Origin of the sequence: Streptomyces sp. Inha503 (assembly GCF_047215865.1) — a bacterium.
Classification (GTDB): domain Bacteria; phylum Actinomycetota; class Actinomycetes; order Streptomycetales; family Streptomycetaceae; genus Streptomyces; species Streptomyces lycopersici.
In genome coordinates, this window is sequence record NZ_CP178360.1 from 6,230,890 (window position 1) to 6,344,783 (window position 113,894).

105 protein-coding genes, 5 tRNA genes and 1 riboswitch (2 of these 111 only partly in view) are annotated in these 113,894 nt (G+C 71.3%); of the genes, 58 read left to right on the top strand and 52 right to left on the bottom strand.

Going from position 1 to position 113,894, the window contains the following annotated elements; all coding sequences use genetic code 11:
- Positions 1-147, top strand: the 3' end of a protein-coding gene (locus ACJX2R_RS25635; protein WP_413102041.1) for a histidine kinase. Its footprint begins 1,020 nt before the window's first position; 147 of the gene's 1,167 nt are visible here — the last part of the coding sequence; its start codon lies beyond the left edge, outside the window; its stop codon occupies positions 145-147.
- A complete protein-coding gene (locus tag ACJX2R_RS25640) occupies positions 135-812 on the top strand; it encodes a LuxR C-terminal-related transcriptional regulator (RefSeq protein WP_413102042.1) in 678 nt (225 codons plus the stop codon). The genes ACJX2R_RS25635 and ACJX2R_RS25640 overlap by 13 nt, the downstream gene beginning before the upstream one ends.
- 227 nt (positions 813-1,039) lie before the next feature.
- Here ACJX2R_RS25640 and ACJX2R_RS25645 read toward each other — a convergent pair whose 3' ends face one another.
- Entirely contained in the window at positions 1,040-3,610 is a 2,571-nt protein-coding gene (locus ACJX2R_RS25645) for an FtsX-like permease family protein (RefSeq protein WP_413102043.1), read from the bottom strand.
- A 29-nt stretch (positions 3,611-3,639) separates the two neighbouring features.
- The gene (locus ACJX2R_RS25650; RefSeq protein WP_413102044.1) at positions 3,640-4,416 is read right to left on the bottom strand and encodes an ABC transporter ATP-binding protein; all 777 of its coding nucleotides are present in this window, start codon (positions 4,414-4,416) and stop codon (positions 3,640-3,642) included.
- A 346-nt stretch (positions 4,417-4,762) separates the two neighbouring features.
- Here ACJX2R_RS25650 and gdhA point away from each other — a divergent pair, with 346 nt between their 5' ends.
- Positions 4,763-6,109 (top strand): NADP-specific glutamate dehydrogenase, encoded by a 1,347-nt coding sequence (gene gdhA, locus ACJX2R_RS25655; protein WP_413102045.1) that lies wholly within the window; start codon positions 4,763-4,765, stop codon positions 6,107-6,109.
- 43 nt (positions 6,110-6,152) lie between these two features.
- On the opposite strand, the gene ACJX2R_RS25660 is transcribed toward gdhA, so the two are convergent.
- The 10 genes from ACJX2R_RS25660 to ACJX2R_RS25705 form a co-directional block, all read right to left on the bottom strand.
- Entirely contained in the window at positions 6,153-7,268 is a 1,116-nt protein-coding gene (locus ACJX2R_RS25660; protein ID WP_413102046.1) for a PP2C family protein-serine/threonine phosphatase, read from the bottom strand.
- A 137-nt stretch (positions 7,269-7,405) separates the two neighbouring features.
- Positions 7,406-8,185: an IclR family transcriptional regulator gene (locus ACJX2R_RS25665; RefSeq protein ID WP_413102047.1), complete on the bottom strand. Its 780-nt coding sequence runs from the start codon at positions 8,183-8,185 to the stop codon at positions 7,406-7,408.
- A gap of 141 nt (positions 8,186-8,326) precedes the next feature.
- Positions 8,327-8,785, bottom strand: a complete 459-nt coding sequence (locus tag ACJX2R_RS25670) for an SRPBCC family protein (RefSeq protein WP_413102048.1) — start codon at positions 8,783-8,785, stop codon at positions 8,327-8,329.
- Between the two features lie 100 nt (positions 8,786-8,885).
- Positions 8,886-10,154 (bottom strand): NAD(P)/FAD-dependent oxidoreductase, encoded by a 1,269-nt coding sequence (locus ACJX2R_RS25675; protein ID WP_413102049.1) that lies wholly within the window; start codon positions 10,152-10,154, stop codon positions 8,886-8,888.
- A gap of 189 nt (positions 10,155-10,343) precedes the next feature.
- Entirely contained in the window at positions 10,344-11,645 is a 1,302-nt protein-coding gene (locus tag ACJX2R_RS25680) for a PucR family transcriptional regulator (RefSeq protein ID WP_413102050.1), read from the bottom strand.
- Between the two features lie 79 nt (positions 11,646-11,724).
- The gene (locus ACJX2R_RS25685) at positions 11,725-13,149 is read right to left on the bottom strand and encodes an amidase (protein ID WP_413102051.1); all 1,425 of its coding nucleotides are present in this window, start codon (positions 13,147-13,149) and stop codon (positions 11,725-11,727) included.
- A complete protein-coding gene (locus tag ACJX2R_RS25690; protein ID WP_413102052.1) occupies positions 13,146-14,699 on the bottom strand; it encodes a sodium:solute symporter family protein in 1,554 nt (517 codons plus the stop codon). The genes ACJX2R_RS25685 and ACJX2R_RS25690 overlap by 4 nt, the downstream gene beginning before the upstream one ends.
- The gene (locus ACJX2R_RS25695; RefSeq protein ID WP_262702202.1) at positions 14,696-14,992 is read right to left on the bottom strand and encodes a hypothetical protein; all 297 of its coding nucleotides are present in this window, start codon (positions 14,990-14,992) and stop codon (positions 14,696-14,698) included. Before ACJX2R_RS25695 ends, ACJX2R_RS25690 begins: the two co-directional genes overlap by 4 nt.
- 202 nt (positions 14,993-15,194) lie before the next feature.
- Positions 15,195-17,546: a terpene synthase family protein gene (locus tag ACJX2R_RS25700; RefSeq protein WP_413102053.1), complete on the bottom strand. Its 2,352-nt coding sequence runs from the start codon at positions 17,544-17,546 to the stop codon at positions 15,195-15,197.
- A gap of 220 nt (positions 17,547-17,766) precedes the next feature.
- Entirely contained in the window at positions 17,767-18,861 is a 1,095-nt protein-coding gene (locus tag ACJX2R_RS25705; RefSeq protein WP_413102054.1) for an acyltransferase family protein, read from the bottom strand.
- A gap of 315 nt (positions 18,862-19,176) precedes the next feature.
- On the opposite strand from ACJX2R_RS25705, the gene ACJX2R_RS25710 reads away from it, so the two are divergent.
- Entirely contained in the window at positions 19,177-19,632 is a 456-nt protein-coding gene (locus ACJX2R_RS25710; protein WP_413105951.1) for a tellurite resistance TerB family protein, read from the top strand.
- A gap of 98 nt (positions 19,633-19,730) precedes the next feature.
- Here the strand turns inward: ACJX2R_RS25710 and ACJX2R_RS25715 are convergent, their stop codons facing one another.
- Together ACJX2R_RS25715 and ACJX2R_RS25720 are read right to left on the bottom strand one after the other, a co-directional pair.
- Positions 19,731-20,678 (bottom strand): M56 family metallopeptidase, encoded by a 948-nt coding sequence (locus tag ACJX2R_RS25715; protein ID WP_413102055.1) that lies wholly within the window; start codon positions 20,676-20,678, stop codon positions 19,731-19,733.
- 3 nt (positions 20,679-20,681) lie between these two features.
- A complete protein-coding gene (locus ACJX2R_RS25720) occupies positions 20,682-21,092 on the bottom strand; it encodes a BlaI/MecI/CopY family transcriptional regulator (protein WP_413102056.1) in 411 nt (136 codons plus the stop codon).
- Positions 21,093-21,258: 166 nt separating this feature from the next.
- Between ACJX2R_RS25720 and ACJX2R_RS25725 the strand changes: the two genes are divergently transcribed.
- Entirely contained in the window at positions 21,259-22,569 is a 1,311-nt protein-coding gene (locus ACJX2R_RS25725; RefSeq protein ID WP_413102057.1) for a cytochrome P450, read from the top strand.
- 69 nt (positions 22,570-22,638) lie between these two features.
- Here ACJX2R_RS25725 and ACJX2R_RS25730 read toward each other — a convergent pair whose 3' ends face one another.
- Positions 22,639-24,219, bottom strand: a complete 1,581-nt coding sequence (locus ACJX2R_RS25730) for an SDR family oxidoreductase (protein ID WP_413102058.1) — start codon at positions 24,217-24,219, stop codon at positions 22,639-22,641.
- Between the two features lie 25 nt (positions 24,220-24,244).
- Positions 24,245-24,419, bottom strand: a riboswitch (TPP riboswitch).
- Positions 24,420-24,572: 153 nt separating this feature from the next.
- On the opposite strand from ACJX2R_RS25730, the gene ACJX2R_RS25735 reads away from it, so the two are divergent.
- A complete protein-coding gene (locus tag ACJX2R_RS25735) occupies positions 24,573-24,872 on the top strand; it encodes a type II toxin-antitoxin system VapB family antitoxin (RefSeq protein WP_014061825.1) in 300 nt (99 codons plus the stop codon).
- A gap of 132 nt (positions 24,873-25,004) precedes the next feature.
- The gene (locus ACJX2R_RS25740; RefSeq protein WP_413102059.1) at positions 25,005-25,703 is read left to right on the top strand and encodes a LytR C-terminal domain-containing protein; all 699 of its coding nucleotides are present in this window, start codon (positions 25,005-25,007) and stop codon (positions 25,701-25,703) included.
- A gap of 12 nt (positions 25,704-25,715) precedes the next feature.
- On the opposite strand, the gene upp is transcribed toward ACJX2R_RS25740, so the two are convergent.
- Complete coding sequence (upp, locus tag ACJX2R_RS25745) at positions 25,716-26,351, bottom strand: uracil phosphoribosyltransferase (protein WP_020870138.1); 636 nt, start codon at positions 26,349-26,351, stop codon at positions 25,716-25,718.
- Between the two features lie 177 nt (positions 26,352-26,528).
- On the opposite strand from upp, the gene ACJX2R_RS25750 reads away from it, so the two are divergent.
- The 4 genes from ACJX2R_RS25750 (at position 26,529) to ACJX2R_RS25765 (ending at position 28,098) form a co-directional block, all read left to right on the top strand.
- Positions 26,529-26,696 carry a hypothetical protein gene (locus tag ACJX2R_RS25750; protein WP_413102060.1) on the top strand — a complete coding sequence of 56 codons (168 nt, stop codon included), beginning with the start codon at positions 26,529-26,531 and terminating at the stop codon, positions 26,694-26,696.
- Between the two features lie 191 nt (positions 26,697-26,887).
- Positions 26,888-27,424 (top strand): hypothetical protein, encoded by a 537-nt coding sequence (locus ACJX2R_RS25755; RefSeq protein WP_165556255.1) that lies wholly within the window; start codon positions 26,888-26,890, stop codon positions 27,422-27,424.
- Positions 27,425-27,442: 18 nt separating this feature from the next.
- Positions 27,443-27,943 (top strand): tRNA adenosine(34) deaminase TadA, encoded by a 501-nt coding sequence (gene tadA, locus ACJX2R_RS25760; RefSeq protein WP_413102061.1) that lies wholly within the window; start codon positions 27,443-27,445, stop codon positions 27,941-27,943.
- A 68-nt stretch (positions 27,944-28,011) separates the two neighbouring features.
- A tRNA-Ser gene (locus ACJX2R_RS25765) sits at positions 28,012-28,098 on the top strand.
- A 135-nt stretch (positions 28,099-28,233) separates the two neighbouring features.
- Here the strand turns inward: ACJX2R_RS25765 and ACJX2R_RS25770 are convergent.
- Both ACJX2R_RS25770 and ACJX2R_RS25775 read right to left on the bottom strand, forming a co-directional pair.
- Complete coding sequence (locus ACJX2R_RS25770; RefSeq protein WP_413102062.1) at positions 28,234-28,911, bottom strand: response regulator transcription factor; 678 nt, start codon at positions 28,909-28,911, stop codon at positions 28,234-28,236.
- Complete coding sequence (locus ACJX2R_RS25775) at positions 28,912-30,093, bottom strand: sensor histidine kinase (protein WP_413102063.1); 1,182 nt, start codon at positions 30,091-30,093, stop codon at positions 28,912-28,914. It abuts the gene before it with no gap.
- Between the two features lie 153 nt (positions 30,094-30,246).
- Between ACJX2R_RS25775 and ACJX2R_RS25780 the strand changes: the two genes are divergently transcribed.
- Together ACJX2R_RS25780 and ACJX2R_RS25785 are read left to right on the top strand one after the other, a co-directional pair.
- Positions 30,247-30,528 (top strand): hypothetical protein, encoded by a 282-nt coding sequence (locus ACJX2R_RS25780; RefSeq protein WP_413102064.1) that lies wholly within the window; start codon positions 30,247-30,249, stop codon positions 30,526-30,528.
- Positions 30,521-32,113 (top strand): alpha/beta hydrolase, encoded by a 1,593-nt coding sequence (locus ACJX2R_RS25785; protein ID WP_413102065.1) that lies wholly within the window; start codon positions 30,521-30,523, stop codon positions 32,111-32,113. Before ACJX2R_RS25780 ends, ACJX2R_RS25785 begins: the two co-directional genes overlap by 8 nt.
- A 105-nt stretch (positions 32,114-32,218) precedes the next feature.
- On the opposite strand, the gene ACJX2R_RS25790 is transcribed toward ACJX2R_RS25785, so the two are convergent.
- A complete protein-coding gene (locus ACJX2R_RS25790) occupies positions 32,219-33,625 on the bottom strand; it encodes a DUF6777 domain-containing protein (RefSeq protein WP_413102066.1) in 1,407 nt (468 codons plus the stop codon).
- A gap of 289 nt (positions 33,626-33,914) precedes the next feature.
- Between ACJX2R_RS25790 and ACJX2R_RS25795 the strand changes: the two genes are divergently transcribed.
- Positions 33,915-34,799: a universal stress protein gene (locus ACJX2R_RS25795; RefSeq protein WP_413102067.1), complete on the top strand. Its 885-nt coding sequence runs from the start codon at positions 33,915-33,917 to the stop codon at positions 34,797-34,799.
- 31 nt (positions 34,800-34,830) lie between these two features.
- Here the strand turns inward: ACJX2R_RS25795 and ACJX2R_RS25800 are convergent, their stop codons facing one another.
- Positions 34,831-35,856 (bottom strand): 6-phosphofructokinase, encoded by a 1,026-nt coding sequence (locus ACJX2R_RS25800; RefSeq protein WP_262702216.1) that lies wholly within the window; start codon positions 35,854-35,856, stop codon positions 34,831-34,833.
- A 237-nt stretch (positions 35,857-36,093) separates the two neighbouring features.
- Between ACJX2R_RS25800 and ACJX2R_RS25805 the strand changes: the two genes are divergently transcribed.
- From ACJX2R_RS25805 to ACJX2R_RS25820, 4 genes are all read left to right on the top strand, one after another.
- The gene (locus ACJX2R_RS25805; protein WP_165556256.1) at positions 36,094-36,258 is read left to right on the top strand and encodes a hypothetical protein; all 165 of its coding nucleotides are present in this window, start codon (positions 36,094-36,096) and stop codon (positions 36,256-36,258) included.
- Between the two features lie 162 nt (positions 36,259-36,420).
- Positions 36,421-37,254, top strand: a complete 834-nt coding sequence (locus ACJX2R_RS25810) for an RNA polymerase sigma factor SigF (protein WP_037956765.1) — start codon at positions 36,421-36,423, stop codon at positions 37,252-37,254.
- 188 nt (positions 37,255-37,442) lie between these two features.
- Entirely contained in the window at positions 37,443-38,273 is an 831-nt protein-coding gene (locus tag ACJX2R_RS25815) for an RNA polymerase sigma factor SigF (protein ID WP_046085203.1), read from the top strand.
- A 66-nt stretch (positions 38,274-38,339) separates the two neighbouring features.
- Complete coding sequence (locus ACJX2R_RS25820; protein WP_413102068.1) at positions 38,340-39,164, top strand: hypothetical protein; 825 nt, start codon at positions 38,340-38,342, stop codon at positions 39,162-39,164.
- A gap of 88 nt (positions 39,165-39,252) precedes the next feature.
- Here the strand turns inward: ACJX2R_RS25820 and ACJX2R_RS25825 are convergent, their stop codons facing one another.
- Positions 39,253-39,453 carry a hypothetical protein gene (locus tag ACJX2R_RS25825; protein ID WP_262702218.1) on the bottom strand — a complete coding sequence of 67 codons (201 nt, stop codon included), beginning with the start codon at positions 39,451-39,453 and terminating at the stop codon, positions 39,253-39,255.
- A 210-nt stretch (positions 39,454-39,663) separates the two neighbouring features.
- Between ACJX2R_RS25825 and ACJX2R_RS25830 the strand changes: the two genes are divergently transcribed.
- The 3 genes from ACJX2R_RS25830 to ACJX2R_RS25840 all read left to right on the top strand — a co-directional run bounded on the left by ACJX2R_RS25830 (position 39,664) and on the right by ACJX2R_RS25840 (position 44,006).
- Complete coding sequence (locus tag ACJX2R_RS25830) at positions 39,664-40,152, top strand: MarR family winged helix-turn-helix transcriptional regulator (protein ID WP_413102069.1); 489 nt, start codon at positions 39,664-39,666, stop codon at positions 40,150-40,152.
- Between the two features lie 8 nt (positions 40,153-40,160).
- The gene (locus ACJX2R_RS25835) at positions 40,161-42,800 is read left to right on the top strand and encodes an MFS transporter (RefSeq protein ID WP_413102070.1); all 2,640 of its coding nucleotides are present in this window, start codon (positions 40,161-40,163) and stop codon (positions 42,798-42,800) included.
- A gap of 354 nt (positions 42,801-43,154) precedes the next feature.
- Positions 43,155-44,006: a YceI family protein gene (locus tag ACJX2R_RS25840; RefSeq protein WP_413102071.1), complete on the top strand. Its 852-nt coding sequence runs from the start codon at positions 43,155-43,157 to the stop codon at positions 44,004-44,006.
- 34 nt (positions 44,007-44,040) lie between these two features.
- Here ACJX2R_RS25840 and ACJX2R_RS25845 read toward each other — a convergent pair whose 3' ends face one another.
- The 6 genes from ACJX2R_RS25845 to ACJX2R_RS25870 form a co-directional block, all read right to left on the bottom strand.
- The gene (locus ACJX2R_RS25845; RefSeq protein WP_413102072.1) at positions 44,041-44,841 is read right to left on the bottom strand and encodes a TetR/AcrR family transcriptional regulator; all 801 of its coding nucleotides are present in this window, start codon (positions 44,839-44,841) and stop codon (positions 44,041-44,043) included.
- Between the two features lie 81 nt (positions 44,842-44,922).
- Positions 44,923-46,446: an MFS transporter gene (locus ACJX2R_RS25850; RefSeq protein WP_413102073.1), complete on the bottom strand. Its 1,524-nt coding sequence runs from the start codon at positions 46,444-46,446 to the stop codon at positions 44,923-44,925.
- A gap of 174 nt (positions 46,447-46,620) precedes the next feature.
- A complete protein-coding gene (locus ACJX2R_RS25855; protein WP_413102074.1) occupies positions 46,621-48,945 on the bottom strand; it encodes a glycosyltransferase family 39 protein in 2,325 nt (774 codons plus the stop codon).
- The gene (locus ACJX2R_RS25860) at positions 48,942-50,240 is read right to left on the bottom strand and encodes a glycosyltransferase (protein WP_413102075.1); all 1,299 of its coding nucleotides are present in this window, start codon (positions 50,238-50,240) and stop codon (positions 48,942-48,944) included. The genes ACJX2R_RS25855 and ACJX2R_RS25860 overlap by 4 nt, the downstream gene beginning before the upstream one ends.
- Before the next feature lie 26 nt (positions 50,241-50,266).
- Positions 50,267-52,246, bottom strand: coding sequence for a sensor histidine kinase (locus tag ACJX2R_RS25865; RefSeq protein WP_413102076.1), 1,980 nt, complete (start codon positions 52,244-52,246; stop codon positions 50,267-50,269).
- Positions 52,247-52,251: 5 nt separating this feature from the next.
- Positions 52,252-52,989 (bottom strand): response regulator transcription factor, encoded by a 738-nt coding sequence (locus ACJX2R_RS25870; RefSeq protein WP_262702227.1) that lies wholly within the window; start codon positions 52,987-52,989, stop codon positions 52,252-52,254.
- Between the two features lie 175 nt (positions 52,990-53,164).
- Here ACJX2R_RS25870 and ACJX2R_RS25875 point away from each other — a divergent pair, with 175 nt between their 5' ends.
- Complete coding sequence (locus ACJX2R_RS25875) at positions 53,165-54,037, top strand: LLM class F420-dependent oxidoreductase (RefSeq protein WP_262702228.1); 873 nt, start codon at positions 53,165-53,167, stop codon at positions 54,035-54,037.
- A gap of 159 nt (positions 54,038-54,196) precedes the next feature.
- On the opposite strand, the gene ACJX2R_RS25880 is transcribed toward ACJX2R_RS25875, so the two are convergent.
- Positions 54,197-55,063, bottom strand: a complete 867-nt coding sequence (locus ACJX2R_RS25880; protein ID WP_262702229.1) for an amidohydrolase family protein — start codon at positions 55,061-55,063, stop codon at positions 54,197-54,199.
- A gap of 158 nt (positions 55,064-55,221) precedes the next feature.
- Here ACJX2R_RS25880 and ACJX2R_RS25885 point away from each other — a divergent pair, with 158 nt between their 5' ends.
- Positions 55,222-55,947 carry a hypothetical protein gene (locus ACJX2R_RS25885; protein ID WP_413102077.1) on the top strand — a complete coding sequence of 242 codons (726 nt, stop codon included), beginning with the start codon at positions 55,222-55,224 and terminating at the stop codon, positions 55,945-55,947.
- Positions 55,948-56,043: 96 nt separating this feature from the next.
- On the opposite strand, the gene ACJX2R_RS25890 is transcribed toward ACJX2R_RS25885, so the two are convergent.
- Both ACJX2R_RS25890 and ACJX2R_RS25895 read right to left on the bottom strand, forming a co-directional pair.
- Positions 56,044-56,117 (bottom strand) — tRNA-Met (locus tag ACJX2R_RS25890).
- 83 nt (positions 56,118-56,200) lie between these two features.
- Positions 56,201-56,653: a hypothetical protein gene (locus ACJX2R_RS25895; RefSeq protein ID WP_413102078.1), complete on the bottom strand. Its 453-nt coding sequence runs from the start codon at positions 56,651-56,653 to the stop codon at positions 56,201-56,203.
- A 174-nt stretch (positions 56,654-56,827) separates the two neighbouring features.
- Between ACJX2R_RS25895 and ACJX2R_RS25900 the strand changes: the two genes are divergently transcribed.
- Complete coding sequence (locus ACJX2R_RS25900; RefSeq protein WP_413102079.1) at positions 56,828-57,331, top strand: hypothetical protein; 504 nt, start codon at positions 56,828-56,830, stop codon at positions 57,329-57,331.
- 63 nt (positions 57,332-57,394) lie between these two features.
- Here ACJX2R_RS25900 and ACJX2R_RS25905 read toward each other — a convergent pair whose 3' ends face one another.
- The 4 genes from ACJX2R_RS25905 to ACJX2R_RS25920 form a co-directional block, all read right to left on the bottom strand.
- Entirely contained in the window at positions 57,395-58,075 is a 681-nt protein-coding gene (locus ACJX2R_RS25905) for a response regulator transcription factor (RefSeq protein WP_262702234.1), read from the bottom strand.
- The gene (locus ACJX2R_RS25910) at positions 58,072-59,454 is read right to left on the bottom strand and encodes a sensor histidine kinase (RefSeq protein WP_413102080.1); all 1,383 of its coding nucleotides are present in this window, start codon (positions 59,452-59,454) and stop codon (positions 58,072-58,074) included. Before ACJX2R_RS25910 ends, ACJX2R_RS25905 begins: the two co-directional genes overlap by 4 nt.
- A 208-nt stretch (positions 59,455-59,662) precedes the next feature.
- The gene (locus tag ACJX2R_RS25915) at positions 59,663-61,999 is read right to left on the bottom strand and encodes an MMPL family transporter (RefSeq protein ID WP_413102081.1); all 2,337 of its coding nucleotides are present in this window, start codon (positions 61,997-61,999) and stop codon (positions 59,663-59,665) included.
- A gap of 276 nt (positions 62,000-62,275) precedes the next feature.
- Complete coding sequence (locus tag ACJX2R_RS25920; protein WP_413102082.1) at positions 62,276-62,878, bottom strand: hypothetical protein; 603 nt, start codon at positions 62,876-62,878, stop codon at positions 62,276-62,278.
- Positions 62,879-63,180: 302 nt separating this feature from the next.
- Here ACJX2R_RS25920 and ACJX2R_RS25925 point away from each other — a divergent pair, with 302 nt between their 5' ends.
- Both ACJX2R_RS25925 and ACJX2R_RS25930 read left to right on the top strand, forming a co-directional pair.
- Entirely contained in the window at positions 63,181-64,632 is a 1,452-nt protein-coding gene (locus ACJX2R_RS25925; protein ID WP_413102083.1) for an amidase, read from the top strand.
- Positions 64,633-64,804: 172 nt separating this feature from the next.
- Positions 64,805-65,377 (top strand): hypothetical protein, encoded by a 573-nt coding sequence (locus ACJX2R_RS25930; protein WP_413102084.1) that lies wholly within the window; start codon positions 64,805-64,807, stop codon positions 65,375-65,377.
- 143 nt (positions 65,378-65,520) lie between these two features.
- Here the strand turns inward: ACJX2R_RS25930 and ACJX2R_RS25935 are convergent, their stop codons facing one another.
- Positions 65,521-66,918, bottom strand: a complete 1,398-nt coding sequence (locus ACJX2R_RS25935; protein WP_413098523.1) for an IS4 family transposase — start codon at positions 66,916-66,918, stop codon at positions 65,521-65,523.
- A gap of 236 nt (positions 66,919-67,154) precedes the next feature.
- On the opposite strand from ACJX2R_RS25935, the gene ACJX2R_RS25940 reads away from it, so the two are divergent.
- Positions 67,155-68,348 carry an IS481 family transposase gene (locus tag ACJX2R_RS25940; protein WP_413102085.1) on the top strand — a complete coding sequence of 398 codons (1,194 nt, stop codon included), beginning with the start codon at positions 67,155-67,157 and terminating at the stop codon, positions 68,346-68,348.
- A gap of 55 nt (positions 68,349-68,403) precedes the next feature.
- Here the strand turns inward: ACJX2R_RS25940 and ACJX2R_RS25945 are convergent.
- Positions 68,404-68,476: transfer RNA gene (locus ACJX2R_RS25945), tRNA-Arg, on the bottom strand.
- 328 nt (positions 68,477-68,804) lie between these two features.
- Positions 68,805-68,895 (bottom strand) — tRNA-Ser (locus ACJX2R_RS25950).
- 286 nt (positions 68,896-69,181) lie between these two features.
- Here ACJX2R_RS25950 and ACJX2R_RS25955 point away from each other — a divergent pair.
- On the top strand, positions 69,182-69,631 hold the full coding sequence (locus ACJX2R_RS25955) for an SSI family serine proteinase inhibitor (protein WP_413102086.1): 450 nt from the start codon (positions 69,182-69,184) through the stop codon (positions 69,629-69,631).
- Positions 69,632-69,844: 213 nt separating this feature from the next.
- Complete coding sequence (locus ACJX2R_RS25960) at positions 69,845-74,449, top strand: PAS domain-containing protein (protein ID WP_413102087.1); 4,605 nt, start codon at positions 69,845-69,847, stop codon at positions 74,447-74,449.
- A gap of 99 nt (positions 74,450-74,548) precedes the next feature.
- On the opposite strand, the gene ACJX2R_RS25965 is transcribed toward ACJX2R_RS25960, so the two are convergent.
- Positions 74,549-74,923 carry a hypothetical protein gene (locus ACJX2R_RS25965; RefSeq protein ID WP_413102088.1) on the bottom strand — a complete coding sequence of 125 codons (375 nt, stop codon included), beginning with the start codon at positions 74,921-74,923 and terminating at the stop codon, positions 74,549-74,551.
- A 236-nt stretch (positions 74,924-75,159) separates the two neighbouring features.
- Between ACJX2R_RS25965 and ACJX2R_RS25970 the strand changes: the two genes are divergently transcribed.
- Entirely contained in the window at positions 75,160-76,125 is a 966-nt protein-coding gene (locus ACJX2R_RS25970) for a winged helix-turn-helix domain-containing protein (RefSeq protein ID WP_413102089.1), read from the top strand.
- A 184-nt stretch (positions 76,126-76,309) separates the two neighbouring features.
- Here ACJX2R_RS25970 and ACJX2R_RS25975 read toward each other — a convergent pair whose 3' ends face one another.
- From ACJX2R_RS25975 to ACJX2R_RS26000, 6 genes are all read right to left on the bottom strand, one after another.
- Positions 76,310-77,965: a long-chain fatty acid--CoA ligase gene (locus ACJX2R_RS25975; protein ID WP_413102090.1), complete on the bottom strand. Its 1,656-nt coding sequence runs from the start codon at positions 77,963-77,965 to the stop codon at positions 76,310-76,312.
- 149 nt (positions 77,966-78,114) lie between these two features.
- Positions 78,115-78,645 carry a SigE family RNA polymerase sigma factor gene (locus ACJX2R_RS25980; RefSeq protein ID WP_413102091.1) on the bottom strand — a complete coding sequence of 177 codons (531 nt, stop codon included), beginning with the start codon at positions 78,643-78,645 and terminating at the stop codon, positions 78,115-78,117.
- Between the two features lie 227 nt (positions 78,646-78,872).
- Positions 78,873-79,724, bottom strand: coding sequence for a DUF1906 domain-containing protein (locus tag ACJX2R_RS25985; protein WP_413102092.1), 852 nt, complete (start codon positions 79,722-79,724; stop codon positions 78,873-78,875).
- Between the two features lie 53 nt (positions 79,725-79,777).
- Positions 79,778-80,944, bottom strand: a complete 1,167-nt coding sequence (locus ACJX2R_RS25990) for a lipid-transfer protein (RefSeq protein WP_413102093.1) — start codon at positions 80,942-80,944, stop codon at positions 79,778-79,780.
- A complete protein-coding gene (locus ACJX2R_RS25995; RefSeq protein WP_413102094.1) occupies positions 80,941-81,393 on the bottom strand; it encodes a MaoC family dehydratase in 453 nt (150 codons plus the stop codon). The genes ACJX2R_RS25990 and ACJX2R_RS25995 overlap by 4 nt, the downstream gene beginning before the upstream one ends.
- Positions 81,394-81,417: 24 nt before the next feature.
- Positions 81,418-82,434, bottom strand: a complete 1,017-nt coding sequence (locus ACJX2R_RS26000) for a bifunctional MaoC family dehydratase N-terminal/OB-fold nucleic acid binding domain-containing protein (protein WP_413102095.1) — start codon at positions 82,432-82,434, stop codon at positions 81,418-81,420.
- Positions 82,435-83,148: 714 nt separating this feature from the next.
- Between ACJX2R_RS26000 and ACJX2R_RS26005 the strand changes: the two genes are divergently transcribed.
- Both ACJX2R_RS26005 and ACJX2R_RS26010 read left to right on the top strand, forming a co-directional pair.
- Positions 83,149-84,195, top strand: coding sequence for a bifunctional DNA primase/polymerase (locus ACJX2R_RS26005; protein ID WP_413102096.1), 1,047 nt, complete (start codon positions 83,149-83,151; stop codon positions 84,193-84,195).
- Between the two features lie 458 nt (positions 84,196-84,653).
- A complete protein-coding gene (locus ACJX2R_RS26010; protein ID WP_413102097.1) occupies positions 84,654-85,451 on the top strand; it encodes a hypothetical protein in 798 nt (265 codons plus the stop codon).
- Between the two features lie 103 nt (positions 85,452-85,554).
- Here ACJX2R_RS26010 and ACJX2R_RS26015 read toward each other — a convergent pair whose 3' ends face one another.
- Positions 85,555-85,881, bottom strand: coding sequence for a helix-turn-helix domain-containing protein (locus ACJX2R_RS26015; RefSeq protein ID WP_262702258.1), 327 nt, complete (start codon positions 85,879-85,881; stop codon positions 85,555-85,557).
- A 250-nt stretch (positions 85,882-86,131) separates the two neighbouring features.
- Between ACJX2R_RS26015 and ACJX2R_RS26020 the strand changes: the two genes are divergently transcribed.
- The 3 genes from ACJX2R_RS26020 to ACJX2R_RS26030 all read left to right on the top strand — a co-directional run bounded on the left by ACJX2R_RS26020 (position 86,132) and on the right by ACJX2R_RS26030 (position 88,402).
- Positions 86,132-86,527, top strand: coding sequence for a hypothetical protein (locus tag ACJX2R_RS26020; protein ID WP_413102098.1), 396 nt, complete (start codon positions 86,132-86,134; stop codon positions 86,525-86,527).
- Positions 86,524-88,026 (top strand): MFS transporter, encoded by a 1,503-nt coding sequence (locus tag ACJX2R_RS26025; RefSeq protein WP_413102099.1) that lies wholly within the window; start codon positions 86,524-86,526, stop codon positions 88,024-88,026. The genes ACJX2R_RS26020 and ACJX2R_RS26025 overlap by 4 nt, the downstream gene beginning before the upstream one ends.
- Positions 88,027-88,111: 85 nt before the next feature.
- A complete protein-coding gene (locus ACJX2R_RS26030; RefSeq protein ID WP_413102100.1) occupies positions 88,112-88,402 on the top strand; it encodes a hypothetical protein in 291 nt (96 codons plus the stop codon).
- A 109-nt stretch (positions 88,403-88,511) separates the two neighbouring features.
- On the opposite strand, the gene ACJX2R_RS26035 is transcribed toward ACJX2R_RS26030, so the two are convergent.
- The 4 genes from ACJX2R_RS26035 to ACJX2R_RS26050 form a co-directional block, all read right to left on the bottom strand.
- Complete coding sequence (locus ACJX2R_RS26035) at positions 88,512-89,021, bottom strand: SRPBCC family protein (protein WP_413102101.1); 510 nt, start codon at positions 89,019-89,021, stop codon at positions 88,512-88,514.
- A gap of 157 nt (positions 89,022-89,178) precedes the next feature.
- A complete protein-coding gene (locus ACJX2R_RS26040; RefSeq protein ID WP_413102102.1) occupies positions 89,179-89,778 on the bottom strand; it encodes an ALF repeat-containing protein in 600 nt (199 codons plus the stop codon).
- Between the two features lie 420 nt (positions 89,779-90,198).
- A complete protein-coding gene (locus tag ACJX2R_RS26045; RefSeq protein WP_413102103.1) occupies positions 90,199-90,867 on the bottom strand; it encodes a YdcF family protein in 669 nt (222 codons plus the stop codon).
- A complete protein-coding gene (locus ACJX2R_RS26050) occupies positions 90,864-91,655 on the bottom strand; it encodes a GntR family transcriptional regulator (RefSeq protein WP_413102104.1) in 792 nt (263 codons plus the stop codon). Before ACJX2R_RS26050 ends, ACJX2R_RS26045 begins: the two co-directional genes overlap by 4 nt.
- 538 nt (positions 91,656-92,193) lie before the next feature.
- Between ACJX2R_RS26050 and ACJX2R_RS26055 the strand changes: the two genes are divergently transcribed.
- From ACJX2R_RS26055 to ACJX2R_RS26145, 19 genes are all read left to right on the top strand, one after another.
- On the top strand, positions 92,194-92,463 hold the full coding sequence (locus ACJX2R_RS26055; RefSeq protein ID WP_413102105.1) for a DUF6284 family protein: 270 nt from the start codon (positions 92,194-92,196) through the stop codon (positions 92,461-92,463).
- Positions 92,460-92,915: a Pycsar system effector family protein gene (locus tag ACJX2R_RS26060; RefSeq protein WP_413102106.1), complete on the top strand. Its 456-nt coding sequence runs from the start codon at positions 92,460-92,462 to the stop codon at positions 92,913-92,915. The genes ACJX2R_RS26055 and ACJX2R_RS26060 overlap by 4 nt, the downstream gene beginning before the upstream one ends.
- Entirely contained in the window at positions 92,912-93,226 is a 315-nt protein-coding gene (locus ACJX2R_RS26065) for a hypothetical protein (protein ID WP_413102107.1), read from the top strand. Before ACJX2R_RS26060 ends, ACJX2R_RS26065 begins: the two co-directional genes overlap by 4 nt.
- The gene (locus ACJX2R_RS26070; RefSeq protein WP_413102108.1) at positions 93,223-94,095 is read left to right on the top strand and encodes a DUF2637 domain-containing protein; all 873 of its coding nucleotides are present in this window, start codon (positions 93,223-93,225) and stop codon (positions 94,093-94,095) included. The genes ACJX2R_RS26065 and ACJX2R_RS26070 overlap by 4 nt, the downstream gene beginning before the upstream one ends.
- A complete protein-coding gene (locus ACJX2R_RS26075) occupies positions 94,092-95,210 on the top strand; it encodes a DNA cytosine methyltransferase (RefSeq protein WP_413102109.1) in 1,119 nt (372 codons plus the stop codon). Before ACJX2R_RS26070 ends, ACJX2R_RS26075 begins: the two co-directional genes overlap by 4 nt.
- Positions 95,207-96,031 carry a phosphoadenosine phosphosulfate reductase gene (locus tag ACJX2R_RS26080; protein ID WP_413102110.1) on the top strand — a complete coding sequence of 275 codons (825 nt, stop codon included), beginning with the start codon at positions 95,207-95,209 and terminating at the stop codon, positions 96,029-96,031. Before ACJX2R_RS26075 ends, ACJX2R_RS26080 begins: the two co-directional genes overlap by 4 nt.
- Before the next feature lie 32 nt (positions 96,032-96,063).
- Positions 96,064-96,546, top strand: coding sequence for a hypothetical protein (locus ACJX2R_RS26085; protein WP_413102111.1), 483 nt, complete (start codon positions 96,064-96,066; stop codon positions 96,544-96,546).
- A 17-nt stretch (positions 96,547-96,563) separates the two neighbouring features.
- Positions 96,564-97,007, top strand: a complete 444-nt coding sequence (locus tag ACJX2R_RS26090) for an NUDIX domain-containing protein (RefSeq protein ID WP_413102112.1) — start codon at positions 96,564-96,566, stop codon at positions 97,005-97,007.
- Between the two features lie 15 nt (positions 97,008-97,022).
- The gene (locus ACJX2R_RS26095; RefSeq protein ID WP_413102113.1) at positions 97,023-97,178 is read left to right on the top strand and encodes a hypothetical protein; all 156 of its coding nucleotides are present in this window, start codon (positions 97,023-97,025) and stop codon (positions 97,176-97,178) included.
- 22 nt (positions 97,179-97,200) lie between these two features.
- Positions 97,201-97,554, top strand: coding sequence for a hypothetical protein (locus ACJX2R_RS26100; RefSeq protein ID WP_413102114.1), 354 nt, complete (start codon positions 97,201-97,203; stop codon positions 97,552-97,554).
- Between the two features lie 45 nt (positions 97,555-97,599).
- Positions 97,600-97,932 carry a hypothetical protein gene (locus ACJX2R_RS26105; protein WP_413102115.1) on the top strand — a complete coding sequence of 111 codons (333 nt, stop codon included), beginning with the start codon at positions 97,600-97,602 and terminating at the stop codon, positions 97,930-97,932.
- Between the two features lie 104 nt (positions 97,933-98,036).
- Entirely contained in the window at positions 98,037-100,208 is a 2,172-nt protein-coding gene (locus ACJX2R_RS26110) for an FtsK/SpoIIIE domain-containing protein (protein ID WP_413102116.1), read from the top strand.
- 237 nt (positions 100,209-100,445) lie between these two features.
- The gene (locus ACJX2R_RS26115; protein ID WP_413102117.1) at positions 100,446-100,841 is read left to right on the top strand and encodes an ASCH domain-containing protein; all 396 of its coding nucleotides are present in this window, start codon (positions 100,446-100,448) and stop codon (positions 100,839-100,841) included.
- A gap of 24 nt (positions 100,842-100,865) precedes the next feature.
- Positions 100,866-101,138, top strand: coding sequence for a hypothetical protein (locus ACJX2R_RS26120; protein ID WP_413102118.1), 273 nt, complete (start codon positions 100,866-100,868; stop codon positions 101,136-101,138).
- 89 nt (positions 101,139-101,227) lie between these two features.
- Positions 101,228-102,133 carry a bifunctional DNA primase/polymerase gene (locus ACJX2R_RS26125; protein ID WP_413102119.1) on the top strand — a complete coding sequence of 302 codons (906 nt, stop codon included), beginning with the start codon at positions 101,228-101,230 and terminating at the stop codon, positions 102,131-102,133.
- Entirely contained in the window at positions 102,130-102,486 is a 357-nt protein-coding gene (locus tag ACJX2R_RS26130) for a hypothetical protein (RefSeq protein ID WP_413102120.1), read from the top strand. The genes ACJX2R_RS26125 and ACJX2R_RS26130 overlap by 4 nt, the downstream gene beginning before the upstream one ends.
- Entirely contained in the window at positions 102,483-103,880 is a 1,398-nt protein-coding gene (locus ACJX2R_RS26135) for a phage/plasmid primase, P4 family (RefSeq protein ID WP_413102121.1), read from the top strand. Before ACJX2R_RS26130 ends, ACJX2R_RS26135 begins: the two co-directional genes overlap by 4 nt.
- 244 nt (positions 103,881-104,124) lie before the next feature.
- Positions 104,125-104,313 carry a helix-turn-helix transcriptional regulator gene (locus ACJX2R_RS26140; protein ID WP_413102122.1) on the top strand — a complete coding sequence of 63 codons (189 nt, stop codon included), beginning with the start codon at positions 104,125-104,127 and terminating at the stop codon, positions 104,311-104,313.
- 61 nt (positions 104,314-104,374) lie between these two features.
- Positions 104,375-105,769 carry a tyrosine-type recombinase/integrase gene (locus ACJX2R_RS26145; RefSeq protein WP_413102123.1) on the top strand — a complete coding sequence of 465 codons (1,395 nt, stop codon included), beginning with the start codon at positions 104,375-104,377 and terminating at the stop codon, positions 105,767-105,769.
- A gap of 193 nt (positions 105,770-105,962) precedes the next feature.
- Here the strand turns inward: ACJX2R_RS26145 and ACJX2R_RS26150 are convergent.
- Positions 105,963-106,049 (bottom strand) — tRNA-Ser (locus ACJX2R_RS26150).
- 39 nt (positions 106,050-106,088) lie between these two features.
- Positions 106,089-107,705 (bottom strand): S1C family serine protease, encoded by a 1,617-nt coding sequence (locus ACJX2R_RS26155; RefSeq protein ID WP_413102124.1) that lies wholly within the window; start codon positions 107,703-107,705, stop codon positions 106,089-106,091.
- Between the two features lie 239 nt (positions 107,706-107,944).
- On the opposite strand from ACJX2R_RS26155, the gene ACJX2R_RS26160 reads away from it, so the two are divergent.
- The 3 genes from ACJX2R_RS26160 (at position 107,945) to ACJX2R_RS26170 (ending at position 110,797) form a co-directional block, all read left to right on the top strand.
- Positions 107,945-108,778, top strand: a complete 834-nt coding sequence (locus tag ACJX2R_RS26160) for a glycerophosphodiester phosphodiesterase (protein ID WP_413102125.1) — start codon at positions 107,945-107,947, stop codon at positions 108,776-108,778.
- 140 nt (positions 108,779-108,918) lie between these two features.
- Positions 108,919-109,644: an ATP-binding protein gene (locus ACJX2R_RS26165; protein ID WP_413102126.1), complete on the top strand. Its 726-nt coding sequence runs from the start codon at positions 108,919-108,921 to the stop codon at positions 109,642-109,644.
- Positions 109,645-109,828: 184 nt separating this feature from the next.
- Positions 109,829-110,797, top strand: a complete 969-nt coding sequence (locus ACJX2R_RS26170) for a DUF5926 family protein (protein ID WP_413102127.1) — start codon at positions 109,829-109,831, stop codon at positions 110,795-110,797.
- A gap of 463 nt (positions 110,798-111,260) precedes the next feature.
- Here the strand turns inward: ACJX2R_RS26170 and ACJX2R_RS26175 are convergent, their stop codons facing one another.
- The gene (locus tag ACJX2R_RS26175) at positions 111,261-111,935 is read right to left on the bottom strand and encodes a bifunctional DNA primase/polymerase (RefSeq protein ID WP_413102128.1); all 675 of its coding nucleotides are present in this window, start codon (positions 111,933-111,935) and stop codon (positions 111,261-111,263) included.
- A gap of 580 nt (positions 111,936-112,515) precedes the next feature.
- On the opposite strand from ACJX2R_RS26175, the gene ACJX2R_RS26180 reads away from it, so the two are divergent.
- Positions 112,516-113,894, top strand: partial view of a GAF domain-containing SpoIIE family protein phosphatase gene (locus tag ACJX2R_RS26180; protein ID WP_413102129.1) — the 5' portion only. The gene runs 289 nt beyond the window's last position; the window shows 1,379 of its 1,668 coding nt (coding positions 1-1,379); it begins with the start codon at positions 112,516-112,518; its stop codon lies beyond the right edge, outside the window.

Sequence of the window (113,894 nt, forward strand, 5' to 3'; positions counted from 1 at the left end):
GAGGGGCGGGGCGGTGCCGATCCCTCGGGCGGCAGCGGGCTGCTCGGCATGCGGCGCCGGGTCGCGGCGCTCGACGGGACCGTGGAGATGACCAGCCCCGTCGGGGGGCCGACGCTGATCGAAGTGGAGCTGCCGTGCGTGTGGTGATCGCCGAGGACAACGCTCTGCTGAGGGAGGGCATGGTCCTGCTGCTGAACTCCGCCGGGCACGAGGTGGTGGCCGTCGCCTCCAGCGGCCCCGAGGTGCTGCCCGCCCTCCTCGAACACCGCCCGGACGCGGCCGTGCTCGACGTCCGCATGCCGCCGGGCTTCCGCGACGAGGGGCTGCGCGCGGCGCTCGCGGCGCGGCGGGAGATGCCGGGCCTGCCGGTGCTGGTGCTCTCGCAGTACGTCGAGGAGACCTACGCGGCCGAGTTGCTGGCCGACGGGGCGAGCGGGCTCGGCTATCTGCTGAAGGACCGGGTGGGGCGGGTCGAGGAGTTCCTGGACGCGCTGGAACGGGTGGTCGCGGGCGGTACGGCGCTGGACCCGGAGGTGGTCAAGGAGCTGATGACCCGGCGCCGGGACGATCCGGTGGACTCCCTGACGCCGCGCGAGCGCGAGGTACTGCACCTGATGGCGGAGGGCCGGGACAACGCGACGATCGCCCGGACGCTGGTGGTCTCGGAGCGCGCGGTCAGCAAGCACATTGGCAATGTCTTCGCCAAGCTGGGTCTGCCGCCGAGTGACAGTGGGCACCGGCGGGTGCTGGCCGTTCTCGCGTATCTCAACAAGGGCGCGACGAGTATGGGGGAGTCGGCGGGCAGGGGGTGAGGCTGAGCCCGGTGCGGGGTGTGGGTCTCGGTTCCGGTGCGGGTCTCGGTCCCGGCGGCGTTCGCGGCCCCGGTGCGGATCGCGGGCCAGCGGGGCTCGGCCCAGTGGGGCTCGGCCCGGCGGCGTTCGCGGCCGCGTGAGCCGTGGCTTTCCCCACCCCGCCCCTTCCCGAAAGAGGGGGCTCCGCCCCCTCACCCCCGCCGGGGCTCTGCCCCGGACCCCGCTCCTCAAGCGCCGGAGGGGCTGGAAACGTACCGGCCCCGCAACGTTGGCCATGCCGGTGGCAGTGAGCCCGCCGCTGCCGTTGCCACGACTACCGTGACGATCGCCGCGGCCTGGGTCGGCGGTAGGTACGGCAGCGTGCCCGCCGTGGCCGCGCTGAAGGCCAGGAGCGGGACGGATGCCACGGCCGCGCCCACCACCAGGCCGGTCACCACCGTGGCCGCCGCCTCCAGCCGTAGCATCCGGCGCAGTTGGCGTCGGCCCGCGCCCGCGAGACGTAGCAGGCGCAGTTCGGGGCGGCGTCCGGTGGCGATGAGGTCGAGGGTGCTGAGGACGGCGATCACCGTGAAGGCCCCGATGGCCGCGACCACCGCCAGCGACACCACTTCGGCCAGTGCCTGGCCCGCCGCCTCGCCCCTTACGGGCGCCGGGTCCCGTTCCACCCGGGCCCCGGGAACCGCCCGCGCCAGCGCCTTCGTGAGCGCCTTACGGTCGGCATCGGGCGCGGCCGCGACCAGGATCCGCCCCGCGCCGGGCATCGATGTGTGGCGCAGGAGCTCATCGCGGGAGAGGAGGAAGTCCCCGAGCGCGAGGGAGCGTTCGTACGTCGCCACGACCCGCAGCCTCGCCTCCTGGCCGTCTCCGAACCGCAGGGTCACCGTGGAGCCGGGCCGGGCGCCGAGGGAGTCCGCGCGGTCGGCGCCGACGGCGACCGTGCCGGGGCGCAGCCGGGCGAGGTTCCCGTTCCGCACGCCCGGGTCGAGGGTGCGCGTCAGCCGCTCCGGGGTGACGCCGAAGACGGGCAGCCGCTCGAGTTCGGGCGAGCCGAGTTGGCTCCGCGCCAGCAGTACCGTGCCGGGGACGGCCTCCGTCGCCGCCCGCACCCCGGGGAGCTCGCGGATCCGCTCCACCGCACCGGCCGTAAGGCCGCCGTCCGCGCGCACCGCCAAGTCGGCGCGCAGCACCCGGCGGGCCTGGGCGTCCCCCGCGTGGGTCATCGTCGCGCCCCCGGAGAGCTGAACCCCGGCGAACGCGGTGACCAGCACGATCGGGGTGATCGCCGCGCCCAGCCGGTGGGCGGACGCGGCGCAGTTGGCGGCGGCGAGGCGGCCACCGGGGCCGAACAGCCGCAGCGGGGCGCCGAGCAGCCGCATCGCCCCCTCGGCGATCCACGGCCCCAGCACGGCGCAGGCGATCACCATCGTCACCGCCGCCGCACCGGCCGCGGCCGCCGCGGTCGTGCCCTGCTGGAGGGCGGCCGTTCCGGCCGAACTCGTGCCCACGCCCAGCAGCACCAGCCCGGTGATGCCCCGTGCCCTGCCGGGTGCCCGCTCGCGCAGCGCCTCCGCCGGGCGCGCCGTGGCGGTCCTGGAGCAGCCGATGAGCGCCGCGATCCGGGCCACCAGGACGGTGACCGCGGCGGTGACCAGGGGCGCGGGCCACAGCAGCGGGGGCAGCGTCAGCTCGAGCCCGGTGGGCAGCGCGCCCCGGGCGTCCAGCAGCGCGCGCAGCCCCAGGTACGCGGGGGCCGCCCCGGCCGCGCCCACCAGCGCCGCCCAGGCCGCGACCCGCCCGACCTCCCGGCCCACCGCACCGCGCAGCTGCCCGGGGGTGGCGCCGACCGCCCGCAACAGGCCCAGTTCATGGGAGCGTTGCCGCAGCGCCTGAACGATGGTCGACGACACGACGAGCAGTGCCACGAGGACGACGGCTCCGGCCACGGAGCCGAGCGCCGCCAGCAGCTCGCCACGGGCGGGCGTGGCGGCCAGGAACTCGGCCTCGCCGCGCTCGCTTCCGGTCAGGACGCGCACGGTGGCCGGGTCGCCGTCCGCGCGGTGCCCGACGTCGGTGACACCGGCCGTGTCGAGGGCCTTCCGCACCCGCCCCGCCAGCTCCGCCTGGTCCGTGCCGGGTCCGGCGACGACCCCGATGGCGTCCAGGGTTTCCGGGTGGCCGGACAGGCGCCGGGCCTCGGCACCGGTGAACCAGACGGCCGTACGGGGGCCGTCGGCGACGCCCACGACGGTGTACGACGCGTCCCGGCCGCCCACGCGCAGCGTCAGCCGCGCGCCGACGCGGCCCGCTCCACCGCCCACCACCACCTCGTCCGCCCGCTCCGGGGCGCGGCCCGCGCGTAGCGCGTACGGCGCCAGACGGGCGGTCTCCCAGGGGTGGCCGGTGGCGGCCCGGTCCGCGAGGCCCACCGGGAATTCCACGTCGGCGACGGCCGTCCGCACCCCGGGCACCGCTCGCACCACGCTCAGCGCCGTCCGGGGGATCCGGACCCGCTCGGTGAGCCCGGCGCTCGCGGTCTCGCGCTCGCCCAGGGCCGTCGCGCTGAAGCGGGTGGTCTGGTCGCCGGCCACGACGAGATCGGCCCCGGCGTACCGCTCCACCCGTGGATGCGCGCTCCAGGCCGAGACGAGGGTCAGCCCGAAGGCGCCGAGCAGCAGGGAGGTGAGGGCGAGCGCGGCGAAGACCGCCGTCCACGCCTTACGGTGGGCACGAGTGGCGCGCGAGGCCAGTAGGGCGGCCACCTTCATGCCGTCCGCCCTCCCCGTCCCTTGAGCCGTCATGCCGCCCGCACTCCCAGCTCCTTGAGCCTTCATGCCGTCCGCCCTCCCAGTTCCTTGAGGACGCGGCGGATGTCGGCCGTCTCCGGCCGCTCCTGCCGCCAGACCAGCTTTCCCCGCATCAGGAACAGCGCCTCGTCGGCCCAGGCGGCGGCGAACGGGTCGTGGGTGACCATGACGACCGTATGGCCGTCACGGTCGACGGCCCGCCGCAGCAGTGTCAGCACCTCCTCCGCGGCGGCGGGGTCGAGCGCCCCGGTCGGCTCGTCGGCGAAGACGATGTCGGGCGAGGTGACCAGCGCGCGGGCGATCGCCACCCGCTGGCTCTGCCCACCGGACAGTTCGTACGGCATGGCGCCGCCCCGGTCCCCCAGCCCGACCGCCGCGAGGGCCCGCAGGTCCCGGCCGTCGACGCCGTGGCCGCCGAGCATCAGCGGCAGGGAGACGTTCTCCGCCACGCTCAGCGACGGCACCAGGTGGTGCGCCTGGAAGACGAAACCGATCCGCTCCCGCCGCAGCCGGGTCAGGGCCGCCTCGTTCAGCGAGGACAGCTCCGTGCCGCCGATGCGCACCGTGCCCGCCGTCGGCCGGTCCAGCCCGGCGGCGCACTGCAACAAGGTCGACTTCCCGCATCCCGAGGGGCCCATCACCGCGAGGAACCGCCCGCGCGGCACCGTCAGATGGATGGGGTGCAGCGCCACCGCCCCCGGCTGGTACTCCCGGGTGACCCCGTCCAGGCTCAGCGCGTGGTGCCAGGTCCCCGTCCGCTCCGCGGTGGCCGTCGTACGGCCGCGCCAGTGCCGGTTCATCTCTCCGCCCCTCCGTCACGCCGGGCGGATCAAACGGGTCCGCCGGTCACGAAGAACGCTAGAAACGGGCGCGGTCGGGCGGGAGAGAGCGCGGTCCCGTACCGGGAGGGGTACGGGGCTCCGGCCCGGGGGTGGAGCCGGCTACACCACCTCTCGATCTCCGCAGGTCTCCCCGGTCTCCCCCGGTTCTCCCTCCGGCGCTCTCCCCCGCGCCCTTCCAGGTCTTCCCGGTCCGCGGGCGACTCCCCGGGCGCGCCGCCACGGTGAACCCCGCCGGGGACAAGATCCTGGACCCCCGCAGGACCGGCATATAAGACAGAAGCCCACAGAGAGGCAGCACGCACCCATGGACGTCAGCGCCCGTATCGAGGCCGTCTACGCGCAGATCGTGCACCGCAACCCCGGGGAGTCCGAGTTCCACCAGGCGGCGCGCGAGGTGCTGCCGGCCCTCGCCCCCGTGCTCGGCGCGCATCCGGAGTATCTGGAGGCCCGGATCGTGGAGCGGCTGTGCGAGCCGGAGCGGCAGCTCGTCTTCCGGGTGCCTTGGGTGGACGACGACGGCGAGGTCCAGGTCAGCCGGGGCTTCCGGGTGGAGTTCAACAGCGCGCTGGGCCCCTACAAGGGCGGCCTGCGCTTCCACCCCAGCGTCGATCTGGGCATCGTGAAGTTCCTCGGCTTCGAGCAGATCTTCAAGAACGCGCTGACGGGCCTCGCCATCGGCGGCGGCAAGGGCGGTGCGGACTTCGACCCCAAGGGGCGCTCGGACGGCGAGGTCATGCGGTTCTGCCAGTCCTTCATGACCGAACTCCACCGCCACCTGGGCGAACACACCGATGTGCCGGCCGGGGACATCGGGGTGGGCGCTCGCGAGATCGGCTATCTCTTCGGCCAGTACAAGCGGCTGACCAATCGCTTCGAGGCCGGTGTGCTGACCGGTAAGCCGGTCGCCTGGGGCGGTTCACCCGCGCGTACCGAGGCCACGGGGTACGGCACCGTCCACTTCGCCCAGGAGATGCTGCGCACCCGCGAGAGGGATTTCGACGGCCTTACGGTCGTCGTCTCCGGGTCCGGCAATGTGGCCCTCTACGCCATCGAGAAGGTCCACGCCCTCGGCGGCCGGGTGGTGGCCTGCTCCGACTCCTCCGGCCATGTGGTCGACCCGGGCGGTATCGACCTCGCGCTGCTCAAGGAGATCAAGGAGGTCCGGCGGCAGCGGATCTCCGCCTATGCCGACGCCAAGCCGGGCGCCGTCTTCTCCGGCCGCGGCTCGGTCTTCGAGCTGCCCTGTGAGGTCGCACTGCCCTGCGCGACCCAGAACGAGCTGACCGAGCAGAGCGCGATCTCCCTGGTCAAGAACGGTGTGATGGCCGTGACCGAGGGCGCCAACATGCCCTGCACCCCGGCGGCGATCGAGATCTTCCGGGAGGCCGATGTGCTCTTCGGCCCCGGTAAGGCCGCCAACGCGGGCGGGGTGGCCACCTCCGCGCTGGAGATGCAGCAGAACGCCTCCCGCGAGCGCTGGACCTTCGCCCAGACCGAAGCGCGCCTCGCCGCCGTCATGACCGAGGTCCACACCCTGTGCCGGACCACCGCCGACCGCTACGGCTGCTCCCCCGACGACTACGCCCTGGGCGCGAACGCCGCCGGATTCGTGCGGGTGGCGGAGGCGATGGCCGCCCAGGGCATCGTCTGAGCCGATCCGCCAGAGGCGCCGAGCGGGCCACACCGGCCACGGGTCACGTCGACGGCGTATCCGCCACCGGCCGCACCGCGTCCAGCACCGGCTTGCGGAGCAGCAGCAGCGCCGCGTCGTCGTGGAGCCGACCGCCCACATGGGACAGCAGTTCGTCGTGGAGCGAGGCGAGGGTGCGGGACGGCTCGTCGCATATGTGCCGCGGCACGCGTTCCAGCAGCGGGAAGTACTCCCGGCCGCGGTCCCGCGCCTCGATGACCCCGTCGGTGTAGAGCAGCAGTTGGTCGCCGTCGGCGAACGGCACCACCTGGAGGCTCGGCAGTTCGCCGCCCAGGGAGGCCAGGCCGAGCGGCGGGGCCGGTCGGGTGGGCTCCACGGCGACGACCCCGGTCTCGCCGACCAGCAGCGGCGGGGCGTGTCCGCAGTTGACGAGCTCCATACGGCCCTCACAGGGGTATCCGGCGACCACGGCGGTGACGAAGTCGTCCGGCGCCAGGTTGCGGGACAGGCTGCGCTCGATCCTGGCGACGACGTCGAGCAGGTTCGGCTCGTCGTAGGCGGCCTCGCGGAAGACGCCGAGCACCAGGGCGGCGGTGGACACCGCGGGCAGCCCCTTGCCGCGTACGTCGCCGACGATCAGCCGCACCCCGTGCGGGGTCGGCAGCAGGGCATAGAGGTCGCCCCCCACCCGTGCCTCCGCGGCCGCGGCGCTGTAGCGGACCGCCACCTGGAACTGACCGACCTGGGCGGGCACCGGTGTGAGCAGGGCGTTCTGGGCGGCCTCGGCGACCGAGCGGACGGCGGCGAGGACCCGCTCACGTCGTCTGCGCAGGGCGCTGGCCCCACAGCTCGCCAGGGCCACGGCGGCGGGCGTGGCCAGGATGATCGCCTGGGTGCGCAGCGATTCGTCGCCCTGGGCGCCCAGCAGCGCGCCCGCCGCCACGCCGAGCACCCCGATCCGGATCACTCCGTACGGTCCGGAGTGGGCGGCGGCGAGCGCCGGGCCCACGGCGAGCAGTGGCAGCCAGGCCAGCCCCTCCGAGGTGACGAGGGCGAGCAGAGCCACACCACAGATGATGATGACGGGGACCGCGGGGGCTATGAGCCCAGTGCTGTCCGGTTGGTCCGGGTCGTACGGGCGGAGTCGGGCCAGGAACATGACCTGCTGCGCTGCTCTCTCTCCACGGGGGCAAGTGATACCGGGGGTGGTGCCGGGGTGATACAGGGGTGACACCCGGGGATGTCCGTTTCATCCAGAGAAACAGCGATTCGATAGATTCGGCAAGGCCTGCGTTTTCAGATAGTGAGCGAGAGGTTCCGGCTCACCCGGCTCGCCGTCGGCACCAGATGGGTCCGGAACAGCTCACGGTGCGGGTCCAGCTCCGCCAACCGGGCCAGCCGGTCCGCCCGCAGCGAGATCCCGAGCGAGCCGAGCCGGTCCCCGCAGTAGATCGGCACCGCGAAGCAGACCGTGCCAAGCGCGTACTCCTCCAGGTCCGCGACCAGGGGACTTCCGGTCGGGGAGTCCAGGCGGCGCAGCAGGTCGTCGGAGCGGGTGACGGTGCGCGGGGTGAGATCGACGAGCGGATGGCGGGACAGGTAGTCGCGGCGGGCCTCGTCGCCCAGCTCGCGCAGCACGCACTTTCCCAGCGCGGTGGCATGTCCGGCGTCCTCGCACCCCACCCACAGATCGACCCGGGGCGCCTGCGGGCCGTCGACGATATCCACGACCCGGATCTCGCCCTCGTCGTAGAAGGTGAGATACGCGGCGGCCGAGAGCTCGTCGCGCAGCGCGGCCAGGGTGGGCCGGACCCGGGCGAGCATCGCCTGCTCACGGCTGCCGGACTCGAGGGCGCGCAGCTTGTCGCCGATCACGAAGCCGCCATCGTCCAGCCGGGACACATAGCCCTCGTGCGCCAGCGTCCGCAGCAGGTGGTACGTGGTGGCGAGCGGCAGGCCGGTCTCCCGGGCGAGCCGCTTGGCCGGCGCACCGCCCTCGTGCGCGCCCACTGCCTCCATCAACCGGAAAGCCCGCTGAACGGATGAGATCAGCGTAGGCGCCGTTCCAGCACCCATATATCCAGCTTGCTCCTGGTGTGACCGGATGAGCAAGATCTGATCTCGTGCTGGATCCGATCTCCAGGAGACGCGCGTGAGGGCGCCGACCGGTGCGGTCGGCGCCCTCACGGGCTGATGGTTCGGATCGGTGCGGCGTGGTCAGCCGGGGGAGATCCGGCCGCGCCAGGCACCCTCCGCCTCACCGCGGTGCTCGATGAAGTCCTTGAACCTCCGCAGGTCCCCCTTCACCCGCCGGTCGAGCGTCCCGGTCATGTCCGCGGCCTTCTCCGCCATCCCGCTCGGCTCGAAGACCAGCGCCAGATTGACCCGGGTGTGGCGCTCGTCCATGGACTCGAAGGTGACCAGGCCCTGCTGCTGGACATCACCGGAGGTGGTGCGCCAGGCGATGCGCTCGTCGGGTAGCTGATCCACGATCTCGGTGTCGAACTCCCGGTGCACACCGGCAATGGAGGTCGCCCAGTGGTTATGGCGATCGTCCACCTGAGTGACCTGGTCCACGCCTTCCATGAACCTCGGGAACTCGGTGAACTGGGTCCACTGGTTGTACGCGGTGTGGAGCGGAACCCCAACCTCGACGGACTCCCGCACGGTGCTCATCGGTGACTCCTTTCGACGTTGTCGCGTCGCGCACCACGGCGGGTTTCCGGGACCGCCGAGCCGAAACATGAGCACATGAGCGGGCGGAGAGCGGGTCCGCTCAGCGCAGCGGATGCAGCGGGGCCAGTTCGGCCGGGGAGGTGCCGGTCGCGATGGCGTCGGCCAGCAGCCGTCCGCTGAGCGGGCCGAGGGCCACGCCCCACATGCCGTGCCCGCCGTTGACGTAGACGCGCGGCGAGCCGGTCGGGCCGATCAGCGGCAGCCCGTCGGGGGTGCAGGGGCGGGCGCCGACCCAGGTGTCCGTACGGGCCTCCCAGTCGATGCCCCGCAGCAGCGGACGGGCCGCCGCGATGATCGCCTGTATGCGGCGCGGGTCCACCGGCCGGTCCGCGGGGGCCAGCTCCATCATTCCGGCGACCCGCACCCGGCCCTCGCCCAGCGGGGTGCAGACGACCTTCTGGGCGGCCAGATAGGTGGGGCGGGTGGGGGCGCCCTCGGCCGGGACGCTGAAGCTGTAGCCGCGTCCGGCCTGGACCGGCACCCGGACCCCGAACGGTCGGACCAGCGGGTCCAGCCAGGCGCCGGTGGCCACGACGGCGACGTCCGCGCGGAGTTCGCCTCCCGAGGTGGTGACGGCCACGCCCGCTCGCCCGAGGTCCCGGATAGCGGACACCTCCGTCCGCTCCAGGATCTCGCCGCCGCGTTCGCGCACCGCGTCGGCGAGGGCGCGGACGAAGTTCCCGGGGTTCAGGTAGCGCTGGCCGTGGAGTTCCACGGCCGCGCCGATGCCGTCGCCCAGCGCGGGCTCCAGCGCACGGGCCCGGTCCCCGTCGACCCGCTCGTACGCGATCGTGAAACCGGCCGCGCGGGCGCGCTCCAGCTCCTCGACCATCGCGGCGCGCTCGGCCGCGGTGCGGAAGGCGATCAGACAGGGTTCGGCGGGCCGGGTCGGCTCGGCGACGCCGTCCGCGGCGAGCGCGTCGTACGCGTCCAGCGCATGGCGGTTCAGCGTGGCGAAGGTGGCGGCCAGGACCCGCCAGCGGCGCGGGGTGCAGTTCCGGGTGAAGGTGAGCAGGAAACGGGCGAGCCGGGGGTCGGGCCGGGGCGGGATGTAGACGGGTGACTCGGGGGAGACCAGGCTGCGCAGCCCGTAGCGGAGCGCCGCCGGTTCGGGCAGCGGCAGCGTCAGGGCCGGCGACAGCCAACCGGCGTTCCCCCAGGACGCCCCGGCCGCGGGGTGGCGCCGTTCCACGACGGTGACCTCGACGCCGTGGTTCAGCAGCGACCACGCGGTGGCGAGGCCGACCATGCCCGCGCCGATGACGACGGCGCTGTGGGGTGGGCGGGACGGACCGGTGGCAGTGGGCACGGATGCGCTCCTTCCCATGGGTGAAACGCCATCATCGGGGGAGGGGGCGGGGCACCGCACTGGCCCGGCGGCCGAGAGCGCACGGCCCGGCCTTGTCGCTCAGGACAAACGGAGCCTTGTCGCCGACGACAAACGGAGTCTTGTCGCCGGGGCGGCGGAGACACTCCCGTAAGCTCCGCCGGGCCGGAGCTACGGCAGACGCAGCGCGCGCAGCCGCAGCCGCAGCCGGATGTCGAACGCGGCGGCGGGGTCGCTCAGATCGAGCCCGGTGATCTCCTGCGCCCGCCGCAGCCGGTAGCGCAGGGTGTTGGGGTGGACATGCAGCTGACGGGCCGCCAGCCGGGCGTCCTCTCCGGCGGCCAGATAGCGGTCCACGCTGTCCAGCAGCGCGGTGCCGCGCCTGCGGTCGTACTCCTCCAGCTCCGCGAGCGCGCCCAGCGGATCGTGGCCCGCCTCGACGGCCAGGTCCACGGTCCGCATGAGCAGGGCGTCCAGCTGGACGTCGCGGATGTGGGCGGTGCGTTCCCGCGTCGCGCCGAGCCGGGAGAGCAGCCGGACCACCAGCTCGGCGTCGGCGCGTGAGCGGCCGAGCCGACCGGGCCCCGGGACGGTGCGGCCGACACCGGCCGCCGCCCCCGGCAGCTCCCCCACGGCCCGCAGCAGCCGCTGTTCGTCGCCGACCGGCACCACGGCATAGCCCACACCGTCGATCTCCGCACTGAGCCCACCGGGCTGGAACGCGGCGAGTCTGCGGTCGAGGTCGGCGAGGGCCCGGCGCAGCGGACCACCGGGCGGACCGCCGGGCGGACCGCCCTGGCCCGCGCAGGGGCCGTCGTACGGGTTGAGGTACGCACCGTCACACCGGCCGTCGTACGGGCCGGAGGCGGGCGCTGGCGCGGGCGCCGACGGCAGCGGGCGTACGGCGACCACGGCCAGCGGTCCCGGCCCCAACGGCAGCTCACGGGCCGTCTCGACGGCCTCGTCCCCGCCACGGAGCAGCGCCCGTACGGCGGCGGTCCGCCGCGCGTCCGCGGCCAGCCGACGTTCGGCCTGCCGGGCGAGCAGGGGCGCGAGCAAGGCGGCCGACTCCTCCAGGGCGGCCCGCTGCTCGGGGGACGGCGAGGAGGGCACGATCGCCCAGATGGAGCCGATGGCCGTGTCACCGGCCCGGATCGGCATGATCGCGCGCGGCAGGATCCCGGCCCCGCGCAGATCCGCGTAGAACGGGCCGGAGGAGCCCGCCAGCCGCTCGTCCAGATGCTCGGTGCGCAGCAGGACGCGGTACCGGTCGGGCACCCGGCGGCTGAGGATCGTGGCGATGCGCGCGTCGTCCGAGTTCTCCTGACCGGGGGAGTAGGTGATCAGCTCGGACGCGTCGTCCTCGATGGTGACCGGGCCGCCGGCCAGCCCGGCGGCCCTGGTGGCCAGGGAGAGCAGCCCGTCCGAGGCGTCCTCGTACGAGGAGTCGTCGTACATGGCTCCTCCGCTCATCAGCGCCAACGGTCCCCGGGGCACTACCCCGACCCGTTCACTCTGATGCTCGAAGGCACGGATTATCCAGGGGTGTGCGCTACTCGATCCCCGCCGGGCGCCGCCGCCAGTGCCCGGTGGCCCGCTCGAAGGCGTGGCCGACCTGGAGGACCGCGAAGTCCGCCCGGTGCGGCCCGACGATCTGCACCCCGACGGGGAGCCCACCGGGCGTGAACCCGGCCGGTACGGACAGCGCGGGACTGCCGGTCGAGCTGATCAGATACGCCGAGCGCATCCAGTCCAGATAGTCGTCCATGGCCACCCCGGCGATCTCCGTCGGGTACTCGATGCCGACGTCGAACGGCGCCACCTGGCTCACCGGCAGCAGCAGCACGTCATAGCGGCCGAAGAACTCCCGGACGCGGTGGTAGAGCAGGGTGTGCAGCACCTCGGCGCGGCCGATGTCCGGGCCGGTGAGCTTGCGCCCCTCCTCGGCGTTCTCCCGGATCGCCCGCTTCAGCCCGTCGGGGTGGCGGTCCATGAGCGCGCCGAAGGCGACCTCGAAGACCGAGGCGCGCAGCGTACGGAAGACCTCCTCGGCCTCGGTCAGGTCCGGGCAGGCCCGCTCCACGACGCAGCCGAGGCCGGTGAAGACCTCCGCCGCCGACTCGACCACCGCGGACACCTCGGGCTCGACCGGCACCAGCCCCCCGAGATCCGGTGACCAGGCCACCCGCAGCCCCGTCAGATCGCGGTCGAGGGGCCGGGCGAAGCGGGCGCCGGGCTCCTCCAGGGCGATCGGCGACCGGGCGTCGGGCCCGGCGATGGCGGACAGCAGCAGGGCGGTGTCGGCCACGGTACGGGCCATGGGCCCCTTGACGCCGAGGGTGGCCCACGCGGTCAGGGAGGGCCAGTTGGGGACGCGCCCGGGCGATGGGCGCAGCCCGACGACATTGCAGAACGAGGCCGGGTTGCGCAGCGAGCCGCCGGTGTCGCTGCCGTCCGCGATCGGGACCATGCCGGAGGCCAGCGCGGCCGCCGCGCCACCGCTGCTGCCACCCGCACTGCGGCCCAGGTCGTGCGGGTTGTGGGTGGCACCGAATATGGGGTTGAAGGTGTGCGAACCGGCCCCGAACTCGGGCACGTTGGTCTTGCCGAGGGTGATCGCCCCGGCGGCCCGTATCCGCTCGATCAGCAGATCGTCCTGGTCGGGCACGCCGTCGGCGAGCGGTGAGCCATGGCTGGTGCGGATGCCCGCGGTGTTGTGGAGGTCCTTGTGGGCGATGGGCAGCCCGTGCAGCGGCCCGAGCTCCTCCCCCGCCGCGATCCGCTCATCGGCCTGCCGGGCCGCCTCGCGGGCGCGGTCCGCGACGAGGGTGACGATCGCGTTGACGGCGGGGTTGACCCGTTCGATACGGGCCAGATGGGCCTCGAGCAGCTCGCGCGCGGACAGCTCGCGGGAGCGCAGCAGCGCGCTGAGGTCCAGCGCGGTCCTGAAGCAGAGATCGTCATCCGTCGTCGTCACGGTCGCTCGCCTTCCTCGATGGTCGTCGCTGCGCGGGTCCTCGGACCGCGCGCCTCGTAAGGCTCGCCGTCCTTACGGGTCCCACGGTCCTCATGGGCCCCAGGGGCGGAATGGGCCCCACGGGCGGAATCCATGGTTGGGGAAGCGGCCGGGCGGCGGAAGAGCGCCGTCACGGCGGCCGCCACCAGCACATTGACCGCCAGTGCGACCAGGCCCGCGTTCACATGGTGGGTCTCCACCTCGGCCAGGGTCAGCCAGGTCACCACCGCCTCACCGGTCACCAGGCCCGCCAGCGCCCCCGGGGCGGTCAGCAGCCGCCGACGGCCGATCGCCGCCAGCAGCCCCGGCACGATCTGGATGAAACCGCTCACCGTGAGCAGCTGAAGGTCGGCCAGCAGCCCCGGCCGCAGGATGCCGAGGGTGAGCGCGAGCCCGATGGCCAGGACCACCACACTGTGGTTGACCGCCATCCGGGCCGCCTCCCGGCGGGCGGGCAGCAGATTCCGCGCCACCAGGGTCGAGATGCCGACGCACATCGCCCCGGCCGGAACCATCGCGGACGCCGCCGCGGCGACCACGACCAGCCCGGTGGCCCAGCCCGGCAGGGCGCCCTGGGCGAGCGTCAGCAGAATCCCGTCCGGGTCCCCGGCCCCACCCGGCCGGGCCACCAGCATCCCGGTGAACCCGATGGTGATCGGGATCATCAGCGCGATCTGGTAGAGCGGCATGAAGACGTTGTTGGTGCGGATGGCCCTCGGTCCGCCCGCCGCCATCAGCGGCGGCCAGTGGTGCGGGGTGGCCATCAGCCCGCCCGCGAGCGCCGAGGTCAGCACGCTGGTCGTCCACCACGTCCGGTCGCGCTCCCCGGAGTGCACGGTCAGCATCTGCGGCTGGACCTCGTGCACCTGCCGGAACACCTCGCCCAGACCGCCGGTGTAGTGCAGCGGGACGGCGATGGCCAGGACGAGCATGACGCCGAGGGTCAGCACGTCCTTGAAGTACGCGCTGTTCTTGAGCCCCCGGATGCCCGACCACAGCACGAACGCCGCCGTCAGCACGGAGGCCAGCACCATGCTCAGCCGCCCGGAGGCCGTACTGCCGGTGACCAGCCCGACGACCATGCCGAGCCCGGTGATCTGGAGCTGGAGGTACGGGATCAGGAACACCAGGCCGATGACGGCGATGACCTTGCCGTACAGCGGGCTGCCGTACCGCTGGGTGAAGTAGTCGGCCTGGGTCAGATAGCCGTGCCGCTCGCCCAGCCGCCACAGCCTGGGCTGGATGAAGTAGAGCAGGAGGAAGGCGAGGGCCAGATAGACCATCGCGTACGTGGCCGCGTTGCCGCCCGCGTACGCGACCCCGGCGACGCCGAGGAAGCTGAAGGTGGTGAACACCTCGCCCGCTTGCAGGAACCACATCGCGAGAGTGCCGAAGTTCCGCTGCCCCACGGCCCATTCGGCGAGATCGGTGGTGCGGCCGGTCCGGCCGAGGAAACCGCACAGGGCGAGGGCGCACATGCCCAGCAGGGAGACCGCGAGGACGACGCTCACCGGCGCTCACCGCCCGCCCGCTCGCGGGGGCGCCACAGGCCCCATTCGACGGCGGCGAGCGCGGGGGTGAGCGCGAGCACCCAGGCGCAGATCCAGACGTACAGCGACGGCATCCCGAACCAGAGCCGCTCGGCGTTGACGAACGGCAGCCATACGGAGGCGAGGAGGGCCAGCGCGGGGATGGCGGGCAGCAGGAGGAGCGAGTCGCGCCACGTTCTCCTGGTGGGGGCGGGGGCGACGCCGGGGTCCGGGCCGGGGCCCGGGCTGCCGGGATCTTCAGCTGCGGCCGACACGGTACCTCCAGGGCGCGAGGGGACTGCGCGGCATTCAACAGGCCACCCCGTGCGCCGGGCATCGTGCCGGACGGCCAACAAGCGGCCGCCCCGCATTGTCCCGGCGGACAAAGGCGGGGCGGCCGGCCCGAGGTCTCGTTCCCGAGGTCCTTACGGCCCTTAAGGCCCTTACGGTCGATCCTTACGGTTCTTCCCGGGGTCCTTACGGACGTCCTCGCGGATGTGATCCGGCGGCTCCGGTGGGCACCGGAACCCGCGCGGCCGAGGTGCCGAGTCCGGTGGGCCCGTGCCAAGGGGCCACCGGCACGGTCCCGGCCCCTGCCCCCATCGGCCGCCGACGGGCGCGGATCAGCTCCTCTTCCCGGTAGCGCGGGACCTCCCGGTGCCAGTTCAGGATCCCGGACATCCAGTCGCGCAGCTCCTCCACATAGCCGTCCATCGCCTTCCGGGCCTCCGGCTCCAGGCCGAAGTCGTCGTACAGCACCGGGAACTCATGCGCCGCGACATGCTGGAACTGCCGCATCCGGGACGTCATCAGGTCGTTCACGACGGCGACCCCGGTCGGGTAGTCGCAGTCGAAGAAGTTCTGGACGACGAGGACGCCGTTGTGGACCTCGCCCTCGAACTCGATCTCCTTCTGGTACGAGAAGACGTCGTTCAGCAGCGTCGCGTAGTCCATGGCGGCGTTCTCCAGCGACCGGACCGGGCCGCTGCGGTAGACCTCGGGCGGCACCCGCCGTCCGCGCGCCAGTCGGCACAGGCTCATGGTGAGGTCGGAGCCGAAGGTGTGCCTGCGCATCTCGATGTAGTCGACCGGGTCGGGGATCCGGTTCTTCGTGTGGTTGACCAGCTCCCACAGCCAGCTGGCAGTCATGTCCTCTATGGCCGTACGGAGTTCACGGCGCGCCGGGTCCTCCATCGGGCCCGCCGTACGGCTCCACAGATCGGCCAGCGACCGCTCCAGCGCGTGCGCCGGGGCCGGGGTGGGGCCCGCGTCGAGCGGCATGAACGCGCCGAGCCGGGCGTTGCAGACCCGGGCCCCGGCCAGGTCGTGGGTGCGGCCGAAGACCGCCGGGTAGTAGTCGTCCGCGTAGGTGCCCCAGGCCAGCCAGCCCGCCGTCAGATCGAGCTCGTCCGGGGAGCCGTCCGGGTGGATGCCGGCCGCGCACAGCGACAGGTCGGCGGCAAGCATCCGCCGCTCGTCCCAGACGTGTGAACCGGGGACACCGGGCTGCGGTCCGAGGATGCCCATCCGATGCGCCCAATCGGCCAGGTGGTCGCGGGCGGTGGGCAGATGCTGATTGAGCCGGAGGGTGAACGGCATGAAGAAGTCCGGCAGCAGGGCGGGCCCGGTCCTCTGGAACGGGACATGGCTGAACCTGCGGATCCGGGCTGCCTCCGCCCGGCCCGTGGTCAGCGGCAGGCTGGCCGCGGAGGTGCCGAGGCCGCCGAGCGCGAAGGGCGACCACGCCGGGGCCTTGTCCGCGCCGTCCGCGTCATGCGCACGGTCCGCCCCGTCCGGGCCGACCGGGCCGTGTGCCCTGTCCGGGCCGACCGCACCGTGCGCGCCGTTCATGTACCGGCTGGAGCGCATATGCCACTCATGGCCGCCGGACTGCCAGTCCTGGAGCCCCTTGACGTAGGCGAGGACCCCCGCGCAGGCCGCCGGGTCCAGGCCGTGCTCGGCGAAGAGCGGCCCGAGCTCGGTGAGGGCGGTGTCCTCGAACTGCTGAAGCCGTGAGGTGAGCAGCTCGTTGACGGAGTCGGCCGCCTCCTGAGTGGTGCAGCACAGGAACGTCTCCAGGACCAGGACGCCATTGCTGAGCTCACCCTCGTCCTCGATCTCCCGCTGGTACGAGAACAGGTCGTTGCGCAGGTGCACCGCGTCCGCGAAGGCGTCCCGCAGCACCCGCATCGGCCGCGAACCGGCGATCACCGCCGGGACCTCGACCCCCACGGCATGCTCCACCAGCCCGGCCGACCAGGGCGCGCCACCGACCTTACGGCGCATCTCGATGTACTCGACCGGATTGGGGACCCGGTGGATGTTGATGTTCGAGAGCTCCCAGAGCGACTCGTTGAGCAGGTTCTCGGTGCTCTCCCGGAACCGCGCCCGCCAGTCCGCCGACATCGACGGCACCGTCCGCGCCCACAGATCCGCGAGCCCCGCCTCGACCGGGTTGGTGGGCTCGGGGGTCCCGGCGGCCGGGTCCATCGGCATGAAGGCGGGCAGCCGGTCGAGATACGCCTTACCGGCCGCACGGTCCTGGGAGCGCTTGAACGTCTCCAGGAAGTGGTCGTCGAAGAAGAACACCCACACATACCAGTCCGTGACCAGCGAGAGCTCCGCGTCGGAGCAGTCGGGGTGGGTGTACGCGCACAGCAGGGCGTAGTCGTGGGCGTCGAGATCCTCCTGCTCCCAGATCCCCGAGCCCTCGAGCATGCCCATCTCGCGGGCCCACCGGGTGGAGTGCTCCCGTGCCGCCTGGACATGGGGGTTCAGCCGCGCCGGATACGGCATGTAGAAGTCGGGGAGTTGAAAGGGCTGTGTCACTGCTGGGCCGGCACCTCTCCGTGCGACGGTGGCCCGTAGTCGTCGTCCGGCTACGGGCTGGGGTCGGCTACGGGTTACCCATACCGCAACCCGCCTATCCGAAAGCCCAATTAGTCACACAAGTGCGCTCGCGTGACCGGCGCCCCTTGCCGCGTACCGCCCCCATGGCAAGGGACACCGGTCGAGGGCGCCGGTCGGGGGCGCCGGTCGAGCCCGCCGATCATCCGTCGCGTCTCCGGAAGGCCCACTCCATCCGCGGCTCCATCGCGAACCGGAACGCCCGCTGCACGGGCGGCGCGCACAAGGCCGTCACCACGGCCACCGCCACCGCCGTCACCGCGATCTCGCCCAGCGGCCGGTGCAGCCAAGGGTGGTCGTACCAGTCCCAGAAGCGGGAGCCCTTGGCGAGGAAGCCGTGCAGCAGATAGCCGTACAGCGTCCCGGCGCCGAGCACCGTGAACCACATCCGGCGCCGGGGCACCCAGGCGAGGAAGCACACGGTGAGCACCATGGAGCAGCCGAAGAGGGCGAAGGTCATGACCGTCCCGACCCACCACGGCGCACCGAGTTCCTGCGCGCTGTCCCGACGGTAGAACCACGCCGGGTTCATCCGCGGCGCGGCCCAGTAGGCGAAGATCACGGCGGCCGCGACCACCGGCACCGACAGCCATCTGACCTCGCGCCGCCGCATCATCCGGAAGTGCTCCGGCCGCATGTGCAGCCCCAGCACGAAGAAGGGCAGGAACTGGAGCACCCGCTGTAGATCGAGGTCGTCACCGATGTTCGGTGAACAGGCGGCGAGCGCGGCGACGGTGAGGGCCAGCGCCACCGGCCACCGCGCGATCCGCCACAGCGGCGTGGTCAGCCGCCAGACGAAGAGCGCGATCAGAAACCAGGTCAGATACCAGGGGTCGAGCAGACTGATCGGATAGGACGGATCGTCGTCCGCCCACCGTTTGAAGAAGGTGTACGCGACCTCGAAGAGCACGTACGGAACGGCGACACCCGTGATCAGCCGCTTGAGCCGGTCCGGCCGGAGATCGAAATTCCGCGAGAAGTACCCGGAGATGAGAATGAACGCCGGCATATGGAACGTGTAGACGGTCATATAGAGGGCGGATGCCGCTCTGCTGCCGTCTCGCAGGGGCTCCCACGCATGCCCCATCGCGACCAGCACGATCGCCAGATATTTGGCGTTGTCGAAGAACGCGTCACGTTGTTTCGGCGCGGGGGACGGAGCCGGGGCCGCCTCCGGGGGCGGGGATGCCGGTGCGCGCCGCGCGGGCAGTGTCGGCAGTAAGTGCGAGACGTTCATCACATACGCCCTCCCGGGGAACCTGCGGGGAAACTCCGGCCTCTTTCCGGGTTTCGGCGGAGGGTTGTGGAGTGGAACATTCCACGCACCATAGTGGCGCTCCCGAGTTCGCGCCCCAAAAGGCTCAGCTCTCGCGTACAAGGGTTTACGCCCAGCCCAGCGCATCCGTCACCTCCCCAACTTGGGAACTTCTTTACCTCTCCGATCAGTTCACGGAGTGATGAAGAGGGGCCGATCCGCCCGGTCTTGACCGACCCCGCCTGCTAGCTTCTACACAACTGTAGATCCTAACGACCCTATGGAGTGTGAGTGGCCATGGCCCTGTGGGACCGCATCAGGGAGTCCGCCCAGACGATGCAGACTCAGCTCGTCTCGAAGAAGAACGACTTGAAGAGCGGCGCCTTCCGCGACGCGAGCATGGCGATGTGTGCCCTGGTGGCGGCGGCGGACGGCTCCGTCGACCCGTCCGAGCGGCAGCGCGTCGCCCAGCTGATCGCCTCCAACGAGGTGCTTCAGAACTTCCCGGCCGACGATCTCCAGCGCCGCTTCAACGACTACGTCAACAAGCTCACCACGGACTTCGCCTTCGGCAAGGTGAGCGTGATGCAGGAGGTCGCCAAGGCCAAGAAGAAGCCCGCCGAGGCGCGCGCCGTGATCCAGATCGGCATCGTCATCGGTGGCGCGGACGGCGACTTCGACAAGACCGAGCAGGCCATGGTCCGCGAGGCGTGCTACACGCTGGAGCTGCCGCCGGCCGAGTTCGACCTGTAAGGCGAAGCGGGGCGGCCGTAAGGCGTATGCGGCAGCCTTACGGCCGCCCCGTGAACCATGAGCCGCGCCCTTACGGCCGCCCCGCAAGCCGTAAGGAGCTACAGCGGGGTCGCGGCGTGCAGGACGAGGACCAGGGCGACCGCCGCGTTCGCCGAGGACAGCGCGGACGCGGCGGTGCCCACCGCCGCGATCCACAGGGCCAGCCCCGCCGCCGTCCACGTCGGCGGCCAGCGCCGGGACGGCGGCACCGGCTCCAGCAGCGCCGCGACCCTTCGCGGCACCGGCCCCGGCGCGGCGAACCCGGCCAGCGCCGGCCCCGGCGTGCCCCGGGAGACCAGGGCGGCCTTGCCGACCGCCCGCGCCGTGACCCGGCGGTCGCCGACCTCCTGGGCCGCCTCCTCGTCCGCCCAGCGCTCGGCGCAGTAGTCCACCGCGGCCCGCAGCGGCCGCAGCAGCGGGTTGGCCCGCGCCGCGAGCTGCGCGGCCAGCAGATAGCGGTGGTGGTGCGCGGTCAGATGGGCGCGCTCATGCGCGATCAGGGCCCGCCGCTCGCGGCTGCTGAGGCTGTCCAGCATCCCGGTGGAGACGACGATCCGGCCCGGCTTCCCGGTACGCCCCGAGGTTCCGGGCAGGGCGTACGCGTACGCCCTGTCGTCCGGCAGCACCGCGACCGGCGACTCCGGCAGCCCGGCGAGCGCGAGCTGGGCGTCCCGCCGCACCCGGCCATGGCGCAGACAGGTGGCCGTACAGGACACGGCCACCGCCGCCAGCGCGCCGATCGCCGCCTTCCCGGCCACCACGTCAAAGGGCACCGCCGCCCGCACCTCGGGGTCCGACCAGCTGTCCGGCAGCGGGTTGCCGGGCAGCTGCGCCGTGCCGACGACCATCAGCAGCCCCAGGCAGAGCGTGGAGCACACCGCGAGGACGGTGCCGACGAGCGTCAGCAGCCGGGTGGCGGTGCGCGGATGGAGATGTTGCTCGGCGAGCCGCGCGATCGGCAGCGCCGTCAGGGGCAGAACCAGCGGGAGGAAGACGAAGACGCCCATCGGTCAGTCCTCCGGCTCCTCCGCCACGTCGCTCAGCAGGTCGCGCAGCAGCCGCTCGTCGTCCTGGGTCAGCCCGGTCACAAAGCTGGCCAGGACCGCCTCGCGGTCGTCCTGGCCGTCCAGCACCCGGCGCATCCGCAGCGCCGCGAGCCCCGCCTCGTCCGACGCCGCCCGCCAGACGAAGGAGCGGCCCGCGCGTTCACGGGTCACGGCCTGTTTGGCGTGCAGCCGGGACAGGATGGTCATGACCGTGGTGTAGGCGAGCTCGCCCTCGATCCGCTCCTGCACCCATGCGGCGGTCACCGGCCCCGGCGCCCGGCTCAGCGCCGCGAGCACCTGCGCCTCCAGCTCGCCCTGGCCACGCCGACGGGGGCGGCGGGGCCAGCCGGGCCCGCCGGTCCGGTCGTGGTCCATCACACCGTCTCCTTCCCCACCGCACGCGCCCGGCGCGCGGCGCTCCATCGTAGCGAGCGGGCCACGGTCGCGCGTTCGCCCCTTTGGCCTGGCTGTACGCGCGGGTCCGGACCGCCTCACCGATGCTGAGCAGGGGGACGACCCCGACGAAGGAACGCACTCAGCCATGACGCAGACGCAAGGCTCGCTCGTACGGCAGATCACCGACCACGCCCATCGAGCCGACCCGTACCCGATCTACGCCGAGCTGCGCAAGACCCCCGTGGTGCACGACGAGGAGGGACCGTACATCGTCTCCACCTACTGGGAGATCCACGGTCTGCTGCACGACCCCCGGCTCAGCTCCGACGCGCGCAACCTGGACCCCCGGGCCGCCCCGGAGCTGACGGAGGAGGACGACCCGGGGCTGCCGCCCAGCTTCCTGGGGCTGGACCCGCCCGAGCACGACCGGCTGCGCCGCCTCGCGACGGCGCCCTTCGGCCCGCCGCACACCCCGCGCCGGCTCCACGAGATGCGCGGTGAACTCACCCGTATCGTCGGCGAGCTGATCGACGGCTTCGCGGGGCGGGACCGGATCGATCTCGTCGACCACTTCTCCTACCCCTTCCCGGTGACCGTGATCTGCCGGCTGCTCGGGGTGCCACGGGAGGACGAGCCGCGCTTCCACGCCTGGGCCGACACCCTCGCCGCCAGTCCGGACCCCGGCCCGGAGGCGGACGCCGCCGAGCGGCGGCGGATCATCCGGCAGGCCCGTACGGAACTGGCGACGTATCTGTCCGAGCTGATCGAGGAGCGCCGCCGCGCACCCGGCGACGACATGCTCTCGGCCCTGGTCAGCGGGGAGGGGCCGGAGGGGCGGATGAGCCGGGTGGAACTGCTGAGCACCGCGGCGCTGCTGTTGGTGGCGGGGCACGAGACCACCGTCAACCTGATCACCAACGGAATGCTGACCCTGCTGCGCAACCCCGATGTGCTCGCCCGGCTGCGCGAGGACCCCCATCTGGTCGTCCCGCTCGTGGAGGAGCTGCTGCGGTTCGATCCGCCGGTGCAGATGCTGCCCCGGCGCACCCCGCTCTCCGAGATCGACATCGCGGGCGTGACCATCCCCCGGGGGGCGTCCGTGTGGCTGCTGCTGGCCTCGGGCAACCGCGATCCGCAGCGCTTCCCCGACCCCGACCGGTTCGATCCGCAGCGCAGGGACAACCAGCACCTCGGCTTCGGCGGCGGTGTCCACAGCTGTTTCGGCGCCCCACTGGCCCGGCTGGAGGCGCAGATCGCGCTGACCGAGCTGGCCCGCCGGCTGGACGGGCCACGGCTGCTGGAGGACCCGCCGACCTACCGGCGCAACGCGGTGCTGCGCGGGCCACGGCATCTGCCGCTCGCCTTCGAGGGGCTGCGGCCGAGCGGGTCTCCGAACGGATCCCGGAACCGCCCCCCGAACGGATCCCGGAACCGCCCCCCGAACGGGCCCCGGTGACGGCGGGGTTCAGCGGCCCCGGACCGGTCGGGCAGACCGCGGGTTCCAGGCGCCCCGGACCAGCGGGGCTCACCGGGCGCGGAACGCGGACGCTCTCGTCCCGGCCGCGTCCGTCCCGCCCCTGCCCGTCCCGGCCCCGCCCCTCTCGGCCCGGGCGGCGATGTTCCGGGCCATGCCACCGAAGACGAGCGCGTGGCACGGCGCGACCGACCACCAGTACAGATGCCCGGCGAGACCGCGCGGATGGAACAGCGCCCGCTGCCGGTACACCGTCCCGCCCCGCGCGTCCCGGTCGACCACCATCTCCAGCCAGGCCAGGCCCGGCAGCCGCATCTCGGCGCGCAGCCGCAGCAGCCGGGGCGGCAGGACCTCCTCCACCCGCCAGAAGTCGAGGCTGTCCCCCACTCTGAGCCGCACCGCGTCCCGGCGGCCCCGGCGCAGCCCGACACCGCCCACCAGGGTGTCGATCCAGCCGCGCAGCGCCCAGGCGAGCGGCAGCGAGTACCACCCGTTCTCCCCGCCGATCCCCTCCACCACCCGCCAGACGTCCCCCGGCGAGGCGTCCACCGCGCGCTCCCGGCGGTCCTGGTAGAGGCTGCCGCCCGACCAGTCGGGGTCGGTGGGCAGCGGATCGCTGGGGGCGCCGGGGGTGGCGGCGGAGGACCAGCGGGTGGCCACCTCCGCGTCGCGGATCCGCCGCAGGGCCAGCTCCAGCGCCCGGTCCACGCCGAGCGGCCCGCCCGGCGGATCCGGCACATGGCGGGTGATGTCCCGTTCCGCGCACACCACTTCATGGCGCAGCGACTCCACCAGCGGGCGGGCGATGGCGCCGGGTACGGGGGTGACCAGGCCGACCCACAGACTGGACAGCTTGGGGGTGAGCACCGGCACCGGCACGACCAGCCGCCGCCGCAACCCGGCCACCCGCGCGTACCGCCGCATCATGGCGCGGTAGGTGAGGACGTCGGGGCCGCCGATGTCGAAGGTCCGGTGCACCTCGTCCGGCAGTGTGGCGCAGCCCACCAGCAGCCGCAGCACATCGCGGACGGCGATCGGCTGGGTGCGGGTGCGCACCCAGCGGGGCGTCACCATCGCGGGCAGCCGCTCGGTGAGATAGCGCAGCATCTCGAACGAGGCCGAGCCCGAGCCGATGATCACTCCGGCCCGCAGCACGGCCGTCGGCACCCCGGAGTCCAGCAGCACCCGGCCCACCTCGGCCCGGGACCGCAGATGGGGCGAGAGCGCGCGCTCGGGGACGCCCTCCGGGGTCAGCCCACCGAGGTAGACGATCCGGCGCACCCCCGCGGCCCTGGCCCGTTCGCCGAAGATCCGGGCGGCGCGGCGGTCGGTCTCCTCGAAGCCGGATCCGGTGCCCAGCGCGTGGACCAGGTAGTACGCGACGTCCACGCCCTCCATGGCGGCGCGCACGGACTCCTCGTCGGTCACATCGCCGCGTACGGTCTCCACCCGCCCCGCCCAGGGCTGGTCGCGCAGTTTCTCGGGGGAGCGGGCCACACATCGCACCCGGTGCCCCGCGGCCAGCAGCTCGGGCACCAGCCTGCCGCCGATATAGCCGGTGGCCCCGGTGACCAGGCAGCGCCGCGGCTCCGGCGCACCGTGTGGGCCCGGCGGGCGGTAAGGAACGGCCATGAGGCCATGGTGCGCGGGCAGCACGAAACCTGCGAGGTGGGCTCCCTTCGGCGGCATTGTCCGTATCAGGTGTTGGAGGTCGCTCTCAGGTCTCCCCGACCTTCGAGCCTCTCAGCCCGGCCATCTAGAAGACGCTCTCTCGGAGGACTTACGTCCTCTGTCATGAACGCCTCTCCGGTCGAGCTCCCTCGCTCGCCCCGCAGGCTGTTATTTACGTTACTCCGGGCACCCATGAGCGCCTAGCCCTTTTCGCGTATTTTTTCCAATTTTCTGAGCGCGGCGGGGCCCGGCTCCGGCCCGGCACTCGGGCGCCTTGGCTGCGCCGGGAGGGGCTTGCCCGGTAGGCTTTCCGTGTGATCTTCAAGCGCATCGGAAACGGTCGGCCCTATCCCGACCACGGCCGGGAATCCACCCGCCAGTGGGCGGATGTCGCCCCACGCCCGGTACGTCTTGACCAGTTGGTCACGACGAAGCAGCAGCTCGACCTGGAGACGCTGCTCGCCGAGGACTCCACGTTCTACGGGGACCTCTTCGCCCATGTCGTGAAATGGCAGGGCGACCTCTATCTGGAGGACGGGCTGCACCGGGCGGTGCGCGCCGCGCTCCAGCAGCGCCAGGTGCTGCACGCGCGCGTACTGGAGCTCGAGGGCTGACCGCGCCCACGCCCCCGGTGACCGATCGCCGTTGATCGGCTTCCGATCTCTGTTGGCCCTTTCGGGTTGGTCTGAGCACCAACCATTGATCATTTAGTAGGCATCGCCACCTGGCCGCACTACGCTGCGCACATGAGCATGCTGACCCCTCCCGGCATGGGCGGAAAGTACCGCATTACGGGCGATCGTTACCCGCGGATGAGCCGGCCCCGGAGCCGCCGGCGGCTGATGTTCACCGCCTTCGGCTCGGTTCTGGCGCTCGGCCTGGTCGGGTGGGGAACCCTTCAGCTCATCGACGTCTTCTCCGGCGACAGCGGTGACCAGAAGGTCCGCGCGGCGCACGGCACCGGGGACTGCGAGCGCGGCGACAAGCACCCGGACGGAAACGCCAAGTCCGGCCGGTCCGACAGCGGTCAGAGCGGCCAGGGCGGCGGCCGTACGGGCGGGAAGCTGCCGAAGCCCTCCCAGATCACCGTCAACGTCTACAACGCGACCACGCGCTCCGGCCTCGCCAAGGACACCGCCAAGGAACTGGAGAAGCGCGGCTTCAAGATCGGGAAGGTGGGCAACGCCCCGACCCGGTACGACAAGAAGGTCAAGGCCACCGGGATGCTGCTCGGCGCCCCCGGCGCCGGCGACGGGGCCTTCAATGTGCTCGGCACGCAGCTCACCGGCGCCCAGACCAAGAACGACGCGCGCGACGGCAAGGACATCGACCTGATCATCGGCAACGGTTTCAAGGACCTGGTCGCGCAGAAGGACGCGGACAAGGCGCTGGCCGCCCTGGCCAAGCCCTCGCCCGCACCCTCCGGATCGCCCTGCCGCCGGTGAGCCGGGCGTGGCTCAGCCCGCGGCCCCGTACATCCGGTCGCCCGCGTCGCCGAGCCCCGGCACGATGTACCCCTGCTCGTTGAGCCGCTCGTCGACGGACGAGGTGACCACCGTCACCGGCGCCCCGGCGAGCTCGCGCTCCATGAGCTCGACGCCCTGGGGCGCCGCCAGCAGACACAGCGCGGTCACATCGTCGGCGCCCCGCGATATCAGCTCCCTGATCGCCGCGACGAGCGTCCCTCCGGTGGCGAGCATCGGGTCCAGGACGTAGACCTGACGGCCGGAGAGATCCTCGGGCATCCGGGTGGCGTAGGTGGAGGCCTGGAGCGTCTCCTCGTCGCGGATCATGCCCAGGAAGCCGACCTCGGCGGTGGGCAGCAGCCGCACCATGCCGTCGAGCATCCCGAGACCGGCCCGCAGGATCGGCACGACCATGGGACGCGGATGCGACAGCCGCACCCCGGTCGTGGCCGTCACCGGGGTCTCGATGTCGACCTGCTCGGTGCGCACATCGCGCGTGGCCTCGTACGCGAGCAGGGTCACCAGCTCGTCGGCGAGCCGCCGGAAGGTGGGGGAGTCGGTGCGCTTGTCGCGCAGCGTGGTGAGTTTGTGCGCCACCAGCGGGTGGTCGACGACGTGGATCCGCATGGCAACGACACTAACCGAGCCCCGGAGCCCGGCTCCCGCCGGTGACGCCCTCGGTGCGCCTCTCCGCGCTCGACCGTCTGCCGCCGCATTGGCATCAAACCTCCGATTCGGGGGAAAGTGGGCAACAGCGCTCGGGTCCCCGCCGGGCGATACCCCGGCCCCGAGGAGTGAGTGACCATGGCCGACGTGACCGCGAGGGAAACCGCCGCGGACCGCCGCCGCCGTCGCGACCGCTTCCTGCGCGCGCTGAACGAGGCCCGGGCGGTACGGAACCAGGTGCGTCCCCGGCAGGCCCGCGCGGCCCGGATGCGCCGGGCGATACACCTGCGGACGTTCTCCTGGTGAGCTCCGGTGAGCCCTGGTGAGCTTCCGCCCAACCGCCGGAGACGGTTTCCGCGCGTTTCGATTCCGTCCGCGTGAGCCACATCTCTTTGGACTGGTGCACGACGCAGCGCGGAAGACCTCTCGCGAAGCGAAGGTTTCTGCCACGATTCCGATTGGGGCGGGACACTGTCCCGCCCGCCCCCGGCACGCCTATGACCAGTGGGAGAGTCACGGTGTACTTCGCCGCATTGCTCGCGCGCACCGCAGAAGGGTGGGAAGCGAGCGACACAGAGCTCGATGACGTGGAAACCCTGACGGACTTGATCGAACTGGCCCGTCTGGCCTCCAAGGACGACGACACGGTATTGGCCTTCATCGAGCACGAAGACGCGTGGTTCGGCGTCGTCCGCGTGGACGGCGAGGACGACCCGCACATCTACGTATCGGACGCGGCAGCGGCCGCCCGCACCTCGTACGGCTCGATGCTCACCGACGAGCTGCTCGGCCGGGACCCCGACGACGATCTGGACAGCCTGGTCGACCTGGACGGCACCGAGGACGGCGAGCCGGACCGGGACGACGAGGACGCGGACGACGCCCCGGTCCCGATCGGCCCGCTCGGCGACGCCGACATCCTGGCCGACCTCGGCATGGACGAGAAGGAGCTGAAGGCCCTCGACGGGGACGCCCTCGAATCGATCGCCGAGATGCTCGGGTGCAGCATGGAGGGGCTGGAGGCGGTGCGCTGACCGCCGCACACTGATGTCATGACCGATCCGCTGACCGGCCTCCTGCCCGGCCCCGACCCCGACCCCCTGCGCGACCCCTGGCGCGAACCGATGCGCCTGGCGCTGGAGGAGGCGGTACGGGCACCCGAGACGGGAGATGTGCCGGTCGGCGCCGTCGTGCTGGGCCCGGACGGCTCGGTACTCGGCCGCGGCCGCAACGAGCGCGAGGCCCACGGCGACCCCACGGCCCACGCCGAGGTCCTCGCCCTCCGAGCCGCCGCCCACCACCTCGGCGGCTGGCGGCTGACCGGCTGCACCCTGGTGGTCACCCTGGAGCCGTGCACGATGTGCGCCGGCGCGATCGTCCTGTCCCGCCTCGACCGGCTGGTCTACGGCGCCGTGGACGAGAAGGCCGGCGCGGTCGGCTCCCTCTGGGACGTCGTCCGCGACCGCCGCCTCAACCACCGCCCGGAGGTCATCGGGGGCGTCCTGGCGGAGGCGTGCGCGGCCCCCCTGACCGCCTTCTTCCGCAAGCCCTGAGCCCGCCGCGGGGGCCGGTCCCGGAACCGATTTCGGTTCCCGGCCACCCGTCCGCTAGGCTCTCCCTCGGTAGCGTGTCCGAGCGGCCGAAGGAGCGCGCCTCGAAAGCGCGTGAGGGGGCAACTCCTCCGTGGGTTCAAATCCCACCGCTACCGCTCTTGCACCCCCTGGCTTGCGGAAACGCAGGGCAGGGGGTGTTGTGCGTGTGGATGTGTCCACCAGTCGTGTGGACACATCCAGGCAGCGGCTGCCCTCGCCGGCAGCGTCGGTCTCCCGCCGGGCCGGGCCGGTCATTCCTCCGCGTCGCGGACCAGGAGTGCGATCCGTACCCGGTTGTCGACCGCCAGCTTGGCGAACAGGTTGCCTATGTGCGCCTTGACGGTCGCGACGCTGATGTGCAGCCGCTCGGCGATCTCCGGGTTGCCCAGTCCGTCCGCGATGGCCCGAGCCGTATCGCGTTCTCGTTCGGTCAGTACGGACAGCTGTTTCCGCGCGGCTTGGCGGGACGAGTCGCGAGCGTGAGAGGACTGCGGGCTGGTGGCCGCGGCGATCACCCGGGCCGTGGCCGCCGGAGAGAGCACGGGATTGCCGTCCGCTACGGTCCGCACCGCGTCGAGGATCCGCGCGGGCGGGGTGTCCTTGAGGACGAACCCGAGCGCTCCGGCGTGCAGCGCGCCGAGCACCAGATCGTCGGAGTCGAACGTGGTCAGCATGAGCACCCGCGGCGGCGCCGGTCGGGTGAGGAGTTCCCGGGTCGTGCCGAGACCGTCGCGGCCGGGCATCCGCACGTCCATCAGGACGACGTCCGGCCGCTGCTCGTCCACCACGGTGATCGCGGCGTCCCCGTCGGCCGCCTCCGCGACGACGGTCAGGTCCGGTTCACCGTCGATGACGAGCCGCAGCGCCATGCGCACCAGTTGGTCGTCGTCGACGATGACGACGCGCACCGGCTCCCGCTCGGTATCCACTCATGCTCTCTTTTCGTGGGTGGGGTTCGGCCAGGGTAGTCGCGCGGTGAGGACGTATCCCTTGTCGGGTGTGGGGTGGTGGTCGAGTTCCCCGCCGGCGAGGTTGACGCGTTCGGTGAGGCCGAGCAGACCGAATCCCGATGTCGGTGGGGGTGCGGTTGCCCTGGCGGCTGGGGAGTTGTGGACGCTGACGGTGAGGTTGTCGCCCGCCGTTCCTTCGAGGGTGATGCGTACGGGTGCGCCTGGGGCGTGTTTGGCGGCGTTGGTCAGCCCTTCCTGGACGATCCGGTAGCAGGTGCGCCCGGCGGCATCGGACGGTGTTCCCGCCACGGTGGTGGTGAACGTGACGTCCAGTCCGGATGTGCGCGCGTCGGCCACCAGGTCGGGGATGCGGTCGAGGGAGGGCTGGGGTGGCTCCGGGCGGCCCGGGTCGGCCCGGAGCACCCCGAGGACGTCCCGTAGTTCTTCCAGGGCTTGGTGGGAGCCGTCGGCGATGCCGCGGACCAGCACGCGGTTCTCCTCGGCCGTGAGGTCGCCGCGGTGGTCCAGGACTCCGGCCTGCATGGCGACCAGGGATATCCGGTGCGCGAGCACGTCGTGCATCTCGCGGGCGATCCGGTTTCGTTCCAGCGCCCGTGCCTGCGCCGCTCGTGCGGTCTGTTCCCGTTCCGCGCTCTCCGCCCGGTCCCGCAAGGACCGCAATTCGACGCGGCGCGCCCCGATGGCCATGCCCATGGCCACCGCGATGCCCGCGATCAGCGCCGGGAGCGTGAGTTCGAGCCACCACGAGCCGGACGAGCGCTGGACCGCGTAGAGCCCGCCGGTGAACTGTGACGAGGTCACGAGGGCCAGCCCGACGACCCCGCTCTCCACCGGGCGGCGACGCGTGGAGAGCGAAACCAGCGCCAGGCACGCGGCGCCGGTGGCGAGTGCCGACGCGGTCGAGGCGATCGCCACCGTCATGGCGACGGCGAGCGGGAACCGCCGCCGCCACAGAAGCGCCGTCAGGCAGCCGAGAGCCACCAGCGGATCACCGATGACGAACCACGAGCCCGTCTCACCCGTCTGCCCATGCATCAGCACACCGATGGAGAGCCAGAGCGGTATGCCCACCGCCGCGGCCGCGCCCAGCCGCCATGTCTGCTGCCACCACCCGAGCCGTGGCGCGACGTCCGTGTTCACCTGGTCAGTATCGCGACACCGTGCGGCCGGTGCGTCAGGCCGAGGGCTGACGCACCCTCGACCGGAGTCGAATCACCACCCCGTCCTCGGTCGAAGTCGGTGCGAGCCGCCGGGCTGATGTGCCTGCCGGGCCGCCAGAACAGACTCGTGTCCGTGCCGAGACGACCGAACACCAAACGGAGAAGCGCGTTGCGCAAGGGTGGCTATGTGGCCCTTGAGGCGGTCGGGATGGTGATCACAGTCCTGGCCGCCCAAGCGATGATCCGCGCTTTGCTCAACCGGGACTCCGAGCCGCTGTGGGGCGTCCTCAACTGGGTCCCCGGCGGCCTCACCGGCCAGCTGATCCTCCTCGGACTCATCGCCCTCGTCGCCATGGTGTCCGGTGGCTGGGCACACACGCACCGCGCCCGTCAGGAAGACATCAGAGATGCGTAGAAAAACCTTGTCCCTCGCCCTCGCCGCGACCACGGTGGCGATGACCGCGGTAGCGCTGACCGTGATTCCGCAAGTGTCGGTGGCGACGCCGGACACGGATGCGGCGACACCGGAGACCGTGCGGTGGGGCCCGTGCTCGGAGAAGGCCGGCTCATCCGGTAAGGATGCCTCGTCCCATAAGGCGGACTCATCCCATAAGGCAGACCCATCTCATAAGGCAGACCCATCCCGTAAAGCCGACTCGCCTCGTACGGCGGCCTCGTCCCGTCTCGAGTGCTCGACGCTGAAAGTCCCGCTGGACTACCGCGATCCCGACGGCCGTCAGATCGAGATCGCGATCTCCCGGCTGGCGAGCAAGAAGCCGTCGCAACGCCGCGGCGTGCTGCTGACCAACCCGGGCGGCCCCGGCGGTACGGGACTCGACTACCCGGCCGTTCTCGCCGGGGCCGGGCTGCCGCAGAAGGTGCTGGACTCCTACGACGTGATCGGCTTCGACCCGCGTGGCGTCGGCCGCAGCACGCCGGTGACCTGCGACCTGACGCCGGAACAGCAGAAACGCGGCAACTTCCCGCCCTACGCGCACACCGCGGCCGATGTCGCACGGGAGGCGGGGAACGCCCGGACCATCGCCGAACAGTGCGCCACCTCGCGGACGGCGTGGATGCTGCCGCACACCACCACCGCGAACACCGCGCGCGACATGGACCGGATCCGGGCGGCACTGGGCGAGCCGAAGCTCTCGTACCTCGGTGCCTCCTACGGCACCTCCCTCGGTGCGGTGTACACGACGATGTTCCCGGGGCGCAGCGACCGGATCGTGCTCGACAGCAACCTGGGTCCCGGTGGATACGACTACACAGCCATGCGGATGTTCGCCCGCGGAATGGAGGACCGTTTCCCGGACTTCGCGAAGTTCGCGGCCGCGCACCCCGAGTACGGTCTGGGCACCACACCGCGGCAGGTGACCGCGAAGTTCTACGACCTCGCCAGGCGGCTGGAGAAGAAGCCGGTGCGGGGCATCGACGGGACGGCGTTCCGTGGGATGACGTTCGAGCTCCTCTACAGCGATGCGACCATGCCCCTGCTGGCCAAGAGCTGGCGAGCGCTCGAAACGGACCGGCCGCTGCCGCCCTACCCGCGGTTGCCGAACATGGAGAACCTCATGGCCGCGCGTTTCGCCGTGATATGCGGCGATACGCGCTGGCCGGAGACGGTCCGGGAGTATCAGCGCAATGTCGCGGTCGACCGGCTCACGTATCCCATGCTGGGCGCGTCCACGGCCGGCATCGGGCCGTGCGCGTTCTGGCCGGACGAGCGGGTCGAACCGCCGGTGCGCATCGGTGACCGGGGCCCGTCGAACGTGCTCATGGTGCAGAACGAGCGCGACCCGGGGACACCGCTGGCCGGAGCCGAGAAGCTGCGGCGGGCGTTCGGGAAGCGGGCCACGATGGTGACGGCCGACCAGGGTGGACACGGCGTCTATCCCTTCGGCCCCAACACATGCGCGAACGACGCGGTGACGGCGTTCCTGACCACCGGGCAGCACCCGGCGCGGGATCTCGCCTGCGCGGCGGAGCCTGGGTGAGCCGTCCCGGCCGGAGAGGGGAGGGCCCGGCTCATCGCGAGCCGGGCCCTGCGCCTGTGTGTGCGGGTGTTGTACCGGCCCCGGGTCGCGCCGGGGCCGTTCCCGTCAGGGGCCGGACGGGGGCGGCTGCTGCGGGGGCTGTTGCTGGTTGGGGTCGGGCTGGGGCTGCTGGGGCGGGGGCTGGTTCGGGGGCGGTTGGTTGGGCGGCGGCTGGTTGGGCGGCGGCTGGTTCGGAGGGGGCTGCGGTGGCGGAGGCGGGTTCGGCGGGGGCTGGTTCGGGGGCGGCTGGTTGGGCGGCGGCTGGTTCGGAGGGGGCTGCGGCTGCTGCTGGCCGGGGTCCGAGGGCTGGTCCTGCGGCTGCTGCTGACCCGGGTCCGACGGCTGATCCTGGGGCTGATCCTGCGGCTGGTCCTGGGGTTGCTGCTGGCCGGGGTCCGACGGCTGATCCTGCGGCTGCTGCTGACCCGGGTCCGACGGCTGATCCTGCGGCGGCTGCTGACCCGGGTCCGACGGCTGGTCCTGGGGTTGCTGCTGACCGGGGTCCGTCGGCTCGTCGGAGGGCTGCGACTGCTGCGAGGGGGTCCCGGACGGGCGCTCGGTCTCCAGCGGGGTGAACCGGTCCGACGGCTTCATGGTGACCTTCGGCGCCTCCCTCAGCCGAGGGGCGTGCTGCTCGCCCGGCATCGCCAGGAACGAGGGGTAGTCGGCGCGGGCCAGCACCGTGTCCCGCGGGTCGCCGCTGCCGTCGCCGTCACCGAGCGGGCGCTTCAGCAGCTCGGCCTTGCCGATCCCCACCAGGACGAGGTGCTTGGCGTTCTTCGTGGCGGGCCGGATGACGGTCACCGTGCTCCGTGAGAATCCGTTCCACTCGGGCCCGGTGAAGGTCGGCTTGGCATTGCGCGGCGGGGCCGAGACCCTTACGGGATTTCCGGAGTCGCACTTCACGACGGGCAGACCGCGCTCATCGACGAAAACCGCCGTTCCGGCCTGGAGAACGGCGGACACCGGCTTCACCCCACCGCGGTAGCCGTAGGTCTTCGCGTAGGTGTCGGAGCGCAGGGTGGCGCTCGTGAGCCGGTTGACGAAACCGGGGATGCCGTCGGGCGAGATGTGCTGAACCTTGCTCCAGGCGGCGCCCCTCTGCTTGTCGGCGTCGAGGTCGTGGAGCAGCCCCTGCCGGTCACAGGGCTGCCGGTTGCGGACGCCGGCGTAGAGACCGGGGGTGTTGCCGCGGAAGGCACGGCCTCCGTTGGAGGGCGAGACCACGTTTTTGCGGTCCCGGCCTACGGAGGAGGTGAACGCGGGGACCGAGGTCTTTCCGACGGGTTCCCGCCGGTATTCGACCGTCGAGGCGTATCCAGGGGCTTCCCCCGGCGCTTCTTTGGTGGCTTTCCCGGACGCCTTTTCGGAGGAGGAGACCATCCCAAGGACCACCACGACGGCGACCACGACGACGAAACCGACGACGAATGCTGAACGACGCGAGGTGAGGTGCCATGAGATCGAGCGCATTTCCCTCTCCTTCCCTTACCTCGCCCCCATCCTGCGCTCGCTCCGCATACCCCCGCTTCCCCCGAAGCCTTGACATCTCACCCCACCTTCGGGGGACTTGGGCCGCGTTTGCCCGTCGCCGCTCGCAGAGCCGCCCCCGGTCCGGGGTGCGCCCGGACCGGGGGCGGTCACTACCCCTCGCGGTCTGTGCGCGGCGAATCCTCCGACCATGTCGGATCTTCGTCGCGTATCTAGACTAAACGGATGTGCCCCATTTGGCAGGAGAACGGACGGCAGCGAGGAGATCCGGATGAGCGGCCCTGTCGTGGCGGGGGTCGACGGCTCCCGGCGCAGCCTTACGGCGGCCGAGTGGGCCGCGCGGGAGGCGGCGCGGCGCGGGGTCGCGCTGCGCCTCGTGCACGCCTGCCCGCCGCTGCCGCGCAGGGTCTCGCCGGTGCCCGGGGTGGACGCCTGGCAGAACGTGGGCGAGCAGATGCTCGGGCAGACCGTGGCCGACTTCCGGGCGCGCCTTCCGGAGCTCGGGATCGACGGGGAGCACACCGCCGCAGAACCGGCCGAGGCCCTGCTCACGGCCGCCGCGAGCGCCGGGCTGCTGGTGGTCGGGGCCCGGGGCTGGGGCGGCTTCGAGGGGCTGGCGGTGGGCTCCGTGGCGCTGCGGGTGGCGGCGATGGCGGACTGCCCCGTCGTCACGGTGCCGGATGAGCACCGTACGGGTGCCGGGTGGGACGGTACGGACGCGGACGAGGTGCAGCTCGGCTTCGACGCGCACGCCCCGGCGGAGGCGCCAGCCGCCTTCGCGTTCCGCGCCGCCCAGGAGCGGGGCGTCCCGCTGCGGGTGGTGCACGCCTGGGCGCTGCCCCCGGCCTCCCCATCGGCCTGGATGCTCACGGTGCTGGAGGAGGACCGCGCGATGTGGGAGGACCAGGAGAGCCAGGTGGTCTCCGACGCCCTGCGGCCGTGGCGGGAGGACTGCCCCGAGGTCACCGTGGTGCCGGACGTCGTTCTGCTCAATCCGGCGGAGGCGCTGGTCAGAGCCTCGGAGCGGGCCGGGCTGCTGGTGATCGGGCGCCGTACGGCCACCCGGCCCACCCAGCTGCGGCTGGGGCCGGTGGCCCATGCGGTGCTGCACCACGCCCACTGCCCGGTGACGGTCGTACCGCACCCGGGGCCCTGAGTCCGCCCTCCCGCCCACGCCCCGCAGGCGCTCAGCCGAAGAACACCCCGAATTCCGAGTACAGCGCCGGATCGACGCCCTTGGTGCCCACCGTGGCCTCCGCGAGCGGTATCCGCACGATGTCCGTGCCGCGCAGCGCCACCATCGTGCCGAAGTCCCGGTCCTTGACCGTGTCGATCGCGCGCAGCCCGAAGCGGGTGGCCAGCCAGCGGTCGAAGGCGCTGGGCGTGCCACCGCGCTGGATATGGCCCAGGACCGTGGTGCGGGCCTCCTTGCCGGTGTGATCGGCGATCTCATGGGACAGCCACTCGCCGATACCGGACAGCCGGACATGGCCGAACTCGTCCAGGCTGGAGTCCTTGACCACCATCTGGCCCTCCTTCGGCACGGCCCCCTCCGCGACCACCACGATCGGCGCGTATCGGATCGTGAAGCGGTTCTCCACCCAGGCGCAGACCTGGTCGATGTCGAAGGGCTGCTCGGGGATCAGGATGACGTTGGCGCCGCCCGCGATGCCCGAGTGGAGGGCGATCCAGCCGGAGTGCCGCCCCATGACCTCGACGACCAGGGTGCGGGTGTGGGATTCGGCGGTGGTGTGCAGCCGGTCGATCGCCTCGGTTGCGATGTTGACGGCGGTGTCGAAGCCGAAGGTGTAGTCGGTGCCCGCCACATCGTTGTCGATCGTCTTGGGCACCCCGACCACCTGGATGCCCTCGCCCGCCAGCGCCGCGGCGACCCCGAGCGTGTCCTCGCCGCCGATCGCGATGAGCGCGTCCACCTCGTACTCGGCGAGCGTCTCCCGCACCCGGTCGACCCCGCCCTCGCCGGCCAGGGGGTTGGTCCGGGAGGAGCCGAGGATGGTGCCGCCGCGCGGCAGGATGCCCCGCACCGCCGGGACGTCCAGCGGCACGATGGCCCCTTCGAGCGCGCCGCGCCAGCCGTCCCGCACTCCGACGAACTCGAAGCCGTGGACCTCCACGCCCTTCCGGACGATGCCGCGGATCGCGGCATTGAGCCCGGGGCAGTCACCGCCGCCGGTCAGCACACCGACACGCATCTCCGCTCCCTCCGCCGACGGCGCGAGCCGCTGCCGTCGCCGTCGCCGCTCCTTCCGGCGCCACTCTTGCCACCCCCTCTTTCTCCAGAATCCACCCATATGTAGCGCGGTGCCCACAGCGGCGTAGGGGTGTCCCCACAACACCGATCTGTTCATCCGACTGATACGACTGATGCGCCAGAGGTGTGGATAGACTCTCGCAACTGCACAAGGGCACAGCGGGGAGAGGCAGCACAGATGGCCCAGGCGAAGAAAATCGCGCTCTATATGCTGATCGTCTTCGTGCTGTACACGATCATCAAGACGCCGGCCCGGGCAGCCGACCTCGTCCAGGTCGGTTTCGAGGGCATATCGGACGCCGCCAAGAGCGTCGGCGAGTTCATGACGGAACTGACCAACTAGCCTCGCGCCCCTCCCGTTCCCGCCCTCGCACCCACGCTCCCCTCAGTCCCTTATCGGGCGATTTCTCCATCAACACGTGGTAAAGCGGTGCTTGCACACAGTGCACATGTCTTGTGATGCTATGACCGCTTTTGCCGGGTGAGTACATCGTGAAGGGGTGGCGTGACCGTGTCGGCCCGTACCGCGCCCAGAACCCCGCCCCAGGGCGATGGCGGCAGCGAAAGCGGCAGAAGCCGCGGGGCTGACGCCAGAGCGCTCACCCAGGTGCTCTTCGCCGAGCTCTCGGGCCTCACCCCCGGAACCCCCGAGCACGCCCGCGTGCGCGCCGCGCTCATCGAGGCCAATCTGCCGCTGGTCCGCTACGCCGCGGCCCGCTTCCGCAGCCGCAACGAGCCCATGGAGGACGTAATCCAGGTCGGCACGATCGGCCTGATCAACGCGATCGACCGGTTCGACCCGGACCGGGGGGTGCAGTTCCCGACCTTCGCCATGCCGACCGTCGTGGGCGAGATCAAGCGCTACTTCCGCGACAACGTCCGCACCGTCCATGTCCCGCGCCGGTTGCACGAGCTATGGGTGCAGGTCAACGGCGCGACAGAGGATCTGACCGTGCTGCACGGCCGCTCCCCGACGACGGCCGAGATCGCCGAACGGCTCAAGCTCAGCGAGGAGGAGGTGCTGGCCTGTATCGAGGCGGGCCGCTCGTATCACGCCACCTCCCTGGAGGCCGCCCAGGAGGGCGACGGACTGCCCGGTCTCGTCGACCGGCTCGGCTACGAGGATCCCGCGCTCGCCGGAGTCGAGCACCGCGATCTGGTCCGCCATCTGCTCGTACAACTGCCCGAGCGCGAGCAGCGTATCCTTTTGCTCCGTTACTACAGCAACTTGACGCAATCCCAGATCAGCGCCGAGCTCGGCGTCTCCCAGATGCATGTGTCCCGGCTGCTCTCCCGGAGCTTCGCCCGGCTGAGATCCGCAAACCGGATCGAGTCCTGATCCTTGCGAGGGACCTCCGCCCCGGGGCCCCAAGGCTGTAATGTCGACATGGCGCTACAGCGTGTTGCCGACATGTGACATTCTGCTGGAACCGCGTTTGCCGCGGCCCGACCTCCGGTATTCAGGGGGAGGCTGCGTCGGACACGAACCGCGCAGCTGGGATCCGTCCGCGACCTCTAGGGGGTGGCATGTCCGTAGAACTGGGCAGCTCGAAGGTGCTCAACAACGACGCACCGCACATGCCTGACGACTGCGACGCCATCGACACCCGCACCCTCTCCCGCTCCCTCTTCCTGCGGCTCGCCACACTCGACAAGGACAGTGCGGAGGCCGGCTACGTCCGTGACACCCTCATCGAGCTGAACCTCCCGCTCGTCCGTTACGCGGCGGCCCGGTTCCGCAGCCGTAACGAGCCGATGGAGGACATCGTCCAGGTCGGCACCATCGGCCTGATCAAGGCGATCGACCGCTTCGACTGCGAACGCGGCGTGGAGTTCCCGACGTTCGCCATGCCGACCGTCGTGGGCGAGATCAAGCGGTTCTTCCGCGACACCAGCTGGTCGGTGCGGGTCCCGCGGCGGCTACAGGAGCTGCGTCTGGCCCTCACCAAGGCCAGTGACGAGCTGTCACAGAAGCTCGACCGCTCCCCGACCGTCACCGAGCTGGCCACGGCGCTGGGCGTCTCCGAGGAGGACGTGGTCGACGGGCTCGCGGTGGGCAATGCCTACACGGCCAGCTCGCTGGACTCCCCGTCCCCCGAGGACGACGGCGGCGAGGGGTCGCTCGCCGACCGGCTGGGGTACGAGGACAGCGCGCTGGAGGGCGTGGAGTACCGCGAGTCGCTCAAGCCCCTGCTGGCCAAACTGCCGCCGCGCGAGCGCCAGATCATCATGCTGCGCTTCTTCGCCAATATGACGCAGTCGCAAATCGGCGAAGAGGTCGGGATCTCCCAGATGCACGTCTCCCGGCTGCTCACCCGGACCCTGGCCCAGCTGCGTGAGGGCCTGATCTCGGACTGAGCCGCCACTGGCCGGTCCCCTGTCGGATCCCTGTACACCTGACGGGTCGTCAGCCACACTGGCCCGATGCGATACGCATGGAGCCGGACAACGGGCCGCCGAGGCACGGCAATCGCCTCCTCGGCGGCCGCGCTGTGCCTGGGGGCACTCCTCAGCGGCTGCGGCGGTGGCGGCGACGGCTATGTGGCCGCCGGGGCGGCCGGGCCCGATGGCCAGCGGACCGCGAACGCCGTGCCACCCAAGGGCGACGTCGACCTGGTGCCCCTGGACGAGGGCGGCGCGGACAACGATCGCGACGGTAAGGGCGGCACGGACGGAAAGCGCGATCGGGGCGCGGCCGGACCCGAGGCCTCCACGGACGGCGGAACGGACGGACCGGCATCGCGGGGGCCCTCGGCATCCGCGAAGACCCCCGACCGCACCGACGGCTCAGGCGGCCCGAGCGGCGGGAAGAACGGCTCCGGGGCCCCGGGACGTAACGACGACCCCCCGGGCGACGACGGACCCAAGGGTGACGAACCCGGCGAGCCCTCGCCCTCCGGCTCCGGTTCGGACCCCTCCGGCACCCCCACGCCCACCGGACCGGCCGCACTCAAGGTCGGCAAGCCGGAGCGCACGGCGACCGATGAGCGCTGGTGCGAGAAGGTGAAGGTCGAGTTCCGTAACACCGGAGGAGCGCCGGTCGCCTCGGGCACCGTCACCTTCGGGACGCATGTGATCGACGCACTCGGCATCGACTGGGCCACGCTGGAGTCCAAGGAAGAGCTGCCCGCGCCGATCGGCGCGGGCCAGAAGAAGGAGAAGACCTGGACGGTGTGCGTGGACGACTGGCGGGTGCCGCTGGGCATGCATATCGAGACACAGGACATCTCGGTCAGCTGGAAGCCGTAAGGCCGGCCCGGCAGCCGTAAGGGGAGTGGGAGCTCAGGACTCCCCGCGGAAGCTCGGACCCCCGCGGTGAGCGTCAGGGCTTCGTGGCTCAGCCCAGCGCCAGCCAGGCCACCCCCGCGACGATCACGACCGCCGCGATCACACCGACGATCAGGCCGACGCGCGAACCGCCGCCCGCTCCGGTGGACGTCTGAGGCTGCCGAGTGCCCTCGTCGACGAAGGCGCGGAACATCTGGGTGGAGCCGGCCGGGTCCTGGTTCCCGTTGGGGCTCTGGGGGTTGTTCGCCATGAGCCCCGACCCTAGCGAACGAGCGGATTCCGGGACACCCCCGGGTCTCAGCAGCCCCTTGCACCTCAGCCGCCCCGCTTGACCGACTCCAGGACGACTCTTTAACGGCAATTTACCGCCCAGACCACCCTTTCATTTGCCTGTAGCAACTAACTTCTTCTATGGTTGCCTTAAGCAACTGACCATTCGACCAATCCCACTGGGGGTGCCGTGGCCGCGCAGCGCCACTATGAGGAGCTGGCCCGGCAGCTCAGCGCCATCGGCACCGTCAAGCGCGGGCTGGGGCGCGTCCTGCCGACCGACTGCCCGTCGGGCTCCGCCATCGTCCTGATGCTCCTCGACCGCTACGGCGAGATGCGCATGAGCAAGCTCGCCGAGCTGCTCGACATCGACATGTCGGTGACCAGCCGGCATGTGGCGCATGTCGCGAACCGCGGCTGGGTGGACCGCAAGCCCGACCCGCTGGACCGGCGGTCGCGGCTGCTGAGCATCAACCCCAGCGGTCGAGCACTGCTCGGCCAGGTCTCCGAGCGCTACACAGAGGCGCTCGCCAGCTGTCTGAGCGACTGGTCGGACGAGGACGTCGACCGCCTCAATGAACTTCTCGCCCGGTTGCGGTCGAGTTTCGGGGACACCCGTTCCCGGGCTCTGCCGCATCAGGCGGAGACCAGCATCACCCGTACACCTTCGCAACGTTAAGGAACTTCATGGCAACGACCACACCGGACGGCGGTGTGCGGGGACCCGCGGGGCACCCCGCCCACGCCAAGCACGGCGGAGGAGGCCACAGAGGCCAGCACGGCCACGACGCGGACTCCTCGGCGCCGATGACCCACCGGCAGATCATGGAGGCGCTCTCCGGGCTGCTGCTGGGGATGTTCGTCGCGATCCTGTCGTCGACGATCGTCTCCGCCGCGCTGCCCAAGATCATCGCTGACCTCAACGGCAGCCAGTCCTCCTACACCTGGGTCGTCACCGCCACCCTGCTGGCCATGACGGCCACCACGCCGCTCTGGGGCAAGCTCGCCGACCTCTTCAGCAAGAAGCTGCTGGTCCAGATAGCCCTGGTGATCTACGTCGCGGGCTCCGTGGTGGCCGGTCTGTCGCAGAGCCCCGGCATGCTGATCGCCTGCCGTGTGGTGCAGGGCATCGGCGTCGGCGGTCTGTCCGCCCTCGCCCAGATCGTCATGGCCGCGATGATCTCCCCCCGGGAGCGCGGCCGGTACAGCGGCTACCTCGGCGCGACCTTCGCCGTCGCGACCGTCGGCGGTCCGCTGCTGGGCGGCGTGATCACCGACACCGACTGGCTGGGCTGGCGCTGGTGCTTCTACGTCGGCGTGCCGTTCGCCGTCATCGCCCTGATCGTCCTTCAGAAGACCCTGAAGCTCCCCGTGGTGAAGCGGGACGTCAAGGTCGACTGGGGCGGCGCCTTCTTCATCAGCGCCGCGGTCTCGCTGCTGCTGATCTGGGTGACCTTCGCGGGCGACAAGTACGACTGGATCTCGTGGCAGACCTACGCGATGGTCGGCGGTTCGATCGCGCTCGGTCTGATCTTCCTGCTGATCGAGTCCAAGGCGAGCGAGCCGATCATCCCGCTGCGGCTGTTCCGCAACAAGACGATCACCCTCGCGTCGCTGGCGTCGCTCTTCGTCGGTATCGCGATGTTCGCCGGAACCGTCTTCTTCAGCCAGTACTTCCAGCTGGCGCGCGGTAAGTCGCCCACCATGTCCGGCGTCATGACCATCCCGATGATCGGTGGCCTGTTCATCTCCTCGACCGTCTCCGGTCAGATCATCACCAAGACCGGTCGCTGGAAGGCATGGCTGGTCAGCGGCGGTGTGCTAGTGACGGCGGGCCTCGGTCTGCTGGGCACCATCCGGTACGACACCCCGTACTGGCACATGTCGATCTACATGGCGCTCATGGGCCTCGGCATCGGCATGATGATGCAGAACCTGGTGCTGGCCACCCAGAACCAGGTGGCCCCGCAGGACCTCGGCGCGGCCAGTTCCGTCGTCACCTTCTTCCGCTCCCTGGGCGGTGCGGTCGGCGTCTCGGCGCTCGGCGCGGTGCTCGCCAACCGGGTCACCCACTACGTCAAGGACGGCCTGGCCGAACTCGGCCCCAAGGGCGCCGCGCTGGGTCACGGCGGCACCGGCGGCGGTGGCATCCCCGACGTACGGGCGCTGCCCGAGCCGATGCGCACGATCATGGAGAGCGCCTACGGGCACGGTGTCGCGGACGTCTTCCTCTTCGCCGCCCCGGCCGCGTTCCTCGCCTTCCTGCTGACCCTGTTCATCAAGGAGGTCGCCCTGAAGACCAACTCCGGCTCCCAGCAGGCCGCCGCGGCCACCTCGGGCGCCCCGGCCGCCGACGCGGCCCCGGCCGACACGGTGGCGGCCACGGCCGCCACCGGGCAGGTCGCCGACCTCGAGCCCGCGCTCGTGGGCGCCCCGGCCGCCGAGACCTACCAGCCGGACGCCGACGGTGCCCTCGCGGCCACCGCCCCGCGGACGGCCACCGCTCCGCAGCGCCTCACGGCCTTCGCCTCCGCCGGGGGCGACGGCGCGGACCGTCAGCCCCGGCAGGGTGTGCACGGCTTCGTGCGGAACGCGGAGGGCGGCCCCGTCGCCCGCGCCGCGGTGACGCTGATCTCGCTCGCCGGGCGGCAGCTGGGCCGATCGGTGGCGCACCCCGACGGCTCGTACGCCCTGGACGCGCCGGGCTCCGGCTCGTACGTCCTGATCGCGGCGGCCGACGGCCACCAGCCGCAGGCGTCCACGGTCGTGGTCGGGGACGAGCCGCTCGGCTTCGACATCGTCCTGTCGGCCACCAGCGGTCTGGTGGGCACCGTGCGCGGTGCCGCCGACGGCCGGCCGGTGGACGCGGCGATGGTCGTGGTCACCGATGTCCGCGGTGAGGTGCTGGCCACCGGGAAGACCGGTGAGCAGGGCGACTTCGGCTTCGAGGAGCTGGTCTCCGGGACCTTCACGGTCGCGGTGAACGCGCCGGGCTACCGGCCCGCGGCCCTGCCCGTCGAGGTGGGCGCCCAGGGGCTGACCCGGGTGGAGATAGCGCTACAGGCCGGCGCCCGGGTGCAGGGCATAGTCCGGGCCGGTGCCGACCGGCGGCCGCTGCCCGACGCGCGGGTCACCCTCGTGGACTCGGCCGGGAACGTGGTCGCCACCGCCACCACCGGTGAGGACGGCGCGTACGCCTTCACCGACCTGGACGCGGGCGACTACACGGTCATCGCGAGCGGCTACCCGCCGGTCGCGGGGGCGCTGACGGTCTCCGGGCCCGGCGTCGACGGCCACGACGTGGAGCTCGCCCACCCGGGCGAGTGACGGACCCCGGGCCCGGGGCGCGCAAGAGCGGAGTCGCGCCCCGGGCCCGGCCCGGGCGGCGGATTTCTCGGCCGGACCCGGAACCCGGATCCCGGCGGCGGTGTAGTGAAGGCAGGGGACGGCCTGACGCCGCCGCCCGGATCCGGCGCACAGACACGACGAGTACCACCAGCACGGCGAGTATGACCAGCAGGACGAGTATGACCAGCACGGCGAATACGACCAGCACGCCGACCCGGCGCGCACGACCAGCGCGCCGGGCGACATGAGCGGCGTGAGCAACACGAGCAACACGAGCAACACGCCGAGCAGGACAAGCAACACGGCGACACCCGAGCGGGAGCGAAACGCGGCATGACGACCACAGGAGCAGGAGCAGGCGGGGGAGCGGGGCTGCGGGCCCGGATCCACACCCGCGACGGCTGGGCGGTCCAGCACGCGGTGCTGACCGTCACCGATATGACGGGCGCCCAGGTGCTGCGCGCGCAGGCCGACACGGACGGCGCCGTGCGGACCGACGAGCCGCTGCCGCCGGGGCCTTACACGATCATCGCCACCGCGGTCGGCTACGCCCCGGTCGCGTCCACGGCGATCGTCACGGCCTCCGGGCGGGCCGACGTGGGCACGGTGGTGCTGGCGCGCCAGGGCGGGGTGGAGCTTCCACCGCCCGGGGCGTGGACGATCGACCCGGCGCATTCGACGGTGGCCGCGGTCGCCCAGCACCTGGGGATCTCCAGCGTCCACGGCCGGTTCACCGAGTTCAGCGGGCGGATCGAGGTCGCCGAGGACATCGAGAAGTCGCGCGTCGAGGCGGTCATGCGGGCCGCCAGCATCGACACCGGCAACACGATGCGGGACGGCCATCTGAAGTCGGCCGACTTCCTCAATGTGGAGGAGTTCCCGGAGCTGACGTACCGGAGCACGCATCTGAGCGCGGCCGGGGCCGACCGCTGGACGGTCCATGGCGAGCTGTCGATGCACGGCGTGGTCCGGGACGTGGACCTGGACCTGACGTACCTGGGCACCGGCCCCGACCCCTGGGGCGGGGTGCGGGCGGCCTTCCGGGCCGTCGCCGAGCTGCGCCGCGAGGACTTCGCGATGAACTACAACCAGGTGGTCGCGGCGGGCATCGCGGCGATCGGCACCACCCTGCGGGTGGAGCTGGACATACAGGCGGTGCAGGGCGAGCAGCTCCCCACGGCCTGACCTGCCCATGGCCTGACCCGCCCGCCACCGAGCGCTATCGGTCCCTCAGTGCCTCGATACCGGCGATCGCGAGGTCCAGGGCGAAGGCGAAGTCGCGGTCCTGCATCTCCTGGACCGTGGTGCCCCCGCGAGCCTCCATGATCTTCCGCGCCCCGTCGAACTCCATACGGTCCTCGACCGTGCCCATCATCTCGTGGAACAGCTCGTCCTGGGTGACCCCCGCCGCCCGGCAGCGGGCGGCGAAGCGGCCCTCGATCGTGCCGAAGCCGTAGACGAACTGGTAGACGAGCGCCAGCGCGCTGGTGATCCTGTCGTCCGGCAGCCCGCTGTTGCGCATCACGGCCAGCGCGGCGTTGTTGAAGACCACCGCGTTGGGCCCGATGTTGAGGTACTCCCCCAGCAGCGCCGGCAGCCAGGGGTGGCGCACCAGCACCCGCCGGTACTCGGTGGCGACCTGGCGCAGCTGCTCATGCCAGTCCCGCGGCTCGGCCGGGACGTGCTCAAGGCCTTCCACGGATCCGACGGGCTCCACGGGTCCGACGGCCTCGATGGGCAGCGCTATCTCGCCCATGGCCGCGTCGAGGGCGAGTTCGAGCAGATGGTCCTTGGTCTCCACGTACCAGTAGACCGACATGGCGGTCACCCCGAGCTCCGCCGCGAGCCGCCGCATCGAGAAGCCCGAAAGTCCCTCGGCGTCCAGCAGCCGCATCGTCGCCGCGACGATCTTCAGATGGTCGAGCCCCACGGGCTGCTGGTCGCCCTTGCGCTTGGGGGTTTTACGCTCGGAGAGCCAGACGCTGGACCGCGGGGGAACGGTGCGGCTGCCGGTTGCCATGGCGGCGCCTCTCTTTCTCCGGTGCGCTGGCGCCACGTACGTCCCGGGACCGGGCACGCGGCACCTCACTACCTGAAGATGCTATTCCGCCGGGGCCTCCTGTGAAGATCGTTCGGCCCTGCTGAGCAGCAGGGCGGCCAGCACTCCACCCGCCAGCACGGCCGCCGCGCCGACCAGCTGGCTGGTCTCCACGCCCGAGGCGAAGGCGTCGGCAACGGCCTCGCGGTCCTCGGGGGTACGGGCGGCGGCGAGGGCGGCCGGGAGCGAGCCCGCTCCGGTGGCGGCCGCGGGCAGCAGCGAGCCGAAGCGGGAGTTGAGCACGGCGCCGAGGACGGCGACACCGAGCCCGTTGCCGCATTCGGTGAGCGTGCCGTTGATCCCCGCGCCCACCCCCGCCTTCTCCGGCGGGATGGCCGACATGATCGCGTTCGCCATCGCGGGCCCGGCCAGCGCGATACCGACCCCCATCACCACCAGCCCCAAGAGCATTCCGCCATAGCCATGCGCGCCGAGCGTCGCGATGGCGGCGAGACCGGCCGCGAGCAGCCCCATCCCGCCGACGATGGTCACCGGGGTCCCGAGCTTGGGCAGCAGCCGCGCGCCGACACCGGTGAGGTTGAGCACGACGATCACCAGGGCGAGCGGCGCGGTGCGCAGCCCCGCGTCCAGCGCGTCATAGCCGAGCACGAACTGTAGATGCTGGGTGAGCAGGAAGAGCGAACCGCCCATCCCGAAGGCCACCAGGATGCCGCCCGCCACCGCGCCCACGAACCGGCGGTCGCGGAAGAAGTGCATATCCAGCATCGGATACGGGATATGACGCTCCCACAGCGCGAATCCGGCCATCACGGTGATGCCGATGAAGGCCGAAAGCAGCACCCGGCTGGAGGTCCAGCCGTGCTCCGGCCCGGAGATGATCGCGAAGACGATGCCGGTCATGCCGACCGTGGAGAGCAGCGCGCCGAGCAGATCGGGGCGGTCGCTGGTCGGCGCCTTCGACTCCGGCACCATCCAGACCACGGCCACCAGCCCGAGCAGCGCCACCGGGATATTGATCAGGAAGATCGAGCCCCACCAGAAGTGCTCCAGCAGCGAGCCGCCGATCAGCGGCCCCGCGGCGAAGCCGAGCGAGCTGACCGCACCCCACAGCCCGATGGCCTTGGCCCGTTCGCCCTCGTCGAAGACCTGCACCACGACGGCGAGCGTCGTGGTCATCAGCAGCGCCCCGCCGATGCCCATGCCCGCGCGGGCGGCGATCAGCTGGCCGGAGTCCTGCGCCATCGACGCCGCGAAGGAGCCGACGCCGAACAGGGCGAGCCCGGCGACCAGCAGCTTCTTCCGCCCGTAGCGGTCGGCGGCGCTGCCCGCGGTGAGCAGCAGCCCCGACTGGACCAGCGAATAGGCGTTGATCATCCACTGGATGTCGGCCGTGCGGGCATCCATCTCCCTGGCCAGGGAGGGGACCGCCACATTGAGGATCGTGTTGTCCAGCAACACGGTGAGCTGGGCAAGGCAGATCACGGCGAGGATCAACCAGCGCTGGGGATGGCCGCCAGGGGACTGATCGGGTGGCGCGGAGGCGGCGTCGGCGGTCGAGACCGTCATGGGGACTCCAGACAGGGTCTTCTACGGTGTATGGCGATGTGCTGGGCCTTACACCGTACAAGTGCCGCTGTACGCCGTACAGCGAATTATGTGCGCGCGTCGCATACGCATACGGGCCGGTGATCGCGGGGGTGAACCCGCGACCACCGGCCCGTACCCAACGGGACTCCGGGGTCAGCCGGAGGACTTCGAGGACGTCGGCGCCTTCGTCGACGCCTTCTGGGTCAGGTCGTAGAGCGTGGCGCTGCCCACGGTGACCTTCTTGTAGGTGGACTCGATCCAGGAGGTGATCTGGGACGAGGTCCCCTGGCCGCCGCCCGGCCCGCCGCCCATGCCGGTGCCCGAGGAGATGAAGTAGTGGATCCTGCCCTGCTTCACATACTCCTTGAACTGGGCGAGCGTCGGGGACGGGTCGCTGCCGTTGAAGCCGCCGATGGCCATCACGGGCTTCTCGGTGGCGAGTTGGTAGCTGGCGGCGTTCTGGGAGCCGATCGCCGCGGCCGCCCAGGTGTAGTCGTCGGCGTTCTTCTCCAGCTTCGCCTCCACGTCGGCGTCGACCTGCTGACCGTCGAGCAGTCCGCCCATGCCGCCGCCACGGCGGCCGCCCTCGCCCATGCCGCCGCCGGGCAACATGCCCGGCCGGCCGTTCTGCCCCTGGCCGCCCTGCGCGTTGCCGGTGCCGTTGCGCGGGGACTGGCCGCCGCCCGGGAAGCCCCCGCCGGGGAAGCCGTTCTGGCCACCACCCGGCTGACCACCGCCGGTGCCACCGCCCGGCATGCCCTGCGGACCACCCTGGCCCTGACCGCCCTGCTGATTGCCCTGACCCTGGCCCTGCCCCTGCCCCTGCTGGCCCGCGCCCTGGCGCCCGTTCTGCATCCCCGGCGGACCGCCCCGGCCGCCGCCCGGGAAGCCGCCACCGGGGCCGCCCATACCGCCCGCCACCGACGGACCGGCCGTCACGATGGAGCCGTGCTTCGGGGTCTCCACCGTGTTGAGCGTGTACGCGACCGGCCCGGCCAGCCCCGCCGCGAGGCCGAGGCCCGCCGCGGCCAGCGCCGCCCTCCGGCCCAGGCGCGCCGTCAGCAGCAGCCCGGCCGCCGCCGTGAGCCCGCCGATCAGCACCGCCCAGCGCAGCCAGGGGTGCCAGTCCGGCGACCGCCCCAGCAGGACGTACGACAGATACGCGGTGACCGCCACCGTGACGGCCAGCACGGCCGAGGCCGCCGCCCCGGCCCGGCCGCCCTCGCTCCGCCGCTCCCACAGCAGGGTCGCGCCCATGCCCACGAGCGCCGCGATATAAGGCGCCAGGGCGATGTTGTAGTACTGGTGGAAGATCCCGGACATGAAGCTGAAGGTCGCGAAGGTCATCAGCAGCGCCCCGCCCCACACCAGGAAGGCCGCGCGCCGGGTGTCGGTGCGCCTCGCCCGCCAGGTCAGCCAGATGCCCGCCGCCAGCAGGATGAACGCCGCGGGCAGCAGCCACGCGATCTGACCGCCCATGTCGGAGCCGAAGAGCCGGTCGATCCCGGTGTCGCCCCACCGGCCGCCACCGCCACCGCCGCCGCCCGGACCGCCCCCGCCGACGCTGCCGGTCTCATCGCCGTTGATCCGGCCCAGACCGTTGTAGCCGAAGGTCAGCTCCAGGAAGCTGTTGTGCTGCGAACCGCCGATGTACGGGCGCGAGGACTCCGGCCACAACTCGACGATCGCGACCCACCAGCCGCCGGAGACCACCATCGCGAGCCCCGCGAGCAGCAGTTGCCCGATCCGCCGGCCGAACTTCGCCGGGGCGCACACCGCGTACACCACCGTGAGCGGCGGCAGGATCAGCCACGCCTGAAGCGTCTTGGTGAGGAAGCCGAGGCCGAAGCAGACCCCGGCCAGCACCAGCCACTTGGTGCGCGCGTCCTCCAGGGCGCGCAGCACGCAGTAGATCGCGGAGACCATCAGCAGGCACAGCAGCGCGTCGGGGTTGTTGAAGCGGAACATCAGCGCCGCGACCGGGGTCACCGCGAGCGCCGCGCCCGCGATAAGCCCGGCGGCCGCGCCGAACCTGCGCCGTACGGCCGCGTACAGCACCCCGACCGTCGCGACGCCCATCAGCGCCTCGGGGGCGAGGACCGCCGAGGAGGAGAGGCCGAAGAGCCGCACCGACAGGGCCATCGGCCACAGCGCGGCCGGGGGCTTGTCGACGGTGATGGAGTTCGCGGCGTCGGAGGAGCCGAAGAAGAACGCCTTCCAGCTCTCGCCGCCCGCCTGCACGGCGGCCGAGTAGAACTGGTTGGCGTAGCCGGACGCGCCCAGGCTCCACAGATAGAGCACGGTGGTGGCGGCCAGCAGGGCCCACAGGGCGGGCCGTGCCCAGCGCGGGTCCTCCGGCCGTCCTCTCCAGGCCCGCGCCAGGCGCGAGCCGCCGGGCGCCCGCGGGCCCGGCCGGGGAGTGGCGACGGGGGCCGGTGGCGGCCCGGCTTCACGGGTGCCGTAGTCGTAGGTGGTCATCGATCGGTCCTCGGGTCGTGGTCGGTCGTGGCCCCGCTGTCCGACGGGAAGACCCAGGCCCGGAAGAGCAGGAAGCGCAGTACGGTGGCGGCGAGGTTCGCCGCGATCAGCACGGCCAGTTCGGTGCCGTGCGAGGCGGTGCCGGGGACGGCGTCCAGGGCGGCGAGGGAGCCGCTGGTCAGCACCAGGCCGATGCCGAAGACGACCAGCCCCTGGGCCTGGTGGCGCATCGCGCGGTCCCGGCCGCGTACGCCGAAGGTGAGCCTCCGGTTGGCCGCGGTGTTGCCGAGCGCCGACAGCAGCAGCGCCAGCGCGTTGGCCACCTGCGGGCCGGTGCCCATCCGGAAGAGGGAGTACAGCAGCAGATAGACCAGTGTGCTCAGCGCGCCGACCACACAGAACCCGACCAGCTGACGGGCCAGGCCCTTCGGCACCCCGCTCAGCTCCCGGTCGCGCGGATCGTCGCCGAACGGACGGCGCACCCGGTCCAGCGGCAACGCACCGGTGGCCAGCGCGCGCCCCACCCGCCACACGCCCTTGAGGTCATCGGTGGCCGTCTTCACGATGTGGACCGTGCTGTTGGGGTCGTCCACCCAGTCCACCGGCACCTCGTGGATGCGCAGCCCGGCCCGCTCTGCCAGCACCAGCATCTCGGTGTCGAAGAACCACCCGGTGTCCTCGACCAGCGGCAGCAGCCGCTCCGCGACGTCCTTACGGATGGCTTTGAATCCGCACTGGGCGTCGGAGAAGCGGGCGGCCAGGCTGCCGCGCAGAATCAGGTTGTACGCCCGCGAGATGAACTCCCGCTTGGGCCCGCGCACCACCCGTGAGCTGCGGGACAGCCGCGATCCGATCGCCAGGTCGGAGTGCCCGGAGATCAGCGGGGCCACCAGCGGCAGCAGCGCCTTGAGGTCCGTGGACAGATCGACGTCCATATAGGCGAGCACGGGCGCCTCTGACAGCGACCACACGGTGCGCAGCGCCCGCCCGCGCCCCTTCTGCTCCAGCCGGACCGCCGTCACCTCCTCGATGGACTCGTCCAGGTAGGCCGCGAGGTCGGGCGTGCGGTCCGTACTGGCGTTGTCGGCGATGGTGATCCGGAAGCCGTACGGGAAGGTGCGGGCCAGATGGTCGTGCAGCCGTCGTACGCACCGCTCGAGGTCCGCTTCCTCGTTGTAGACGGGGATGACGACGTCCAGCACCGGACGGCCGCGCACGACCGTCACCGGCCCGCGCACGGGCAAAGTTTGGAGGGGTGTCTCGGGCGGAGCCCCGAGAGGGGTGTCGGTTCGCATGAGGTCGACGGTCGCGAGCCGCGCTGTCACGGCTGTGTGGTCAGCCTGTGGCCTGCCTGTGAGTCCGTTACGCCCTGGTGAACGACCCGGTGCACGGGCAGGTGGACGCCGAACACGGTGCGTCCGGGCACGCTGTCCACCGTCACCTGCCCGTCGTGCGCGGCCACGACCGCGTGCACGATGGCCAGGCCGAGCCCCGTACTGCCCGCGGCGCGGGAGCGTGAGGCGTCGCCGCGCGCGAACCGCTCGAAGACATGCGGCAGCAGTTCGGGCGGGATGCCGGGACCGTCGTCCTCGATCTCCAGCGATACGTACGCGGGCGGCCGCGGCGGGCCGAAGGCCCCGGCGGCGCGGGCGGCCGCGTACGGGGAGCCGTAGGGCGGGGCGGACCGCTGAGCTTGGGACCGGGCGGAGGGCTGAGCCTGGGGCCGGGCGGACGGCTGGACTTGGGACCGGGCGGAGGGCTGGGCGTGCGGCTGGGCGGACGGCGAGCCGCGCTCCTTACGGTGGCCATGGGAGGACGCGCCGTAGGACATCCCATAGGAGAGCCCGTACGGCGCCGGATACGGCGAGGGGTACGGCGACGCCTGCGGCCCGCCCCACAGCACCCGCGCCGTGACCGTGGTACCGGCCGGGGTGTGCGTCCGCGCGTTGGCCAGGAGGTTCACCAGCACCTGGCGCAGCCGGGCGTCGTCGCCGAAGACGACCGCCGGTTCATCGGGCAGTTCCAGCCGCCACTCGTGGTCCGAGCCGACCGCCCGCGCGTCGCTGACGGCGTCCACGACCAGCGGGGACAGATCGACCTCCGCGCATTCCAGCGGCCGTCCCGCGTCCAGCCGGGCCAGCAGCAGCAGATCCTCGACCAGACCGGTCATCCGCCCGGCCTCGGACTCGACCCGGCCGAGGGCATGCCGGGTGTCGGGCCCGATCTCCTCCCGGCCGCGCCGGGTCAGCTCGGCGTAGCCGCGGATCGAGGCGAGCGGCGTACGGAGCTCATGGCTGGCGTCGGCGACGAACTGCCGCACCCGTGTCTCGCTCTCCTGACGGGCCGCGAGCGCCGACTCCACATGGCCGAGCATGCGGTTGAGCGCCGCGCCCACCTGGCCGACCTCGGTACGCGGATCGGCCTCCGAGGCCGGGACGCGCTCACGCAGCGCCACCTCGCCGCTGTGCAGGGGGAGTTCGGAGACCCGGGTCGCGGTCGCGGCCACCCGGCGCAGCGGCCGCAGCGAGATGCCGACCATCGCGGCCCCGGCGATCCCGGCCGCGACCAGCCCGGCCGCGGCCACACAGACCTCCACGAGAATGAGGGTGTTGACCGTCTCCTGCGTCTGGTCGAGCGGGAAGGCGAGGATGATGCCACCGTCCCGGTGGTCCGACTGGGCCACCACCCGATAGCCGCCGAGGCCGGGCAGATCGATGGTGTGCACGTCCCCGTCCAGGGGAACGGCGGCGATTGCCTTCTGCTGGCCGCTGGTCAGGGGGTCCACCCGGCTCTCGGCGTCGAGTTCGTTCGTCATGGGCGAGTCATTGCTCTTACCCGACATGGTGATCTCGCCGTCCTTGCCGAACCGCGCCCCGACCGTGCCGATGGGCTGACCGGGCGAGGCGACGAAGAGCACATCGTCCCGGGGGAGTTCGCGCTCCGGTCCCGGCTTGTTCAGGAACCGCCCGATGGATGCACGCAGATCGTCGTCCACCTGGCCCTGGAGGTACGACTGGAGGGCGAGGGTGGTGACCGAGCCGATCACCGCGCAGACCACCGCGATCAGGGCGACGGCCGAGACGACCAGGCGCGTGCGCAGGGACCAGGGGCGGCGCCCGGCCCGCTGGGTGCGCCGGGCGTGCGCGCGCCCCTGCGCCGCCGCTCCCGCGCCCCGGGGCGGCTGGGAGCGGCCGGGCATCCCGTCAGTGCCGGGCATCCCGTCGGTGCCGGGCATCCCGTCGGTGCCGGGCATCTCGGGGCCCCGGGGCGGCCGGGGCGGCCGGGGCGGGGGGTGCGCCACGGTGTCTACTCCCCGGGCTTGATCAGATAACCGGCGCCCCGCCGGGTGTGGATCATCGGGCTGCGCCCCGCGTCGATCTTGCGCCGCAGATACGAGATGTAGAGCTCGACCACGTTGGCCTGGCCGCCGAAGTCATAGCTCCAGACCCGGTCGAGGATCTGCGCCTTGCTGAGCACCCGGCGCGGATTGCGCATGAGGTAGCGCAGCAGCTCGAACTCGGTCGCGGTGAGATGGATCTCCCGTCCACCGCGCGACACCTCGTGGCTGTCCTCGTCCAGGACCAGATCCCCGACCGCCAGCACCGACTCACTGCGCGCGGCCGCCGCCCCCGACCTGCGCAGCAGCCCGCGCAGCCGGGCGACGACCTCCTCCAGGCTGAACGGCTTGGTGACGTAGTCGTCGCCGCCCGCCGTCAGCCCCGCGATCCGGTCCTCCACCGCGTCCCGCGCGGTCAGGAACAGCACCGGGACATCGGGCAGTTCGCGGCGCAGCCGCCCCAGCACGGCGAGCCCGTCCATATCGGGCAGCATGATGTCCAGGACCACCGCGTCCGGGCGCAGCTCACGGGTGATCCGGATCGCCTCCGCGCCGTCACCCGCGGTGCGCACCTCCCACCCCTCGTAGCGCAGGGCCATCGACAGCAGGTCGGCGAGCGCCGACTCGTCGTCCACGACCAGCACCCGGACGGGGCTCCCGTCGGGGCGCAGCAGCTCGGTACGCCCATGAGGCGAGGTCGGCATCATGACCTCCACCCTCGGAGCGGGCCCTGAGAGGTCCCTTTCGGCCGCCTGTGAATTACCTGAGAATCCCGTGGAGGCGGGGACGGGACCGGCCGGGAGGCGAATCAGCGGATCCGGGGGCACGGAACGACTACGCGGGCCGCGGAATAACCGGAAGGACTCTCCGGCTTCCCCCTGTATGACTTCTCGTCCCGCACTTGGCAAGATCGGCATCTGGACCGCGGCCCTCAAGACGGACTTCGCCCCATCAGCGCAGGTCAGCGAGGCAGTGGCCGAGCTGGACGAGCTGGGGTACGGCGCCGTGTGGCTCGGTGGCAGTCCCAGCCCGGATCAGGCCGGAGTCCTGCTGGACGCCACCTCCCGGATCACCGTCGCGACCGGGATCCTGAGCATCTGGGACCACGAGGCGGCCTACGTCGCCGAGCGGCACACCGCGCTCAACGCCGCCCACGACGGACGCTTCCTCCTCGGCCTCGGCGTGAGCCACAGTGCGCTCGCCGGTGAGCGCTACAAGCGCCCGTACACGGCGATGAAGGAGTACCTGACCGCGCTGGACTCCGCCCCGACCCCGGTCCCCGCGGCCCAGCGGGTCCTGGCCGCGCTCGGCCCGAAGATGCTCGAGCTGTCCCGCGACCGCGCGGCCGGCGCGCATCCGTACCTCGTCACCCCGGAGCACACCGCCGAGGCCCGCGACGTCCTCGGCAAGGAGGCCGTGCTCGCGCCGGAGCTGAAGGTCGTCCTCGACACCGACCCGGAGCGCGCCCGCGCCACCGCCCGCGACTACCTCGGCCGCTACCTGGCGCTGCCCAACTACACCAACAACTTCAAGCGGCTGGGCTTCGAGGACGCGGACTTCGCGGACGGCGGCAGCGACCGTCTCCTCGCCGCCATGTACGCGCTCGGCGACGCGGAGACGATCCGGGCGCGCGTGGACGAGTTCCTGGCCGCGGGCGCGGACCACCTCGCGATCCAGGTGGTGAGCGAGGACCAGGCTCTCCCCCGCGAGCAGTGGCGCACGCTGGCCGAGGCACTGCCGCTGGACAAGAGCTGACGGTTCCGGTCAGCCCCTCGCCCGGCGCCTGCGCAGGCACCGGGCGAGCCTCATATCCAGACCGCGTGCGCTGTCCACAACGGCCGCATCCGGATCCGGAAAGCACTCCATCCACAAGGGGCCGCATCCGAGCGGCCACAACCCGTCATATCCCGACCGTCATATCCCGAACAGCCGCGCCGCGTTCCCGTAACACACCCCGCGCAGCCACTCCTCGTCCTGCCCGACCCGCGTCAGCGCGTCCAGCGCATGCCGGTATCCGTAGGGGATGTTGGGGAAGTCGCTCCCGAACAGCACCCGGTCCCCCAGTGCGGCCAGCCGCTCCCGCTCCGACCGCGGAAACGGCCACTGGCGCTCGGTGAAGTCGGTGAAGACCATCGTGGTGTCCAGGTGGACCCCCTCGTACCGCTCCGCCAGCCCCAGGAAGTCCGAGTACTCCGGCAGCCCCATATGCGCGATGATCAGGCGCAGCCGAGGGTGGCGGGCCAGCACCCGCCCCACCGGCTCCGGTCCGGTGTACTTGCCCGGGTGGGGTCCCGAACCGCAGTGGATGACGACGGGCGTCCCGCTCCCGGCGAGCATGCCCCACACCGGGTCGAGCAGCGCGTCGCCCGGGTCGTACGCCCCCACCTGCACATGGGCCTTGAACACCCGCGCCCCGCCCTCGAGCGCCGTGCGCACGTACCCCTCCACCCCGGGTTCGGGGAAGAAGGTCGCGGTGTGCAGACAGTCGGGCGTACGGGCGGCGAAGTCGGCCGCCCAGTCGTTCAGCCACCGCGCCATGTCGGGCTTGTGGGGGTAGAGCATCGAGGTGAAGGCCCGCACCCCGAACGCCCTTAGCGTGGCGAGGCGTTCGGCCTCCTCCTCGCGGTAGGTGATGTGCCAGCGGGGCTCGACGGCGTCGAAGAAGGCCCAGACCTTGTCCAGTACGCGCTGGGGCATGAAGTGGGTGTGCACATCGATGAGTCCGGGCAGCCCGAGCTCCTGCCAGAACCGCTGCACCGACTCCACGGCGGGATCGTCCATACCGATCACGGTAGTTGCCCCGGGCGTATTGCTACAGCCTCGTCTCAAGCTCTCGCCTTGAGTTGATCACAGCCTCGACCAGTGGTTTTGTCACGCCCATGACGATCTGCCGCAGCAAGATCACCACAAGGGGAACCGAGAAGGTGAACTGACGCTCCGTGACCGACGTATCCACCTACGGCAGTCACCACTCGCTCGGCGATCACCACTCGTTCGGCGTCGTCACCAACCGACCATCACCAACCACCGGGGGACCGTCCATGCTCAACCGCCCGCCTCGCGCCGCCGCCCGATCCGGGACCGCTCTCGTCTGCGCCCTCGGTGTCACCCTCCTCGCCCTCGCCACCACCGGCTGCGAGGACGACACCGCCGCGTCCGGCCGACGGCAGCCCGCGACCCGCGCCGACATGGCGGCCGACAGCGACGGCGGCAAGACCCTCCGGCTCGGCGAGCCCACGTCGGTCACCTACAAGCGCGGCTCGGACCATATGCGCGGCGCCCTGCGGGTCACGGCGGTGAGCGTGCGCAAGGGCACCCATGCCGAGCTGAGGGCGGCGGATGTGGAACCGTCCGACATACGGACCACCCAGCCGTACTACGTCACCATGACCTTCGAGAACATCGGCGGGAGCTCCCTCCACTACCCCTTCCTCAACACCCCCACCGGCCTCGAGGACACGAACGGTGTGGACGACCAGCCGCTCATCACTGGCGACACCGAGGTGACGGCCTGCCCGGGGAAGGACCCGGACGACTTCGCGGTGGGGGCGAAGGTCTCCCTGTGCAAGGTGTTCCTGGTGCCCAACGGCATACGGCCGTCGGTGGTGACGTACAGCACAGGCGATGACACCAAGCGCCCGGTGAGCTGGAGGGTCACGCGTTGACGTCGGCGGGGCTCCACGCGCGGACGGCGGCGGGGCCCCGGCGCGGCCGAACGATCGAGGGCCCGGCACTGAAGTGCCGGGCCCTCGATACCTGAGTAGCGGGGACAGGATTTGAACCTGCGACCTCTGGGTTATGAGCCCAGCGAGCTACCGAGCTGCTCCACCCCGCGTCGGTAGACGTAACTCTACGTCGTTCTCCCCGCTAAGGGAAATCCATATCGCCGCCCCCGGCCGACCACCCAGAAAAGACCACTCAGAAAAGCGTCTCGGCCATGACCGAGACGGCACCGACGACGGCCCCGTACCCAAAGGCCGTCAGCAGCGGCCAGGGAACGGGCCGGGGAGCGAGCACCCGCCAGTGGAAGCCGTAGTCCCGGTACTCGGCCATGCCCTCCGTCCCGGGCAGCACCATGAACCGGGGCTGGACCGTGCAGAACGGCCACCAGTCCAGAACCACCAAGTCGAAGACGACGAGCGCTAGCCAGAGGAGGGCACCGAAGACGAACGCGCGCCAGAAGCCGAGCCCGCCGTCGGCCCGACCGTGCAGATCGACCATCCCGGCGACCGGCACGGCGATGAACACCACCGCGTTCAACGCCCCCATGACCCCGGCCGCCCGCTTCCCCCGCGCGCTCTGCGCGCTCTGCGCGCCATAGCGCTCCCGGATCGCCGGTGGATAGTCGTCGACCAGTGCGTCCCTGGCCACCGCAACCACTCCACAATCACTCCACTCCGACGGCCCGCCCCGGGCATTAGCGGAGCGTTAGCCGTACGGCGGCGGATCATCAGCGGCGACCGACAGCCTTGTTCTCACGAGCCCGAACCACACGTCGCAAGACACCACGCCGCGAGACACCACATCGCGAGAACGGGGAAGACCATGTCGCACCGCACCGCCCTCCGCCACAACCGCCACGCCCGCAAGGCCGCCGCCGCCGTGATCATCGCTGTGGCCGCGCTCGGGCTCACCGCATGCCAGGACGGCGAGACCGACTCCTCGTCCTCACCCTCCGCCTCCGCGAGCGCCCCGCAATCCCCCGCACCCACGGCGAATGACCAGGACCAGGGCCAGGACCAGGGCCAGGACCAGGACCAGGACCAGGCCAAGGACACCGCCAAGGGCACCCCCAGGAAGCCTGGCATGAGGTGCACGAACCAGATCAACTACGCGGGAGACCACAGGTCCAACGCCGAGATCAACTCCATCGGCAACGACACCGGCTACTGCCCGCCGATCGAGAAGGGCGAAACCCCCAAGGGCACCCCCAGGAAGCCCGGCATGAGGTGCACGAACCAGATCAACTACGCGGGAGACCACAGGTCCAACGCCGAGATCAACTCCATCGGCAACGACACCGGCTACTGCCCGCCGATCGAGAAGTGAGCTCCCGCCGTGACGCCGGTCGACGTCCACGGTCGACGTCCACGGTCGCGGTCGCGGTCGCAGTCACGGCGCGGGCGGAGTCGCCCGTACCAGGCCCGTCTGGTAGGCGATGACGACCAGTTGGGCACGGTCGCGGGCACCCAGCTTCGTCATCGCGCGGTGAACGTGGGTGCGCACGGTCAGCGGGCTGAGCGTGAGGACCTCGGCGATCTCGGTGTTGGACTTGCCCTCGGCGGCCAGGCCCATCACCTCGCGCTCACGGACGGTGAGCTCCGACAGGCGTTGCGGAGGCGCGAGATGGGCGTCGGGGGCGGGGGACATGAGGAAGTTCGTGATGAGGGTGCGGGTCGCGGCGGGTGACAGCAGCGCCTCGCCGGAGGCCACGGTGCGCAGCCCGGCCAGCAGGGTGTCGGCGGTGACGTCCTTGCCGAGGAAGCCACTGGCACCGGCACGCAGCGCCTGGGCGACATAGTCCTCGGTCTCGAACGTCGTCAGGATGAGGACGCGGGTGGCGGCCAACTCCGGGGCGGCGCAGATCGCGGAGGTGGCGGCGAGGCCGTCCGTGCCCGGCATCCGGATGTCCATGAGAACGATGTCGGGGTGGTGGGCGCGGGTCAGCTCCAGCGCCTCCGCGCCGTCCGACGCCTCGCCGACCACCGTCATGTCCTCGCAGGAGTCGATCAGGATCCGGAAGGTGGCCCGCAGCAAGGTCTGGTCGTCGGCGAGCAGCACCCTGATGGTCATGACTTTTCCCCTCCCGCGGGAGCGTCTGTGGCGCCTACGGACGCCTCGGACGCCTCGGGTGTTTCAGGTACCTCGGCGGCTTCAGGCGCTTCAGGTGTCCCGGGCGCCTCGGCTGCTTCAGGGACCGAGGGCTGGAGCGGCAGCGCGGTGGTGACCTCGAAGCCGCCCTCCGGGCGGGGTCCCGCGCAGAGTTCGCCGCCGATGGTGCGGGCGCGTTCACGCATGCCCATGACGCCGAAGCCCCGGCCCGGCACTGCATCGGTGGCCTCGGTGGCCTTGGCGGCCTCGGCGGCCTCGGCGGCCTCGGGGGTGTCATTAGCGTCCGGGCCGTCGTTGCTGACCGTGATCAGCAGCCGAGCTCCGGAGTAGACCAGACGTACCTGTGCGGAGTCCACGGCGGCGTGCTTGGAGACGTTGGTGAGCGCCTCCTGCACGATCCGGAACGCGGTCAGGTCCACCCCGGGGGAGAGCGGGCGGGGCTCCCCCGTCGTGCTGACCGTGACGGCGAGCCCCGCGGACGCGCACGCCGAGACCAGCTCGGGCAGCCGGGCGAGTCCGGGAGACGGCTCCAGGGACGCGGAGGACGGGGCGTCGTTCTGGCGCAGCAGTCCCAGCGTGGCCTTCAGCTCGCGCAGCGCGGAGGACGTGGTGCCGGTCAGATCGTTGAGGATCTTCTTCGTCTGCTGCGGACTGGTGAGCGCGAGGTGGGCGGCCGTACCGGCCTGCGCGTTGGCCAGGGCCATGTGGTGGGCCACGACGTCGTGCAGCTCGCGGGCGATGCGCATGCGCTCCTCGGTGACGCGCAGCCGTGCCTCCTCCTCCCGGGTGCGCTCGGCGTGTTCGGCGCGGGCCTGCACCGACGCCAGGTAGGCGCGCCGCAGCCGGGTCATGTTGCCGGCGGCGAGCGGCAGCAGCAGCCAGAAGAAGGGGCCGATCGTCCGGAGCACCAGGGACAGACTGTCCATGGAGTCGGAGACCGCCGACGCGACCATCACCGCCACCATGATGGTGCCGCCGAAGACGCGGGTGGTCTTGCGGCCGGTGAGCGTGGCCAGCCAGTAGAGCGCCGCCATGACGGGCCCCAGCAGCAGGGGGGTCAGCAGGTACCCCAGCGAGATCGCGATCACGGTGCAGACCGCGGTCACGACGACCGCGGTGCGCGGATGGCTGCGGTACTTCAGCAGGGCGAGGCAGGACACGCCCATGAGGGCGGTGGCGGCCCGGTCCTGGTCGGGTGGGTCGGCGCCGGGCATGGTGAGGTTGCTGCCGAGGGCCGCACAGCCCATCAGCGACAGGACCAGCACCACGTCGATGACGTGGGGGTAGCGGTCGGCGTACTGCTCGAAACGGTCCGTGTAACGCTCAAGGCTGGTGCTCATCGGCTGGGCTCTCCGCTCGGTGCTGTGGGCCATCGTGACCGATTCGGCGCTCCGTGGGCCACCGTGCCGGATTCGGTGGCCCATGGGCCACCATGCCCGTTTCGGTACTCGGTGGGCCACCGTGCCCGTTCCGCCGCGCGGACCGCCGCCGGGGCCGCCCATGTCGTTCGCCACGGGCGGCCCCGGTGGAGGCGAGTCGGGCGGTCGATCAGCTGCGGGCCACTTCCAGACCGTTCGTCCCGGCCAATTCCGGGCCCGATCCCGAGCCCGATCCCGATTCCGAATCCGGCCCCGAGCCCGAACCCGACCCCGGCCCCGATTCCGAATCCTGCCCCGATCCCGACCCCGACCGTGGTCCCGATCCCGCCCGGCGGCCGAGCGCCTCGCCCTCCACGTCGACCTTGGGCAGCAGCCGGTCCAGCCACTTCGGCAGCCACCAGGCCCTGTCGCCGAGCAGGGCGAGCACGGCGGGCACGATCGCCATCCGTACGACGAAGGCGTCGAACAGGACGGCGGAGGCGAGCCCGAACCCGATCATCTTGACCATGGAGTCGCTCTCGCCGACGAACCCGGCGAACACCGCGATCATGATCAGCGCGGCTGCCACCACCACGCGCGCACTGTGCCGGAACCCGGATGTGATCGCCTGGCCGGGCCGCTCACCGTGGACGTACGCCTCCCGCATCCGCGAGACGAGGAACACCTCGTAGTCCATGGCCAGGCCGAAGATGATGCCCACCAGGAAGATCGGCATCAGGCTCATGATCGGGCCGGTCTGCTCCACGCCCAGGAGTCCGGCGCCGTGGCCCTGCTGGAAGACGAGGACCACCACGCCGAGGGAGGCCAGCACCGAAAGCAGGAAGCCGAGGGCCGCCTTCAGCGGGACGAACAGGGACCTGAAGACCACCAGCAGGAGCACGATCGCGAGGCCCACCACGACCACCAGGTAGGGGATCAGCGCGGACCGCACCTTGTCGGAGACGTCGATGTTCAGCGCGGTGGTACCGGTGACCTCGAAGGTCGCCCCGGTCTCGGACTCGACCCCGGGCCGCTCGCCCCGGATGGTCGTGACCAGGTCCTTGGTCCTTTCGTCGGTCGGCGCCGTGGACGGCACGACCTGGAAGACGGCCGTGTCACCGGCCTCGTTGAAGCGGGCCGGGGAGACGGAGACGACACCCTCGGTACGGCCGATCTCCTCCGCGACCGTGTCGGCGGCGCCCTTCGGATCGCTGTCCCCCTTCGCGTCCACGACGACCGTCAGCGGCCCGTTGAAGCCCGGCCCGAAGCCCTCGGCGAGCGCGTCGTAGGCCCGGCGCTCGGTGGTGGAGGTCGACTTGGCCTCGTCACCTGGCATGCCGAGCTGTAGATCCGTCATCGGCACCGCGAGGGCCCCGAGGCCCACCACGCCCAGCAGCAGCACGGGCAGCGGACGCCGCAGCACGAACCGCGCCCAGCGACTGCCCCCGTTGTCCCGGGCGCCCTCCCCGTTGTCCCGGGTGCCCTCCTCCTCGATCCGGCCGCTCCCGCGGGCCCGCCGCCGGAGCACGGCGTTGGGCCAGAAGCCGAGGAACGCCGGGACCAGCGTCAGCGCGACCAGTACGGCCACGACGACCGCGCCCGCCGCGGCCAGACCCATCTTGGTGAGCATCGGGATGCCGACCACCGCGAGTCCGGCCAGCGCGATCACGACCGTGAGCCCGGCGAACACGACCGCGGAACCGGCCGTGCCGACCGCCAGACCGACCGCCTCCCGCGGCACCCGGCCCTTGGCGCGCTCCTCGCGGTAGCGGGAGACGACGAACAGGGCGTAGTCGATGCCGACCGCGAGCCCCAGCATCATCGCCAGGGTGCCGGTCGTCGTGGACAGGCCCAGCGCCTGGGACAGGGTCAGGATGGTGGCCATGCTCACGCCGACGCCGATGATGGCGGTCAGCAGCGGCAGTCCGGCGGCGGCCAGCGAACCGAAGGTGACGAGCAGCACGACGGCGGCTATCGCGACACCGATCACCTCGGCCGCGCCGCCGGGCCCGCCACCGCCGTCCATCGCGCTTCCACCGGCCTCGACGGTCAGCCCGGAGCCCCGCGCCGTGTGGAGGGCCCGCTCCAGCTGGTTCTTGCTGGCGTCGGTGAGGTCGTTGGCGGCGACCTTGTAGGTGACCGTCGCGTACGCCGTCGTGCCGTCCCTGCTGACGGCCTTCGCCCGGAACGGGTCGACGGCGCTCGCGACCTGAGCCCCGTCGCCCAGGTTGGCCACGGCCTCCTCAACGGCCTGCCGGTTCTCGGTGGCGGTGACCTTCTCACCGCTCGGCGCGACGAAGACGACCCGGGCGGTCGCGCCGTCGGCGGAAGCTCCGGGGAAGCGCTGTTCCATCAGGTCGAACGCCTTCTGGGACTCGATGCCCGGCATCGAGAACCCCTCGTCGGAAGCGCCCGAAGCCTTGAGCGCGCCCAGCCCGACGGCGGCCAGGACGGCCGCCCAGACCAGGGCGACGTACCAGCGTCGCCGGAAGGCCAGACGGCCCACTTGGTAAAGGAATGTAGCCACGGCAGGAGGTCTCCACATCTGGTGCCGACTGTCCGCATCTGGTGCCGACCGTCCGCCCAGGCTCTCCGGGAGCGGGCCGCCCTGTCGTCGTGCGCCTGCCGACATTTCGCGCTACTGAGAACGCAGTACACACCGGCCGACCGGATCCGCCGCTGGTACGACGGTTGTCACCACATGTGCCTGATCGCGCGCAGGCGCGCGCCCGGTGGGCGGAGGGCCCACCGGGCGCGCGGAAGTGTGGGAGTGCGGGTTTCCGTGGCTCCGTGGCTCCGTGGCTTACGGGTGGTACTTCTCCTCGACCGTCTCGGCGGCGCCGGACTTGGGGTTCATGGTGACGCGTACGGTCACGCTGTTGGTCTTCGCGGCCTTCTCCAGCTGCTCCACGGTGCACTTGGAGGTGCCGTAACCGTCGTCGCCGATGGACACGGTGCCGCCGTCGGCGGAGCAGATCGCGGCCGCGCCGAGGATCTTCGTGGCGTTGGAGATCAGGAAAGCCTGCTCCATGCCACCGCTCTCGGGCTTGATGGTCATCTTGCCGGGCGCGAGGTACTTCAGCGTGCCGACGTATACGCGGTGGTTCCCCGCGTTGGCGGCGCCGCCGCCCTTGGCCCCACCGTTGCCGGCGGCGGGTGGCGCCGTGTCGTTCTTGCCGCCGTTCTGGCCCTGCTTCCCGCCGTTCTGGCCCTGCGAACCGGAGTTGTCCGAGGAGGAGCCGCTGGTGGGCTGGGCCGAGGCCGAGGAGCCGGCGGAGTCGGCCCCGGAGTCTTCCGGCCCGCAGGCCGTGGCCCCCAGGCTCAGCGCAGCGGCCGCGACCAGGGCGGCGGCGATACGGCGGCCGGCGCGGCCGCGGAAGCGGTTGGTGGTGGTGGCGGTGTTCATCGTGACCTCGCGTTGCTGTGTTCTGTCGTCTCGCTCCCGGACGACAACCAGCTTCGAAGACCGCGTTGGCGTTCTACTAAGATCGCGTTGGCGTTCCGCTAACGGACAACTAATACCGTGCGGCGGCAGCGCAACCCGTGGCCCCAAGGCCAGGTCCTGCCGAACCGGGGCCTGCGCGCCGGTCCCGGCGGTCGGGCGAATTATCTGTGGCCGGAGAGCAACACAATGAGCCTTGAGCCCTCCACCCCATTGCGCGAAACCGCGTTTTATGGCCCGTCTAAGAGGCCTATACGGTCGGATCCATGGAGCGGAATTTTCTGACGGCAGAAAAACTCACGGCTGCTTTGCGTGCCGGTGAAGTGACCTCGGCGGAACTGACCGACGAGGCGATTGCCCGTATTGAGCGGGACGACAAGGCGATCAACGCGATCTGCGTGCCGGACTTCGACCGTGCGCGGGCCGCCGCGCGCGATGCCGACCAGGCGCGCGCCCGCGGTGAGGACCGGCCGCTGCTCGGCATTCCGGTGACGGTCAAGGAGTCCTACGACATCGCCGGGCTGCCCACGACCTGGGGCATGCCGCCGCACCGGAACTACATACCGGCCGAGGACGCGGTACAGGTGTCGCGCCTCAAGGCCGCGGGAGCGGTGGTGCTCGGCAAGACCAACGTGCCCTTGGGGCTGCAAGACATACAGAGCTTCAACGAGATCTACGGCACCACCAATAACCCCTGGGATCACGGTCGTACGTCGGGCGGCTCCTCCGGCGGATCGGCGGCGGCCCTCGCGTCCGGATTCGGCGCGCTGTCCATCGGCTCCGACATCGCCGGTTCACTGCGCACCCCCGCGCACTTCTGCGGTGTCTACGCGCACAAGCCGACACTCGGGCTGGCGGCGACCCGCGGCATGGTCCCGCCGACCGCGCCTGCGCTACCGGCCGAACCAGACCTCGCCGTCGTCGGCCCGATGGCGCGCACCGCCCGCGACCTCACGCTCCTGCTCGACGTCATGGCCGGACCGGACCCCCTGACCCTCGGCGTGGCGCACGCCGTCACACTGCCGCCCCCGCGCCACGAACGACTCCGCGACTTCCGGGTCCTGGTCCTCGACGACCATCCGCTCATTCCGACCTCGTCCGCCGTGCGTGCGGGCGTGCACCGGGTCGCCGACGCACTCGCCGACAGCGGCGCCCGCGTCGAACGCCACAGCCCGCTGCTGCCCGACCTGAGCGAAGCCGCGGTCCTCTACACGCAGTTGCTGTTCTCGGGTTTCGGCGGACGTTTCCCCCTCGAAGCGTACGAGCAGCTACGGACCCAGGCCGCCGAACTGAGCGCGGACGACCACAGTCTCGATGCGGCGCTGCTGCGCGGCATGGCGTTCAGCCACCGCGACTGGATCGAGGCGGACAGCCGCCGCGAACTCCACCGCCACGGCTGGCGCCGGCTCTTCGCCGAGTTCGACGCCGTGGTGTGCCCCATCACGCCCACCCCCGCGTTCCCCCACGACCACAACCCCGACCTGAGGGCACGCCGGCTCGACATCGACGGCACCGACTACCCGTACCTCGACCAGCTCGTCTGGGCCGGTGTGGCCACCATGCCCGGCCTCCCCGCCACCGCCATACCAACGGGCCGCTCCCCCGAGGGCCTCCCGGTGGGAGTGCAACTCATCGGCCCAATGCACGAGGACCGCACCCCACTCCGACTGGCGGAACTCCTCGAGCAGAAGGTCGGCGGCTTCCAGCCACCGCAGTAGGGCCGACCATGCCCAACCATAGGCGGCTGGCGACCGGTGGAGCAGTTGTCCGGTCCGACCGGGTGACGCCGGGCGCGAACGGGTGATTCAGGTGTGCTTTTCCTGTTTCCAGGTGGAATGGAAAAGGTGGCATTCATGCGCGAATACAACGCATGAACACCTGGGAGGAAATATGCCGATACAAGCGAGCGTGCTCGTGCGCGGCAGCTCGGTGCTGGTAACCGCCGCGGCGACCGTCGCCATGCTGGCCACCCCTGCCGAAACCACCGAAGCCGAAGCCCACGGCGGGCGGCCGAGCGACGGGCGGGCGGCCGAGACCAGGCAGATCGCGTCCTCGGTCCTGGACGCGGACCAGAACGTCAAGTTCACCCTGACCGCGATCCGCTCCACCGTCGACCCGCTGAGGGCCTCCGTCCGCCTGAAGGCATTCGTCCGGCAACACGGCCGGCTCGTGCTGTCGGACGAGGTACGGGTCGGTGCGGTGGACAGCTGGTTCTGGTTCCCGGTCACCGGGCGGGGCGCGATCTGCGAGTTCTCGACGGCGAGCACCAACCCCGCACCCGTCACCACGAGCCTGCTGATCACCCCAGCGATCGGCTGCTCGCCACCCCAACGCTTCGAGCTGCGGAACGGGAAGTTCAAGGCCGACGGCCACAGCACGCGGACCCCGCACGGCGGAGTGAGCACCGGCGGTGGCGGCATGGCCGACCGAACCGCCACCCGGCGAACACCGACCACCCTGTAGGGCGCCACCCCCGCACGGCCCGCCGGTCACCTTCGCAGTGCCCAGAGCCAAGGCCGTTGACCCGACGCCCGACCCGGTGACTCCTTCACCGAGCCGAACGTCGTCACCACCCAATCGCACACACCAGAGGCAACACCGTTGATTTAGCGCTTTGACCTGGCCTTCAAGCCGTCTTCTATCACCGTGACCTCGGTTGCGAGGGTGTAGTGCTGAGCGGTGGCGGGGCGCTGGAGGGAGTTCTTGCTGTACTTGCTGGTCGGGTTCTTTCGGGTTCGGGCCTTGGCCCGCTGCCGGCGGCGGGCTGGCAGGAGGCTGTCCAGGACGGCGTGGCCGATCGCACCGACCAGGGTGACCTCGCCGGGAAGGATCCCAGCGGCAGTGGTGACCTGGTCGCGGGCGGTCTCCAGGGCGATGGTGAAGCTGATCCGGTCCGGGTCGAGAGCCGGTCGGCTGGCGGCGGCGTCGGCGGTGATCCGTATGAGGGCCTGGTAGGCGGTCAGCAGGGCGTACACCTCCTGGTCGACCTCCGGCGGGCGGTGCGAGCGCAGGATGCGGCCGTCCAGCATCGTGGCCTTGACCGAGAAGTACGTGGTCTCGGCCTGCCACCTCTCGTGATAGAGAGCGACGAGTTCGCGGGCGGGGTAGCGGGCGGGGTCCGTGAGGCTGGTGGCCAGGCGCCACTGCTCACGGCGGACGGTGCCGTCGGCGTAGGTCACGGTGATCCAGGCTTCGACGATCCGCACCGGCAGCTTCCCCATGCCGAAGGTCGACAGGTAGGAGCCGTCAGGCAGCCGCTTGATGATCAGCGGGATGCGCCTGGCCCCGGACCGGCACAGGAACTCCGCCCCGGTGGAGTGGAGTTGGAGCAGGAAGGGGTAACCGTCGAAGCCGGTGTCCAGCAGTACAAGCATCCCGCTGGTCAACCGATCGAGCATCCTCTCGGCGTAGGTGGTCTCGCCTGTGGTCTCCGGGCCGAAGGCGGCGGCGAGCACCGCCCGGGTGCCGCACTCGATGAGCACGAGCAGTCGCAACAGCGGGTAGCCGAACTCCACGTCCTCGCCCTTGCGCTTGCGTTTGGCGTGCCGGGCGGCGATCGGTTCGCTGTCGGGAAGGTGCAGGCTGGTGCCGTCGATGGCCACCGTCCGCAGGCCCCGCCAGAACGCGCCGGGAGTACGTGGTCCGGCCACCGGCCCGGCCAGCGTCTCAAACAATGCCTGGAACGGTGCGGCTCCCACCCGGCGACGTGCCCGGCACAGCGCCGAGGTACACGGCCGCACCAAGGCGAGGGCGTCGAGGCTCGCGACGAGTTTGCCCCACACCGCCCGGTAGCTGCACCGCTCGAACAGGGCCAGCGCCAGGACGAAGTACACCACCACCCGCGAGGGCAGCAGCCTGACCCGTTTCTGGACCGTTCCGGTCTCCTCCAGCACCGCATCGACCAGGGCGAAGTCCACCACCTGGGTCAACTCCCCAAGGTGTCCCGGCGCGAACACGCCCTTGGCTACCGCGATCTCGCGGGTGATGACAGACTGCTCCTGCAACGGAACTCCTTGATCAACTCTCTTGGCCGAAAGTTGATCTACCGGAGTTCCGTTGCGCCGTTCAACCCCCTTGACACGTCACTGCCAGGCCAAAGTCAACGGTGTTGACACCAGAGGCCCCTTCCGATCATCGGAAGGGGCCTCTGAGCTGGCGCGCGCTCGGCAGTGTGGTCGCTCAGGACATAGGAATGGGGTGTCTCAAGACATCGGAATGACCTTGGGGTCAAGGTCTGACGATGTCGAAGAGGCGTCTGGTGATCACTGCTGTGGTCGTAGAGGGCCGTACCCAGGGCGAGGTTGCGCGGGCGTACGGGGTGTCGCAGGGATGGGTCAGCCGTCTGGTGGCCCGCTACCGAGCCGAGGGCGAGGCTGCCTTCGAGCCGCGCTCCCGGCGGCCGAAGACCTCACCGACCGCGCTCGATGCGGCCACGGTCGACCTGATCGTCCGCATCCGAAAGGAGCTGGCCGGACAGGGCCTGGACGCGGGGCCCGAGACGATCGCCTGGCACCTGCTCCACCATCACCACCTGCGCGTGTCGCGGGCCACGATCAGCCGCTACCTCACCGCCCACGGCCTGGTGGTCCCCGACCCCAGGAAACGACCCCGCTCGTCCTACATCCGCTTCCAGGCCGAGCTGCCCAATGAGACCTGGCAGGCCGACTTCACCCACTACCGCCTCGCCGACACAGCCGGCACCGACACCGAGATCCTCACCTGGCTCGACGACTGCTCCCGCTACGCCTTGCACGTTACCTGCTGGCCACGCGTGACCGGCCCGATCGTCCGGGACACGTTCCGCCAGGCCGTCGCCGCGCACGGCATCCCGGCCTCCACCCTCACCGACAACGGCATGGTCTTCACCACCCGCCTCTCAGGCGGCCGTGGCGGCCGCAACGCCCTGGAACACGAACTGCGCCGCCTGCACATCACCCAGAAGAACGCCGCCCCCAACCACCCCACCACCTGCGGCAAAGTCGAACGCTTCCAGCAGACGATGAAGAACTGGCTGCGCGCCCAGCCCCACCAGCCCACCACCCTGCCCCACCTGCAGACCCTCATCGACCAGTTCACCCACGCCTACAACCACCAGCGACCCCACCGGTCCCTGCCCCACAAAGCCACCCCCGCCACCATCTACACCACCCGGCCCAAGGCCCTACCCGCCCACAGCCGCAACGCAGACACCCACACCCGCATCCGCCACGACCGCATCGACAAATCCGGCATCGTCACCCTCCGCCTGGCCGGACGCCTGCACCACATCGGCATCGGACGAACCCACGCCGGAACCCACGTGATCATGCTCACCAACGACCTGGACGTCCGGATCGCCAACGCCGCCACCGGCGAACTCCTCCGCGACCTGACCATCGACCCCAGCCGCGACTACCAGCCAACCGGCCGACCACCCGGCCCACAACGACGATGACCCCGAACCCAATCGTGGGTTCGAGGTCATTCCGATGTCCTGCGACATCACACTGCGCGCTCGGCAGGATTCGAACCTGCAACCTCTTGATCCGTAGTCAAGTGCTCTATCCGTTAAGCTACGAGCGCTTGGCTTCCCGGCGGTTTTTCTTGCCGGTCGGCGTTGCGGGGACAACATTACATGACCTGTGCCGTCAGGCGAAATCCGTTTCCCCCATCCCCACTGACCTGCGAAAACTCCGTTTTCGGGGGCCTGCGGGGCTGCTCTCACGAGACCCCCGGGAGTCCGCCTTCGCGTGGGGAGGTGTTTGAGGAGCGAGGGTGATTGCCACGGCAAGTCACGAGAGGGTCACTCTACGTTGCACCCCGTCAGCAGTGCGGTTGCGTGATCATTCGTGGCGGGTCCGGGAACGACACAGGGGCCCGCGCCTTAGGCGCGGGGCCCCCTGTCCGAGAGCGGAGGCTGAGGGATTTGAACCCTCGATGGGCTTTAAGGCCCAAACCGCATTAGCAGTGCGGCGCCATAGACCAGACTAGGCGAAGCCTCCAACACACCGGTCGCTCGCGCGAGCGCGAGGTGGCGTGTGCAGATGATGTCACAGCCCAGTGGGATGTCACCAATCGCGGACCACGGTACTCGGCGGGCGGGGCCCATCGCAAAGCCCTAATAGGGGGTGGGGCGGGCGCGGCCCGTACGGCGGAGCGCACTCCTTATGGCCGAGGGGAGCGCTTATGGCGAGCACAGCCCCTTACGGCGGAGCAACGCGCGCGGCGGCGGCGCGTTAGACGGGGCGGGGGCAGCGCGCCCTCGACTGATCACACCAGGAGTGCCCCATGCCCCTGCTGCACCGCCTCGCCGTCACCGCCGCGCTGGCGACCGCCGCCACCGCGGGCGCGCTGGCACCCGCCGCGGCCACGCCGCTGCCGCTGCCCCTGCCGTCCGACGGGGAGAGCGCCGACCGGCTTGTGATCACCGTGAGTGACAGCGGTGAGGCCGACGACGCCGCGACCTTTGGGCTGAGCTGCCACCCGACCGGCGGTACGCACCCCCGGGCGCGGGCGGCGTGTGCGCAGCTGGACTCGCAGACCGTGTGGGGGCGGGATCCGTTCGCGCCGGTGTCACCGGACGCGATGTGCACCGGACAGTACGGCGGGCCGGCCACGGCTCGGGTGACGGGCCACTGGGCGGGGCGTCCCGTCAACGCCTGGTTCAACCGCACCAACGGGTGTGAAATCGCCCGATGGAATCGGTTCTCCGTCGTTTTGCGCACGCCTGGGAGCTGACCTGGGGATTGGGCCGGGAGTGAGCGGAGAAGGGCCCGGTGAAGTTTGTCCGGGCGTGCGTCGAGACGCGTACGTCGCGCTGCGACCTCCCTCTCATCCACCGTCGCGTCCGGCGCTGGTGCCCGTAGACTCCCCTAGAGACACTCCGCAGATGGGACGGCAGAATGACCGCGGGTGTCAGCAAGGTGCGGTAGTCAGGGAGGAAGCGTCGTCGTGAGCAGCAGGCCATCCCGAGGCGCTGCTCGCCTCGCGGCGATACTCGACGCGCTCCCGGACGCGCTGTTGCTGGTCAACTGCAACGGCACGATCGTCAACGCCAACCACCACGCGCTGGAGTCCTTCGAGGCCCCGGGCACCGCCCTGGTCGGCCGTGGTCTGCTCGATCTGCTCCCCTCCTTCGATCCCAATCGCATTCCCGGGTCGATGCGGCGCCCCGACGAGGCACGGGGGGACGGCAGCAAGCCGACCCGGATGATGGCCCGGCGCACCGACGGGGCGCAGTTCCCCGTCGAGGTGACCAGCGCGAATCTGGAGGACGGGCGGACTCCTTACGCCGATCAGTACAGCTACACCGGCGATGAGCTGCTGATGCTCATCGTGCGCGACCTGACCGGGACGCTCGACACCGAGGCCGAACTCGCCCGTCAGCAGCGCCAGACCGAGATGATCCTGCGCGCGGCGGCGGAGGGCGTGGTCGGCGTGGACACCGAGGGCAAGGTGGTCCTCGTCAACCCGTCCGCCGCGCAGATCCTCGGCTACCGGGCCAGCGACATGGGCGGTCAGGAGCTTCACTCTCTTGTACACCACTCGCGCCCGGACGGTTCCCCCTTCCCGTACGAGGAATCGCCCCTCGCCGACACCCTGCGCTCCGGCCGCAAGCACCGGGTGCGCGGCCAGGTGCTGTGGGCGAAGGACGGAAGCCAGGTCCCGGTCGATCTGACCACCGCGCCCGTACGCGACGGCGACCAACTCGTGGGCGCCGTGCTGACCTTCACCGACCGGCGGGCCGAGAAGGCCATGGCGGCCGAGCACGCCGAGGAGGTCGAGAGCCTCACCTCCCGGCACACGGAGAAGGTCGAGAGCCTCACCACCCAGCACGCCGAGGAGCTGGAGGGGCTCACCGCCCAGCACACGAAGGCCCTGGAGGAGCTGCGGGCCCAGCTCACCGAGGAGCGCGCGCGGTACGCGGCACAGCTGGAGTCCGCCGCCGCCCGGAACGGCCAGCTGCTCGCCGTGCTGGACCAGTCCCTGCGCGGGCCGCTGCTACAGCTGCGCAGTGAGCTCGGAGTGCTCGCCGACGACCCGGCCGGGCAGCTGTGGCCCGAGGCCAACCAGATCCTGCACCACCTCGCCGCCGGCTACACCCGGATGACCACGCTCGTCGACAACGTCCTGAGCTATCAGCGGCTCGACTCGAGCGGCGAGGAGCTGGCCCGCCGTACGGTCTCGATGGACGAGGTCGTATCGGCCGGTGTCGAGGGCGCGGTCGAGCTGATCGGGCCGGGGCGCGCGCAGTTCGCCGTGCACGCCCCGCCGCTCGACGCCGAGGTGGACGCGGAGCGGCTGGCCCAGGCGCTCGCCCATCTGATCGCGGACGTGGCCGGGGTCGACTCCACCGGCAACGCCGCCTCGGGCGTCGCGGCGAGCGACTCCACGATCGTGGTCGCGGCGGCGCAGCGCGGCGATGTCGTACGGATCGAGGTCCGCGGACCGTACGCGGGCGGCGACCCGGTGCACGAGCCGATCGTGCGCGGGATCGTGCGCCTGCACGGGGGCGTGCTCCAGACCCATGAGATGCCGGGCATGGGCGGGCACGCCTACGTCCTGGAGGTGCCGATCTCGGCGGCGGCCGCCGCCGAGCAGGAGCGCATGGACGGCGACGCCGCCGGGCAGGGCGGCGGTACGCGGGGACAGGGCACCTCGGGCACGGGTACTGGCGCGGGTACGGGTGGCGGTACGGGCACGGCGGGCGGCAACGCCTCCGGCCAGACCCCGACCGGACCCCACACCCCGACCGGACGCCGCGCCCGGCACGGTGCGGCCCCCAGCGACACGCCGGGCGACACCAGCGGCGGCGGCACACAGGGGAACGGCACGCAGGGCGGTGGCACGCAGGGCGGTACGCCCCCGCCCAACCTCCGTAAGGCCGACCCCCGTACGGCCGACCCGCGTACGGCCGACCCCCGTACGGCCGACCCCCGTACGGCCGATCCGCGCACCGCCGCTCAGCAGGGCGCCCCGGGGCCGGCCCCGGGCGCGACCGCGCCCGCCGCGCTGCCCGCCGTCGTCGGCGAGGCCGCCGCGGCCCAGCAGCAGAACACGGCCGAGTCCGCGAACCCGCCACGGCCCACCGGACGGCGCAGGGCGCGCCCCCACCCCGACGAGGACCCGGCGGCGGCCGCGGCCGCGAACCCCGGCCAGAACGCCGAGGGAGCCGCGACCGGCAGCCATCGCCACGCTCGTGGCGGCGCACCGGAAGCGACCGGTCCGCAGCCGACGGGCCCCGCCGCCATGGGCGTTGTGCCGCCTCAGGGCATTCCGGCCCAGCAGCAGCCCCAGGGGCGCCGCGCCCGGCGCGGCGCACCGGCGCAGGAGCAGGGCGGGCCTCAGGCCGCCGGTGCCCCCGCCCCCGCGCAGGGCGCGGGCGGCCGACCCGCCCTCGCCCTGCCCGCGGCCTCCTCCGACACGTCCCAGCAGCCCGCCCAGCCGGTCGCGTCGGGCATGCCCGCGCTGCCCGCCGCCCGCACCCCCGAGGAGCAGCAGCCCAACTGGGGCCAGGACACAAACGGCGGCCAACCACAAGAGGCCCCACCCACCGGACGGCGCCGCGCCCGCCGCGCACTGGGCGAAGCGCCGGAGCAGCCCCAGGCCCCGGCACAGCCCCAGGCCCCTGGCCAGCCGCAACCGCAACCTCAGCAGTCCCAGTCCCAGCCGCAGCCCGCGGGGGATCCCGGCCTCGTCCGCTCCCCCTTCGCGCTGCCCCCTGCCGCCGCCGACCGGGCGCAGCCCGGCGCGCTGCCGCCCGAGCTCGGCCCGGCCGGGCTCGTCCCCGCGCAGCACGGCCCCCGCCAGGCGCGGGGCGGCGCGCCCCAGTCGCAGCAGGGCGGGGGACTGGCCGTACGAGGCGAGCCCGTATCGCCCAACGGCGCGGCACGGCCCGGTGGCTGGCCGTCCGACCCCGCTCAGGGGCAGGGCCAGGACCCGCGTCGGCCCCAGCCCCAGCCACCGGCCCAAGGCCCTCAGCCCGCCGCGTCGGGCATGCCCGCGCTGCCCGCCGCCCGCACCCCCGAGGAGCAGCAGCCCAACTGGGGCCAGGACACAACCGGCGGCCAACCACAGGAGGCCCCGCCCACCGGACGGCGCCGCGCCCGCCGCGCACTGGGCGAAGCGCCGGAGCAGCCCCAGGCCCCGGCACAGCCCCAGGCCGGTCCGCAGCCCGCGGAGACCAGCGGGCGCCCACCGGCCCAGCAGCCGGCGCAGCCCCCCGCGCAGTGGCCGGACGCGCCCGCGCAGCCGCGTCCGCAGCCGCTGCCCGCCGAGGCCCCGCCGAACGCCGACACCACCCAGGGGCGCGCGATCAGCGTGCGCACCCTGGGCCAAGGGGTGCCGTTCGCCCAGCAGGTGGGGGAGCAGCCCCAGGGCCGGCCCGCCCAGGGCCAGCCCCAGGGACGCCCGCCGCAGGCTCAGCCGCAGACGCCCTCCGGAGGCACCAGTACGGGGGGCGGCAGGCGGCGCAAGCTGGCCGCCCGGCCCGAGATGACGGACCAGGGCGCCTCGGCGGAACTTCAGCCGGCCGGCAACCGGGCGCGTCCGCACACCGGACCGCAGCCCCACACCGGGCAGCCCACGCACGGCGGCCAGCCGCCCCACACCGGACCGCAGCCGCACCCCGGTCCGCAGACCGGCGCGCAGCCCCGTCCCCAGCCCGGACCGGGGGCACAGCCGCAGCGTGCGGTGGGCGCGTCGCAGGGCTCCGGCCGTACGTTCGCCATCGGCGCGCCGGACGAGGGCGCCGAGGGGCCGGAGCCGCTGGACGGGCCCAACGGCGCCGTCGAGATCGTCGACGACCGCACCCCGCCGCCCGACGACGAGCTGCCGCCGGAGCCGCTGGACAACCCGCGCCGCCTCCTGGTGTGGCCCGCGCCGGACATGTCCACCCAGCAGGCGCTGAGCGACCGCGGCTACCGTCCGGTGATCGTGAACTCCCGTGAGGAGGTGGACGCGCAGATCGCCGCGTACCCGGCGGCGCTGTTCGTCGACCCGCTGACCGGGCCGATCACCCGGACCGCGCTACAGTCGCTGCGTACGGCGGCGGTCGCCGCCGAGGTGCCGGTGCTGGTGACCGCGGGGCTCGGCCAGGCGACGCGCGAGGCGGCGTACGGCGCCGACCCGGCCGTCCTGCTCAAGGCGCTCGCGCCGCGCGACAGCGAGCAGCATCCGTCGCGCGTGCTGCTGATCGAGGAGCACGAGCCGATCGCGATGGCGCTGACGGCGACGCTCGAGCGGCGCGGGATGCAGGTCGCCCGCGCCGCGACGGACGCGGACGCGGTCTCGCTCGCGGCCCAGATGCGGCCGAACCTGGTGGTCATGGACCTGATGCAGGTACGCCGCCGCCGGGCCGGGATCGTCGACTGGCTGCGCGGCAACGGACTGCTCAACCGCACCCCGCTGGTCGTCTACACCTCCGCGGACATCGATCCGGCGAACCTGTCCCGGCTGGCCTCGGGCGAGACGGTGCTGTTCCTCGCGGAGCGCTCGACGAGCGCTGAGGTGCAGTCGCGGATCGTGGACCTGCTGGCGAAGATCGGCACGAACTGACGCCCGCCGCCGCCCTTACTGACGTCGGACGAGCCCCGGGGCCGGAAGAGGTTCCGGCCCCGGGGCTCGTCGGCGATGGGCACGCCGGATGTCAGCTCATCAGCAGCCCTTCACCTTGTTGACCTTGGCGGGCCAGCGCCACCAGTAGTGCTCCCCGTTGCCCGAGTTGATCTTCTGGCACTCGAAGTCGGCCTGCGAGTCGAGGATCACCTTCACGTGCTTGGCCTTCCTGCACTTGTTGGTGATGTACAGGTGATCCGTGCCCCCGGAGAAGTTCGTCTTGAACTTCACGCAATCGGGCACGTTGACCCGGTCGACACGCTGCATGATCTGCGATCCGGCCGTTCGCTCGGTTGCCTGTCGCGCCCCGGAGGTGGCCGGTGCCGACGCCGCGGTGGCCGGTGCCGACCCGGCGGCCAGTGCACCCACGCTCAGGAGGGCGGCGCCCGTGGCCAGGGCGAATGTGCGCTGCATGTGGGTTGTCCCTTCTTCGTGGTCGCGTCGTGTGCGGGCGTGGTCTCTCCGGTGCACCGTCCGTTCCGTCCGTACGGCTTACAGCCTGTTCCCGGAGCCGACGGGAAGGCGACCTGATTCGGCCCGAGCCGAAAGACGGCGGTGCGTGACACTGGAGGCGTGGTGTTACGGATTCACTTCACGGGCGAAGACCTGGCCCATACCCGCCTGGCGCGGGGGCCCGGCCGTTTCTGGAGGTGGGGCTGGCGCTGTGGCGCCTGCGGCAACAACCGGCCCACGCCGCGCGGTCCGACGTATGGCAGTGGGAGGCCGCCAGACGGCTGGAGCCTTCCCTGCGCAGGCTGACGGCCCGGCATCCCCGGGCACGCTGCTCCGACTTCGTGTGGACTCCTACGGCGGCCGAGGATCCCCGGGAGGCTCTCGAAACCGTCCTGGCGACGCCTCTGGCACAGGTCCGCAAGCAGGTGGCACATGCCTGCGAGCGGTACCGTACGGGCTCCGCGTGGACACATCGCCTCGGCGACGGCTTCGGGGCCCTGGACCATTACGGCAGGCTGCTGCACAGCGTCCACGACCAGGTCATCAAACCGTCATGGCACCGGATCGGCACGTCGGCGGCCGCGGCGTGGGCGCGGCACGGGCCGTGCCCGGCCTCGGCGTGGGCGCGGCACGGGCCGTGCCCGGCCTCGGCCGGGATCGAGAGTGTGCTGGCCCGGCTGGAACACTGCGGGGCCCACTGGAGCCCGCCCGTACTGCGCGTCGACTCCCCCGGCGACCACGATGTCCACCTCGGCGGCCGGGGACTGATCCTCATCCCGACCCTGCTCGGCGGCGATCCCTTCCTCGGCACGGACCCCTTCGACGTCGAGGACGGGGAGCCGCAGCGGTGGCTGACGTTCTCCCTCCGCCGAGCCGAACAGCTGCTCCCCGCCGCGGACTTCACCGCGTCCGGTAGGCCGCCACAGCCCTTGTCCACCCTGCTGGGGCGCAACCGCGCCGCCGTGCTGTGCGCCATCGCCGAACGCCCGCGACGCACCACCACGCAGCTCTCCCAGCGGGTCGGCATCGCGACCGCCAGCGCCAGCGAACACGCGGCCATCCTCCGCGCGGCGGGCCTGACCACCGCGGCGCGCCACCACAACATGGTGCTGCACACCGTGACGGCGGCCGGGCGCTCCCTGCTGCACGCCTGTGCCGGCTGACGCGGCCACGCCGGTGAGGACGGTGAGGACCGAACGGGGAGCCTTACGGTGGCCGCGTTGCCCATAAGGGCTTGCTCACGGTGGCCGCATTGCCCATAGGAGCTCTCTTACAGTGGCCGCGTTGCCCATGGAGGCTTCCTTACGGTGGCCGCGTTGCCGACGCGCCCCCGGAACCCGGCGTTCCTCAGCTCAGCGTGGTCACGTCCAGCACCCCGTCCGCGTACTGCTTTCGGATGACCTTCTTGTCGAACTTCCCCACGCTCGTCTTCGGCACCGCCGGAATCACCGCCCAGTGCTCCGGCAGCTGCCAGCGCGCGACCCGTTCGGCGAGGAAGGCCCGCAGGCCCTCGTAGCCGATCGTGGCGCCGTCCGTCAGGACCACGGTGGCCAGCGGCCGCTCGCCCCACTTCTCGTCCGGCACGGCGACCACCGCCGCCTCGGCGACCTCCGGATGGCCCATCAGCTGGTTCTCCAGCTCGACCGAGGAGATCCACTCACCGCCGGACTTGATGACGTCCTTGGCCCGGTCCGTCAGCGTCAGATAGCAGTCGGGGCTGATGGTGCCGACGTCGCCGGTCTTGAGCCAGCCGTCCTCGGTGAACTTGTCCTCGGGGCGGAACGGCTCGCCATCCGCCCCTCCGTAGTACGCGCTCGCGATCCACGGACCGCGTACCTCCAGCTCACCCGGCGTCTTCCCGTCCCACGGCACGAGTTCGCCGTCCGCCGAGATCAACCGGCACTCGACCGACGACGGGAAGCGGCCCTGCGTCAGCCGGTACGGCCAGGCCTCCTCCGCCGCGAGACCGCCCGGCGGATGGGCCACGGAGCCGAGCGGAGAGGTCTCCGTCATGCCCCACGCGTGGACGACGTGGATGCCGTGGCGCTCCTCGTACGCCTTCATCAGGGAGGGCGGGCAGGCCGCGCCGCCGATGAAGACGTTCCGCAGACAGCTCACCTCCCGCGGCCTCGCGTCGAGCTCGGCCAGCAGCCCCTGCCAGACGGTGGGGACCGCGGCGGCGATGGTGGGGCGCTCGCGCTCGATCATCTCGGCGAGCGGTTCGGGCTGGAGGAAGCGGTCGGGCATGAGTATCGAGGCGCCCGCCATGAAGGCGGCATGCGGCGTGCCCCACGCGTTGGCGTGGAACATGGGCACCACCGGCAACAGTACGTCGCCCCCGGACATCCCGAACGACTCGGCGGTGTTGACCTGCATCGAGTGCAGATAGATGGAGCGGTGGCTGTAGGCCACGCCCTTGGGGTGCCCGGTCGTCCCCGAGGTGTAGCAGAGGGCCGCGGCCTGGCGCTCGTCGATCTCCGGCCACGCGTAATGCCGCGGCCGCCCCTCGATCAGCTCCTCGTACTCATGGACCCGGGCGGCGCAGCCGTCCAGGACGGAGCGGTCGCCGGGGCCCGCGACCACGATGTGCTTCACGGTGGTGAGGGTGGGGAGGAGCGGGGCCAGCAGCGGCAGCACGGAACCGTTGACGATGATCACGCGATCGGCGGCGTGGTTCACGATCCAGCCGAGCTGATCGGCGGGCAGCCGCAGGTTGAGGGTGTGCAGTACCGCGCCCATGGAGGGGACCGCGAGATACGCCTCAAGATGCTCGCAGTTGTTCCACATCAAGGTGGCCACGGCCTGTCCCGGCTCGACCCCGAGCTCATCGCGCAGCGCGTTCGCCAACTGGGTCGACCGCACCCCCACCTCGTGGAAGCTGCGCCGCTGGGGCTCGCCCTCCCCGGTCCAGGCGGTCACATGGGCCGTACGGCCGTGCACGAGGGTCCCGTGCACGAGGATGCGGGTCACGGTCAGCGGTACGTCCTGCATCGTGCTGAGCACCGGGGCCTCCAGAGGTTCCGGTTACGCGCGGGTAGAGGTTCCGCCGATTCTGCAACCGACCACCTGGTATGTCACTACCCCCGGACCGCGTCGATCCCCCGTCGATCCCCGTCGATCCCCCGTCGGCCGCCGTCGCGTCGATCAGGCGATCATGCCGCGTGGCCGAGTTCCGGGTCCTCGCGGAGCTTGCCGAGGGCGCGCGAGACCGCGCTCTTGACGGTGCCGACGGACACCCCGAGCACCTCCGCCGTCTGCGCCTCGCTCAGGTCCTCGTAGTACCTGAGGACGACCATCGCCCGCTGACGGTCCGGCAGCCGCAGTACGGCCCGCCACAGCGCGTCGCGGAGCACCTGCCGTTCGGCGGGGTCCGGGGCGGGCACCGTCTCGGGCTCGGGCAGCTCCTCGCAGACGAATTCGTCGATCTTGCGCTTGCGCCACTGCGAGGTCCGGGTGTTGACCAGGGCGCGCCGCACATAGCCGTCCAGCGCTTTGTGGTCCTCGATGCGCTCCCACGCCAGGTACGTCTTGGTCAGCGCGGTCTGAAGCAGATCCTCCGCGTCGCACGCGTTGGAGGTCAGCGAGCGGGCGGTGCGCAGCAGCACGGGCCCCCGCGCCCGTACGTACGAGGTGAACGACGGGAACGCGGCGGCGGATACGCCTGTGCACACGGTCGTGGTCATGGCTCAACGCTAGGAGCGAGCAGGTCGGAGCGGATCGGCCATAAGTGCCGAAGCGCAATCAGCCTCAGGTTGTACGGGTGGTGCCGGCACCACCTACTGCGGGGGGAGGGGGCGGCCGGACGGTCAGGGTTCTTCCCGAGGGCGACCCCGTGTTCATCCCGAGGGCGACCCCGCGTTCTTCCCGAGGGCGACCCACGGGTGCTCACTTGACGGCGACCCACGGGTGCTCACTTGATGATCGCGACCGGTGCGTCCACCTTGTTGCGGTCGATGCGCAGCGTCCGGCCGCCGTGGGTCACATCGACGTTACCCCGGTACTGGTGGATCCGGCGGTGCGGGTTCCACGCGCTCTTGGCCAGCGTCGACTCCCCGTACAGCGACGGCTTCCCGTTCCAGCGCGCGAACCACATCACGGAGGGCAGGTCATGGACCCCGGCCCGGCGGGCCTGCTCCACATGGCGCACCCCGGACTCGGCGCTGCTGTAGAAGCCGGGGAAGAAGCCGCGCGAGCGGACCTCACGGTTCCAGCCGCGGATGAAGGAGAGCGTCTTGGCGGCGCAGCTCGTCCGCTTCAGGTCGTACGCCTCCATGTCGAGGTAGAGCGCGCTGCGCTTCTTCAGGGAGAGCGCCTTGGCGCGCGCGACCGCGTCCTTGCCCTCCGCCCGCCCCTGGGAGAACGGCTTGCTGCCGATGGGCACGTGCTTCTTGTTGGTGTTGCGGACACAGGGCGACTGGGATCCGACGAAGATGGGCAGCACCTGCCACTTCATGCTCTTGACGCCGCGCATCCAGGAGACGGTGAGGTTGGGCTGGCTGGCGCAGGCCCGGCCGCGGCCCGCGTAGTAGACGCCGACGGCGCGGTAGCGGGAGCTGTTCCACGCGCGCAGGGTGGCGAGGGACGGCGCATGGCAGGTGTCGAGGGCCCAGCCCTTGAAGACCTTGGCGCCCAGGGGGCGGGGGTCGGGCAGGGCCTCCGCCGAGGCGGCGGGGGTGGCACCGGCGACCGCGGTGGCCAGGGCCGCGGCCAGACCGGTGGCCCAGCCCGTGATCTGCCATCTGCTCTGCTTACTTCGGGTCATATGACGAGTGAAGGGGGACCTCGGCGGCCCGGTACCGCCGACACGCGCGCGCGTCAGCCGTCTGCGCCGAGGAGAAGCCCGGATGTCGGTACCCCGGTGCCCGCGGTGACCAAGGTGCGGGCGGCCCCCGGCACCTGGTTGACGGAGCTGCCGCGGATCTGGCGGACGGCCTCGGCGATCCCGTTCATCCCGTGCAGATACGCCTCCCCGAGCTGACCGCCGTGGGTATTGAGCGGCAGCGCGTCCTCGGCCACGAATCCGGCCGCCTCGCCGCGCCCGCAGAAGCCGAACTCCTCCAGCTGCATCAGTACGAACGGCGTGAAGTGGTCGTAGAGGATGGCCACGTCGATGTCGGCCGGGGTCAGCCCGCTGCCGCGCCACAGCTGACCGGCGACCACCCCCATCTCGGGGAGGCCGGTCAGATCGTCGCGGTAGAAGCTCGTCATCTGCTCCTGGCCACGGCCCGCGCCCTGCGCCGCGGCCGTGATCACGGCGGGCGGACGCGGCAGGTCACGCGCCCGCTCCACGCTGGTGACCACGATCGCCTGACCGCCGTCCGTCTCCTGACAGCAGTCGAGCAGCCGCAGCGGCTCGACGATCCAGCGGGAGGCGGCGTGCTCGGCGAGGGTGATCGGCTTGCCGTGGAAGTACGCGGCCGGGTTGGTGGCCGCGTGGCGGCGGTCGGTGACGGCCACATGGCCGAAAACCTCGGGTGTCAGCCCATAGGTGTGGAGATAGCGCTGGGCGGCCATGGCGACCCACGAGGCCGGGGTCAGCAGCCCGAACGGCAGCGACCAGCCGAGCGCGGCACCCTCGGCGGACGGCTCGCGGTGCTGTACGCCGGAGCCGAAGCGGCGCCCGGAGCGCTCGTTGAACGCGCGGTAGCAGACGACCACCTCGGCGACGCCGGTCGCGACGGCGAGCGCGGCCTGCTGCACGGTGGCGCAGGCCGCGCCGCCGCCGTAGTGCACGCGCGAGAAGAAGGTGAGATCGCCGATGCCACACGCCTGGGCGACGGTGATCTCGGGGCTGGTGTCCATCGTGAAGGTGACCAGCCCGTCCACGTCGGCCGGGGCGAGCCCGGCGTCGTCCAGGGCCGCCTGGACGGCCTCGACGGCCAGCTTCAGCTCGCTGCGGCCCGAGTCCTTGGAGAACTCGGTGGCGCCGATGCCGACGATGGCGGCCCGGCCGCCCAGGGTGTCCGGCTTGCGGGCGCTCATCGGGGGGTGTCCGGGGTGGTGGGGACGTCGGTTCCCGGGGCGTCGCCGGTTCCCGGGGCGTCGCTGGGGAGCTGCACCGTGACCGTGCCGGTCACATGGTGGCCGATGGCGTTCTTACCGATGACGGCGACCTCAGCCGTGCCCTCCGCGACCGAGGTGACCTGGCCGGTCAGCACCATCTCGTCGCCCGGGTAGTTGGGCGCCCCGAGCCGGATCGCGACCTTACGGAGCCTGACCCGCGGCCCGAAGTGATCGGTGATGTACCGGCCGACCAGTCCATTGGTGGTGAGGATGTTCATGAAGATGTCCGGGGAGCCCTTCTCCTTGGCCGCCTCGGCGTCGTGGTGCACGTCCTGGTAGTCCCGGGATGCGAGGGCACCGGCGACGATCAGGGTCCGGGTGATCGGGATGCGCAGTGGGGGCAGCTCATCGCCCGTACACACCGCCATACGACCGCCTCCTCGCGTCATCCGTTATGCCTCCGCGCCCCGGAACACCGGCAGCTCCAGCTCCTCGTCCACGCGCAGGAACTCCAGCTCGACGGGCATGCCGATGCGCACCTTGTCGTACGGCACCCCGGTGATGTCGCTGACCATCCGCACGCCCTCCGCGAGCTCGATCAGGGCGACCGCGTAGGGCGGATCGAACGCGGGGAAGGGCGGATGGTGCATGACCACATAGCTGAACACCGTGCCGGCGCCGGACGCCTCGAACGTCTCCCACCGCTGGGAGCCGCACGCCCCGCACCCCGGCAGCCAGGGGAAGCGCGGGGTGGCGCAGTCCAGGCAGCGCTGGATGAGCAGTTGGTGCCGGGCGACGCCCTCCCAGAAACCGGCGTTGTCGCGGTTGATGACGGGGCGAGGGCGGCGGGGGCGGTCGGCCGTCGGCTCCGGCTTTCGCGGCGGTTCCGGCTTTCGCGGCGGTTCCGGCTTTCGCTTCGGCTCCGGCATCCGCGTCGGCTCCGGCTTCGCCGCGTTCTTGGGTCGCGCGGGTGCGTACTTGAGGATGCGGAAGCGGTGGGTGCCGACCAGCTCCCCGTCCCCGGTGCGGACGTTCATCCGGGTGGTGACGAAGTGTCCGGTGCCCAGCTTGGTGGTCTTGCTCGGCGACACCGACTCGATGACCGCGTCGAAGGTGACCCGGTCGCCGGGGCGCAGCGGCCGCAGGTACTCCTGCTCGCAGTCGGTGGCGACCACCGAGGTGCAGCCCACGTCGTCGAGCAGCGCCAGCAGCTCGTCGTACGCCTCCGAGCGGGCCGAACCGCCGGGGTGCCCGGCCAGCCCGCCCATCGTCCACGCCTGGAGCATCGTGGGCGGGGCCACAGCCGGATAGGCGGGGTTGGTGTCGCCCATGGCCTCGCACCAGTGTCTGATCATGGGCTCGTTGACGGGGTCCCTGCCCGTGCCGCCGCTCGCGGCCGTTCGCCCCTCGTACGCCTTCAGCCGTCCGTACAGCTCTTCCGGGTCAACGTCCAGGTCATCACGCGTCATCGCTTCCCCTGCCGCATGTCTGCCGTAGAAAGCAATCTGACTATCCGTCAGGTAAATCGACGCTGTCAAGGACGGACGCCGAAGCACGGCACACGCGCGCGGTCGCGCGATGGCGTCGATACGCCACCGCGCGACCGTACGACCTCACCCGTCCCGTTTCGCTCAATGAATCACCACAGCTCACTCAGATCGTTCGGACACCGTGCTGCTTCCGCGCTCCCCGCGATTCCCTTACGGGCGCTCGCGGCGGTCGCGGGCACTCGTGGCGGTCGCGGGTGCTCGCGATGGCGGCGACCTGCCCCCGTGCGAGCGGGTCACATCCCAGGAGCCGCGCCCCGCCCTGGACGCCAAGAACGGTGGCGCGGCGAAGGTACGGCCAGAACCCGTCCGGATGTCCGCCATCTCGATTCCTCCGATCGATCCTCCGACCCCCGCGACCTCCCCGAGACTCGGAAGGGTCGCGGAAGCAGAGTTGCCCACCGATTCCCGGACGATGCACACGGGCCGCTGGAATTACCACGCAAGCATGATGAACCTGTTTTAAACACCCCACGCACCCCCACTCCCCGTGTCACGCCGATGCGCCCGGAGCGCCGCCCCACCCGGCCATAGGCCGAGCCTTACGAGGGATTCCGTTCCGCATAATTTCGGCCATCCTCGGCGGCTTGCCGGGCCCTCTTCCCATTACCGAACACTTGTCCGAAAATGGGTGACATGGCGAATCCCTTACTCGCCCATGTTCTTGCCCACGCCCTGACCGCGGCGGCCCACGGTTTCCGCGTGATTCCGCTGACCCGCGCGAAGCTGCCCGCCGTGCGCTCCCCTCACCACCATGACCCCGCGCCGTTGCCGTGCCGTGGCGAATGCGGTCGGCTCGGCCACGGCGTCCACGACGCCTCGGCGGACCCGGACGCGATCCGCACCCTCTTCGCCGCCGCCCCCTGGGCCACCGGCTACGGCATCGCCTGCGGATGCGCCCCGTACCACCTCATCGGCATCGACCTGGATGTCAGGGGTGCGCGGCCCGATAAGCCGGGAGCGTCCGGCAGGCCCCAGGGGTCCGGGGGAGCGGGCGACACGAACGGCCGAGCCGAAGGGACCGGAGCGGCCGGGGCCGGGGCATCCGGGAGTCCCCATGCAAGCCGTAAGGACGGCACGGACGGTCTGGCCGCCCTCGCCCGGCTGGCCCGCGAGCACGCCTTCGCCATCCCCCGTACGGTCACCGTGCTCACCCCGAGCGGCGGCCGCCATCTGTGGCTGTGCGGCCCACCCGGCCTCGCCGTCCCCAACTCCGCCGGCCGCCTGGCCCCCGGCATCGATATCCGCGGGCTGGGCGGCTATCTCGTCGGCCCCGGCTCCTACGCCTCGCACGGCAGCTATCGCCTCGCACCCGGCGCGCCCGCCTGGGCCCCGGCCCCCGTACCGTCCGCCCTGTTGCGCCTGCTCACGCCACCCCGCCCGGCCCCGCCCAGCTCGTACCGCCCCTCGTACCGCCCAGGTCCGCCGTTCCCCGAGCCGCGTCCCGCGGCCCTGGAGGGGCTCGTACGGTTCGTCCGCGCCTCACGGGAGGGTCAGCGCAACGACCGGCTGTTCTGGGCGGCCTGCCGCGCCTACGAGACGGGTGCGGGACCGGAGTTGGCCCCCGCCCTGATCGAGGCCGCGCTCGACACCGGCCTGTCCCCGCGCGAGGCCCGCGCCACGGTAGCCTCCGCGGCCCGCAGCGCCGCCCGCCACCTCCAGCCGCCGGACGCGTGTGCCTGACGTCCGGCCTGATGCCCGTTATGCCCCCTGGGCGGCTTGAACGGAATAGAGGCGGCAGACGTATCGGAGGACGCCAGAGGCGGCGCGATCCAGCGGTACACGGACGGTGACCCGTGCGCTACGGGAACGAGGAGCACTATCGTGACCATGCGACGAGGCGCTCCGCACAGGAGCCGGAAGGCGCAGCAACCGGAAGGCGCAGGGACCGAAACGCGTAGGAACCAGGCGGCGCGGGGACCGAACGGCGCAGGAACCACACGCCCACCCGCCGGTGCTTCCGCCCTGAGGGCGGACAGTGAAGGGATTCCCGCTCTCCCCGTGATCGGTGCTCCGCGATCGGTGCCCCGCGACCGGCGCTTCGGCACCGGGGCCCCGTGACCGGTGCTCCGCGACCGGCGCCCGGTGACCGGCCGACCGCCTCCGGCGCACCGGCACCAAGGCGCGAACAGGGGGGAGCATTGCACGAGCTCTACGCACAGGGGTGGTTCGCGGACATCGCGTTACCCATAGGCGTATGCGCGCTGGTCACCTGGATCTCGCTGGTCCATCGTTTCGCCGACAAGGGCCGCCTGCTGGGGACCGTAAGGTCCGCGTCACTGTGCTGCGGCATCATCGCCTGCACCTGCGCGGCGGCACTGCTCACCATCGCCCTGCTGCTGCCGCACGCCGCCGATGTGCCACCCGCCGTGGCCGCTGCCGCCGCGGGCGGGGCCCTGGCGCCTCGCGTCCGTCAGCAGCAGAACCAGCAGTCCACGCCGCCCTTCGTGGCCGTGATCACGTTGGGCATAGCGGTGCTGCTGAGCGAGCTGGAGCGGCGGCTGGTCCACGACATGTACCTCCACTGCCACCGCCTGGTCAGGGATTTCGAGAACGTGGCCCAGCTGCGCATGTTCGCCTTCGAGGCCCGCCTCCACCTGCGCGGCTGCACCCCCGCGACCAAGGACAGGACGACGATCAACACCCTGTACGAGGAGGTGGACCAGCTCCTGGACGACGCTGCCAAGGTCGAGGCCGACATCGAGGCGAAGTGCCGGCAACGCGAGGTCCAGGAGTTCCCGCCGGAGCTGCACGCCCCGACCCGGGAGGAAGCGGAGGACCGCCGCCAGACCCTGGCGATGGCCATGGACGCCTGCGTACGCATGCTGGAGTTCGGCTACCGCACCGGGAAGCGGAGCGGCGACCGCGAGCTCATGCGGCTACGGGACGAGGCGCTGGCCGTACGCCCCCTCGCCACGACGGGCGCCTCGCACCCCTGACGTGACTCGGACCTTTGACTTGACTCGGACCCCTGACGGGGCGCCGCACACCGCACACCACGGCGACGCCCGTCAGAGACGCACCCGGCGCGCCCCGATGCCTTCAAGGAGCGTAGACAAAGGCATCGGACCCATCGCCCAGCCCACGCGGCCGCTGAGCCCCGTCCTCCTTGGGCTCCACAAAACTGATCTTGATGTCCAGCTCCAGCGCATCGGCCACGGCAGCGAGGCTGCGCAGCGTCAGATTCTCGTCACCGGAGAGGATTTGGCTCACTCGTCCCGGGCTGACGTCCATGAGCCGGGCGAGGTCAGTGCGGCTCATGCCACGCTTCCCCAGCAACCCGGCGACCTCCACAGTGGCCTGACGCGCCAACCGCGCCCCCGAGTGGTCGGCAGCCTCCGCCTTCGCGCCTTTGCTCTTCCACGGCACGCTTCATCAACCTCCCAGCGCATGGTGCCGACCTCGGGCGTCGAACGCCCTCAGTCAAAGCTTCCCACCTTTAGCTACAACTAAAAGCCCACTTCCCGCCTTCCCACCCACCATCCACCCCCCAAACAGCCGATCCCCCGCCCCTGACCTGCACCAACACTCCACCCATAGCTTTTCGGCCAGATCTGTCCACCGAGCAGCCCCACCGAACGGACGACCGCCCCCGTCCCCCGTCTCCAACATCCGCACCGTGAAGATCGGCGATGCGAGTGAACTCGTTGACGAAGCCCCCTACGTACGCTTCCAGAGCCCGGTCCGGAACGAGCGCGGCTACTTCTCCGGGGTGTTCGGCCTGGTCAACGGCCTGGCACGGAGCGGGAAGCTGAGCACTGAGCAGGAACGCTTCCGACGGGCCAACAATGACTGGTACAACGCGGCCTACCCAGACCCCTCGACCGCGGCGAGAGCAGAAACGGGGCCGACGAAGAACCCGACCGGATGTGAAGTCGCCGCACCGAGCTTCAACCGGCGACTTGAGGGATATCAGCTCATCGGCGCTGGATATCAGCTCATCGGCGCTGGTCCGACGGCCAGAGGCGGTGAAAAAGTCTCCGGGATCACTTCAACGAAACACTTGAAGTCATGAATCCCCGAGACACCGATCCGCCCTGGGCGGAGCCTGCCCTCGAGACCCGCCACGACGCGGGAGGAGCCGCCCCCGCGCGGCGGCAGTGGTCGACGCTGCTCGCGGTGAGCGCGGCCCAGCTCCTCGTCGTCCTGGACGGCACCATCGTGAACATCGCGCTGCCCTCCGCCCAGAGCGCGCTCGGTATGTCCGACGCGAACCGGCAATGGGCGATCACCGCGTATGCCCTGGCCTTCGGCGGTCTGCTGCTGATCGGCGGCAGGGTCAGCGGCGCACTCGGCCATCGCCGTACGTTCATCATCGGCCTGGCCGGTTTCGCCGCTGCGTCCGCGCTGGGCGGTGCCGCCGTGAACTCCGGGACACTCTTCGGGGCCCGCGCCCTGCAAGGCGTCTTCGCCGCCGTACTCGCACCCGCCGGGCTGTCGTTGCTCAGTACGACGTTCACCGAGCCGCGCGAACGGGGCCGGGCGTTCGGTGTGTTCGCCGCGGTCGGTGCCTCCGGCTCCGCCCTCGGCCTGGTCGCCGGGGGACTGCTGACCGAGTACGTCAGCTGGCGGGGCTGCCTGTACATCAACGTCCCTGTCGCACTGCTCGCCCTGCTCGGCGCGACACGCGTGCCACCGGACCACCCCAGCCGCGGCGACGGGCCGCTCGACGTCGCGGGTGCCCTGCTCAGCGCCGCGGGCTTCGCCGCCATGGTCTACGCCTTCAACGAGGCCGAACCCCTCGGTTGGGGCTCACCGAGGGTACTGACCCTGCTGACCGGCAGCGGCCTGCTCCTGGCCGCGTTCGCCGCCGTCGAGGCGCGAGCCCCCCGCCCGCTGCTGCCGATGCGCATGCTCCTGCACCGCGCCCGCTCCGGCGCACTCATCTCGATCGGCCTGATGTTCGTCGCCATGTTCGGCTTCTACCTGTTCATGAGCTACTACACCCAGACCGTCCTCGGCTACTCACCGGTCCAGGCGGGCCTGACGCTGATGATCAACGCCCTGGCCGCCCTGATCGGCTCCACACTCATCGCCGGGAAGCTCCACGGACGCCTCACGCCCGCCGCGCTGATCCTGCCCGGCCTGATCACCGCGGCCTCCGGAATGCTCATCCTCACGCGCCTGACGCCACACAGCGCACACGTCCTGCCGCTCTACCTGGCACCCGCCCTGGTACTCACCGGGCTCGGCCTCGGCTGCGTCATCCCCCCGACCGCCGCCCTGGCCACCGCCGACACCCGCCGAGACGACATCGGGGCCGCATCGGCCGCCTACAACGCCTCCCAGCAACTCGGAGCCGCCCTCGGCACCGCACTTCTCAACACCATCGCGGCCGGCGCAACGGCGTCCTCCCTGGCGTCAGCACGCCACACCACACCGAACTCGGCATCCGTCCACGGCTACACCACGGCTCTGACCGTCGCCTTCGGCGTACTCCTCGCCGCCGCGTGCATCGCCGCGCCACTGACCACGACCCGCCGCGCGAACGGCCACGGCTCACGCGAGCCGTGAGCGCCCGTCAAGCGACGCCCGCTAGCAATGGGTGGGGAGGGGCGGTCGGCGTCTCCTCCGGATCGTGTCTGAGCAGGAGGCAACGATGCGTCGTATCGGGCTTGTGGCGGCGTCGGTGACGGGTGCGGTGTCCCTCGCCCTGTCGCCGGCGGGATCGGCCATGGCCGCCCAGGGCACCCTGACCGTCGGCCTGGCGACCCACACCAACCCCAGTGGCTGTTACACGACGAACGTCTGGCCCATGTTCGTGGCCAACAACACCAACCAGGTCGCCACCGTCTTCGACCTCCCGAACTGCCAGGGCCACGCGATCGGCCAGGTCCGGCAGAACGAGTCCAACCTCTTCGAGTTCGGCACCAGCGTCTCCATCCCCTGACACCCGGAGCACGACACGCAGAAGGGGTGCCGCCTTGATCCATGGGCACCCCTTGGATCAAGGGGCACCCCTTCTGACGGCTACACCACGCGAGATCGGGAGCAGGTGCTCATATGCTCCGGCTTCGGATGTCGCGGGCCATCGCCTCGATCGTCGCTGTCATGTTGCGGCGTAGTTGGTCCAGCCGTCCTCGCAGGAGCGCCGCGGCGTTCTCAGGGTCGGCCCGCACCGCCGCGCGGGCTCCGCTGTCACCCGGTCCATGGATGAACGACTGACGGACCACCGTCCGACCCTGCCGTGCGGCGGGCCGTAGATCGTAAGTCCAGGTGGCGAAATGCTCCTCGGTTTCCGGGGAGCCCCCGAACACTCTCCAGCCGAACGAGTACGGCCGGTCCGCCGCGACGACCACGCATACGACCTGCGTGACAAGCCCGTTGGGGAACCGGTTGCGGGCCTCGAAGCGCGCCCCGACCGCTGGTTCGCTCCAGCCGTCCAGCCAGCCCGCGTAGGTGCACTCCGGGCTCCAGTCACCGATCCGCGAGAGGTCCGTGATCGCCTCCCAGAACTGGTCCACCGACGCGTCGACGGAGAGTTCGACCTCTGCACGGGCGCCAGTCACGCCGAAATCCTGATCCATACGAGGGCAGACCGACCCGACGACGAAAACTCATCGCAGCCCCTCCGGCTCAGAAAGCTCTCCCCCCGGTCCAACCAGCTCATCACAGCGTTAGACCTCTTGATCCGCAGATTCGGGCAGGGCGTATTCCCCACTGTGCCTAACCGGCCACCTCGTACTGCCCCACCTCACGGAAGTAGCGCAGGGCTTCCGGGGAGCCGTCGTCGAGGGCGGCGTTGGCTGCGGCGCGCAGGGCATCGCTGATGTTCGGATCCGCGAGCATGCGAGCTATGTAGACGGCGTCGTCCTCGGCTTGGGCCAGTCGGTAGCCGGTCTCCAGCCAGGCACGCATCTCCTCCGGGGAGTTGTTGTCGAGGAGCTTGTTGGCCTCCTCGATGACTCGCTTGTCATTGTTCTGCGTTGCTACGTAGAGGATGCGGGCGATGGCGACCCGGTCGTCCTCGGCCTGAGCCAGTCGGTAGCCGGTCTTCAAGAAGGTGCGCATGTCATCCACGGTGCCGTTGAGGGCCTCATTGGCCTCTCGGACGACCCCCCGGCCGCTGTCCTCGTCCGCCAGGATGGCGGCGATCGCCGCACGCAGTTCGTCCTCCGACATCTCGTCCACCGGTGTGTCGGACACGGTCGCCACGGCGGTGGTGACCGGGGCCGCCGAACCGTCGGCGAACGCCGGGGCGGTGAAGAGGAGGGTTGGGGTCAGGGCGGTGGCCACGACGAGCAGAACGGCACGCGTCGGTCTCATGAATATACGCCTCCGTGTTCGGACTTCAGGTATGCAGATGATCACCCGTGCGCGCCAAAATCGCACTAGGAATCGGTTAGTCCGGAAAAGTGCGCCGTCGTTGCTGACTCCCAAGGCGATCTGGTCCACGCCTGGCCCGCACGCGCTGGTCAGCAGTGGGATTCGTGCGGCACAGCGTGAGACGCCGGACATGCGGAAGGGGTGCCCCCCGAACCAGGGGCACCCCTTCTGACCAGCTACGTCGCTGACCTCGGCGGAGGCTGAGGGATTTGAACCCTCGGTGACATCGCTGCCACGACGGTTTTCAAGAGGGATGCGGTATCCCGACCTAACCAGCCTCTGAGCTGCACAGATGCCAGGTTCGCGCGTCCACGCTGGGCGGCTGGCCCACACATGGCCCACAGGCCCCGGAATCGCGCTTCAGGAACGCGCCGCCGCGTCGGCAGGCACGACCCGGCTCGTGAAGCCATCACCACGCAACCGGTCGTACGCCTCCATCACGTCATCAGGCACGGTGAGCCTGATCATGAACCCCTGATCGGGGTAGATCAGCAGCCGCTGAAGGGCGCCAACCAGCATGTCAATCACCAGCCGCGGATCCCCGATGGAATCGATGTACACCTCGAAGGTCATCGGTGTGGACGCGCTGACGAACTCCACCTCGGGCCAGAGCTTGCGCGCCGTGGCGTACGCGCGCCGCTCCTCGTACGGCTTGCTGATCAGCAGCACCGACGACACATCGACACCGGACTCTTCCAGCAGTGTCCGAGAGAAGCAGATGTTCTCCCCGGTGTTGCGTGCCTGGGGTTCAACGAGCACCGCCGAACTGGGGATCCCCAGCTCAAGCGCCCGCTCCCGGTAGTGGACGGCTTCGCCGCGCGGCATGCTCTCTCGCGTCGTCGGGCTGTTGGCCCCGGTGAACACGAGGAGCGGCACCATGCCGCGCTCGTACAGGCTCACGGCCGTGTCGGCTACGCCCAGGTCGTGACTGCCCAGGCCGATGGCGACCGAGCAGGGGCGGGCGGCATGGGCCATCTGGTGGTAGCCCCACAGGCGCCGAGCGTCCGCCCATGCCTGTGCCGAGATCATTCCTGCCCCTTGTCCTGCGTTGAGTCCGGAACCTTGAAGTCGTATTCCCAGGCGAACCGCGACGCGGCATGCACGCCAACGGCGAATTCGACCACGGTACCGTCCGCCGTCCGGGTCGTCCGATGCAGCTCGACAACGGGCTCCCCGGGCGGCAGCTGGAGCAGCTTCACCTCATCCGACGTGGCGGCGCGGGCAAAGATCTTTTCCTTCATGTGGTCGATCTCGTACCCCGCGTCGTACAGCACCTTGAAGCCGCCACCCCGCCCGGCGGGGCCCGGGGTCGGGTCCACCAATCGGGTGCCCTCCACGTGTTCCGGCCGGTAGTAGCTGGTCAGCGTGTGCGTCGGCTGATCGCCCTCCTTCACGAGCCGCGCCCGCGCGTATACCTCCGCGCCGGGAGGCAGGCCGTGCGCGGCGGCGGCCTCTGGCGGTGCCTCGACACGACTGACGGTCTGAGTCTGGTCGCCACGACGGTACGCACGCCCGGAGGCCAGGCGGTCCGCGATGAACGCCACCTCGTCGCCGTCGCGCCACTTTGCCTTGTCGTACCGCGCGGTACCGAGCCGTTTGAGCGGAGTCCGCTGCCGGACGACGGTGCCATGACCGCGCGACGAGGTCACCAGGCCCTCAGCCTCAAGAGCCTTGTACGCCGCGTGGACGGTGGACTTTGACCCCTCTCCCGCGTCGACCAGGTCCCTGATGTGCGGGAGCCGCTGGCCAGGTCGGTACTCGCCGCTCTTGATCTGTTCGGCCAGCCTGTCCGCCAAGTCTCGCCACTTCGGCGCCATCCCATGCTCCTCTCGACAGCACAAGTGAAACACAGTCCCAGGACTGTTGACAGTCCTGGGACTGTGCGGCATCGTCTTACTCATCGCGCCGCAGTCCTAGGACAGCGACCGAGGGAGGGCCCTTCTTTGGGCTGCTCCAAGCCCGGAGGGCCCCGTGAGACGGGCCCGAAGGAAGCGCCCGGATCTTGACAACTCAACAGAGGACGCACCGCAGCCTGCACACGGGAAGAGCGGCCGTCAGAAGCATCAGGCAACAGCGACAAGCCGTAGGCCCTGCCGCACGAGCAGCAAGCACCTTCTCCCATGCCGTCCCTACAGGGCGGACAAGTGACCGTCACGTGCGGTGAGACAAGGGCAAAGATCGCGGAGCCCCGAAAGGCAGCCTGACCGGTTCGAGTCCGGTCCGGGGCACTCCGGCCGCCGTGCGGCCGTGCCGTGCGAGGTTCGCGCGGCTTTCCACCACAACGGCGCGCACCCCCGGAGTAGCCGCTCCGGGGGTGCTGTTCGGGCCGTTCCCTTGTGAGAGGAACCACGACCCATGATGCACATCGGTGCACTTCAGGCGGTTGTTACCGCCGACCTGTCCGACCGTGAGCCGACCGGCGCTGAGCTGGACGCGATCGACCTTGAGATGCCGCTCATCACGGCTGAGGTCGAGTTGCTGGACGTGCAGATCATGACGCTGGACCGGCCGGTGTCCGAGCTGGACGCCCGCCGGATCCGCCGGGCCCGTCGCCGGGTGCTGGCCGCCCGCCGGGAGCTGGTCAACCGCACCGCCGACCTGAGCACGTCGGGGGTGGGGGCGTGAGCACGCTGGATTCGAGCCTGGCCGCCGCGCATGCGGAGGTGAAGGGGGAGATCGCCCGGACCGATGGCAAGGCCAGTCTGCTGCTGGCGTTCATCGGTGCTGTTCTGGCCGGTGTGTGGACCGTCGCCGGTGACGCGCACCTTCCCACGCCCGTGTACGTGGTCGGTGGCATGGGCGTGCTGCTGCTGGTGACGGCCGCCGCGCTGCTGCTGCGGGTGGTCCGGCCGAACCTGGGCGGTGCCCGGCCGGTGGGCTTCCCGCTGTGGGCGCGGCTGACCGGCGACGAGATCCGCGCGGTGCTGACCGAGGATCGGCGCGGGGAGGCCATCGCGAACCTTTCGCGGATCGCGGTGCTCAAATTCGCTGCCCTTCAGCGTGCGATCGATGTGACCCGCGCCGCCGGCGCGCTGCTGGTCGTGGCTGCCGGTATGGCCGTGGGGGGTGCACTGTGAGCGAGCCCATCATCCCCGCAGTCCCGGGGCCGCTGTATGAGGACGTTGCGGCGCTGCTGCGCGTCGTGGTGGAGGGGCTGGACATCCCGGCCCCGGCCACGGTCGGCGACACCGAGCAGTACCGCGCGATCCTGGACCGGCGGGTTATGCACGTGGTCGTCGCGATCGAGGCTGTGCTGAACGACCCCACCGGGCTCGGCACGCAGTGGACCGCCGACTACCTGCGCAGGAAGCTCTCCGAGCACCCGCCCACCGGCTACCGCCCCTGGGACGCCCCGCCGTCGCAGCCGGATGGGGAGGTGGAGCGGTGAACCGCAAGCCCAAGCGCCTGCTCGTCCTCGCTCTGGTGGCCGTGGTCGGAATGGCCTTCCGGGTGTCGTGGAACGCGCTGCGGGACGTGGCAACGGCCATCGGTGCCGACGAGACGGCCGCGACGCTGTACCCGATCGTGGTCGACGGTCTGATGGCCCTGGCTCTGATCGCCACGCTGGTGCTGACCAAGGCGTCGGACCGGAAGTTCGCGCTGCGGGTGCTGGCCGCCTACACCACCGCCTCACTGGTCCTGAACTACGTGCATGGACTGGTCCCCGAGCTGCACGGCGGTTCGGTCGACCCCGGTCGGCTGGCCGACCTGGGCAAGGGCAAGGTCGGTTGGCTGCTGGTGCTGCTGGCTACCTCGCTTCCGGTCGGGTCGATCTACTTCGGGTCGGATCTGGTCGCCAAGGTGCTCCACCACCGACCCGAGCCGACCGCAAATGCGGAGAAAACGTCTGAGATCGAGAGCAATCGGTCTATGTCTGACCTGGGAGAGTCGGCCGACGAGCCTCCCGCCCCGGATGCCGCCCCTGACCCCCTTCCGGTCCCGGCACCGGTCGCCCTGCCCGCCCCCGACCCGTCGGCCCCGGCCGGTGCGGCGGTGGCGGCTGAGTCGGCCCGTCCGCGTCGGGCGACCGGTCGGGTACCTGAGTCGGCCCGGCCCGCCCGACCGAAGCGGACCCCCGCCGAACTCCTGGACGAGGCACGGGAGGCAACCGCCGGGTGGACCGATGCCGAACTGACCGCCGAGCGCATCCGCAAGGAGGTCCACACGTCGGCTGAGAAGGCGCGCGGTCTGCGGGATGCGCTGCGTGCCGAGCGTGCCGGGTCGTCCGCCACTGCGTCTGAGGCGGTGGCGGTATGAGCGGGCTGCGTATCGGTTCGGTGTGCACCGGTTACGGCGGGCTGGACATGGCCGTGCAGGAGGTGTTCGGCGGCTCGCTGGCCTGGGTCGCGGACAACGACCCGGGCGCGGCCCGCATCCTGGCCCACCACCACCCCCAGGTGCCGAACCTGGGCGACATCACCGCCGTGGACTGGGAGGACGTGGAACCGGTCGACATCCTGTGCGGCGGGTATCCGTGCCAGCCCTTCAGCAGCGCGGGCAAGAGGAAGGGAACCGCTGATGCCCGGCACATCTGGCCCCACATCGCCCGTGCCCTTGGCGTTCTTCGCCCCCGCTACGCGGTCTTTGAGAACGTCGCAGGGCACCTTTCCCTTGGATTCGACACCGTCCTCGCCGACCTTGCCGCCCTCGGGTTCGATGCGGAGTGGTGCACTCTTCGCGCGTCCGACATCGGCGCGGCCCACCAGCGCAAGCGGCTGTTCCTCCTCGCCCGGCTTGCCCACACCCCGGGCCAGGGACGCGAAAGGCAGGGGTTACCCGGACGGTCTGCCGAACGTCACGTCCCTGCTGCCCACGCCCTCGACCTCGGAGGCGACCGGGCCGGGCAGGGCGGACGGGAACCGCAACGACACGCTGCGGGCCCGGATCGCGCTGCTGCCCACCCCGCGGGCCTCGGCGAGCGAGAACCGGCAGACCAAACGCACCCCATCACAGGAAGCCGGGACCCACGGCAAGTCCCTGGCCGCCGAGGTGGCCAGTCTCCTGCCGACACCGATGGCGGGCGACGCGAAGGGCGGCCCGAATCAGCGGGGCAGCAAGGGGGACCTGACACTGCCCTCGACGGCGCACCGGATTGGGGCGAGTACCAACCGGCCATCGCGCGGTGGGAAGCGGTCATCGGCCGCCCCGCCCCCCGGCCAACTGACGATCTGGGACGGCTGAACCCGCTCTTTGTCGAGTGGCTGATGGGCCTGGACTCCGGGCATGTCACCGGGGTTCCTGGCTTGTCCCGGACCGCGCAGCTCAAAGCCCTCGGTAACGGCGTCCTGCCGCTCCAGGCCATCGCGGGGCTCCGTCACCTCGCCGCCCGGATGGCGGCGGACTGGGACCACGGTGTGGAGGTGGCGGCATGACGGTCACCGGTATGGAGTCGGTCAAGGCGTTCAGCTTCGGGGGCGGTGTGCAGTCCACTACCGCCCTGGTCATGGCAGCGACCGGGGAACTGGACTACCGCACGTTCATCATGGCGAATGTCGGCGACGATTCCGAGCACCCCGGCACGCTGCGCTACCTGGAGCAGTACGCCATCCCCTACGCGGCAGCGCACGGGATTGAGCTGGTCGTGGTCAACAGGGTCATGAAGCGCAGCGGGAAGGTCCGCACGCTGTATGAGGACCTGACGCGTGAGGGGTCGCGGTCGCTGAAGATCCCGGTGCGGATGTCGAACGGGGCCCCGGGCACGCGGTCTTGCACGGCCAGCTTCAAAATCGCGGTCATCGCCGACGAACTCAAGCGCCGTGGTGCCACGGCAGAGCATCCGGCGACGGTCGGGATCGGGATCAGCCTGGACGAGATCGGACGGGCCAACAAGCGGCGCTGTGAGCCGCACGAGCGCATCGAATATCCGCTGCTGGAGCGCGGTATCCGTCGCATCGACTGTGCGCGCATCATCCGCCGCGCGGGCCTGCCCGTCCCTCCGAAATCCTCGTGCTGGTTCTGTCCCTTCCACCGGCCCGAGACCTGGCACGACATGCGCCGTGACACCCCGGAACTGTTCGAGAAGGCATGCCAGCTCGAAGAACTTCTGAACCGGCGCCGCGATGACCTGGGCAAAGACCATGTCTGGCTCACGCGCTTCAACCAGCCCTTGCGCAAAGCCATCCCGGACGGCGTGGAGACCCTGCCGTTCGATGACGACGACACCGGCTGTGACTCCGGCTGGTGCATGACCTGAACACCCACGCGCCTACCCCAGGAGATGGCTGCATGAATGCGCCCCTGCCCTACCGCCCGCCCGGTGAACCGGGCCCCGACCCGCTCACCCCCGACCGCTACAGCCCCGTCCAGCAGCCGCTGAGCGGGGCTGTCGAACTCGCAGCCGAGCGCGGCCCGGTGGTCTATGTGCCCGGCGCTCACGGCGGTTTCGTGGCCGTCCGCCGCGAAGACCTCCCCACCATCCACACCCCCGCCCCCGGGCCCGTCCCGGCCCCGTCCGGGGCGGACCCGCAGGCTCAGCGGGTGGCCGCCAAGGGCGTGTTCGCCGCCGGGGCCGGGGTGGGCGCCTACTTCGCCGCCGGGGCCGCCGCGATCGTGGTGGATTCCCTGGTCAAAGTCCTCCTCGCCGGAGGTGTGGCGGCTGGTGCGGCCCTGGCCACCGGCCGTCGCAAGGGCGGTGACACCTACATCACCAACCACCACGTGGCCAACCGCTGGTTCGGCCGCTCCCACACCACCATCCGCAACCGCTGACCAGGCCAGGAGTTGACATGAGCGACACCGAGACCTTCGAGACCATCCGGTACACCGCCGACGTCGTCGCCGTCACCCCTGATGGTGATGTCCTGCTGATCGAGCGCGGCTGGGACCCGTTCGAGGGGGCCTATGCCCTGCCCGGGGGGCACGTCGATCCGGGGGAGACCAGCCTCCAGGCCGCCGCGCGTGAGCTGGCCGAGGAGACCGGCGTGCACGTGAAGCCTGCCGACCTGCGCCAGATCGGCACCTTCGACCGGCCTGATCGTGACCCGCGCGGCAGGTACGTCACCGTCGCGTACCTCGCTGTCGTCCCTGTCGGCACCCCGATCGTTGCCGGGGACGACGCCCGTACCGCCCGCTGGTGGCCCCTGGAGGCCCTGCCGAAGCTGGCGTTCGACCATGACGAAATCCTCCGCGCGGCCACGGGATCAACTGGCCACCACGTGGCCAACCGCTGATCAGGGAGGTCCCGTATGGGCAGCAAGGCCCCGCACCCTGGCCCGTCCGGCTCGGGTGGCAGCGCGCCGGGGGACCGCACTGTCACCGGTAATGGCCGCCGCCCCGGCATGCACCCCGCAGGGGCGCCCGACACCACCCACCGCCGGATCCGCAAGCCCAAAGCGTCCTGAGCAGGAGAGGAGAACCCACCTCATGGACGACATCGTCCGCACCGCCGAACAGGTCATCACGCTCGCCCGCGTCCGTGACTACGTCGCCGCGATGGGCCTGGTCGACCTGAACGACCCCGAAGAGCTGTCCAGCCGCCTTACCGAGGCCAGGAACCTCCTCACCGAGGTGTCCACCACGGTCACCCAGCCCACCGCCGACGACGCGGAGGGCGTGGCCGAACAGATCCTCACCCTCGAATCCGTGCGCGCCCTGGTGAGCGAGTACGGGGACGTCCCCGCGACCGACACGGGCCGCCTCCTCGGCCACCTCATGGCCACCGAAGTGCAGCTCATGGAGGTGAACGGGGTGTTCGGCGAGTCCGAGCACACCGCCTGACCGGTACCCGCGTATCCATCCCCTGTGACCAGGAAGGACACCGTTGTGAGCGAGGTTTACCGCTCCTACACCCCGGCCGAGAAGCGCAAGCGCGCCTGGCTGATCGTGCGCGGCGTCAAGCAGGCGGCTGCCGATGCCGTGGACCCGAAGATCGAGCGGCAGCTTGACGCCATCGACGCCGCCGCCGAGGAGCGCGGCCGTCTGGAGGCCGCCGCTCTGTACCGCCAGAACGAGAAGGCCAAGGCCGAACTGGCCACCGCCAAGGCCGCCGTACGCGCCGCCTCCCGCGAGGACAAGGCCGCCGCCCGCACCGCCCTCACCAAGGCCGAGCAGCGGGCGAAGGCCACCGATAAGGCCATCCGCAGCGCCGGTCTGTAGCCGCGCCCCGGGGCGGCCGCCCATCCCGGCCAAGGACACCGGCCGCCCCGGGGCCCTACCGACCCACACCTCACACACGCTCTCAGGCCAGAGGAGTACCCATCATGACTCAGGCACCCGAGATGGGAAGCCTGCACGACCTGGACGAACACCGCGCGGCCAAGGAAGCCACCACGCCCCCGGTGAGCCTGGACAAGTCCGCTTCCGCCCCCGGGGAGACTGTGCCGGCCGAATCGGCCCCCGCGGGTGAAGCGGTGGACCGGGCGGACAACCCCCTTGCCGACTGGCTGACCGTGCCGGATGCCCCGGTGCTGCCGGTGTGGGCCCGCTCGCGCGCCTCGGTGGTGGCGAACGTGACCGCGCTGGGACGGCTGACCTGGTGGCACACCCGCTACCACGGCATCCGCACCCCCAAATACCTCATGAAGGCCGTTCTGCTGGCCGCGCGCGGCTTCTTCCGGGCCTGTGTGGGCCTGTGGCCGACCCTGTCCGCGCAGGACCACAGCGCGGCGGTCAAGGCGCTCAAGGCGCAGTCGAAGGCGCGCCCGGAGGATGTGGAGCTGGCGACGCGGCTCCAGATCGCGCACGCGGAGCGGACCCGCACGCGCCGTTGGCGGTTCGGGGCCGCGGCCGTCGCCGTGGCGGCTGCTGCGACCGGGGCCGCTCTGGCGCCCCCGCTGGTGCAGGCCGGGATGACCGCGGCTGTCATCACCCCGTTGGCCTATCTGGGGCGGGGGAAGGAAACGCGGCTGCTGGATCAGGCGGCGCCGCCGGTGCGGGTGGACATGTCCGCCCAGCAGCTCAATGACGCGCTCCGGGCTGCTGGCCTCCTCAAAAGCGGCGGCGGCAAGGACGAGAAGGACCTTCCGCGAGTCTCTTGCACGATGGGGCCGGTCCGTGATGGCCGCGGCTGGGCCGTGATCTTCGACCTGCCCCGCGGCGGTGGCAAGACTGCCTCCGATGTGCTGGCCAAGCGCGAGGTCATCGCTCAGGAGCTCGGGGTGGATGAGATCCAGGTCATCATGTCCCGCGTGCGGGCCGCCAAGGGCGGCAACGCCGGGCGGGTGTCGATGTGGGTCGCTGACGATGACCCCTACCTCGGTACTCCGAACCCCTCGCCGCTGGAGAAGGCCGAGCGGTTCTCCATCTGGGAGCCGGTCCCGTTCGGGCAGGACGCCCGCGGCACTCGCGTGGCCATCCCGGTCATGTGGCAGTCGATGTTCTTCGGCGGCCTGCCCCGCCGCGGCAAGACCTTCTCCCAACGCCTCCTCACCGCCGCCGGACTGCTGGACGCCTACGTGCGGCATTACGTCGCGGACGGCAAGGGCGGCGCGGACTGGATGCCCATGAAGGCCGTCGCCCACCGCCTGGTCATGGGGGCCGAGGACGACGCGATCGAGGCGCTGAAGGCCATGCTGGCTGAGCTGCTGGCCGAGATGGAGCGGCGTTTCGCGCTGCTGCGGGATCTGCCGACGTCGGTGTGTCCGGAGGGCAAGCTGACTCCGGAGATCGTGGCGAAGTACAACCTGCCGGTCATCTTCGTCACCATCGATGAGCTTCAGGAGTACTTCACCGCGATGGAGAAGGACGACCGGGAGCAGGTCATCAACGACCTGTGCCGTATCGCCCGCCGCGGCCCCGCGGCCGGGTTCGTCTCCAACTTCGCCTCCCAGCGCCCGGACGCGGAGAGCGTTCCGCCGAAGCTGCGGGAGATCATCACCATCCGCTACTCGACCCAGGTCGTGGACCGCACCAGCAGTGACATGGTCCTCGGCAAGGGCAAGGCCGCCCAGGGCGCGGATGCCTCGGTGCTGTCGGAGGAGCACAAGGGCGTGGGTGTGCTGGTCACCGGCCCCGCTTCCTACGTCACCGTCCGCGCGGACTACCTCGACGGGCCCACCTTCGCCGCGCTGTGCCGCAAGGGCCGTGCGCTGCGCGAGGTGGCCGGGCAGCTCACCGGCGACGCGGCCGGGGACGTCACCGCCGCCGCGGACGCCGCCGGGGTCACCGTCCCACCGATCGTCTCCGATGTGCTGGAGGTCATGCGGCACTCGCCGCGGATGTTCACCACTGATCTGCTGGCTGCGCTGGTCAACCTCGATGAGGACACCTACGGCGACTTCAACGCCGAACGCCTCGCCACCGAGCTGGACATGGCGGGCGTGAAGCGCACGAGCAAGCAGGTCAAGATCTCGGGCGCGAACGGTGCCGGGTACCAGCGGCGCGACATCGAGGACGCCGTGCCCGCCGAAATCCTGCTCGGCACCGCCGGGTAAAGGGGTCCCCCTCTACCCGAACCCCGCCCCCGGACCCCTCCCGCACCCCGGTTCGGCCGATCTTCACTGGCCGCCGGGGTAGCGGGGGCCCTTTACCCCGGTCAAGGGGGAGGTAAAGGGCTCTGACCTGCAAGGTAACGGGGGTAAGGGGGGTGCTGCTGCGCTCCTCCACCCCCTCCACAAGCCCCTGACAGGGGTGCCTCAGCCTTCCTGAGCTGTCTTCGGAAGGGATTCCGTATGAAGGCACTGACCGTGCATCAGCCGTGGGCGGACGCCATCACCTACGGCCGCAAGCGCATCGAAAACCGCTCCTGGACCCCGCCCGCCGCGGCTGTCGGCAGCACCATCCTCATCCACGCGGGCAAGACCTTCGACCCCATGAGCCGCTTCGTCATCACCGACTGGGCCACGCTCGACGGCTGGCCCGACGCCCGCGGGGCCGTCATCGCCACAGCCGTTCTGGCCGGGCACCACCGTGCTGATGGCTGCTGTGCCCCCTGGGGCGACCCCCGAGGCCACCACTGGCAGCTCACCGACGTCCAGCCGCTCGCCGAACCGGTGCCCTGCCGCGGCGCACAACGGCTCTGGACACCCACCACGGCCACCATCCAGCACATCATCCGCACCGCCTGATCACCACGAAACGAGGAACGCCGCATGACCCGACTCCGCATCCAGTTCTCAGCTTGCCGCCGGGCCCTGATCCTCACCGACACGCCCCGCCCAGACTGCCCCAGCTGCGACGGGGACGGCGGCACCGCTCACGACTACGGCGACTACGAGACCGGCGAATACGCGGGTACCGACTGGGAGCCCTGCCCCTGCTGGGACCAGACCCGTTGCTGGACCCTGCTGCCCCTCCCGCGCCGCCCCCGGTGGCTGCGTCGGCAGCACCCCGACACCGACCCGTGGGCCGAGCCCCCGTTCTAGACACACCCGGGGCGGCCCCCTCTCACGCCAATGACACGGGACCGCCCCGGTCCAACCAGGCCCAAACAGACCTGTTGGAGGTCTCCAGCATGACCCATGACGCACGCTCCGCGCTGCTCCGCGCAGCGCTGGACGCCGCTGAACGCGGCTGGCACGTCTTCCCCCTTCGCCCCGGAGCCAAGCCCCCGGCCCTGCACGGCGAGGCAGCCTGCACCGGTACGGGCGAGTGCGCTGCCGGGCACCGCAAGTGGGAGCAGCGCGCCACCACCGACCCCGACCGCATCCAAGCCGCATGGTCCCGGGCCCCGTTCAACATCGGTGTCGCGGCTGGCCCGTCCGGGCTGGTCGTGGTCGACCTCGACATGCCCAAGCCGGAAGATGATGCGGACACGCCTTGCGGCGTGACGTCCTTCGAGGCGCTCTGCGAGCGCGCCGGGCAGGCCGCCCCCACCACGCTCACGGTGCGGACTCCCAGCGGCGGGAGGCACCTGTACTTCACCACCCCGCCTGGCACCCGCCTGCCCAGCACCAAGGGCACGCTCGCGAAGAAGATCGATACCCGCGCATGGGGCGGGTACGTGGTGGCTGCGGGCAGCGTCACCCCCACCGGGCCGTACGAAGCCGTAGACGGCTCTGTGGCGGCCCCGCTGCCCTCGTGGCTGCTGAGCATCCTCACACCCGCTCCAAAGCCCGTACAGGCCCCGTCAGTTGCTGTAACGGTGCAATCCAGCCGATACGCTGACACTGCACTGGCCAACGAGATCCGCAACGTGGCCACCGCCCAACACGGCGGACGCGAAGCGGCCCTGTTCCGGGCGGCGCGCGCACTGGGACGGTTCATCGCGTGGGGCGACCTCCCCCGGCCCGTGGTCGAGGATGCTCTTCAGGGAGCGGGGGAGGCGGCCGGACTCACCGCCTCCGAGTGCCGCTCGACCCTCCGAAGCGCGCTGAACTGGTCCATCGCACACAACCAGCAGCGCCGGGAGACAGCATGAACACCCCCCGCCGCCCCCACCTGAAGAGCATCCCCAGCACCGACCAGCCGTACCCCGCCGAACCGGGCCCGGCCCCGGACGGCCGTAGCGCCCCGAGGAACGTCGGCCGTAAGGCCGTCCCTTCAGCTCTTCGCTCTGACCCGCACCAAGTCACGGTGACCGGCATCATGCCGGGCCTCCACATCCGCATGGCACTGCGCCCCCCGGTCGCGGACTGGCTGTGCCGTTGCGGCCACCACGAACGCGCCATCGGCCGCGCAGCCGTCATCGAGCTGACCACCCGCGTACGCGTCGGCACCTGCCCCCACCAGGCCCCGGCCGCCACCGAGCACGAAAGGAGGAACGCAGCATGACCGCCCGCGAAGAACTGCCCGCCCCCACCAATCCCATGGCCGTCGCACGCCGCCTCCTCCCGGACTGGCGGACCGAGGACGGGCACCTGCTGTGCAGGCGCTGGCGCGGCTCGTGGATGCGGTGGACCGGGACCTGCTGGCGCGAGCTGGACGAGCAGCAGGTGAAGAAGTCCATGTACGAGCGGCTGGAGCACGCCACCTACCAGGCAGGCACCGACAAGGACGGGGAGCCGGAGATTCGCGACTGGGCCCCCACCAAACCGAAGATCGGCAACCTGCTGGATGCCCTCGGGGCCATCACCCTGCTACCCACGGACATGGACGCCCCCGCCTGGCTCGACCGGCAAGCGGCCGACCGGGACGACGGCCCCATCGTGGCGTGCGAGAACGGGCTGCTGCGCATCCGGGACCGCGCGCTGCTACCGCTCAGCCCCAACTTCTTCAACCTCGTCTCGGTCCCGTTCACCTACGACCCGCACGCCAGCGCCCCCACCTGGGCACGCTTCCTGTCCCAGATCTGGCCCGACGACCCCGAGGCCATCCGGGCAGTACAGGAGTGGTTCGGGTACGTCCTGTCCGGCCGCACCGACCAGCAGAAGATCCTTCTCATGGTCGGGCCATCGCGTTCAGGCAAGGGCACCATCGCCAGGGTGCTGAAAGCGCTGGTCGGCAAGGACAACCTCGCCGGGCCCACCCTCGCCGGACTGGGCACCAACTTCGGTCTCTCGACCCTGGTCGGCAAGCCGCTCGCGGTCATCTCCGATGCCCGGCTGTCCGGCAACGACAACAGCCAAGTGGTGGAGCGGCTGCTGACCATCTCCGGTGAGGACACCATCGACATCGACCGCAAGTACCGCGAGCCGTGGACCGGCAAGCTGCCCACCCGGCTGATGATCCTCTCCAACGAGCTGCCGCACTTCGGCGACTCCTCCGGAGTCATCGCCCGCCGCTTCATCCTGCTCAGCATGACCGTCTCGTGGCTGGGCAAAGAAGACCCCACCCTCATGGACAAGCTCATCGCGGAGATGCCCGGCATCCTCAACTGGGCTCTCGACGGACTCGCCCGGCTGGAGACCACGGGCCGGATCACCGAACCGGCATCCAGCCGCGAGGCAGTCACCACCATGCAGGACACCGCCTCACCCACCAGCGCATTCATCCGCGAACGCTGCATCACCGGACCCACGTGCAGCGTGCCCGTGGACACTCTGTGGTCCGTCTGGCGGGAGTGGGCCGAGGACAACAACGTTCGCCCCGGCACAAAACAGATCTTCGGCCGCAACCTGCTCTCCGTGGTGCCTCAACTCAGCCTCACTCGTCCCCGGACAGATGGCGCCCGCGTACGCACCTACACCGGAATCTGGTTGCGCCCCATCAACGACGTTCAGGAGTAGACCGCAGCCGACAATTCGTCGGGTCGCGGACCATCGCGGACCACCCCACCTGACCTGTGCGATTACCGGAACCCTGAGAAGGACCATCGCGGACCGCACCACAAGGAGCGGTCCGCGATGGTCCGGTCGCCGATCTCGCAAAACAGCAGGTCAGCGCAGGTGGTCCGCGATGGTCCGCGACCCACAGCATTGTGAGCCCAACTCGCCAGCCTTCATCAAGAGACAGTTCGAAGGAGTCGAACGCGTGGCACGCGACGAGAAGATCAAACTCACTGACGTCCTCAAAGAGATCAAGATGAGCCGCGCCGCCTTCTACCGGATGCGGGCACGCGGCAAGGCGCCTCGAATCAGCAAGCTCCCCAACGGGCAGGTCCGCGTGAGCCGTCGCGACCTGGACGCATGGTGGGAGAGCTGCGGACAGAACGCCGCCTAGCCCGAACCAACCCGCTCCATGGGGCCCGCCGTTATGGCGGGCCCCTCGCTTTGGGAGACGCATGCTCACGTACGACGTCGATTTCTGGTCCATCCGCAAGCGCGCCAGCCGCCCGAAGCCGTACGAACTCAGGTGGCGCGTCGGCTCGCGCTCGCACTCCAAGAGCTTCAAGCTCAAGCCCCAGGCCGAAGGGCGCCAGTCGCAACTCCTGGCCGCGCTCCGCGCCCGCGAGCAGTTCGACGAGGACACCGGCCTGCCCGCGAACGAACTGGCCGCCCTGTCCTCCCCCACCTGGTACGAGCACGCAACCGCGTACGTCCTGGTGAAGTGGCCCCGCGCCGCTGCCAAGCATCGTGCCGGCATCGCCGAAGCGCTCGCGGTCGTCATGCCGACGCTGGTCACGAGCACACGCGGCACACCGGACGCCAAGATCTTGCGGGCCGCGCTCTACCAGTGGGCATTTCGCGCCGTGAAGGGGACTGACGGGAAGTTGACCCCCCGCCACAGGGTCGAGGAAGCGCCGGAGGATATCCGTACGGCTCTGTCCTGGATCGCTGACCATTCGATGAAGGTCAACGCGCTGGAGAATCCGGCGCTTCTCAGGCCAGCGCTGGACGCCCTGTCGTTGCGGCTGGACGGAAGGAAGGCGGCCGAGAACACGGCTCGGCGCAAGCGCATGGTGCTGAGCAACTTCCTTCGCTTCACCGTGGAGGAGCGAGGGCTGCTATCGGCCAACCCCCTTGCCCGCGTCGACTGGACGCCGCCGGAGACTGACGACGAGATCGACTTCCGGTACGTACCCGGTCCGGCGCTGGCGCGGTCGTTCCTCAAGGCCGTGCGGGACGCTGGGCACCGTGGAGAGCATCTTGAGGCGTTCTTCGGATGCCTGTACTACGCCGCGATGCGACCCGCTGAGATCGCCTCGCTGAAAGCCGCGGACTGCACCCTGCCCCCGGAGGACGAGGAGTGGGGGGAACTGCTGCTCGGGGAGAGCCGTCCGGAGGTGGGAGGCGGATGGACGGACGACGGCGCGTCGTACGAATCCCGCAGCCTCAAGCGGCGGGCCCGTGGTGCGACGCGATCGGTTCCGATTCCCCCGGTGCTGGTCCGGATGCTGCGGGAGCACATCGAGCGGTACGGGACGGCCCCGGACGGCCGTCTGTTCCGTGCGGCAAAGGGCGGGCGCGTCCGGTCTACCGAGTACTGCGATCTGTGGGAGGAGGCCCGGGCAGCGGTGCTCTCGGAGCAGGAGGCGGCAACACCCCTCGCCGAAGTGCCGTACTCGCTCCGGCACGCGGGGGTGTCTCTCTGGATCAAGTCGGGAGTGGATCCGGTGGAAGTCGCCCGGCGGGCCGGGCACAGCATCGCCGTCTTGTTCCGCTTCTACGCCAAGATCCTTCGCGGTGATCAGTCCCGTTCCAACCAGCTCATCTCACAGGGGCTGACCGAGGGCTGACGTAACCCAGTTCACAAGTCACCGTGCATGCAAGGTGACCAGGAAATCCGGCGGCCGCCCCTGGCCCACAGATGGCCCATACGTACTGGTCAAAGCTGGGACACAGGCGAGACAGGGTGAGACAAGGTGCACGCAGAAGGGGTGCCCCTGAACCAGGGGCACCCCTTCTGACCAGCTAGTTCGCTGACCTCGGCGGAGGCTGAGGGATTTGAACCCTCGGTGACATCGCTGCCACGACGGTTTTCAAGACCGTTCCCTTAGGCCGCTCGGGCAAGCCTCCCCGCGCCATTCGTGATGGCGCGGGGATCAGCCTAGCGCGTCAGCTGTCACCCTTGCGCTTCCCCAAGGTGACGTCCACCTTGGACACCTTGCCGCCACGCTTGTAGGTGAGGGTGACCTTGTCGCCCGGCTGGTGGGTCCAGATCTCGCTGATGAGGGTGGGGCCGCTGTCGATGACCGTGTCGTCGAGCTTGGTGATCACGTCTCCGGACTTGAGGCCCGCCTTGTCGGCCGGGCCGCCGGGGACGATGGCGGGGCTGCCGCCGGTGCCGTTGGAGGCGATGGTGGCACCGCTGGTGGAGTCCTTCATGTTGACCGTGGCCTCGATGACCGGGTAGACGGGCTGGCCCGTCTTGATCAGCTGCTCGGCGACGTTCTTGGCCTGGTTGATCGGGATCGCGAAGCCGAGGCCGATGCTGCCGGACTGCTGCTGCTCGCCGAGGCCGCTGCCGTTGCCGGCGGACTGGATGGCGGAGTTGATGCCGATGACGCCGCCGTCCGCGTTGAGCAGCGGGCCGCCGGAGTTGCCCGGGTTGATGGAGGCGTCGGTTTGGAGGGCGCTCATGTACGAGGCGTTGCCGCCGCCTCCGTCGCTGGAGGCGACCGGGCGGTTCTTGGCGCTCACGATGCCGGTGGTGACGGTGCCGGAGAGGCCGAAGGGGGCGCCGATGGCGACGGTGGCGTCGCCCACGGCGACGCGGTCGGAGTTGCCGAGGGGCAGCGGCTCGAGCTTCGCGCCCGCGGCGTTCTTGAGCTTGACCACGGCGACGTCGTAGCCCTGGGCTCGGCCGACGACCTGGGCGGTGTACCGCTTGCCGTTGGAGAAGGTGGCGGTCAGCTTGCCGTTGTCGGCGGCCGAGGCGACGACGTGGTTGTTGGTGAGGATGTGGCCCTGCTTGTCGTAGACGAAGCCGGTGCCGGTGCCGCTCTCGCCGTTGTTGCCCTGGGCCTCGATGGTGACGACGCTGGGCAGGGTCTTGTTGGCGATGCTCGACACCGAGCCGGGCGCGCGGCTCTCCGTCTTGGGGTTGCCGTAGGCGGAGACGGTGGTGGTGTCGCCGCCGTCGCTCTCCCGGTCGGCGGCCCAGAAGCCGATGCCGCCGCCGATGCCGCCCGCGACCAGGACGGCGGCCAGCACGGCGGCGACCAGCCCGCGGGGCTTGCGCTCGGAGGGGCCGGAGGACGGCGGCACGGGAGCGGTCCCCCACGGGCCGCCCGGGCCGCCCGGTTCGCCCGGACCTCCTTGCCCGTCCTGTCCGTCGCCCTGGCCGCCGTGCGGCTGTCCGCCCTCGGCCGACCACCACGCGCCGGACTGCCCGGCGTCCGGGCCGGGGCCCGAACCGGGACCCGGGGCACCGGGCGCGCCGCCGCCTGATCCGTCGCCCGCGCCGGCCGACGCCGAGACGGCCGCGGGAGCGGCCGGTGACGCGGGCGGGGGCGTCGACGGGGGCTGGGCGGGGGGCGCCGACGGCGCGGGGCCGGGGGTTCCCGGGGACCCTGCGGCGTCGGGCGTGCCTATGGGCCCGTCCGGTGCGGCGCCCGCGGTGGGCTCGTAGTCCGGCGCGGGCGGCACCGCCGGGTTCGGGTGCGGCGCCGGAGGGGCCGGATGCGGCCCGGGCGCGGGCGGAACGGCAGAGCCCTCGTTCTCGGTGCTCACAGCTCTCTCCTCAGGTGCACGACAGATTTCCTCGACGGCCTGCGTGTACGTCTTCCCGTTACGTCTTAACGTCTTACCGTCGTCAGCTTTTCCCACAGCGCGTCAGACCGCCGTAAGGAGCGACAGCCCCGCGGACTACCACCCTTTATCCCGGACAATTCGCCCCACCGCCATTCCGTGCGAACGAACGGATGGGGCCGCGTCCACCGGCTCACACCGGGCGGTGGCACCATAACGCGGTGACCTATGCGCGCCCTGCCCGGGACGGCCGCCCCGGGCCGCACATCGTCTCCGTCGTCGCCCACCGCGGGGCCTCCGAGGACGCCCCGGAGCACACCCTGGCCGCCTACCGTAAGGCAATCGAGGACGGTGCCGACGCCCTGGAGTGCGATGTCCGGCTGACCGCCGACGGCCATCTCGTCTGTGTGCACGACCGCCGCATCGACCGCACCTCCAACGGCCGGGGCGCGGTCTCGGCGCTGGAGCTGTCCGATCTGGCGACCCTGGACTTCGGCTCCTGGAAGGGCCGTGCCACCGACAGGGAGGAGCCGGACCGCGACAGCCGGGACAGCGTCTCCGTCCTCACCCTGGAACGGCTCCTGGGGCTCGTCTCGGACGCCGGACGCCGGATCGAACTGGCGATCGAAACCAAGCATCCCACCCGATGGGCGGGCCAGGTGGAGGACCGGCTGCTCGCGCTGCTGCGCCGCTTCGGCCTGGACGCACCGCCACCCGGCGAAGGTTCACCCATCCGTGTGATGAGCTTCTCAGCGCGCTCCCTGCACCGGATCCGCAGCGGGGCCCCCGCCATCCCCACCGTCTACCTGATGCAGTTCATACTGCCGCGCCACCGGGACGGGCAGCTGCCGCCCGGGGTGCGGATCGCGGGGCCGAGCATCCGGATCGTACGGAACCACCCCGGGTATGTGGCGCGACTACAGCGCGAGGGGCACCGAGTGCACGTCTGGACCGTCGATGAACCGGAGGACGTCGAATTGTGCGTCCGCCTGGGCGTTGACGCGCTGATCACCAATCGCCCCAAACAGGTACTGTCCCAACTCGGACGCTCATAATGGGCATTACAAGGCGTGCACCGGCGCGTTCGGTACGTATTCGATCGTGACGAGTGCGTCACACGATGCCACTTGGCCGGTTTCCGCTCCAGCGCCGCGGGGCATTCATCCCGTGGCGTGGGGCTAAGGAGGTCTCGGGGGTGGCTTTGGTGGTGGCACGGCAGGTGCCGACGTCGTCGACCATGGCCGTACCCCATGGTCCTGCGGGCGTCCGCGCGGCAAGACAGCGGATGCGTATCGATTTGGGCAGGACTGGGGTATCGGATTCGGTCATAGACGACGCTGTATTGATCCTTTCAGAACTGCTCAGCAACGCATGGCGACATGGCCGCCCTTGGCGTTCCGACCATGATGGCGGCACGGTCCGGGCTGCATGGACCGTCGACGAGGACGACCGGCTGACGGTCGAGGTGACGGATGGCGGCGGACCCACAAGGCCGCTTCCGGCCAAACCGTCGGTGACCGCACGCGGCGGCCGCGGGCTGAATATCATCATGTCGCTGGCAGAGGAATGGGGCGTGCGGGACGACATCGGCGGAGTCACCGTATGGGCCCTTCTCCCGCCTGACGACGAATTCGCCCGACGCGTCACGATTCCCTCGGATCTCTCCCCCGAGCTGAATTCCCACCTGGGTGCGGAACTGGCCTCCGGGCCGCGTCCGGGCCACGACACGCGTCTCGAAGCCGGTCTCGACACGCATCTCGACGCCGGTCTCGACGCGAATTTCGGCTCGAACCTTCGCTCGGACCTCGACGCCGACCTGGGTCCCGACCTGGGCTCCGGCCCCGGCTCGAATATCGAGGCGAACATCGACCCCGATTTCGATCGCGAGCTGGACTTCGCCGATCTGGACGAGCTCGCGTAGCCGACGCGGCTCAGGGAGCCGACGCGGTTCGGCCAAAGGGCTAGGCTCGCGCCCGTAAACCAGTCGTACGCGCCGTAGGAGAGCACCACCGCGGCCGTACGCAAGCCGTCACGGGCGTACGTACGCAGACCGTCACGGGCGTACGAGCAAGCCCTGAGCCGCACGATCGGGAGACAGCCTCACCATGGCCAAGAAGCGCCGCCCCCAGACGAAGGCCGCAGGTCCACGGGTCGCCAACGGCGAGATCCCCGTGGTGGGCGCGCGGGAGCCCTGCCCGTGCGGCTCGGGCCGTCGCTACAAAGCCTGTCACGGCAGGGAAGCGGCACACGCCGTCACCGAGCTGGTGCAGCGCCCCTTCGAGGGGCTGCCCGGCGAATGCGACTGGGTGGCCCTGCGCGAGCTGGTGCCCGCCGCGACCGTCGAGCTGACCCTCGCCGAGGGGCTGCCCGAGGGCGTTCCGTCGGTCACTCTGGCGACCGTGCTGCCCATGGCGTGGCCCGCGCTGCGCCGCGACAACGGCACCGTGCTGCTCGGCCTCCAGAACGACACGCCCTCCGGCGACATCAGCCGCGACCTGGCCGACACCCTGCGCCGCGCGCTGACCGCCGAGCCGGGCACCCCGGTGGCCGCCGAGCGGGCTCCGGGCGACGGTCCGCGGCTCCAGGATCTGCTCGACCCGAAGGGCACTTTCTCGCCGACCCTGCACGAGGGGTTCGAGTTCTGGCTCGAGGACGCCGCGAACGCGACCGGGGAGGTCGCCGCGTCCCTGGAACGGGCCAACGCGGCCGCGATCCCCACCGCCCGGCTCACCGGCGTGGAGGCGGCCTACTGGTGCGAGACGCCGGAGAAGAACCACCTGCGCTGGGTGATGTCCCACCCCGAGGAGAAGCTGCTGGACGCGCTCGCCCGGCTGCACGCCGCGGGTGCCTCCTCGCTCGGCGAGAACACCCGGCTGGTGGGCTCCTTCCGGGCCCATGGGCTCACGGTGCCGGTATGGGACCTGCCACGCGGGATGAGCGCCGAGGACACCGAGAAGCCGGCCGTGGACCTCGCCGAACGGCTCGCGGAGGCACTCGCCACCGACGCCCCGCTGACGCCCGAGCAGCGGCGCGCCCGGGGCGGTCTCACCAACCGTCAGGTGACGCTGAGCTGACGTCCCCCGGACGGCCGGAGGGCGCCGCGGGGGTACGTGAGGCCGCTCACAACTCACTGTTACGCCCTGCAAATCGACGTCCGGAAATCCGCGATCGAATTTGCTATCGGCCGATCTCTTGTTACGGTTCTAAAAGCCCGGTCGCTGGTGCATCCCCCGTCGCCAGCGACCGGGCGCTTCCATGTCCGCGTCCGGACGGCGGCGTGGGACGGCGGGTCAGGTACGTACCAACTGCCGTCGGCAGCGTGGGAGTTGCTCCCGGGACCCGGTAGGCCTGGTAGGCCTGGTAACTCCCGGGGCCCGCCAGGTCTGGTGGATAAAAGACGCCGGGCCCGGAGTCCAGGAAGTCGCCTCCCCGGCCTCCGAGCCCTCATACACCCGCGAGCGTCGCGCTCAGCGGTCCACCGCGCTCAGCGGTCCACCGCGCTCAGCGGCCCCCGAACCCCCGCACCCGGGGCCCGCCTCAGTAGGCGAGCCGGCTGTCTCCGTCGGGCGCGCTGGTGCTGGCCTCGACCAAGGCGTTCACCACCGTGGCCACCTGGGGCAGCCAGGGCCGCCCGGAGCGGCGCAGTGGCGGCCGCTCCCAGCGCACCCGGCCGGAGCCGGTCTGCGACGGCGGCAGCACGACATAGCCGCCCTCGCCGTGGAACCGCAGCGAGCTGGGCACCCAGTCCTGCTGGCTCAGCAGCTCGCCGAGGTCTTCGAGGGAGTACGGCTCCACCAGCAGCGACCAGCGGGTGGGCGTGGCGACCACCGGGCCGAGCCGCACACCCGCCCGGTCGAAGACCGCCAGCGCCCGCGCCCCGGCGACCGCCGGCAGGCTCACCGCGCAGGGCGCGTGGCCGCCCGTGGCCAGCAGGAGGGGCGCGGAGGGCCGATTGCCCCACCACCAGCGCACCATGCGCGCGTCCGTGGTGGCGGCGAGGAGAACGGGATCGAACGGATGTCCACCCGGAACCGCACATTCCGGGTCGGGGCAGCCGCACACTCGCGGCCGTCCGCCGCCGGACCGGAGTCCGACGCCAGGGACCACGGGCCACTGCCACTCGGTGGCGCAGGTGAGCGCCGCGCGCAGCAGCGGCGACCGCGCGCCGCGCCGCAGCGAGAACTTGCGTCGCCTTCCGAGGATCTCGCGCATGAGCGCTCGTTCCTTTCCGTTAACGCCGAGGGCTGTCCGTCGCACTACATCGCACTTCAGATGGCACTTCACTTGGACTTACGTGGCGCTGTCCGGCATCGTTCGGCCCGTCACAGCAGGTGGATCACAAGTCACTGCGCGTACAAGGCAGCGCATCACGCCGCAGGCCGAGCGTGGAACGTGGCGAGGGGTGGCGCGCGCATGGCGCTTGCCGTCCGGTTGGTGCCTTCCTCGCCACTCGGGGATGGGCGCGGCCGTTGTGGTCTATGACGCCTGGACCGGCCGCGGGGTTCCGGGGCGATCCGAACTGCCCCTGCCCCTCTCCGATGTGTACCCGCCGCGGTGGAGACGACGCGCTGTCGAACGACGTCAGTCGACCTCGAAGGGACAGCCTAACGACTTTTTTTCGGCCAAGTTCAATTCCCCCCAGACACCAACAAGACCACCGGGACAATGCTGGACATCGCATCTGCGCTCCGTGTACATCTGGAGACAGTAGCGGCACAGTAGCGGCGCAGCACGACAGGGGGTTTGCGATGCTATTGAGCGAGCCGGACCCGGCGGGTGAAGGCAGCGGGCCATGAACTCGCCCCACGCGCCGAAAGTGGCTGGAATCGATCCTTCCCTCCCCTCGCCCACGCAAACTGCCGACCCCGTCACACCACCCCTGGCCGCGCCCAACTCCGGTGTCCAGGACCGGCTGGCCGGCTGGGTCTCGGATCTCACCACCCTTCATGAGCTCACCGAGCGGCTGGTCCGGACCGACACCCTCGACGAGGCACTGCGCGAACTGCTGCGCGCGGGCGCCTCGCTGGTCGGCGCCCGGCGCGGACTGGTGGCGCTCGAACCGGCCGACGGGCTCGGCCCGGTGATCACGGTGGGGCTCGGTCTCGGCCACGCCGACCTCGGCCAGATCGAGACCATCCCGCGCGGCTCCGCCTCCGCCGGTCATCTCCTGGACGGGCTGTCCGAACAGGGCGGCGAGCGGCGCGCCGATGTGACCCACCCCGATATCGCCAGTGAGGCCGACCTCGACCCGCGCCACCGCGAGGTGGCCGCGCGGCTCGGCTTCTCCGCGAGCTACGCCGTGCCGCTGGACCCGTTCCGCGCCGATCCCCGCGCCACGCCCGGCCTTTCCGCCATCCCCGCGCCCGCCCCCGGCGCGGACGGGGCCACCGGCACCGGCTCCCCGGCGGGCGCGGGCGACCACCCGGCCCCCGGCGTCCCCGGCCCAGGACCCGGGCCCGGTCCAGGACCAGGACCCGGAACGACGAGCGTCACCGGCGCCCCGTGCGTCCCCGGCGTCGGCCAGGTAGGTGAACCGGCCGCCGCGCCTTCGCCCGGCCTTACGGCCGCCATGGGCGCCGGCGGCCCCTCCGGGCGGCTCGGCGGAGCCGCCTGGCTCTACGACGAGCCCGCCGAGCCCGCGGAGCGCCAGCGCCATCTCGTGGGCCTGTACTGCCAGTACGCCGCCGCCCACATCGCCCGGCTGATCGAGCTCTCCCGCGCCCGCGCCGCCGTCGCGACCGTCCAGGAGGAGCTACTGCCCACCCGGCTGCCCCGCGTCCCCGGGGTGCGCCTGGCCGTCCGCCACCACCCCGGTCCGCACGGCGGTGGTGACTGGTACGACGCACTACCGCTGCCGGACGGGGCGCTCGGGCTCTCGGTGGGCGGGGTCTCCGGCTGCGGGCCGAGCGCCGTGGTCGCGATGGGGCGGCTGCGGGCCTCGCTGCGGGCGTACGCGGTGATGGAGGGCGAGGACCCGGTCGCCGTGCTGTCCGACCTGGAGCTGCTGCTGCGGCTCACCGAGCCCGCCCGCTCCGCGACCGCCCTCTTCGCCTACTGCGAGCCCGGCACGCGCAAGGTGGTGCTGGCCGGGGCCGGGCACTGCCCGCCGCTGCTCACCGGGGAGCGGCGCACCGAGTTCGTGGAGACCACCCTGTCCGCGCCGCTGGGGAT

Coding starts and splice junctions, on each gene's coding strand:
- ACJX2R_RS25645 (WP_413102043.1), bottom strand. CDS start 3,610: ATGACGGCTCAAGGGACGGGGAGGGCGGACGGCATGAAGGTGGCCGCC.
- ACJX2R_RS25650 (WP_413102044.1), bottom strand. CDS start 4,416: ATGAACCGGCACTGGCGCGGCCGTACGACGGCCACCGCGGAGCGGACG.
- gdhA (WP_413102045.1), top strand. CDS start 4,763: ATGGACGTCAGCGCCCGTATCGAGGCCGTCTACGCGCAGATCGTGCAC.
- ACJX2R_RS25660 (WP_413102046.1), bottom strand. CDS start 7,268: ATGTTCCTGGCCCGACTCCGCCCGTACGACCCGGACCAACCGGACAGC.
- ACJX2R_RS25665 (WP_413102047.1), bottom strand. CDS start 8,185: ATGGGTGCTGGAACGGCGCCTACGCTGATCTCATCCGTTCAGCGGGCT.
- ACJX2R_RS25670 (WP_413102048.1), bottom strand. CDS start 8,785: ATGAGCACCGTGCGGGAGTCCGTCGAGGTTGGGGTTCCGCTCCACACC.
- ACJX2R_RS25680 (WP_413102050.1), bottom strand. CDS start 11,645: ATGAGCGGAGGAGCCATGTACGACGACTCCTCGTACGAGGACGCCTCG.
- ACJX2R_RS25705 (WP_413102054.1), bottom strand. CDS start 18,861: ATGAACGTCTCGCACTTACTGCCGACACTGCCCGCGCGGCGCGCACCG.
- ACJX2R_RS25710 (WP_413105951.1), top strand. CDS start 19,177: ATGGCCCTGTGGGACCGCATCAGGGAGTCCGCCCAGACGATGCAGACT.
- ACJX2R_RS25715 (WP_413102055.1), bottom strand. CDS start 20,678: ATGGGCGTCTTCGTCTTCCTCCCGCTGGTTCTGCCCCTGACGGCGCTG.
- ACJX2R_RS25720 (WP_413102056.1), bottom strand. CDS start 21,092: ATGGACCACGACCGGACCGGCGGGCCCGGCTGGCCCCGCCGCCCCCGT.
- ACJX2R_RS25725 (WP_413102057.1), top strand. CDS start 21,259: ATGACGCAGACGCAAGGCTCGCTCGTACGGCAGATCACCGACCACGCC.
- ACJX2R_RS25730 (WP_413102058.1), bottom strand. CDS start 24,219: ATGGCCGTTCCTTACCGCCCGCCGGGCCCACACGGTGCGCCGGAGCCG.
- ACJX2R_RS25740 (WP_413102059.1), top strand. CDS start 25,005: ATGAGCATGCTGACCCCTCCCGGCATGGGCGGAAAGTACCGCATTACG.
- upp (WP_020870138.1), bottom strand. CDS start 26,351: ATGCGGATCCACGTCGTCGACCACCCGCTGGTGGCGCACAAACTCACC.
- ACJX2R_RS25750 (WP_413102060.1), top strand. CDS start 26,529: ATGGCCGACGTGACCGCGAGGGAAACCGCCGCGGACCGCCGCCGCCGT.
- ACJX2R_RS25755 (WP_165556255.1), top strand. CDS start 26,888: ATGACCAGTGGGAGAGTCACGGTGTACTTCGCCGCATTGCTCGCGCGC.
- tadA (WP_413102061.1), top strand. CDS start 27,443: ATGACCGATCCGCTGACCGGCCTCCTGCCCGGCCCCGACCCCGACCCC.
- ACJX2R_RS25785 (WP_413102065.1), top strand. CDS start 30,521: ATGCGTAGAAAAACCTTGTCCCTCGCCCTCGCCGCGACCACGGTGGCG.
- ACJX2R_RS25790 (WP_413102066.1), bottom strand. CDS start 33,625: ATGCGCTCGATCTCATGGCACCTCACCTCGCGTCGTTCAGCATTCGTC.
- ACJX2R_RS25795 (WP_413102067.1), top strand. CDS start 33,915: ATGAGCGGCCCTGTCGTGGCGGGGGTCGACGGCTCCCGGCGCAGCCTT.
- ACJX2R_RS25800 (WP_262702216.1), bottom strand. CDS start 35,856: ATGCGTGTCGGTGTGCTGACCGGCGGCGGTGACTGCCCCGGGCTCAAT.
- ACJX2R_RS25805 (WP_165556256.1), top strand. CDS start 36,094: ATGGCCCAGGCGAAGAAAATCGCGCTCTATATGCTGATCGTCTTCGTG.
- ACJX2R_RS25815 (WP_046085203.1), top strand. CDS start 37,443: ATGTCCGTAGAACTGGGCAGCTCGAAGGTGCTCAACAACGACGCACCG.
- ACJX2R_RS25820 (WP_413102068.1), top strand. CDS start 38,340: ATGCGATACGCATGGAGCCGGACAACGGGCCGCCGAGGCACGGCAATC.
- ACJX2R_RS25825 (WP_262702218.1), bottom strand. CDS start 39,453: ATGGCGAACAACCCCCAGAGCCCCAACGGGAACCAGGACCCGGCCGGC.
- ACJX2R_RS25835 (WP_413102070.1), top strand. CDS start 40,161: ATGGCAACGACCACACCGGACGGCGGTGTGCGGGGACCCGCGGGGCAC.
- ACJX2R_RS25840 (WP_413102071.1), top strand. CDS start 43,155: ATGACGACCACAGGAGCAGGAGCAGGCGGGGGAGCGGGGCTGCGGGCC.
- ACJX2R_RS25845 (WP_413102072.1), bottom strand. CDS start 44,841: ATGGCAACCGGCAGCCGCACCGTTCCCCCGCGGTCCAGCGTCTGGCTC.
- ACJX2R_RS25850 (WP_413102073.1), bottom strand. CDS start 46,446: ATGACGGTCTCGACCGCCGACGCCGCCTCCGCGCCACCCGATCAGTCC.
- ACJX2R_RS25855 (WP_413102074.1), bottom strand. CDS start 48,945: ATGACCACCTACGACTACGGCACCCGTGAAGCCGGGCCGCCACCGGCC.
- ACJX2R_RS25860 (WP_413102075.1), bottom strand. CDS start 50,240: ATGCGAACCGACACCCCTCTCGGGGCTCCGCCCGAGACACCCCTCCAA.
- ACJX2R_RS25870 (WP_262702227.1), bottom strand. CDS start 52,989: ATGATGCCGACCTCGCCTCATGGGCGTACCGAGCTGCTGCGCCCCGAC.
- ACJX2R_RS25875 (WP_262702228.1), top strand. CDS start 53,165: ATGACTTCTCGTCCCGCACTTGGCAAGATCGGCATCTGGACCGCGGCC.
- ACJX2R_RS25880 (WP_262702229.1), bottom strand. CDS start 55,063: ATGGACGATCCCGCCGTGGAGTCGGTGCAGCGGTTCTGGCAGGAGCTC.
- ACJX2R_RS25900 (WP_413102079.1), top strand. CDS start 56,828: ATGTCGCACCGCACCGCCCTCCGCCACAACCGCCACGCCCGCAAGGCC.
- ACJX2R_RS25905 (WP_262702234.1), bottom strand. CDS start 58,075: ATGACCATCAGGGTGCTGCTCGCCGACGACCAGACCTTGCTGCGGGCC.
- ACJX2R_RS25910 (WP_413102080.1), bottom strand. CDS start 59,454: ATGAGCACCAGCCTTGAGCGTTACACGGACCGTTTCGAGCAGTACGCC.
- ACJX2R_RS25920 (WP_413102082.1), bottom strand. CDS start 62,878: ATGAACACCGCCACCACCACCAACCGCTTCCGCGGCCGCGCCGGCCGC.
- ACJX2R_RS25925 (WP_413102083.1), top strand. CDS start 63,181: ATGGAGCGGAATTTTCTGACGGCAGAAAAACTCACGGCTGCTTTGCGT.
- ACJX2R_RS25930 (WP_413102084.1), top strand. CDS start 64,805: ATGCCGATACAAGCGAGCGTGCTCGTGCGCGGCAGCTCGGTGCTGGTA.
- ACJX2R_RS25940 (WP_413102085.1), top strand. CDS start 67,155: ATGTCGAAGAGGCGTCTGGTGATCACTGCTGTGGTCGTAGAGGGCCGT.
- ACJX2R_RS25955 (WP_413102086.1), top strand. CDS start 69,182: ATGCCCCTGCTGCACCGCCTCGCCGTCACCGCCGCGCTGGCGACCGCC.
- ACJX2R_RS25965 (WP_413102088.1), bottom strand. CDS start 74,923: ATGCAGCGCACATTCGCCCTGGCCACGGGCGCCGCCCTCCTGAGCGTG.
- ACJX2R_RS25980 (WP_413102091.1), bottom strand. CDS start 78,645: ATGACCACGACCGTGTGCACAGGCGTATCCGCCGCCGCGTTCCCGTCG.
- ACJX2R_RS25985 (WP_413102092.1), bottom strand. CDS start 79,724: ATGACCCGAAGTAAGCAGAGCAGATGGCAGATCACGGGCTGGGCCACC.
- ACJX2R_RS25990 (WP_413102093.1), bottom strand. CDS start 80,944: ATGAGCGCCCGCAAGCCGGACACCCTGGGCGGCCGGGCCGCCATCGTC.
- ACJX2R_RS25995 (WP_413102094.1), bottom strand. CDS start 81,393: ATGGCGGTGTGTACGGGCGATGAGCTGCCCCCACTGCGCATCCCGATC.
- ACJX2R_RS26000 (WP_413102095.1), bottom strand. CDS start 82,434: ATGACGCGTGATGACCTGGACGTTGACCCGGAAGAGCTGTACGGACGG.
- ACJX2R_RS26005 (WP_413102096.1), top strand. CDS start 83,149: ATGGCGAATCCCTTACTCGCCCATGTTCTTGCCCACGCCCTGACCGCG.
- ACJX2R_RS26025 (WP_413102099.1), top strand. CDS start 86,524: ATGAATCCCCGAGACACCGATCCGCCCTGGGCGGAGCCTGCCCTCGAG.
- ACJX2R_RS26030 (WP_413102100.1), top strand. CDS start 88,112: ATGCGTCGTATCGGGCTTGTGGCGGCGTCGGTGACGGGTGCGGTGTCC.
- ACJX2R_RS26040 (WP_413102102.1), bottom strand. CDS start 89,778: ATGAGACCGACGCGTGCCGTTCTGCTCGTCGTGGCCACCGCCCTGACC.
- ACJX2R_RS26045 (WP_413102103.1), bottom strand. CDS start 90,867: ATGATCTCGGCACAGGCATGGGCGGACGCTCGGCGCCTGTGGGGCTAC.
- ACJX2R_RS26050 (WP_413102104.1), bottom strand. CDS start 91,655: ATGGCGCCGAAGTGGCGAGACTTGGCGGACAGGCTGGCCGAACAGATC.
- ACJX2R_RS26055 (WP_413102105.1), top strand. CDS start 92,194: ATGATGCACATCGGTGCACTTCAGGCGGTTGTTACCGCCGACCTGTCC.
- ACJX2R_RS26075 (WP_413102109.1), top strand. CDS start 94,092: ATGAGCGGGCTGCGTATCGGTTCGGTGTGCACCGGTTACGGCGGGCTG.
- ACJX2R_RS26080 (WP_413102110.1), top strand. CDS start 95,207: ATGACGGTCACCGGTATGGAGTCGGTCAAGGCGTTCAGCTTCGGGGGC.
- ACJX2R_RS26085 (WP_413102111.1), top strand. CDS start 96,064: ATGAATGCGCCCCTGCCCTACCGCCCGCCCGGTGAACCGGGCCCCGAC.
- ACJX2R_RS26090 (WP_413102112.1), top strand. CDS start 96,564: ATGAGCGACACCGAGACCTTCGAGACCATCCGGTACACCGCCGACGTC.
- ACJX2R_RS26095 (WP_413102113.1), top strand. CDS start 97,023: ATGGGCAGCAAGGCCCCGCACCCTGGCCCGTCCGGCTCGGGTGGCAGC.
- ACJX2R_RS26100 (WP_413102114.1), top strand. CDS start 97,201: ATGGACGACATCGTCCGCACCGCCGAACAGGTCATCACGCTCGCCCGC.
- ACJX2R_RS26110 (WP_413102116.1), top strand. CDS start 98,037: ATGACTCAGGCACCCGAGATGGGAAGCCTGCACGACCTGGACGAACAC.
- ACJX2R_RS26115 (WP_413102117.1), top strand. CDS start 100,446: ATGAAGGCACTGACCGTGCATCAGCCGTGGGCGGACGCCATCACCTAC.
- ACJX2R_RS26120 (WP_413102118.1), top strand. CDS start 100,866: ATGACCCGACTCCGCATCCAGTTCTCAGCTTGCCGCCGGGCCCTGATC.
- ACJX2R_RS26125 (WP_413102119.1), top strand. CDS start 101,228: ATGACCCATGACGCACGCTCCGCGCTGCTCCGCGCAGCGCTGGACGCC.
- ACJX2R_RS26130 (WP_413102120.1), top strand. CDS start 102,130: ATGAACACCCCCCGCCGCCCCCACCTGAAGAGCATCCCCAGCACCGAC.
- ACJX2R_RS26135 (WP_413102121.1), top strand. CDS start 102,483: ATGACCGCCCGCGAAGAACTGCCCGCCCCCACCAATCCCATGGCCGTC.
- ACJX2R_RS26145 (WP_413102123.1), top strand. CDS start 104,375: ATGCTCACGTACGACGTCGATTTCTGGTCCATCCGCAAGCGCGCCAGC.
- ACJX2R_RS26170 (WP_413102127.1), top strand. CDS start 109,829: ATGGCCAAGAAGCGCCGCCCCCAGACGAAGGCCGCAGGTCCACGGGTC.
- ACJX2R_RS26175 (WP_413102128.1), bottom strand. CDS start 111,935: ATGCGCGAGATCCTCGGAAGGCGACGCAAGTTCTCGCTGCGGCGCGGC.